Annotated in this window: 97 protein-coding genes (1 of these 97 running past the window's edge); 41 read left to right on the top strand and 56 right to left on the bottom strand. The window is 34.4% G+C overall.

What is annotated here, in order from left to right; all coding sequences use genetic code 11:
- On the bottom strand, nt 1-553 hold the 5' end (the start) of the coding sequence (locus ACODST_RS05840; protein WP_488931178.1) for a SusC/RagA family TonB-linked outer membrane protein. 2,483 nt of this gene lie to the left of the window's left edge; the window shows 553 of its 3,036 coding nt (coding positions 1-553); it begins with the start codon at nt 551-553; its stop codon lies off the left edge, out of view.
- Nucleotides 554-794: 241 nt separating this feature from the next.
- A complete protein-coding gene (locus tag ACODST_RS05835) occupies nt 795-3,596 on the bottom strand; it encodes a triple tyrosine motif-containing protein (protein ID WP_488931177.1) in 2,802 nt (933 codons plus the stop codon).
- Nucleotides 3,597-3,789: 193 nt separating this feature from the next.
- Between ACODST_RS05835 and uvrA the strand changes: the two genes are divergently transcribed.
- The gene (gene uvrA / locus ACODST_RS05830; protein ID WP_488931176.1) at nt 3,790-6,585 is read left to right on the top strand and encodes an excinuclease ABC subunit UvrA; all 2,796 of its coding nucleotides are present in this window, start codon (nt 3,790-3,792) and stop codon (nt 6,583-6,585) included.
- 91 nt (nt 6,586-6,676) lie between these two features.
- Here the strand turns inward: uvrA and ACODST_RS05825 are convergent, their stop codons facing one another.
- The 6 genes from ACODST_RS05825 to ACODST_RS05800 all read right to left on the bottom strand — a co-directional run bounded on the left by ACODST_RS05825 (nt 6,677) and on the right by ACODST_RS05800 (nt 14,563).
- The gene (locus ACODST_RS05825; protein WP_488931175.1) at nt 6,677-6,976 is read right to left on the bottom strand and encodes a hypothetical protein; all 300 of its coding nucleotides are present in this window, start codon (nt 6,974-6,976) and stop codon (nt 6,677-6,679) included.
- A 246-nt stretch (nt 6,977-7,222) separates the two neighbouring features.
- On the bottom strand, nt 7,223-8,875 hold the full coding sequence (locus ACODST_RS05820; protein WP_488931174.1) for a mechanosensitive ion channel family protein: 1,653 nt from the start codon (nt 8,873-8,875) through the stop codon (nt 7,223-7,225).
- A 93-nt stretch (nt 8,876-8,968) separates the two neighbouring features.
- Entirely contained in the window at nt 8,969-10,441 is a 1,473-nt protein-coding gene (locus ACODST_RS05815; RefSeq protein WP_488931173.1) for a lipopolysaccharide biosynthesis protein, read from the bottom strand.
- Between the two features lie 59 nt (nt 10,442-10,500).
- Nucleotides 10,501-11,787 (bottom strand): glycosyltransferase family 4 protein, encoded by a 1,287-nt coding sequence (locus ACODST_RS05810; protein ID WP_488931172.1) that lies wholly within the window; start codon nt 11,785-11,787, stop codon nt 10,501-10,503.
- A gap of 39 nt (nt 11,788-11,826) precedes the next feature.
- Nucleotides 11,827-14,262, bottom strand: a complete 2,436-nt coding sequence (locus ACODST_RS05805) for a YfhO family protein (RefSeq protein WP_488931171.1) — start codon at nt 14,260-14,262, stop codon at nt 11,827-11,829.
- Nucleotides 14,263-14,314: 52 nt separating this feature from the next.
- Nucleotides 14,315-14,563, bottom strand: a complete 249-nt coding sequence (locus ACODST_RS05800) for a DUF4834 family protein (RefSeq protein WP_488931349.1) — start codon at nt 14,561-14,563, stop codon at nt 14,315-14,317.
- Nucleotides 14,564-14,726: 163 nt separating this feature from the next.
- Here ACODST_RS05800 and ACODST_RS05795 point away from each other — a divergent pair, with 163 nt between their 5' ends.
- Entirely contained in the window at nt 14,727-15,695 is a 969-nt protein-coding gene (locus ACODST_RS05795; protein WP_488931170.1) for a transporter, read from the top strand.
- A 42-nt stretch (nt 15,696-15,737) separates the two neighbouring features.
- On the top strand, nt 15,738-16,856 hold the full coding sequence (locus ACODST_RS05790) for a GTP cyclohydrolase (RefSeq protein WP_488931169.1): 1,119 nt from the start codon (nt 15,738-15,740) through the stop codon (nt 16,854-16,856).
- A gap of 74 nt (nt 16,857-16,930) precedes the next feature.
- On the opposite strand, the gene ACODST_RS05785 is transcribed toward ACODST_RS05790, so the two are convergent.
- From ACODST_RS05785 to ACODST_RS05755, 7 genes are all read right to left on the bottom strand, one after another.
- A complete protein-coding gene (locus tag ACODST_RS05785; protein ID WP_488931168.1) occupies nt 16,931-17,413 on the bottom strand; it encodes a hypothetical protein in 483 nt (160 codons plus the stop codon).
- Nucleotides 17,414-17,537: 124 nt separating this feature from the next.
- Nucleotides 17,538-18,797 carry a cysteate-C-fatty acyltransferase gene (gene capB / locus ACODST_RS05780; RefSeq protein WP_488931167.1) on the bottom strand — a complete coding sequence of 420 codons (1,260 nt, stop codon included), beginning with the start codon at nt 18,795-18,797 and terminating at the stop codon, nt 17,538-17,540.
- A gap of 299 nt (nt 18,798-19,096) precedes the next feature.
- Nucleotides 19,097-20,335: a hypothetical protein gene (locus ACODST_RS05775; RefSeq protein ID WP_488931166.1), complete on the bottom strand. Its 1,239-nt coding sequence runs from the start codon at nt 20,333-20,335 to the stop codon at nt 19,097-19,099.
- A gap of 111 nt (nt 20,336-20,446) precedes the next feature.
- Nucleotides 20,447-21,178 carry an iron-sulfur cluster repair di-iron protein gene (gene ric / locus ACODST_RS05770; RefSeq protein ID WP_488931165.1) on the bottom strand — a complete coding sequence of 244 codons (732 nt, stop codon included), beginning with the start codon at nt 21,176-21,178 and terminating at the stop codon, nt 20,447-20,449.
- A gap of 23 nt (nt 21,179-21,201) precedes the next feature.
- The gene (locus tag ACODST_RS05765; RefSeq protein WP_488931164.1) at nt 21,202-23,436 is read right to left on the bottom strand and encodes a nitric-oxide reductase large subunit; all 2,235 of its coding nucleotides are present in this window, start codon (nt 23,434-23,436) and stop codon (nt 21,202-21,204) included.
- Nucleotides 23,437-23,527: 91 nt separating this feature from the next.
- On the bottom strand, nt 23,528-24,046 hold the full coding sequence (gene azu, locus ACODST_RS05760) for an azurin (protein WP_488931163.1): 519 nt from the start codon (nt 24,044-24,046) through the stop codon (nt 23,528-23,530).
- Between the two features lie 20 nt (nt 24,047-24,066).
- Nucleotides 24,067-24,516 (bottom strand): RrF2 family transcriptional regulator, encoded by a 450-nt coding sequence (locus ACODST_RS05755; RefSeq protein WP_488931162.1) that lies wholly within the window; start codon nt 24,514-24,516, stop codon nt 24,067-24,069.
- Nucleotides 24,517-24,717: 201 nt separating this feature from the next.
- Between ACODST_RS05755 and ACODST_RS05750 the strand changes: the two genes are divergently transcribed.
- Entirely contained in the window at nt 24,718-25,494 is a 777-nt protein-coding gene (locus tag ACODST_RS05750; RefSeq protein ID WP_488931161.1) for an NYN domain-containing protein, read from the top strand.
- Between the two features lie 34 nt (nt 25,495-25,528).
- Nucleotides 25,529-27,043 carry an FMN-binding glutamate synthase family protein gene (locus ACODST_RS05745; RefSeq protein WP_488931160.1) on the top strand — a complete coding sequence of 505 codons (1,515 nt, stop codon included), beginning with the start codon at nt 25,529-25,531 and terminating at the stop codon, nt 27,041-27,043.
- Between the two features lie 52 nt (nt 27,044-27,095).
- Here the strand turns inward: ACODST_RS05745 and ACODST_RS05740 are convergent, their stop codons facing one another.
- The 3 genes from ACODST_RS05740 to ACODST_RS05730 all read right to left on the bottom strand — a co-directional run bounded on the left by ACODST_RS05740 (nt 27,096) and on the right by ACODST_RS05730 (nt 29,301).
- Nucleotides 27,096-27,530 carry a hypothetical protein gene (locus ACODST_RS05740; RefSeq protein ID WP_488931159.1) on the bottom strand — a complete coding sequence of 145 codons (435 nt, stop codon included), beginning with the start codon at nt 27,528-27,530 and terminating at the stop codon, nt 27,096-27,098.
- A gap of 186 nt (nt 27,531-27,716) precedes the next feature.
- Entirely contained in the window at nt 27,717-28,115 is a 399-nt protein-coding gene (locus ACODST_RS05735) for a hypothetical protein (RefSeq protein WP_488931158.1), read from the bottom strand.
- Nucleotides 28,116-28,122: 7 nt separating this feature from the next.
- Nucleotides 28,123-29,301 (bottom strand): glycoside hydrolase family 88 protein, encoded by a 1,179-nt coding sequence (locus tag ACODST_RS05730; protein ID WP_488931157.1) that lies wholly within the window; start codon nt 29,299-29,301, stop codon nt 28,123-28,125.
- A gap of 216 nt (nt 29,302-29,517) precedes the next feature.
- Between ACODST_RS05730 and ACODST_RS05725 the strand changes: the two genes are divergently transcribed.
- The 4 genes from ACODST_RS05725 to fjbamP4 all read left to right on the top strand — a co-directional run bounded on the left by ACODST_RS05725 (nt 29,518) and on the right by fjbamP4 (nt 33,481).
- The gene (locus ACODST_RS05725) at nt 29,518-29,799 is read left to right on the top strand and encodes a ribosomal maturation YjgA family protein (RefSeq protein ID WP_488931156.1); all 282 of its coding nucleotides are present in this window, start codon (nt 29,518-29,520) and stop codon (nt 29,797-29,799) included.
- The gene (locus tag ACODST_RS05720) at nt 29,796-30,374 is read left to right on the top strand and encodes a non-canonical purine NTP diphosphatase (RefSeq protein WP_488931155.1); all 579 of its coding nucleotides are present in this window, start codon (nt 29,796-29,798) and stop codon (nt 30,372-30,374) included. The genes ACODST_RS05725 and ACODST_RS05720 overlap by 4 nt, the downstream gene beginning before the upstream one ends.
- Before the next feature lie 193 nt (nt 30,375-30,567).
- A complete protein-coding gene (locus ACODST_RS05715) occupies nt 30,568-32,457 on the top strand; it encodes a DEAD/DEAH box helicase (RefSeq protein WP_488931154.1) in 1,890 nt (629 codons plus the stop codon).
- Between the two features lie 250 nt (nt 32,458-32,707).
- Nucleotides 32,708-33,481, top strand: a complete 774-nt coding sequence (gene fjbamP4, locus ACODST_RS05710; RefSeq protein WP_488931153.1) for a protein BamP4 — start codon at nt 32,708-32,710, stop codon at nt 33,479-33,481.
- 136 nt (nt 33,482-33,617) lie between these two features.
- Here the strand turns inward: fjbamP4 and ACODST_RS05705 are convergent, their stop codons facing one another.
- The gene (locus ACODST_RS05705; protein WP_488931152.1) at nt 33,618-35,081 is read right to left on the bottom strand and encodes an aminoacyl-histidine dipeptidase; all 1,464 of its coding nucleotides are present in this window, start codon (nt 35,079-35,081) and stop codon (nt 33,618-33,620) included.
- Nucleotides 35,082-35,287: 206 nt separating this feature from the next.
- Here ACODST_RS05705 and ACODST_RS05700 point away from each other — a divergent pair, with 206 nt between their 5' ends.
- Entirely contained in the window at nt 35,288-36,349 is a 1,062-nt protein-coding gene (locus tag ACODST_RS05700; protein ID WP_488931151.1) for a DUF3810 domain-containing protein, read from the top strand.
- A gap of 56 nt (nt 36,350-36,405) precedes the next feature.
- On the opposite strand, the gene ACODST_RS05695 is transcribed toward ACODST_RS05700, so the two are convergent.
- Together ACODST_RS05695 and ACODST_RS05690 are read right to left on the bottom strand one after the other, a co-directional pair.
- On the bottom strand, nt 36,406-40,941 hold the full coding sequence (locus tag ACODST_RS05695) for a TonB-dependent receptor plug domain-containing protein (protein ID WP_488931150.1): 4,536 nt from the start codon (nt 40,939-40,941) through the stop codon (nt 36,406-36,408).
- Nucleotide 40,942: 1 nt separating this feature from the next.
- Nucleotides 40,943-43,717 carry a carboxypeptidase-like regulatory domain-containing protein gene (locus ACODST_RS05690; RefSeq protein WP_488931149.1) on the bottom strand — a complete coding sequence of 925 codons (2,775 nt, stop codon included), beginning with the start codon at nt 43,715-43,717 and terminating at the stop codon, nt 40,943-40,945.
- Nucleotides 43,718-43,872: 155 nt separating this feature from the next.
- Here ACODST_RS05690 and ACODST_RS05685 point away from each other — a divergent pair, with 155 nt between their 5' ends.
- Together ACODST_RS05685 and ACODST_RS05680 are read left to right on the top strand one after the other, a co-directional pair.
- Complete coding sequence (locus tag ACODST_RS05685) at nt 43,873-44,367, top strand: RNA polymerase sigma factor (RefSeq protein ID WP_073409791.1); 495 nt, start codon at nt 43,873-43,875, stop codon at nt 44,365-44,367.
- Between the two features lie 8 nt (nt 44,368-44,375).
- Nucleotides 44,376-45,008, top strand: a complete 633-nt coding sequence (locus ACODST_RS05680) for a DUF8845 family protein (protein WP_488931148.1) — start codon at nt 44,376-44,378, stop codon at nt 45,006-45,008.
- A gap of 90 nt (nt 45,009-45,098) precedes the next feature.
- Here the strand turns inward: ACODST_RS05680 and ACODST_RS05675 are convergent, their stop codons facing one another.
- Together ACODST_RS05675 and ACODST_RS05670 are read right to left on the bottom strand one after the other, a co-directional pair.
- Nucleotides 45,099-45,908: a lysophospholipid acyltransferase family protein gene (locus ACODST_RS05675; RefSeq protein ID WP_488931147.1), complete on the bottom strand. Its 810-nt coding sequence runs from the start codon at nt 45,906-45,908 to the stop codon at nt 45,099-45,101.
- Between the two features lie 128 nt (nt 45,909-46,036).
- Nucleotides 46,037-46,687, bottom strand: a complete 651-nt coding sequence (locus ACODST_RS05670) for an NUDIX hydrolase (RefSeq protein ID WP_488931146.1) — start codon at nt 46,685-46,687, stop codon at nt 46,037-46,039.
- A 91-nt stretch (nt 46,688-46,778) separates the two neighbouring features.
- Between ACODST_RS05670 and ACODST_RS05665 the strand changes: the two genes are divergently transcribed.
- The gene (locus tag ACODST_RS05665) at nt 46,779-47,219 is read left to right on the top strand and encodes a DUF4268 domain-containing protein (protein WP_488931145.1); all 441 of its coding nucleotides are present in this window, start codon (nt 46,779-46,781) and stop codon (nt 47,217-47,219) included.
- Nucleotides 47,220-47,312: 93 nt separating this feature from the next.
- On the opposite strand, the gene ACODST_RS05660 is transcribed toward ACODST_RS05665, so the two are convergent.
- Genes ACODST_RS05660 through mnmA form a run of 4 tightly spaced genes read right to left on the bottom strand, consistent with a single transcriptional unit; the run spans nt 47,313 to nt 51,528 of the window.
- The gene (locus ACODST_RS05660; RefSeq protein WP_488931144.1) at nt 47,313-47,723 is read right to left on the bottom strand and encodes a hypothetical protein; all 411 of its coding nucleotides are present in this window, start codon (nt 47,721-47,723) and stop codon (nt 47,313-47,315) included.
- 20 nt (nt 47,724-47,743) lie between these two features.
- Complete coding sequence (locus tag ACODST_RS05655) at nt 47,744-48,688, bottom strand: NAD(P)H-dependent flavin oxidoreductase (protein ID WP_488931143.1); 945 nt, start codon at nt 48,686-48,688, stop codon at nt 47,744-47,746.
- A 5-nt stretch (nt 48,689-48,693) separates the two neighbouring features.
- A complete protein-coding gene (locus ACODST_RS05650; RefSeq protein WP_488931142.1) occupies nt 48,694-50,298 on the bottom strand; it encodes a S8 family serine peptidase in 1,605 nt (534 codons plus the stop codon).
- 42 nt (nt 50,299-50,340) lie between these two features.
- Nucleotides 50,341-51,528 (bottom strand): tRNA 2-thiouridine(34) synthase MnmA, encoded by a 1,188-nt coding sequence (gene mnmA / locus ACODST_RS05645; protein ID WP_488931141.1) that lies wholly within the window; start codon nt 51,526-51,528, stop codon nt 50,341-50,343.
- Nucleotides 51,529-51,673: 145 nt separating this feature from the next.
- Between mnmA and ACODST_RS05640 the strand changes: the two genes are divergently transcribed.
- The gene (locus ACODST_RS05640; protein WP_488931140.1) at nt 51,674-53,551 is read left to right on the top strand and encodes a PEP/pyruvate-binding domain-containing protein; all 1,878 of its coding nucleotides are present in this window, start codon (nt 51,674-51,676) and stop codon (nt 53,549-53,551) included.
- Here the strand turns inward: ACODST_RS05640 and ACODST_RS05635 are convergent.
- The 11 genes from ACODST_RS05635 to guaA all read right to left on the bottom strand — a co-directional run bounded on the left by ACODST_RS05635 (nt 53,548) and on the right by guaA (nt 68,577).
- Nucleotides 53,548-54,105, bottom strand: a complete 558-nt coding sequence (locus ACODST_RS05635) for a DUF4956 domain-containing protein (protein ID WP_488931139.1) — start codon at nt 54,103-54,105, stop codon at nt 53,548-53,550. The two genes, ACODST_RS05640 and ACODST_RS05635, sit on opposite strands and share 4 nt — an antisense overlap.
- 116 nt (nt 54,106-54,221) lie before the next feature.
- The gene (locus tag ACODST_RS05630; protein WP_488931138.1) at nt 54,222-54,941 is read right to left on the bottom strand and encodes a toxin-antitoxin system YwqK family antitoxin; all 720 of its coding nucleotides are present in this window, start codon (nt 54,939-54,941) and stop codon (nt 54,222-54,224) included.
- 146 nt (nt 54,942-55,087) lie between these two features.
- Complete coding sequence (gene yidC / locus ACODST_RS05625) at nt 55,088-57,004, bottom strand: membrane protein insertase YidC (RefSeq protein WP_488931137.1); 1,917 nt, start codon at nt 57,002-57,004, stop codon at nt 55,088-55,090.
- A gap of 77 nt (nt 57,005-57,081) precedes the next feature.
- Nucleotides 57,082-58,695 carry a CTP synthase gene (pyrG, locus tag ACODST_RS05620; protein WP_488931136.1) on the bottom strand — a complete coding sequence of 538 codons (1,614 nt, stop codon included), beginning with the start codon at nt 58,693-58,695 and terminating at the stop codon, nt 57,082-57,084.
- A 572-nt stretch (nt 58,696-59,267) separates the two neighbouring features.
- A complete protein-coding gene (locus ACODST_RS05615; RefSeq protein WP_488931135.1) occupies nt 59,268-59,564 on the bottom strand; it encodes a hypothetical protein in 297 nt (98 codons plus the stop codon).
- A gap of 78 nt (nt 59,565-59,642) precedes the next feature.
- Entirely contained in the window at nt 59,643-59,879 is a 237-nt protein-coding gene (locus ACODST_RS05610) for a DUF3820 family protein (RefSeq protein WP_488931134.1), read from the bottom strand.
- Nucleotides 59,880-60,138: 259 nt separating this feature from the next.
- A complete protein-coding gene (gene nagB / locus ACODST_RS05605; protein WP_488931133.1) occupies nt 60,139-62,067 on the bottom strand; it encodes a glucosamine-6-phosphate deaminase in 1,929 nt (642 codons plus the stop codon).
- 420 nt (nt 62,068-62,487) lie between these two features.
- Entirely contained in the window at nt 62,488-62,889 is a 402-nt protein-coding gene (locus tag ACODST_RS05600) for an OsmC family protein (protein WP_488931132.1), read from the bottom strand.
- Entirely contained in the window at nt 62,889-64,988 is a 2,100-nt protein-coding gene (locus tag ACODST_RS05595; protein ID WP_488931131.1) for an amino acid ABC transporter substrate-binding protein, read from the bottom strand. The genes ACODST_RS05600 and ACODST_RS05595 overlap by 1 nt, the downstream gene beginning before the upstream one ends.
- Before the next feature lie 94 nt (nt 64,989-65,082).
- Complete coding sequence (locus ACODST_RS05590; RefSeq protein WP_488931130.1) at nt 65,083-66,984, bottom strand: muramidase family protein; 1,902 nt, start codon at nt 66,982-66,984, stop codon at nt 65,083-65,085.
- Nucleotides 66,985-67,047: 63 nt separating this feature from the next.
- Entirely contained in the window at nt 67,048-68,577 is a 1,530-nt protein-coding gene (gene guaA / locus ACODST_RS05585) for a glutamine-hydrolyzing GMP synthase (protein WP_488931129.1), read from the bottom strand.
- A gap of 316 nt (nt 68,578-68,893) precedes the next feature.
- Between guaA and ACODST_RS05580 the strand changes: the two genes are divergently transcribed.
- Genes ACODST_RS05580 through ACODST_RS05570 form a run of 3 tightly spaced genes read left to right on the top strand, consistent with a single transcriptional unit; the run spans nt 68,894 to nt 69,514 of the window.
- Nucleotides 68,894-69,178 (top strand): hypothetical protein, encoded by a 285-nt coding sequence (locus ACODST_RS05580; RefSeq protein ID WP_488931128.1) that lies wholly within the window; start codon nt 68,894-68,896, stop codon nt 69,176-69,178.
- Nucleotides 69,156-69,365 carry a hypothetical protein gene (locus tag ACODST_RS05575; protein WP_488931127.1) on the top strand — a complete coding sequence of 70 codons (210 nt, stop codon included), beginning with the start codon at nt 69,156-69,158 and terminating at the stop codon, nt 69,363-69,365. The genes ACODST_RS05580 and ACODST_RS05575 overlap by 23 nt, the downstream gene beginning before the upstream one ends.
- Nucleotides 69,362-69,514, top strand: a complete 153-nt coding sequence (locus tag ACODST_RS05570) for a hypothetical protein (protein ID WP_162847889.1) — start codon at nt 69,362-69,364, stop codon at nt 69,512-69,514. Before ACODST_RS05575 ends, ACODST_RS05570 begins: the two co-directional genes overlap by 4 nt.
- 83 nt (nt 69,515-69,597) lie before the next feature.
- Here ACODST_RS05570 and ACODST_RS05565 read toward each other — a convergent pair whose 3' ends face one another.
- Nucleotides 69,598-70,017 carry a hypothetical protein gene (locus ACODST_RS05565; RefSeq protein WP_488931126.1) on the bottom strand — a complete coding sequence of 140 codons (420 nt, stop codon included), beginning with the start codon at nt 70,015-70,017 and terminating at the stop codon, nt 69,598-69,600.
- A gap of 45 nt (nt 70,018-70,062) precedes the next feature.
- On the bottom strand, nt 70,063-70,821 hold the full coding sequence (locus ACODST_RS05560) for a hypothetical protein (RefSeq protein ID WP_488931125.1): 759 nt from the start codon (nt 70,819-70,821) through the stop codon (nt 70,063-70,065).
- A gap of 195 nt (nt 70,822-71,016) precedes the next feature.
- Between ACODST_RS05560 and ACODST_RS05555 the strand changes: the two genes are divergently transcribed.
- Nucleotides 71,017-71,250 (top strand): helix-turn-helix domain-containing protein, encoded by a 234-nt coding sequence (locus ACODST_RS05555; protein ID WP_488931124.1) that lies wholly within the window; start codon nt 71,017-71,019, stop codon nt 71,248-71,250.
- Between the two features lie 134 nt (nt 71,251-71,384).
- Here the strand turns inward: ACODST_RS05555 and ACODST_RS05550 are convergent, their stop codons facing one another.
- Nucleotides 71,385-72,386, bottom strand: coding sequence for a hypothetical protein (locus ACODST_RS05550; RefSeq protein ID WP_488931123.1), 1,002 nt, complete (start codon nt 72,384-72,386; stop codon nt 71,385-71,387).
- Nucleotides 72,383-74,407 (bottom strand): AAA family ATPase, encoded by a 2,025-nt coding sequence (locus ACODST_RS05545; protein WP_488931122.1) that lies wholly within the window; start codon nt 74,405-74,407, stop codon nt 72,383-72,385. Before ACODST_RS05545 ends, ACODST_RS05550 begins: the two co-directional genes overlap by 4 nt.
- A gap of 211 nt (nt 74,408-74,618) precedes the next feature.
- Here ACODST_RS05545 and ACODST_RS05540 point away from each other — a divergent pair, with 211 nt between their 5' ends.
- The gene (locus ACODST_RS05540; RefSeq protein WP_488931121.1) at nt 74,619-75,590 is read left to right on the top strand and encodes a hypothetical protein; all 972 of its coding nucleotides are present in this window, start codon (nt 74,619-74,621) and stop codon (nt 75,588-75,590) included.
- 45 nt (nt 75,591-75,635) lie between these two features.
- Here the strand turns inward: ACODST_RS05540 and ACODST_RS05535 are convergent, their stop codons facing one another.
- On the bottom strand, nt 75,636-79,049 hold the full coding sequence (locus tag ACODST_RS05535) for a hypothetical protein (protein WP_488931120.1): 3,414 nt from the start codon (nt 79,047-79,049) through the stop codon (nt 75,636-75,638).
- A gap of 45 nt (nt 79,050-79,094) precedes the next feature.
- The gene (locus ACODST_RS05530) at nt 79,095-79,382 is read right to left on the bottom strand and encodes a hypothetical protein (RefSeq protein ID WP_488931119.1); all 288 of its coding nucleotides are present in this window, start codon (nt 79,380-79,382) and stop codon (nt 79,095-79,097) included.
- Nucleotides 79,383-79,588: 206 nt separating this feature from the next.
- On the opposite strand from ACODST_RS05530, the gene ACODST_RS05525 reads away from it, so the two are divergent.
- Nucleotides 79,589-80,392 carry a hypothetical protein gene (locus tag ACODST_RS05525; RefSeq protein WP_488931118.1) on the top strand — a complete coding sequence of 268 codons (804 nt, stop codon included), beginning with the start codon at nt 79,589-79,591 and terminating at the stop codon, nt 80,390-80,392.
- Nucleotides 80,393-80,462: 70 nt separating this feature from the next.
- On the top strand, nt 80,463-81,749 hold the full coding sequence (locus ACODST_RS05520; RefSeq protein WP_488931117.1) for a restriction endonuclease: 1,287 nt from the start codon (nt 80,463-80,465) through the stop codon (nt 81,747-81,749).
- Nucleotides 81,750-81,818: 69 nt separating this feature from the next.
- On the opposite strand, the gene ACODST_RS05515 is transcribed toward ACODST_RS05520, so the two are convergent.
- Complete coding sequence (locus ACODST_RS05515) at nt 81,819-82,448, bottom strand: recombinase family protein (RefSeq protein ID WP_488931116.1); 630 nt, start codon at nt 82,446-82,448, stop codon at nt 81,819-81,821.
- A 136-nt stretch (nt 82,449-82,584) separates the two neighbouring features.
- Between ACODST_RS05515 and ACODST_RS05510 the strand changes: the two genes are divergently transcribed.
- Nucleotides 82,585-83,100, top strand: a complete 516-nt coding sequence (locus ACODST_RS05510; RefSeq protein WP_488931115.1) for a hypothetical protein — start codon at nt 82,585-82,587, stop codon at nt 83,098-83,100.
- A 60-nt stretch (nt 83,101-83,160) separates the two neighbouring features.
- Here ACODST_RS05510 and ACODST_RS05505 read toward each other — a convergent pair whose 3' ends face one another.
- Complete coding sequence (locus ACODST_RS05505; protein WP_488931114.1) at nt 83,161-84,633, bottom strand: phage integrase SAM-like domain-containing protein; 1,473 nt, start codon at nt 84,631-84,633, stop codon at nt 83,161-83,163.
- A gap of 394 nt (nt 84,634-85,027) precedes the next feature.
- Here ACODST_RS05505 and ACODST_RS05500 point away from each other — a divergent pair, with 394 nt between their 5' ends.
- Nucleotides 85,028-85,555 carry a hypothetical protein gene (locus ACODST_RS05500; RefSeq protein WP_488931113.1) on the top strand — a complete coding sequence of 176 codons (528 nt, stop codon included), beginning with the start codon at nt 85,028-85,030 and terminating at the stop codon, nt 85,553-85,555.
- 132 nt (nt 85,556-85,687) lie between these two features.
- Here ACODST_RS05500 and ACODST_RS05495 read toward each other — a convergent pair whose 3' ends face one another.
- On the bottom strand, nt 85,688-86,398 hold the full coding sequence (locus ACODST_RS05495; protein ID WP_488931112.1) for a hypothetical protein: 711 nt from the start codon (nt 86,396-86,398) through the stop codon (nt 85,688-85,690).
- Nucleotides 86,399-86,715: 317 nt separating this feature from the next.
- Between ACODST_RS05495 and ACODST_RS05490 the strand changes: the two genes are divergently transcribed.
- The 14 genes from ACODST_RS05490 to ACODST_RS05425 all read left to right on the top strand — a co-directional run bounded on the left by ACODST_RS05490 (nt 86,716) and on the right by ACODST_RS05425 (nt 99,649).
- Nucleotides 86,716-87,630, top strand: a complete 915-nt coding sequence (locus ACODST_RS05490; RefSeq protein ID WP_488931111.1) for a DnaJ C-terminal domain-containing protein — start codon at nt 86,716-86,718, stop codon at nt 87,628-87,630.
- Nucleotides 87,623-87,928: a chaperone modulator CbpM gene (locus ACODST_RS05485; RefSeq protein WP_488931110.1), complete on the top strand. Its 306-nt coding sequence runs from the start codon at nt 87,623-87,625 to the stop codon at nt 87,926-87,928. Before ACODST_RS05490 ends, ACODST_RS05485 begins: the two co-directional genes overlap by 8 nt.
- 165 nt (nt 87,929-88,093) lie before the next feature.
- A complete protein-coding gene (locus ACODST_RS05480; protein WP_035648901.1) occupies nt 88,094-88,477 on the top strand; it encodes a RidA family protein in 384 nt (127 codons plus the stop codon).
- A 99-nt stretch (nt 88,478-88,576) separates the two neighbouring features.
- A complete protein-coding gene (locus ACODST_RS05475) occupies nt 88,577-89,833 on the top strand; it encodes a voltage-gated chloride channel family protein (RefSeq protein WP_488931109.1) in 1,257 nt (418 codons plus the stop codon).
- A gap of 287 nt (nt 89,834-90,120) precedes the next feature.
- The gene (locus ACODST_RS05470; protein ID WP_488931108.1) at nt 90,121-91,125 is read left to right on the top strand and encodes a DHH family phosphoesterase; all 1,005 of its coding nucleotides are present in this window, start codon (nt 90,121-90,123) and stop codon (nt 91,123-91,125) included.
- Nucleotides 91,126-91,132: 7 nt separating this feature from the next.
- Nucleotides 91,133-91,795 carry a gliding motility-associated peptidyl-prolyl isomerase GldI gene (gene gldI, locus ACODST_RS05465; protein ID WP_488931107.1) on the top strand — a complete coding sequence of 221 codons (663 nt, stop codon included), beginning with the start codon at nt 91,133-91,135 and terminating at the stop codon, nt 91,793-91,795.
- 14 nt (nt 91,796-91,809) lie between these two features.
- A complete protein-coding gene (locus ACODST_RS05460) occupies nt 91,810-92,871 on the top strand; it encodes a peptidylprolyl isomerase (protein ID WP_488931106.1) in 1,062 nt (353 codons plus the stop codon).
- Nucleotides 92,872-92,917: 46 nt separating this feature from the next.
- Nucleotides 92,918-94,048 (top strand): peptidylprolyl isomerase, encoded by a 1,131-nt coding sequence (locus ACODST_RS05455; RefSeq protein ID WP_488931105.1) that lies wholly within the window; start codon nt 92,918-92,920, stop codon nt 94,046-94,048.
- 211 nt (nt 94,049-94,259) lie between these two features.
- Nucleotides 94,260-95,156, top strand: coding sequence for an EamA family transporter (locus ACODST_RS05450; RefSeq protein ID WP_488931104.1), 897 nt, complete (start codon nt 94,260-94,262; stop codon nt 95,154-95,156).
- Nucleotides 95,157-95,243: 87 nt separating this feature from the next.
- Complete coding sequence (locus ACODST_RS05445; RefSeq protein ID WP_488931103.1) at nt 95,244-95,600, top strand: DoxX family protein; 357 nt, start codon at nt 95,244-95,246, stop codon at nt 95,598-95,600.
- Nucleotides 95,601-95,633: 33 nt separating this feature from the next.
- Nucleotides 95,634-96,341 (top strand): aquaporin Z, encoded by a 708-nt coding sequence (gene aqpZ, locus ACODST_RS05440; RefSeq protein ID WP_488931102.1) that lies wholly within the window; start codon nt 95,634-95,636, stop codon nt 96,339-96,341.
- Between the two features lie 116 nt (nt 96,342-96,457).
- Nucleotides 96,458-97,294: a sterol desaturase family protein gene (locus tag ACODST_RS05435; protein ID WP_488931101.1), complete on the top strand. Its 837-nt coding sequence runs from the start codon at nt 96,458-96,460 to the stop codon at nt 97,292-97,294.
- 115 nt (nt 97,295-97,409) lie between these two features.
- Nucleotides 97,410-97,688, top strand: a complete 279-nt coding sequence (locus ACODST_RS05430; RefSeq protein WP_488931100.1) for a DUF2805 domain-containing protein — start codon at nt 97,410-97,412, stop codon at nt 97,686-97,688.
- 101 nt (nt 97,689-97,789) lie between these two features.
- Nucleotides 97,790-99,649, top strand: coding sequence for a M61 family metallopeptidase (locus tag ACODST_RS05425; RefSeq protein WP_488931099.1), 1,860 nt, complete (start codon nt 97,790-97,792; stop codon nt 99,647-99,649).
- A 75-nt stretch (nt 99,650-99,724) separates the two neighbouring features.
- Here ACODST_RS05425 and ACODST_RS05420 read toward each other — a convergent pair whose 3' ends face one another.
- The 3 genes from ACODST_RS05420 to ACODST_RS05410 form a co-directional block, all read right to left on the bottom strand.
- Nucleotides 99,725-100,168 carry a hypothetical protein gene (locus ACODST_RS05420; RefSeq protein WP_488931098.1) on the bottom strand — a complete coding sequence of 148 codons (444 nt, stop codon included), beginning with the start codon at nt 100,166-100,168 and terminating at the stop codon, nt 99,725-99,727.
- A 125-nt stretch (nt 100,169-100,293) separates the two neighbouring features.
- Nucleotides 100,294-100,659: a hypothetical protein gene (locus tag ACODST_RS05415; protein WP_488931097.1), complete on the bottom strand. Its 366-nt coding sequence runs from the start codon at nt 100,657-100,659 to the stop codon at nt 100,294-100,296.
- Between the two features lie 13 nt (nt 100,660-100,672).
- Nucleotides 100,673-103,006 (bottom strand): GH92 family glycosyl hydrolase, encoded by a 2,334-nt coding sequence (locus ACODST_RS05410; protein WP_488931096.1) that lies wholly within the window; start codon nt 103,004-103,006, stop codon nt 100,673-100,675.
- Nucleotides 103,007-103,124: 118 nt separating this feature from the next.
- Here ACODST_RS05410 and ACODST_RS05405 point away from each other — a divergent pair, with 118 nt between their 5' ends.
- Complete coding sequence (locus tag ACODST_RS05405; RefSeq protein ID WP_488931095.1) at nt 103,125-103,748, top strand: M949_RS01915 family surface polysaccharide biosynthesis protein; 624 nt, start codon at nt 103,125-103,127, stop codon at nt 103,746-103,748.
- 402 nt (nt 103,749-104,150) lie between these two features.
- On the opposite strand, the gene ACODST_RS05400 is transcribed toward ACODST_RS05405, so the two are convergent.
- The 4 genes from ACODST_RS05400 to ACODST_RS05385 form a co-directional block, all read right to left on the bottom strand.
- On the bottom strand, nt 104,151-104,759 hold the full coding sequence (locus ACODST_RS05400; protein ID WP_488931094.1) for a GNAT family N-acetyltransferase: 609 nt from the start codon (nt 104,757-104,759) through the stop codon (nt 104,151-104,153).
- A gap of 121 nt (nt 104,760-104,880) precedes the next feature.
- Nucleotides 104,881-105,237 (bottom strand): hypothetical protein, encoded by a 357-nt coding sequence (locus tag ACODST_RS05395; RefSeq protein ID WP_488931093.1) that lies wholly within the window; start codon nt 105,235-105,237, stop codon nt 104,881-104,883.
- Between the two features lie 119 nt (nt 105,238-105,356).
- Nucleotides 105,357-106,535, bottom strand: coding sequence for an AIR synthase related protein (locus ACODST_RS05390; protein ID WP_488931092.1), 1,179 nt, complete (start codon nt 106,533-106,535; stop codon nt 105,357-105,359).
- 204 nt (nt 106,536-106,739) lie between these two features.
- Nucleotides 106,740-108,929, bottom strand: a complete 2,190-nt coding sequence (locus ACODST_RS05385) for a glutamine synthetase III family protein (RefSeq protein ID WP_488931091.1) — start codon at nt 108,927-108,929, stop codon at nt 106,740-106,742.
- A gap of 428 nt (nt 108,930-109,357) precedes the next feature.
- On the opposite strand from ACODST_RS05385, the gene ACODST_RS05380 reads away from it, so the two are divergent.
- The 3 genes from ACODST_RS05380 (at nt 109,358) to ACODST_RS05370 (ending at nt 113,624) form a co-directional block, all read left to right on the top strand.
- Complete coding sequence (locus tag ACODST_RS05380) at nt 109,358-110,374, top strand: glutamine synthetase beta-grasp domain-containing protein (RefSeq protein ID WP_184164074.1); 1,017 nt, start codon at nt 109,358-109,360, stop codon at nt 110,372-110,374.
- Between the two features lie 320 nt (nt 110,375-110,694).
- Nucleotides 110,695-111,663: a TerC family protein gene (locus ACODST_RS05375; RefSeq protein ID WP_488931090.1), complete on the top strand. Its 969-nt coding sequence runs from the start codon at nt 110,695-110,697 to the stop codon at nt 111,661-111,663.
- A gap of 167 nt (nt 111,664-111,830) precedes the next feature.
- Nucleotides 111,831-113,624, top strand: coding sequence for a T9SS type A sorting domain-containing protein (locus ACODST_RS05370; protein WP_488931089.1), 1,794 nt, complete (start codon nt 111,831-111,833; stop codon nt 113,622-113,624).
- Between the two features lie 49 nt (nt 113,625-113,673).
- Here the strand turns inward: ACODST_RS05370 and ACODST_RS05365 are convergent, their stop codons facing one another.
- Together ACODST_RS05365 and ACODST_RS05360 are read right to left on the bottom strand one after the other, a co-directional pair.
- A complete protein-coding gene (locus ACODST_RS05365; RefSeq protein ID WP_488931088.1) occupies nt 113,674-114,180 on the bottom strand; it encodes a hypothetical protein in 507 nt (168 codons plus the stop codon).
- A gap of 92 nt (nt 114,181-114,272) precedes the next feature.
- A complete protein-coding gene (locus ACODST_RS05360) occupies nt 114,273-115,142 on the bottom strand; it encodes an alpha/beta hydrolase (RefSeq protein WP_488931087.1) in 870 nt (289 codons plus the stop codon).
- Nucleotides 115,143-115,343: the final 201 nt, after the last annotated feature.

Here is a 115,343-nt window from a genome sequence, read left to right as displayed (position 1 = left end):
AATCTCCAACATAACCATCAATAATGGCAGTTGGGCGGTTTTCACCATTTGTAGCAATACCACGAATACGAATATCCAGCGGCGCACCAGGTGCTCCTGACTGTGTCGTTACATTAACCCCTGAAATGGTTCCCTGTAATGCCTGCTCAACACGAACCGGTTTTAAAACATCAAGTGTTTTACTGTCTACTACAGAAACGGCCCCTGTAACCTCTCTTTTTTTCTGGGTACCATAACCAATAACCACGACTTCGTCAAGTGACTTCGCATCGTCGGCCATTTTTACAGTCATCTTAGTTCCGGAAACTACAACTTCCTGTGTTCTGTATCCTATATAACTGAATACAATTGAGGTTCCTTTAGGAACATCGGTTAGTTTAAAAGATCCGTCGAAGTCTGTGGTTGTACTTTTAGACGAATTTTTAACTTTTACATTCACGCCTGGCAATGATAATCCAGAAGCATCAAGCACTGTTCCTGAAACGTCCAAGTTCTGCGAGAAAGCAAAAGATGTACATAACAGCAGTACTGTTAGTAATAATTTAGATTTCATAATTAGTTAGTTTTTATTGATAGCTAAAATTATCTGTTCCCATTATCAAAACGACAAAATTAACCTCAACAAAAAACATACATCATAAAAAAAATCAACCTAAATTTTACATTTCATAAAATAAACCCCTAAATAACTATAATTTACGAATGTTAATTTATTTAACATTTACACTGGGATTTCCCAACAAAAGCTTAATGTTGTGGTAATGTATAGTTTTTTTTTGTCGTTTTTTGGAATACTATACAGCCAGAATATACTCTACTAAACCGTTTTCGTGCTGCAAATCCATTTTTTTACGCAGTCGGTACCTCTTTATTTCTACACTACGGACTGATATATTAAACAAAGGAGCAATCTCTTTTGACGATAAATTCAAACGCAGATACGCACATAAACGCAGATCGTTTGGTGTTAAGGCGGGATGCATCTGTTTGATTCGTTTCAAAAAGTCTTTGTCGGCATTATCAAAAGCTTCTTTAAAAACATTCCAGGAATCTTCTTCAGTAATATTTTTGTTAATAGTACTAATTACCGATTTGATATTGGAACTGTCGTTTTGAGCTGTTTTCTTTAAGTCTTCCTTAATAAAAGCCAATAATTCATTTTTACTGTTGAGACTCATTGTCGAAACAGCCAGCTCCCGATTTTTATTATCCACATCTTTAGAAAGCTGTTCGTTTCTCAGTTTCATTAACTGCTGTTCATTTTCCAGCTCTTTTATCTCTAAAAGAAGGTTGTTTTCTTCAATCAATTTTTCTCTTTGTTTCTGATAATAATTCCGATAAGCCTTATTCACAAAATAAGCCAGGGCCAGCATTAAAAGAAGATAAATAAAACAGGCCAGATTTGTCAGGTACCAGGGTTTTAAAACCACAAAGGTATACACCGCCGTATTGGGCAGGATGGTATTCGCATATTTGGCACGTACCCTGAAAGTATATTTTCCGGGAGAAAGATTCTTAAAATTTATGGTCGCTTTTGTACTCCACTCACTCCATTCATTCTGAAATCCTTCTAACAGATACTGATATTCTGAATTGATATATTTATTGTATTCCGGTACAGTATAATTGAGTGTTATATTATTTTCATCAGAGCGAAAACTTCCTTCATTTTGAATACCAACATTCTTAAATGTTTCATTTTGTTTATTAATGGTAATATCGGTTATATAAACATTGTAGTTTTTAAAACTCAAATCATCAATATTCAGCGTATAATATCCGTCTGTCGTTCCTATTAAATATGTTGATTTGGAAATCTGGGTAATATTTTCGTATCCCAGCATTGAATTGGTCAGCGACGAAGGAATTGGAATTATATTTTCTTTTAACTGGCTGCTTAATTTACTGGAAGAAAAATAATGAATGTAATTTTTAGAAAAAAGCCAGATTTTATTAGACTTATCTACTATTAATTTTCCGGATGTGTATTCGTCTTTTTCGAAGATGGTACTTAAAACCGAATCTTTCTGAAATTCTCTGGTTACGGGATTTAATTTAAAAATCCCGCCTTTATAGGCATAATAAACGGCATTATTAAACGTAGTCAAACTGGCGCTGTTTCCTTTTTCAGGGTATTTATAGGCATAAAAGTTATGTGCTTTTGCCAGGGATTTATCCAGTCTCAGCCTGAAGATTCCTTTGTATTCATGACTTATATAAACTTCAAGGTTCTTTGTAATTTCAAAATAACGGGAAGAATAATCAAATCCCTGAATTTTATTTCTGAAAACCCATTGATTGTTTACTTTTTCTAAAACCGAAATGCCATAATAATTTCCCTGAATCAACTGATTCTTGTTACCGGGAACAGGTTCAAATTTCCAGGTTCCGGAAGCCGAAAAGATACTTCTGGCTGCTTCATCAGTAACGATATAAGTTCCGGTATCGTGACCACAGAAAAGCGTATCATTATAAACAAAAAGTGACCAGACCTGGCCTTTGGTACCGCTTATAAATTTAAAATCTGATTTTTTATGCACAGGTTTACAAAACAACCCCTGATTGGTTCCTATATACAGTATTTCGTTATGAACAGCTGATGCATAAACGGTTCCTAAAACACCGGTATCATCAGTAAAACTATGAACTGGTGACTGAACATTAATACAGTTAATTCCATTGTCCAGCCCAACCCATAAATTCTGGTCTTTATCTTCAAAAAGTGATAAAGCAGTATTATTACTTAATCCTTTACTCTGTGTCAAATGGTACTTAAGTTTTCCTGTATCCGATAAAATAAAAATTCCGTTAGATACCGTTCCCAACGCAAAACTTCCGTTCTGAAGAGGCTGACTGCTGTATACAAAACTGGATTTTAATTCTGTATCAACATCTGTCACCATCCTTGTCAGGGAATTTCCGATGAGTTTATAAATCCCGTCCAGCTGCGTCTGAATTAACAACCCGTCTTCTGCCGATAATACATTGGCAATAGTAAATTTCTTTACAACAGGATTATCCGAAACCAGTTTGGTTTTTCCGCCTTCAATTTCAAAAAGACCTTCTTTTAGAGTCTGGAAGTAAATTGCATTTTTTGTCACAAATGACTTTACCACTCCATTTTTAGGTGCTATAATATTAAACTTTCCTGTTCGGGTATCATAAATATAAATTCGGTTCAAAGACTGAAACAGGATCCATTGATCGTATTTCAAAATGTTCCAAAACTGTTCATCGTCCAGAATTTTGCTTTTTATACCGTCGCTGAGTGATCTGTACTTTAGTTTTCCATCTGCATTTCTGGTCCAGTAACCAAAATTCATATAAGTGCCGGTATACACTTTACTCCCAATTACTTTTACGGAACGAATAATCGTTTCATTAGGGGCCGGATATAACTGCCAGTTGGTTCCGTTATATTCTAAAAGGCCGTCATTGTTAGCAAAATAGAGATAATTCTGGTCGTCCTGTGAAATCATCCAGCTCTGATTTCCGGCTCCGTAAACAGATGTGGAATATTTTACAATAGGAGGAAGTTCCTGTGAAAACAGCAGGAAATTCAACAAAAACAATAGGGCAGACAGTTTTGTTTTCAAATTGGTATCGGGAATTAAAATAATACTAAAACAGTTCTAAAGTAGACTATTTTACAGTGAAACAATAATTTTTCGTCAAAAAAAACAGGCTAATAATCAAAGCCTGACAACTGCATTCTGTTAAAATTTGGAACAATGCACTTAACAAAATTCAAATCAAAATTGATTACTTTTGTCAAAATTGACTATTTATATGCAAATTGATCTTTCTACACTAGACCCAAAGCAGAATATAATAATAAAAGGAGCACAGGTACATAACTTAAAAAATGTAGATGTGGCTATTCCCCGAAATAAACTGGTAGTGATTACCGGGCTTTCAGGGTCAGGAAAATCAAGCTTAGCTTTTGACACTTTATATGCTGAAGGACAGCGGCGTTATGTGGAAAGTTTATCATCGTATGCCCGACAATTCCTGGGGCGTTTAGACAAACCAAAGGTTGAATATATAAAAGGTATCGCACCTGCCATTGCCATTGAGCAAAAGGTAAACACAACCAATGCCCGTTCTACTGTTGGAACTTCTACTGAAATTTATGACTACATCAAACTTTTATTTGCCCGAATTGGAAGAACTTACTCTCCCGTTTCCGGACAGGAAGTAAAAAAGAATACGGTTACCGATGTAGTCAATGATGTAAAAACACTTGAAATTGACAGTAAATGGCTGCTGCTCGCCCCTATCCATCTGGAAGAAGGACGTCAGCTCGAAGATAAACTCAAAATACTCCTACAGCAGGGTTTTGCCCGAATTCTGGTTGAGAATGAAACGGTTCGTCTGGATGAATTTTCTCCCGAAAATATTCATCAGCTGGATAATAAAGACATACTTCTTATTATTGACCGTATTGTAGTTAAGGAAGAAGAAGAATTTTACAACCGCCTTTCAGATGCTGTACAGACGGCTTTCTTTGAAGGAAAAGGGATTTGTTACCTGCAGGAATTAGGCACTAACAAAAGATTCTCTTATTCTAATAATTTTGAGTTAGACGGCATTACATTTCTGGAACCTAATGTGCATCTGTTTAGTTTTAATAATCCGTATGGCGCCTGTCCGGTTTGTGAAGGCTACGGAAATATTATAGGAATCGATGCAGATCTGGTCGTTCCCAATACCTCACTTTCTGTTTTTGAAAGCGCTATTTACCCGTGGAGAGGTGACAGCATGAGCTGGTATAAGGATGAATTGGTAAAACATGCTTATAAGTTTGATTTCCCTATTCATAAACCTTATTTTGAACTTACCGAAGAGCAAAAAGACCTAATCTGGACCGGAAACCAATATTTTCAGGGACTTGATGATTTTTTCAGGGAACTTGAAGAGAAAAATTATAAAATACAAAACCGTGTTATGCTTTCCCGCTACCGTGGCAAAACCAAATGTCATGCCTGCCGCGGCAAACGTTTACGTGAAGAAGCCTCGTATGTTAAAATTGGTGGCAAAACAGTTTCTGATTTAGTTGATCTGCCAATTAAACATCTGGTAACCTTTTTCAAAAACCTGGATTTAAATCCATACGAACAGCAGATTGCCAAACGTTTGATGGTTGAGATTAATAACCGTTTATCATTTTTAACAGAAGTTGGACTGGATTACTTAACCCTGAACCGAAATTCGGCTACACTTTCCGGAGGGGAATCACAACGTATTAATCTGGCCACTTCATTAGGAAGCAGTCTGGTAGGTTCGATGTATATCTTAGACGAACCTAGTATTGGTTTACACCCTAAAGATTCTGAACGATTAATTAAAGTTTTACTATCCCTTCGTGATTTAGGAAATACTGTTATCGTGGTAGAACACGATGAAGATATCATGAAAGCGGCTGATATGATTATTGATATTGGTCCTGAAGCAGGAACTTTTGGAGGTAAACTCGTAGCCCAGGGCACTTATGAGGAAATTTTAAAATCAGATTCTCTGACTTCTCAATACCTTAGTGGCGAACTGGAAATTTCTGTTCCCAAGAAAAGACGAAAGTATAAAAACCATATTGACGTTATCGGTGCAAGGGAAAATAACTTAAAAAATATCAACGTAACCTTTCCTCTCGATGTTCTCACAGTCATTACAGGAGTATCAGGAAGTGGAAAAAGTACCCTGATCAAAAAGATCTTATTCCCTGCTATGCAGAAAAAGCTCGAAAATGCAGGTGAAAAAGCGGGACAGTTTACTGAATTATCCGGATCTTTTTCGCAGATCAAACATATTGAATATGTGGATCAGAATCCAATAGGAAGAAGTTCCCGATCAAACCCGGTAACATACATCAAAGCATACGATGATATTCGGGATCTCTATGCTAAAGAAAAGCTGTCTAAAATAAGAGGTTATCAGGCCAAGCATTTTTCTTTTAATGTTGACGGAGGCCGATGTGAAACCTGTAAGGGAGAAGGCTCCATAAACGTTGAAATGGTCTTTATGGCCGATGTTTCGCTGCCTTGTGAAACCTGCGGCGGAAAAAGATTCAAAAAAGAAATCCTGGAAGTTACTTTTGATAACCAAAACATCAATGATGTTTTAACCATGACCATTGATGATGCAATTGCTTTTTTTGAAAAAAACAAACAGTCAAAAATTACGCAGAAATTACAGCCTTTACAGGATGTTGGTCTTGGATATGTACAATTAGGACAGTCCTCTTCTACCCTTTCGGGCGGTGAAGCACAACGTATTAAACTGGCATCATTTCTTGTAAAAGGAGCTACCAAAGACAAAGCATTGTTTGTGTTTGATGAACCTACAACAGGACTTCATTTTCATGACATCAAAAAATTACTGGCTTCATTTGACGCTCTGATCGAAAAAGGACATTCTATCATCGTAATTGAACATAACCTCGATTTAATAAAGTGTGCCGACTGGATTATTGATTTAGGTCCTGAAGGAGGAGAAAACGGAGGGCGTTTACTTGCAGCGGGAACACCGGAAGAGATTGTTAAAGTAAAAGAGTCTGTAACCGGAATTTACCTGAAAGACAAATTATAAAAACAACTCTGAAAACAGAATAAAAAAACAGCCCTAAATTACTTTTTTCTGATGTAATTTAGGGCTGAATTATTTCTTTTAATTAAAATGTTTAAGCAACTAAACATTTTTCTTCAAAAGGGAAACCATCTTCGTCAATGGCTACTAGTACCTTTTTTTGTTTGGAAGCCTCTAATGTTAAATACAGCCATGCGAATGACCATAATCCGAGGGTTAAACAAAAAATCATGAAATTCAGACTGTGGTTAACTACTTTTCCTCCTTTAGAAAGAACCGCAAAAAGTAACTCATCATTTCTCTCTTCTAATACGAATCCATTATGAACTTTGTTAGATATCATATTGGAAAACACTTGTACACTTTGTTCCTGACTTAGCTTATTGCTTTTCATAATCATTTGTTTGGTTTTGTCTGCATATTACTACTTAAAAATTTAACAAATTGAATGGGGGTGCTTCAATGTCAATATATACTTTAACCTCCCTGTTTACCGGCATTTGTAAAACATTCTTACGTTTTTCAGTAAAAGTGGTGTTAAAAAACTTAATCTAAAGTTAAATTTAATATATGGATTTACAAAATAATTGCAGCAAAACTTTAAGATTACCTTCACATTTTCAATATGTTATAAAAAATACTAACTTTTATTCTTAATATTAAAAAAAGGAGGCTCATAATCGCTTTTTAAATAATCAGGCGGAATAGTGGTAGTATTTCCGTCTCTCAGAGCACCGTAATGAGGTGACATAATCTCAATTCCGGCCGCATTAAATGAATCCTGAATGTTTTGATGCAGGGAAGAATAAATCCGCGGCTGTTTCGTAGGCTCTTTTGTGTAAACATTAATCTGATAGGAAACATAAAAATCATCCAGACTCGTCTGCAGTACAAAAGGTGCCGGCTCTTTCTGGGTCATATCCGTTTTTAAAGCGGCTTCAATCAAAGCTTTGTGAATCTCTTTCCACGGAACATCATATCCAATAGTAACAGTGGTATGAATAAGAAGCCCCTCTTTAGATGCTTTCGTATTGGCCGAAAAGTTTGTAGAAGTACTGGACAGTATCGTAGCATTCGGAATCGTGATATCTTCGAATTTAGGTGTCCGGATCCGCGTAACCAAGGCTGTTTTTTCGATTACTTCACCGCTCACTTCTCCTATTTTAATAAAATCTCCAATTTTAAACGGACGCATATAGGTGATTACCAATCCTGCCACCATATTGGCAATCGCATTAGAGGAACCCAGTGAAAAGAGTATCCCGACAAACACAGAAACCCCCTTAAAAATATCGGAATCTGAACCCGGCAGGTACGGAAAAATGATAACCAGCATAAAGGCAAACATCAAAAAACGTATAATATTAAAAGTCGGCATTGCCCAATCACTGTAAAAACCGTCGATTTTGATGTTTTCCTGCTTTATTTCATCGAAAAAGAATTTTATAACCCTTATGCTGTATTTGAAAATAATAATGATTACCAGAATGGTTATAAGACTGGGCAGAAATCCCACAAACCCCATGACAGCAGATTTAGCAGGTGTAAGGATCCATTGCAGTAAAGTAGTTGTATACGCTTCTGTAGCGGGAAAAATACTGAACAAAACAGGTAGAGAAAGATATACAATAAAAACTAAAGTAATTATCTTGACCATATTAAACAGCCTCATGACCAGGACCTGCTGTCTGTGGGCAGTAAGAAACCTGATATTGTTATATTCGACTCCTTTAAAGTACCGGTCACTGTTTTTTAAAATAAAAAAACGGATACGGTTAAATATTTTTCCCGTGACAAACAATATCAAACCAATGATAAGAATCAAGAATACCGTATACCCCGCTCGCTTTGGAAGCTGGGAATAGTTCTGATTCTGGTATACAACCGCTTTTTGAATCAGATCTAAATTTCGTTTTGCAATAAAAGCTGCGGTTTTATTTTCTGCTTTGGCATCAGCCTCAAATACAGACATTATAATCAAATCGCCCTTATAAGTAATGTCCTGCGAAACTTCAGACGGAATAATTTTTAACGAATCTCTTTCAAAAAAAGAATCTTCATAAAGTTTCCTGATTTTTTCAGTAATAGCTTTCGCTCTTTGCGGAGCAGAAAACGAACCCACTTTATGGTATACGTAAAAAAGAGTGTCTTTAAAAGGAACAACCGGATAGCTTTTTGATTCTTCCCGAACCCCTTCTTTGGATAAACCATTGCCTATCCTCCCCTGAGCAAAGGAATCTGAATAGAGCGACACAATAAAAAGTACTAGTAAACAAAGTAATCTATTTTTCATATCCAGTTAAAAATAAGTTAGTTACACTTTATTTCTAACAAATATAAAAACAAAACAGCTTCGAAATTAAATAAGCCGCATCTGAATTAGATCTTACTGAATTTTAATTCCTATTTTTTTAAAGATGTTGTTGATTACACTGTTAATATCCGGAGAAACAGCAAACCTGTAATTCAGATAAACGTACAAAATAGTTACTAAAACCGATTTTAAAGCGATTCCAATTAACGGGTAAAGCGGAAATTCCCAAAAATAAAACACCAAAAACAAGGCAGCCGTAAGTATCAGTGAATATAAATTTTGTTTTGTAAATGGGTATAAATCCAGTTTCTTTACAACAAAAAGCAATTTGGCAAGGCTGTAAAAAGTAATAGACAGTAAAGTTGCAAATGCCGATCCCATAATACCAAAATACGGTATAAAAATTACATTTAAAACAAAGGTCAAAACCACCAGTGCCAAACCTAAAAATAATACGGTACGATAATATTTGGTATTAAAAATAATAGCATTGTTGTTCCCAAGAATCAAATCGAAATATTTTGATAATCCTATCATAAATACAACAGGAATACCTCCTCGGTAATCCTCCGGTACTATTTCGTACAGCTGATCAATGTTTACAAATATGCAGAGCATTACAAATCCGCCCACAATCTGAAGGTTAATGGAAGTTTTTTTGTATAACGCATTCAGTTCATCATGCTTGTTTTCATGCATTAATTTTGCGGTAATTGGATATACAATCTGATGCATGGCACGGCTTGGAACCGAAATTACCAGTGCAATATAAGTTGCTACTGAATAATAAGCAATATTCTCAATCTGCATATACTGGTTCAGTATCAGTTTATCACCGTCCAGAAGTAAATTAGCAACACTTCCGGAAAGAATGATATAAAAAGTATACTCCATGACGCTTTTTACATTTTCGGGAATTGTAATCTGAAAATTAGGTCGCTTGATATAAAAAGCATAAAACATGGTTACTATAAAGGCCAGAAAATAAATAGCCGCCGTTACATAAACAAACTGAACCAGCGAAATCCAGTTAAAATACAATCCGACCAAAGCAACAGTAGAAAGCAGTCTAAGCCCGACTTCTTTTATAAAGTTTCCAAATACAGAATGCATATGAACCCTCGCCCAGGCATAGAATATTTCAAAATACGCCATACAAATTCCAATAAAAGGAATCAAAAGCATGAACTCCCTTACTACCGGGTTTTCTTTAGAAACAAAATCAGTTATATCATCGTAGAAAAAAATACCAATAATCCCCAGAGGAATACACATCAAAATAGGAAACAGAGCTGTAAAGGATAAAAACTGCTCTCTTTGCTCCTCAGTTTCGTACTGCGAATAAAACTTAACCAGCGTATTCTGCATCCCAATAGCAAACAACGGCATAATAACATTGGCCGCCGATGTAATGTAGTTTGTTAACGCATAATAAGTAGCACCTAAAAAAACAGGATATAAATAAAGGGTATTGATAGCGCCAATGGCAAAGCCTACATAGGTAATTACGGTGTTTTTAAAAGACTGATTTAAGACAATGCCCATTTTTATATTTTAGGTTGCAGACCTCCGGTTTTTTATTAATGAATGATTAGATTTGGGTATCAGCCCTGAATTAACTGTACTAATTGTTTAGTTAGATTTTTTCTTGAATACTGCTGTAAACCAACACCGTTAGCCTGTAATTTTCCTTCCAGAAACTGATTATAAAAGTCCAAAATTACACTTTTTAACTTCGCTTTTTCTGAATAATCGAAAAATACTCCTGTATTGGTCTCTGTAATAATATCTGCAAAATCAGAACCTTCTGGTCCAATAGCGATAATAGGCCTGTTAGACACCATATATTCAAACAATTTACCCGGAAGAATACTTTTAGTATCTTCTGAATTAATTTCTATTAAAAGCAAAACCTGAGATTTCTTTTGATGCGCTACAGCCTCACTATGGGAAACATATCCCAGGAAATTCAAATAGTCATTAAGCTGAAATTCTGTAATGGAATCCAGAACTTCCTGACTAACGGCACCTATCAGCTTAATCTCTAAGTGCGCTTTAAAATCTGGAATTTCCCTAAGCAATTCCAGAAGACATTCCCATAAAAATTCAGGATTTCTTTCCGATAAAAACGATCCAATATGCGCCAGGGTAAATTTAGTATCCAAAGACTGTTTTGCAACATTTTCTATATCATAGCCATTGGTAATAACCGAAATAGGTTTATGGGTAATAACCTCAAATTCAGCTTTTGTAGTTTTACTTGTTACGATAATAGTGTCAGCGGTATTCAGCACTTTATGTTCCAGGTTTTTATGCTTTTTAGCAGCATAACCGGACAAACGAAGCGCTTTGTGATAACCAATGGTCGTCCATGGATCCCGAAAATCGGCAAACCATTTCACATTCAGTTTTTCCTTTAATTCGAGACCAATTAAGTGCAGACTGTGCGGCGGACCGGAAGTTACAATGGTATCGATCTTATTTTCTTTAATGTATTTTTCGAGATAGGAAACGGAAGGTTTTACCCAAAAAACCCTGGCATCCGGAATAAACAAATTTCCCCGGACCCAAAGAAAGGTTTTATCTAAAAAAGTCTGCTTTTTCTGGTGCGGAAAAATGCCCGAACTAATTTTCTTAGTTTTATTTTTTGAAAAAACAGAAGCCAGCTGATACGGTTCCCAGATTTTATTCTTAAGAACAATCACCTTATCTGATATTTCACTTACCAAACCTTCATCAACTATTGGATAAGTTGGGTTTTCAGGAACATAAACAATGGGCTGGACACCAAAATCCGGCAGGTATTTTACAAATTTCAACCAGCGCTGTACTCCTGGTCCGCCTGCTGGAGGAAAATAATACGTAATAATTAAGAGCTTTTTTTGTTCCAATGAAAATCAATTAATATTTAAAGTGTAAGCCGGAGCTGATTACTGAGACTGCTCACTAAACTTCTTTCTTTCGAAATAAATACCTCCAGCAAGAAGCAGAATCATTCCAACCGAGCTAATAAGATTTATAGTTCCTCCGGTTTTTATAACCTGAGGTTCAAATTTAAACTCTATCGTATGTTTACCTCCCGGAATTTCCATTGCTCTTAAAACATAATCGACCGGAAAATGATCCGTTAACTGCCCGTCTATGTATGCATTCCATCCGTTTTTATAATACATTTCAGAAAAAACAGCCACACCGTCTTTTTCATTATCAGACTTATATTTGATATAGTTGGGTTTGTATTCCACTACTTTTATGGTTCCTGTGGTATCCCATTGTTTTTTCATTCTGGCATTTCTAAATTTACTTTCATGTTCATGAACATTAAAAACGGCCACTTTTTTGGTATCAATATGATTCAGTGCTTTCATCACATCATCTGGTTTATTAACCAGTTTTATAGTGCTTACAAACCACGCATTCCCGTTTGCATCTGGATTTATAGCCGGAATTGGATTTCCTTCTTTATCTGCCTGAATAACATACTTCACATTTAACATATTAAGTATTTCCAGATTATTTTTTGCAATCTGATAGTCATACAGCTGCTGCATTCTTCTTGGTCTTACAGCGCTGTAACCACCGATTGTTTTATGAAAATAAGACGACCTTCCCTGAAGCTGTCCCTGTGGGTCAAAAACACGATAAACCGAAGTATCTTTTAAAATCTCAGAATCAGCTGGTGTTTCCTGAAATGGAGCGGCTATCTGAACCGGACTCACAAAGTCTTTAGCCGAAACATATTTTTTATCTACAAAAAACAAATCAAAAATCATTAAAACAGCTACTATGATTAAGGCTGTATTCTGCGAAAATTTATTTTTAATAAACAGCCATAAAACACCAAATGTAACTACTATAAAAAATCCTGAACGAAGTAAATCTGCTGAATACAAAGACATTCTGTCATCTCTTAATGCATCCACAAAAGCAGGCCCGTAACTCTCCAGGAAATATTTATCACTCATTCCCGTAAAGTGAAAAGAACTTTTGGCAAATACTAAAATCAGTAATATTCCAATTCCAAAAACTCCCGTCTGTAATAACGCTTTCTGCTGCAGTTTAGGATTGTCTTTTGCTTTAAAAAAAGACTGCAGTCCCATAACAGCCAGCACCGGAAAACATAATTCTAAAATTACCTGAATAGAAGATACAGCCCTGAATTTATCATACATAGGCACATACTCTATAAAAAAGTCTGTTAAGGAAGAGAAATTTTTACCCCATGAAAGCATCAGGGTAAACAAAGCCCCTGAAAGGAAGACGTATTTAATTTTTCTTTCGTCGATACAAAGAGCTAAAACTGCCAGAAAGAAAACCACAACCCCAATATAAGCAGGTGCCGAAACGATAGGCTGATCTCCCCAGTAAGTTGGCATTGCCGACACAAAATCAGCAGCCTGGCTTGGCGGAACGCCCTGCTCCAGCATAAAAGAATACATTCGGCTGTCGGTTCCCACGTTTTCGTGGCTTGAACCTCCAAAAATTCTTGGTGCAATTAAATTTAAACTCTCTGCTATTCCATAACTATATTCCGTAATATAGTCGGTAGTCATAGAAGCTGTTGTTTCATTTTTAGATCCGTCCGGATTAAAAGTCAGCTCACTTTTATCACGAATACTGTATTTAGCATATTCACTGGTTGCCAGTAAATTGGCTGCATTCGCCCCAATAGCAAAAATTCCTGCCACCACAAGGGTACCAACGGAAATTAAAAGAGGTTTAAATTCTTTGTCTTTTATAAAATTAAAAACAAAATAACCTGAAAGAATCAATAAGAAAATCAACAGGTAATAGGTCATTTGAAAATGGTTGGCATTTACCTCTAATGCAACCGCAAACATGGTGAGTAAACCTCCCCGAATATATTTTTTCTGAAAAACGAGTATAAAACCGGCTATAACCAGCGGCATATAGGCAATAGCATGCGCCTTAGCATTATGCCCTACCCCCAGAATGATAATCAAATAAGTTGAAAAACCAAAAGCAACTGCTCCTATAAAAGCTTTTAAAGGATCTGTTTTTAAAACCAGCAGTAATCCGTAAAAACCAAAGAAATACAGAAATAAATAATCAGCCGGACGTGGTAAAAAACGCAAAACATCATCTATTTTTCCAACAAAATCATTCGGATAATTGGCTCCTAACTGATAAGTAGGCATTCCTCCAAAAGCCGAATTGGTCCAGTAAGGTTCTGCCTGTTCTGCAGCCCTGAAGTCATTTTGCTCTTTGGCCATTCCGGTATACTGGGCAATATCTGACTGGAAAATTTGTTTTCCCTGAAGTACCGGATAAAAATAAAGTAATGAAACGAGAATAAAGCCCAGAATTGCCAGGGCGTGCGGATAGAATTTATTTACTATTTTCAATTTTGGCTGGTTTGGTTAAATGATGAATCCTGTTTATTATAAGGATACAAACTTAATCTATTTCTTCGTAATCAACATAATCGCCGACCTTTTTGGTTTCGCGCGGCTTTTTTGCATTGGCCGTATTAATAATGATTTCGTCATTATTGCTGTTACGGGTAGTCTGCCATGAATTATCCTGTCTATATTGCTGTTGTCTTTGAAAATCTTCTCCTGCTTTTTCAACTGCTTTCTTCACCAATACTGGTAAAAAGATTTTTGCCAAAAATTTAAAAATGTAATAAAACGCAATAATCCACATTATCGTTTTTAACAAATTTGTAAAAGATGCTTCTTGCATAATCATATAATTTTTTTTCAAAATTAGTAAATCCGTTGTTTAAAATTAAAATATCAATCTTAAATAAATAATAAAATATAGTACATTTGAATTGCGTTATTGTTTTTTTAATCCCCAAATAACTATGTTGAAAATTAAAAATTTACTATTTACCGCTCTTTTTTTTAGTCCGCAGATTTTCTTTGCACAATATACCGATGTAATTAATTCTAACCGCCCAGGCGAAACCATGTCGGCCTATGCTGTTGGAAAGTCTGTAATTCAAGGTGAAATCGGCATTTACGGTATTAAAGAAAAACACGATTTATTAGGTTATGACGCTTCCGGTCTTGGCACCGATTTAAGCATTCGTTATGGTGCTTTTCTGGAGCAGCTTGAATTTATTCTCGATGTTCAGTATCAGATGGAAAACTTTGATACACCTTACACCAGCTACAAAAAAAACAATTTCAGACAAACCGTTTTAGGAGCTAAGTATTTAATTTACGATCCTTATAAAAACTACAAGAGAGAAGCTAATATTTACAGCTACAAAGCTAATCATAGTTTTAAATGGCGCGAATTAATCCCTGCTGTTTCTGTATTTGCCGGAGCTAATTTTACAGGAGCCGATAATCCTTATTATTTTTCTCCCGATGGTGCTGTTTCTCCAAAAGTGGCTTTAATAACCCAAAACCAGTTTGGTGGAGGAAGATGGGTATTTGTAACCAACATTATTGCCGATTATATTGGCACCGATTATCCTAGTTACGGTTATATCTTAACCTTAACACACGGATTTAACGAAAGATGGTCCGGGTTCGTTGAAAATCAGGGATACAAAAGCGATTTTTACAGCGATGCTATCGTTCGCGGAGGTGCCGCTTACCTTTTATCACCCAACATGCAGGTCGATGCTTCTATAAGTACCAATTTTAAAAACACTCCTTCTATACTTTACGGAGGCTTAGGTTTTTCATGGCGTTATGACGGCTGGTATAAAAACAAACAAGCTGAAAATAAAGCCAGAGACAAAGCCAAGAAAAATCCTGACAATCAAAAAAACATCGATTATCAGGAGAAAGAAAGAAAACGTAAAGCCAGATACGAATAAAAACCGGCAGCCAATCTTAAACTCAAAACTAATACCTCCTTAATGATCACAATTAAAGAAGCCAAAACCAAAAAAGAACTAACGGAATACATTAAATTTCCGTTTTCCTTATATAAAGATAATCCATATTGGGTACCGCCAATTATTTCTGATGAATTAGAATCGTTTGATAAAACCAAAAATCCGGCTTTTGACAATGCCGAAGCATATTTTTATTTAGCTTATAAAGACAATCAGATCGTAGGCCGTATTACCGCTATTATTAACTGGTCTGAAGTAAATAATCAGCATAAAAGAAAAGTTCGTTTTGGCTGGTTTGATGTAATTGATGATATCGAAGTAACCAAAGCGCTTCTTGAAAAGGTATATGAATTAGGCCGAAAACATAATCTGGAACATGCCGAAGGACCAATGGGTTTTTCCAATCTGGATAAAGTAGGTCTTTTAACAGAGGGGTATGATCAGGTAGGAACCATGATTACCTGGTACAATCATCCGTATTATGTAACCCATTTAGAACAGCTGGGTTTTCAGGTAGAAAAACAATACATTGAAAGTATCTTTCCTTTTTCAAATGTAAAACCGGAGTTTTTCCAGAAAGCACAGGCACTAATAAAACAACGTTACGGCTTAAAAGCACTCAATTTCAATAAAACAAAAGACATTATGCCGCATGTTGACAAAATGTTTGATTTGTTTAATGAATCATACGCTAAATTGGCCTCTTTTGTAGCGATCTCTGATATTCAGAAAGAATATTTCAAAAAGAAATACATTAGCTTTATCAATCCGGAGTACATTAAGTTTGTAGTTGACAAAGAAGACAATTTAGTAGCGTTTAGTATTGTAATGCCAAGTTTTACTGAAGCTCTGCAAAAAATTAGGGGCAGACTGTTCCCTTTTGGATTTTTGCAATTGTTAAAAGCCAGAAAACACAGTAAAGATGTTGTTTTCTATCTTATTGGCGTTCACCCTGAATATCAAAACAAAGGGGTAACGGCCATTATTTTTGATGAGTATTATAAAACTTTTTCTGCTAAAGGCATCCAAAACTGCATCAGAACTCCTGAATTACTGGAAAATAATGCTATTCATTTGCTTTGGAAGAATTTTGACCCGACTATTCACTGTCAGAGAAAAACATATTTAAAAAATCTGTAACAGCGTTTTTATAAAAATAAAAAAATCCATTCGCCCCCAAAACGAATGGATTTTTTATTAAAGAGCAGTTTAATTTACTCTACTTTGCAGTCTACTTTTGTCAGTGTATTTTTTGCATCAAATTTTAATCTGGTTTTATCTTTAAAAGATACTTTATCATTTGTGGTCACTACGTCTCCGTAACCTTCAATAAATGCTCCGTCTTTCTGAAGAAAAACAACTTCTCTGACAGAGGAAACACCTTCAGACATAAAAGTGTAATCAGCCACTAAAGTATCCCCTTTCATATTCCCGATAAGGGTTCCTTCGTTTTTATCTTTCCCCACGATATCTACTTTTAATTTACCGTTTACTTCCTGATGCGAGTTCACGTTAAAACTCATTTCAATTACGCTTCCTTTTGAATTCCATTGATAACACTGGTTTCCTGCGGGTTCAACAATCTCCGCTTCTTTTGGCGGACTTGGTGTAATTTGCACCGGTTCTGTTGTTGTTGCCTTTTTACAGGAAATCAAAACTACCAGAACAAGGGTTGTTATAGCTGCTGCTTTTTTCATAATTCTGTTTTTTATTTTTGTGATTATGAATTAAAGTTACCTCAAATAAAAAAAATCCATTCGTATAACAAATGGATTTTTTTACATAATTTCCACTAAAGGGAAATCTATTTTTTACAACTATTTACGAAACATCAACAGTAGTGCGTTCTGCAATTTCTTTGTAAGTACCATTCGTTAATTTCTCGCGAATAGCTTCAAAAGCTGTCAGGGTTTCGTTAATATCATCTATAGTATGAGAAGCCGTTGGAATCATTCTCAATAAAATAATTCCTTTTGGAATAACCGGATACACCACAATAGAAAGGAAAATACCGTAATTTTCTCTTAAGTCATTTACCATTACCATCGCTTCAGGAATACTTCCTTCCAGATAAACAGGAGTAATACAGGTATTAGTATCTCCAATATTGAATCCTTTTTCTTTAAGACCGCTTTGAAGAGCATTTACATTTTCCCAAAGTTTATCTTTAATTGCCGAAGATTTACGCAGTAATTCTAAACGTTTCAAAGAACCAATTGTCTGGATCATTGGAAGCGCTTTAGCGAACATCTGCGAACGTAAATTGTATTTTAAGTAATCAATAACTGTTTTATCAGCTGCCACGAAAGCGCCAATGTTAGCCATTGATTTTGCAAAAGTAGAGAAATAAACATCAATATCGTCCTGAACTCCCTGCTCCTCACCTGCTCCGGCACCTGTTTTACCCAGTGTACCAAAACCGTGTGCATCATCTACTAATAAACGGAAATTGTATTTTTTCTTTAAAGCTGCAATTTCTTTTAGTTTTCCCTGCTGTCCGCGCATTCCAAAAACACCTTCGGTAATAAACAAAATACCTCCACCTGTTTCTTCTGCCATTTTCGTAGCACGCTGCAGGTTTTTTTCCATACTTTCCAAATCATTGTGTTTGTATGTAAAACGTTTCCCCATATGCAGACGAACACCGTCAATAATACAGGCATGCGAATCTACATCGTATACAATGATATCATTTTTAGTAACCAGGGCATCAATGATAGATACCATTCCCTGATAACCGAAATTCAATAAATAAGCTGATTCTTTCATTACAAAAGAAGCCAGTTCATTTTCTAACTGCTCGTGATAAGTAGTGTGTCCGGACATCATACGGGCTCCCATTGGATAAGCCGCACCAAACTGAATTGCCGCATCTGTATCTGCCTTACGAACTTCCGGATGATTAGCTAAACCTAAATAATCATTTAAACTCCAGTTTAGGATATTTTTTCCATGAAATTGCATTCTAGGACCCAACTCTCCTTCTAACTTTGGGAAAACATAATAACCTTCTGCCTGAGAAGCCCATTTTCCTAAAGGTCCCTTATTGTCCTGAATTCTTTCGAATAAATCTTTTACCATAATTATAGTGTAGTAATTTTTTAACTTAATCAGCGAGCAAAAATAATCATTATTATTCTAAAATTCAGAGAGTCATTTATTTTTATTTAAAAATAATCAACAGCTGGTTTTTAACAGGATTAAACTCTGAATTATACTTTGGATTGCTCCAAATTTAAATATGCAATAGTATCACAACTATGACTTTTATCACAATTATATAAAATATTGTGATTTATCTTTGTCGAGGATTTAAGTCATAACAAAGACTTTAGACAATTGAATATTTTGAATTAGTAGAAAAAACAAGAGAAGATTTTTTAGGAATGGATCGGCTCTTGTTTTTTGTTTTTAACCGAAGCCATCATTAAAACCAACCCTGTTACAAGCAGTACAGTAAACACAAAAATACTTTGGTAATATCCTGACATCATTCCCTTTCCCCAATACAAAAGTCCGCCTTGAAAAAACAACAAAACCTCTGAAAGAATATAACCTGTGATAAAACAACCTGCTCCTGCTTTTAAAATAACAGAATCAGCAGAAAGGATTTTATTCTGAAGCAGAATTCCAAATAAAAATCCGGTAATAATACCTAAAGTAGTGAGATGTATAAAGCCTATTATGAAATTTCTCACCTGATGTGAAACTTCTGCAATCCTGGGAAAAACAGTCAATAACTGAACCCCGGTCTTAAAAAACAAAGAAAGTAATGCTAAACCATAAACGAATCTCGTTACCTGATCCAGATCGGCCTTAAAACTTTTTAACTGAGGCCGGAGCATTTTATAAAAAGAAACAAAAGCCAGCAGCTGTACTACCACTCCAAGAGTATTTATCGTGTTTAAAATTGTATTTTCTACAAACCACCGAACGGGAAAAGCTATAGTTAAAACGACAGAGACAATTAAAAGGATAAAAAATCTTTTATACATTCCATCATCAAACGTACTATGAAACTGTTTTAAAAACAGCGCTAAAACCGCCAGTATAAACCAGCCGTTAAACTGAAAATGAAGAAAAAACTGAATCGCAATCTGATAAAAAGCACTTTGCTTACCAAGTGTACTTACGGCCGGCCCTAAACACCAGACTCCCAAAGTAGACAAAACCATAAACAAAACCGAAACTCTTAAAAGCTTATGCGAAAGCGTATTTTGTCCTGCCATATCTTTCCAGACCAGCCGGCAGAAAACATAACTTAATAAAATATGCATTGTCGAAAAAATAATCGAAAACAAGGCATATCCCTGAAGCGGAAAAGAAATCATCATTCCAATAACCGAAAACTCCGTAAACCAGAACAAACGATTATAAACTGGTTTTTCACCTTTGCCTTTCGGAATAAAAAGACGGACGACCAAAACATAAATCATCAAATACACCCAGCCCAGCATGGCCACATGAGAATGTGCATGAAGCAGAAAACTGTAATTTATAAAATCTAAAGGAAAAAGATACATTAACCGCATTACCAATCCAAAGAGACAGGCTGTCAAAAAATTAAAAAAACAGCATAATATCCAGCCTTTTTGAGAATTCATTTTATATAATTCCATTTTTTAGAATATTAAAAATAGTAAATAAGCTCCTTTCTACTAATAAAAACACCGATAATGTTCTTTTAACTGACATTTATCGGTGCTCTCTTCATTATCAAAATTTATTTTTTATTCTACTTCTGCAAATTCTTTTTCTAACAGAACTGCTTTAGGAAACAAGATATTGTTTTCTAAATGAATATGTTTATGCAGGTCTTCTTCAAACTCTTTCAGCATAGCGAAAGTTACTTTGTAAGTGGTACAGGCATCTGCCGGAGGTGTATAATTATCTGTCAGAACAGCAATTTCCCTGAAACGCTCCCCTTCATTATCGTGCTCGTGCATCATCATTGCAATGGGATTTGAAACGGAACCAAAAGAAGGCTGCATCAAAATCCCGTCTGACTCTTTGGTTTTGGTCATTCTTTTCACAAAAGGGAATAAAATCAATTCTTCTTTTTTCATATGCTGTGACAATTCGCCTGCACAGCCTGTAAACAGTTCGTTTATTTGGAATAATTCAGGATGATTGGCTCCGTGAACCTTACAGAGTTTATCTAAAAAGGCAAGTAGTGTCTGTGTTTTTTCTTCTACATATCTATGATGTGTTTTTTCAATATAATCAACCAATAAGTCCAGAGGCCATGAGTTAAAATCTACTGATCCGCCATTTCCTGATTCTAAAACTTCATAAATGTTCTGAAGCAGTAAATCGGAATCAATTTTCTGTTTTTCGCAGACTTCCTCTACAGTCCGGTTTCCTTTACAGCAAAAATCAATTCTGTATTTAGAAAAAACAGCCGCAGTTCTGTAATCCTGCGCTACGAATGATCCTATTGTTTTGTTTTTTAAATTTTCCATGATATTCAATTTTAAATTTGTTTTTATTTTTTGTTTTTTAAGGTCAGGTCAAATACAAACCATGCCATGGTAATAAATCCGATTCCGAAAATAGAATCTCCTATTGCACGAAGCCATTTTAAGGTAATCATAGCCGGCTGCTGCATTAATTCTGATGAACGGGCGTACCACATGCCATGGTCGATACTTTCGACTGCCTGCCAGATTCCAATTGGAAGCAGACTTAATACTGCCATTAAAAACAAACCGGCATTTAGTGACCAGAAAGTAATTTTCAGCAGCCTGGTGTTCCAGTTTACCTTTCTGTACAGACTTCTCAGTACAAAGAGTACCAATCCAATTCCCAGCATTCCGTATACCCCAAACAAAGCTGTATGTCCATGAAGCGGTGTTGTATTTAAACCTTGTATATAATAAAGGGCAATAGGCGGATTAATGATAAACCCGAAGATTCCCGCACCAAGAAAATTCCAAAAGGCAACCGAAATCATAAAATAAATCGGCCATTTGTAATCGGCAATCCATTGAGTTGATTTTGAAATTTTATAATTCTGATACGCTTCAAATCCTATTAAAGTCAAAGGCACAACTTCAAGTGCGCTAAAAGTAGCTCCAAGCGCCATAATTGCCGTTGGTGTTCCTGAAAAATATAAGTGATGAAAGGTCCCTAAAATTCCTCCGGACATGAAAATAATAGTGGCAAATAATACATTTAAAGCAGCTGTCTGGGTTTTCAGTAATCCTAAACGCACAAACAGAAAAGCCATCACAACCGTTGCAAACACTTCAAAGAAACCTTCTACCCAAAGGTGCACCACCCACCATCTCCAATATTCTGCAATAGCCAGGTTAGTCTGTCTTCCCCACATTAATCCTGCTCCATAAAACATGGCAATGGCAGTACACGAAATCAGGAACAGTATGATGAGATTTTTCTCCTGTGTCTTTTTCTTTAAAACCGGAAGTAAAGGGCGAATCATTAAAGCCAGCCATAAAAACAATCCAATTAAAAGGAAAATCTGCCAGAAACGTCCCAGATCAACATATTCATAACCCTGATGGCCAAACCAGAAATTTTGTACCAAATCTAATTTCTGCATTACACCAAACCACTGCCCGATCATTGAACCTAAAACAATAATCAGCAGTGCGGCAAACAAAAAGTTAACTCCAAAACACTGAAATTTAGGATCTTTACCAGAAACAGCGGGAGCAATATATAATCCGGTTGCCAGCCATGCCGTTGCAATCCAGAAAATGGCCAGTTGTGTATGCCACGTACGTGTAACAGCGTAGGGTAAAATCTGATCTATCTCTATTCCATACAATCCGTTTCCTTCTACTCCGTAATGTGCTGTTATGATCCCGAAAGCCATTTGCAGAATCATTAGCAAACTAACAATCCAGAAGTATTTTACCACCAGTTTCATTGATGGCGTTTTGCCCTGTTTAAGTAACGGATCTTCTTTGGGAAGCGGAAATTCTTCTTCCTCACCGGATTTTGCATGATAGAAAACTAAAATACCAATACTCAAAATCAGCAGAATAATACTCACTCCGGACCAGACTAAAAGTTCTTTGGTTGCTTTGTTTCCTACCAATTCATCTGAAGGCCAGTTATGTGTATACGAAATATCAGAATCAGGACGATTGGTAACCGATGCCCAGGTTGCCCAAAAGAAAAATGCATTCATTTTATGCATTTTAGATTCGTCTTTTATTGCATTTTTCGGAATCGCATATTCTTCACGCAGTTTATCAAAATCAGGATCATTTGTAAAAAGTCCTTTATAATATTCGCTTAAATTTTCAATAGCAGCTAAACGGTTTTCAGATATAGTAAGAACTCCGGTGCCGGCATCATAACGATTAGTTCGCAGATCTTTTTGTAAACGAACTTTTAAAGCCGATTGTTTTTCGAGGTCTAAAGCCTCAAACTTTTTATTAAAATCCTCTTTCGCAAATTTATCCAGAATAAAAAGAGCTTCTCTGTGCAGCCAGTCAGCAGTCCAGTCCGGAGCAACGTAAGCACCATGTCCCCAGACAGATCCTACTTCCTGACCTCCTATACTCTGCCAGATATTCTGCCCGTCTTTTATTTCGGTTTCCGTAAAAACCACTTTTCCTGAATCAGTTTTAATTTCTTTTGGAACTGGCGGTGCCTGCTGATAAATTTCAAAACCATAATAACCAAGCACTGCAAATGATATGCTCATTACCAATGCAAAAACCAGCCATAATTTTTTTTCTCTTTTCATTTTTTCTTGAATTCAATAAAAGACAATTTTATCTTTTATTAGTTTTTAAAAAAACTCCAAACCTGTTTTAAAGATTCGGAGTTTTAGTTAGTTACTCAACAATTAACACGCCTTTCATCATAGCCACATGGCCAGGGAAAGAACAAATAAAAGGATAAGATCCTTTTTTATCAATTGTAAACTCGATTGTATCTTCTTCACCTCCGCCAAGCAGCTTGGTGTGTGCTATTACAGAAGCTTTTTCAGATTCCGGAATATAATCAGTTGCTTTGGCATCGTTTGCTTTTAAAGCAAAATCAGCCTGATCTGTTCCTTCCTGAAGAATTACCAGGTTGTGTCCCATCGCTTCTTTAGGAATTCTGCCCACGTGCTTTAAAGTGAGTTTAATTGGCTTTCCGGCAGTTGCTTTTAATTCGCTTGTATTAAACTGCATCTGATCGTTTCCTTCTATAATCAGTACATTTTCAGCCGTCGAAGTTACCGGTGCTGCTTCTCCTTCTGAAGAAGTCTCCGTTTGTTCTTCAGCCGGTGCTGTTTCTTTTTTACCGCAGGAAGTTATCGTTAAAAATCCCATAAGGATCAATAGTGAAATTTTGGTTTTTGCATTCATTTTAAAAAAATTTATTAATATTATTCGTTTGTATGTATTCCTTTCAAAAAAAAGTCTCCTGATTTAACGCCAAGGGCAAGCTGTTCTAAAGTCGTTTTAGAAAGCATTTCCAAAAGAAGACCTCTGATTTTTTTAAATTCAAAATGCACCGGACAAGGACGCTCTTCCGAACACTCTTTTAATCCAATACCGCATCCTCTGTAAATTTGATCACCGTCAATAGCATCCACAATCTGAATTAATTTTATCGACTTTAAGGCTTCATTCGAAACTTCAAAACCACCTCCTACTCCTTTAGCCGAATGAATAATACCATTTTTGGTTAAAATCTGCATAATCTTGGCCGTAAAAGGTTCGGGCGAATCAATTTCTTTGGCCACATCTTTTATTCCTACCCTAATCCCTTTTGACGATTTGGTGGCAATAAAGATAGAAGCCCTGATTCCGTACTCGCACGCTTTAGAAAACATATACCGATTAATTAAGTCTGTACAAATGTAGTAAAGACGAATATAAAAGACAAATTTATCCTTAATTAATTTTACTAAAGAAAACTCTTATTTATAATGAAACTAATTAATGCAGATTATAGCACTAATTCGGCTTGCGGTTCCTTTAAAAACCAATTTTAATTTTAACTTTGAGAGTATATAATTTTTAATATCTAAACAATGCCGTTAAGCAACTCAAAAGATTTAAAATTAGCCGTTTTAATTGATGCTGATAACGTACCTTATTCTAATGTAAAAGGTATGATGGAAGAAATCGCAAAGCTGGGAACCCCCACAACAAAGCGTATTTATGCCGACTGGACGAAACCTAATGCAAACGGCTGGAAATCGGTTTTATTAGAACATGCTATTACTCCTATACAGCAATACAGCTATACTGTTGGAAAAAACTCTTCTGATTCTGCCCTGATTATCGACGCCATGGATTTACTTTATTCGGGAAAACTGGATGGCTTCTGCATTGTTTCGAGCGACAGTGATTTTACCCGCCTGGCTGTTCGTTTAAGGGAATCCGGCATGAAAGTAATTGGAATTGGTGAAAAGAAGACCCCAAGTTCCTTCATTGTAGCGTGCGACCGGTTCATTTATATTGAAGTACTGGACAATGCAGCTATACAAAAGAAAAAACCAAAAGCCGCAGATGCCAAAAAACCAGTTGAAAAACCCGCAGAAAAAGCACTGCATAAAATTGACAAACAAACTATCGACCTCATCGAAGCTACAATTGAAGATATTGAAGACGACGACGGCTGGGCATTTCTGGGCGATGTAGGAAACCTGATAGTCAAGAAGAAACCGGAGTTTGACCCAAGAAATTACGGTTATTCTAAGCTTACACCAATGTTGAAATCCTTAACCGATATTCTGGAAATCGACGAAAGAGAATCTGATAAAAAAGGCATAAAACACGTTTATGTCCGATTACGGTTCAACTAATTAATTTATTACCCTTTTATTTATTACCTAAAACATGAGAAAGAAATTCTTTATTTACGGATTCTTATTGTTTCTAATTGTTGCCGCAATTTATTATTACACCGGACGAGGCTATTTACTTGTTTTCATAATTCCACTTTTATTAATTATTGGAGTTTACAATGCTTCTCAAAAAAAACATGCTATTTTAAGAAACTTTCCCGTCCTTGGGTATTTCAGATATTTGTTTGAAATGATTGCACCCGAAATTCAGCAGTATTTTATTGAAAGGTCTACAGACGGAAAACCTTTTTCAAGAAACCAGCGTTCTTTGGTCTACCAAAGAGCCAAAAACATTGATTCGAGCACGCCTTTCGGAACACAGCAAAACCTGAACACTGAAAGTTATGAAGGAATCAAACATTCTATTTTTCCTGCAAAAGTCAACGAGGAACTTCCAAGAGTTATAGTAGGCGGAAAAGATTGTAAACAGCCTTATTCTGCTTCTTTATTTAATGTTTCGGCTATGAGTTTTGGTTCCTTGAGCGAACACGCCGTCCGGGCCATCAATATTGGAGCTAAAAAAGGAAATTTTTATCAGAATACAGGTGAAGGAGGTTTAACCGATTTTCATCTGGAAGGCGGCGGCGATATTACCTGGCAGATTGGAACAGGATATTTTGGCTGCCGTGACGCTGAAGGAAATTTCAGTCCGGAAAAATTTTCAGAAAAAGCGAACCTTCCCAATGTAAAAATGATCGAAATTAAGCTTTCACAAGGAGCTAAACCCGGTCACGGAGGTGTACTTCCGGCTGCTAAAAATACAGAACAGATTGCTAAAATACGAGGAGTTGTACCTCATACCATGATTCTTTCGCCTCCGGGGCATACTGCTTTTTCAGATTCGAAAGGCTTAATTCATTTTATCAGGCAATTACGGGAATTATCAAATGGAAAACCAATTGGTTTTAAATTATGTATCGGAAACACTGCCGAATTTGAGGCTATCTGCCATGAAATGATTGCCGAAGACACGTATCCTGATTTTATTACCATTGACGGTGCCGAAGGAGGAACAGGAGCCGCTCCGCTGGAATTTGCCGATGGTGTCGGAATGCCTTTTGAACCGGCATTAATCTTTGTCAATAAAACATTAACTGCATTAAATATTCGTGATAAAATACGAATTATTGGAAGTGGAAAAATTATTTCCGGGTATTCGATACTGCATGCCGTTGCTTTAGGTGCTGATATGTGCAACAGTGCAAGAGGTTTTATGTTTTCACTGGGCTGTATTCAGGCCTTACGCTGTCATAATAATGAATGCCCGACAGGAGTGGCCACGCAGAATAAAATGCTTATGAAAGGTTTGGTCGTAACCGATAAATCAGAGCGTGTGTATCATTTTCATAAAAATACACTTCATGCAGCAAATGAACTTCTGGCGGCAGCCGGAAAAACATCTTTTGCAGATGTTGATATTAATATTTTTATGCGTGGTGACGAATTTACAAATCTGTCTGAATTGTATTTCCCTGATAACTTAACAAACGTTACAAAACGAAACTAAAAACAAAAGCCTCTTTGAAATCAAAGAGGCTTTTGTTTTTTACAAATGTACCCTAGAGTTTGGCTGTTTCTTTATTATCAGTAGAAGCTCCGTTCTCTAAAACCGCTAATTCTTCTTTATCAACTAACTGCTGCGCTAATATAGCATTATTATAAGCCAGGAAATACACGTCAAATTTAACTCCTTCGTCTATTAATTCTGTAGAAATCTGATTGTTCTGAATCATTTCTCTTAACAATTCCGGAAACGAATCTTTGTAGGCTGCTTTGTTAGCATCATTTTCTTCCAGATTGGTTTCAATTCTAATTTCAATCTTGTTGTCATTCAGGAACGCTTTCGCTGCCGTACTGGTAATTCCGTGTCCTTTAATAGAAGAGGAATTATTGTAAGTACTTACGTGTTCCTGAATTTTTTGTTTGGTGTTTTTACAGCTCACCAGCAAAAGTGCAAATGCTAAAACAAATGCGATTTGGGTAATTTTTTTCATAATTTATTGGTTTTATAGTTATTTTTTAACTCAAACATAATAAAATTTTAACTCAAAAACAACCTGATTTACAAAATTAAAACTATACAATTCATTGAATCCAAACACATTGTAAGAAAATTAAAACCAAAAAAAACTCTTTAAAAAAGCTTAAAGAGTTTTCTCAGGTTTTAAAACAAAACGATCTTATAATTCTGCTATCGTTTCTTTATTGATTATTTGTTTCATCAGAACCGTGTTGTCGTCTGCAAGGAAATAAGTATCAAACTGCACTCCTTCCTCTACTAATTCTTTAGGAATCTGGTTTTTAGAAATCATTTCTTTAAGCAGTTTTGGAAACGAGAGGGCAGCCGCTGTTTTATTAGCTTCATTCTGTTCCAGACTGGTTTCAAATCGTAATTCAATTTTATTATCATTAATATATCCTCTTGCCGTAGTCAGAGTAACACTCTCTGCCTTAAAACCGGCTGCGGTACTGTTGTAAGTAGTTACATATTCCTGAAGTTTCTGTTTAGTGTTTTTACAGCTTACAAGCAGTAATACAATAAGAACGGCAGAAAGAATTTGGCTTATTTTCCTGATCATATTTACATTATTTAAGTTTCTGAAGTCGTAACAGTGCTTCAAGATAGTAATAATCTGCGTAATTAATAGAACAATCTATCTCGCTTCCGGCTGGCTTATGACCTGTTGCATGAAGCAAAAATGCCGAATTTACATCACGGCTCTGGTAATGATCTGAAAGCGAAACAATCATTTTCTTTGCTTTGCTTAAATATTCGTTTTTCAGATTTTTATCTTTTGTATAAGAACTTAATTCCAACAGTGCCGATGAAACAATGGCAGCCGCAGAAGCATCCCGGGGAGCATCCGGAATATCCGGTGCATTAAAATCCCAGTAAGGAACTAAATCTCCTGTCGCTAATTTGTCCAGATAAACACGCGCCAGTTTATGGGCAAAATCTAAAAATTTAGAGTCTTTGGTTTCTCTGTATGTCATAGTAAATCCGTAAATCGCCCAGGCCTGTCCCCTTGCCCACATACTGTCATCGCTGTATCCTTGTGCAGTTTGTCCTTTTATTTTTTTACCGGTTTCAAAGTCATAAATAATAACGTGGTAAGAAGTATTATCAGGTCTGAAATGATTTGCCATTGTTGTTTCAGCATGTTTTACCGCAATATCATATAACTTTTTGTTTCCTCCATTTTTAGATGCCCAGAACAATAATTCCAGATTCATCATATTGTCAATGATCGTATTATGTCCGCCCATTTTATTGTGAGGCCAGGACTGGATTGTTCCCACTTTCGGATTAAAAAGTGTTGCCAGCGTATCGGCTGTTCTAAGGATAATTTCTTTGTATTCTTTATTTTTAGTCAGACGGTATCCGTTTCCAAAACTATTAAAAACCTGAAAACCCAAATCATGGTCGGCCGCTTTAGTAACTGATAAAGGGGTTAAAAAGCGAGTGAATTTATCAGCTTCTTTTTCCCATTTTTTATCCTTTGTCGCTTCGTACAAATACCATAATTCTCCCGGCCAGAATCCACTCGTCCAGTCTTTGTAATTTACAAATTTCCATTCTTTACTCCCGTTAGGAACTGTTCTGGGAGAAGTTCCGTCATCCGGAATTACTTTCAGGGTTTTAGAGGCCTGCCCTGCACAATAATCCAGCTGTTTTTTAACATCAAACGAGTCCTTTTTTTGAGAATATCCCTGATTTCCCAGCAGCAATACAGCTGTAATCAGGGTAAGCAATTTTACATTCATGTGGTTATTTTTAGATAGATAGTGTATTGAACCGATAAATTTATAAAATAAAGTAAACCTATTCGAATCTTTGTATTTTTGTTTTACCAAAAAAGTACAATTGTTTCCAATCAGAACCAAACTTTGAATAAACTCAGGATTTCATATTTTATCGCTTTTCTTTCTACCGTTCTTCTGGGAATTCTTTCACGGAAAACAACCTATATTCCGTTATGGATGGGCGACTCACTATATGCCGTCATGATTTATTTTTTAGTCCGGATATTCTTTGTGGATAAAAAAGCACCTTTTGCAATACTACTTCCTCTTTTAATCTGTTATAACATTGAGTTTTTACAGCTTTATCAGGGCGAATGGATGATACAGCTCCGAAAAACACTTTTTGGACGATATGTATTGGGCCAGGGTTTTCTATGGTCAGACTTACTGGCTTATACCCTTGGTATCTTTTTTATCTATTTTACTGAAAAATTAATTTTTAAATACAAAAACATATGAAACTTGTTTTCGCTTCCAATAACCTGAATAAGATCAAAGAAATTCAAAGCATCCTGAACGGATCTATACAGTTATTAAGTCTTGAAGATATTGGCTGTCATGAAGATATCCCTGAAACAGCTGATACTATAGAAGGCAATGCCATTCTGAAAGCCAATTATGTTACCGAAAAATACGGTTATGACTGTTTTGCCGACGATACAGGATTAGAAGTCAGTGCCTTAAACGGTGAACCTGGCGTGTATTCTGCCCGCTATGCCGGAGAGCAGAAAAACGCAGACGACAATATGAACAAGCTTTTAGAAGCTTTAAAAAGTGAGGAAAACCGCAGCGCGCAGTTCAAGACCGTTATTGCCCTGAATTTAAACGGCAGACAGCAGCTTTTTACGGGTTTAGCAAAAGGAAACATTACTTTGACCAAAACCGGAAACAATGGTTTTGGGTATGATCCGGTTTTCCAGCCCGAAAACTATGAGGAAACTTTTGCCGAATTGTCAGCAGAAGTCAAAAACAGAATCAGCCATCGTGCCAAAGCCACTGAGCAACTTATTGATTTTCTGAACTCCATAAAATAATTGTTTAAAATACAACATTTTAATACTCAAAATTGATATTTCAAGACGTGTTTTTTTCAACTTTCGTTAAAAATCATTTTACACTAAACATAACTTTTTGATAATCAATTCATAACAAATACATAAATCTTAAAATAGCATTAGTATATCTGAATAATTAAAAGTAATTTTGCACCCTATTTTAAAAACATATATGAACAAATTTGAACAATTAGGATTGAATGAATCGTTACTGAAGGCGATTTTAGATCTAGGATTTGAAAATCCGTCAGAGGTACAGGAAAAGGCGATTCCCCTATTATTGGAAAAAGACACGGATATGGTTGCGTTGGCTCAAACAGGGACAGGGAAAACGGCAGCTTTCGGTTTTCCGCTAATTCAAAAAATTGATGCCGACAACAGAAATACACAAGCATTAGTTTTATCGCCAACACGCGAGCTTTGTTTACAGATTACTAACGAACTTAAAAACTACTCAAAATACGAAAAAGGTATTAATGTGGTAGCAGTTTACGGAGGAGCTAGTATTACAGAGCAGGCAAGAGAAATAAAAAGAGGAGCGCAGATTATTGTAGCGACTCCGGGAAGAATGCAGGACATGATTAACAGAGGTCTGGTTAACATTAAAAACATCGATTACTGTGTTCTTGATGAGGCCGACGAAATGTTAAACATGGGATTTTATGATGATATAGTATCTATCTTATCTGATACTCCTGACGAAAAAAGCACCTGGTTATTCTCGGCTACTATGCCGCAGGAAGTAGCCAGAATTGCAAAACAATTCATGAGCGAGCCTCTTGAAATTACGGTAGGAACTAAAAACTCAGGTTCTTCTACAGTTTCTCACGAATTTTACTTAGTAAATGCCCGTGACCGTTACGAAGCTCTAAAACGTTTAGCCGATGCTAATCCGGACATTTTCTCTGTGGTTTTCTGTCGTACTAAAAGAGACACTCAGGCTATTGCCGAGAAACTAATCGAAGATGGATATAGCGCCGCTGCGTTACACGGAGATTTATCTCAGGCACAGCGTGATGGTGTAATGAAATCATTCCGTGGAAGACAAATCCAGATGCTGGTTGCAACCGACGTTGCTGCCCGTGGTATTGATGTTGACAATGTAACACACGTTGTGAACTATCAGTTACCGGACGAAATTGAAACTTACAACCACCGTTCAGGACGTACAGGAAGAGCCGGAAAATTAGGTACTTCTATCGTAATCGTTACTAAAAGTGAGCTGCGTAAAATTTACTCTATCGAGAGAATCATCAAACAAAAGTTTGAAGAAAAAACAATTCCATCCGGAATCGAGATCTGTGAGATTCAGCTGCTTCACTTAGCAAACAAAATTAAGGATACAGAAGTAGATCATGAAATTGACAACTATTTACCAGCCATCAACAATGTTCTTGAAGATTTATCTAAAGAAGAACTGATCAAGAAAATGGTTTCTGTTGAATTTAACCGTTTCATTACTTACTACAAGAAAAACAGAGATATTTCTGTTCAGTCTGCTGGTGAAAAACGTGAAAGAGGAGGTGATTCTGAATCAAGAGAATTCAATAATAACGGAGCAGTCCGTTATTTCGTAAACATTGGTTCAAGAGACAACTTCGACTGGATGTCGCTTAAAGATTACCTTAAAGAGACCTTAGATTTAGGCCGTGATGACGTTTTCAAAGTGGATGTAAAAGAAGGCTTCTCTTTCTTTAATACGGATCCTGAACATACTGACAAAGTAATGGATATTTTAAACAACGTTCAGTTAGAAGGACGTCGTATTAATGTTGAAATTTCTAAAAATGACGGAGGCGGAAGACGTGATCATAACAACCGCGGCGGAAGACGTAATTCAGGAGATTCAAGAAGAGACGGAAACTTTGCTCCAAGACGCGAAGGCGGTTTCAGAAGCGACAGAAACTCTTCAAGAGGAGACGGATTCAGAAGCGACAGAAATTCTTCTTCTTCAAGAAAAGAAGGTGGTTTCAGACGAAATGAAGGAAGTTCTGACAGAGCTCCAAGACGTTCTGAAAGTTTTGGTGATTCAGCAAGACCAAGAAGACCAAGAAGAGATTAATCATTTAATATCTTAATACAAAATCCCAAATTCCGGACATCACTGGAATTTGGGATTTTTTTTTATGTTAAGAATCTTACTCTTTCCATACGTTTTGTAATCCAAAACAATTTAAATTAATCGTCTTTATCCCTTTTTATCAGAATAGTAAAAACTGCCTTACTGCCTTTGTTAATTTTCTTATAATTATATTCACAGACTGCGAAATATTTAATCCTGATTTACTACTTTTAGTGCTTTAAATCAGGATATGAAATATTTCGCAGTTTTCTTTTTTTTATTATTTTCAACTATTGGCTTCGCACAGGATACTGAAAACCTGGCTCCGCAAAGAGTTTCGGGCTACATTATAAATGATGATAGTAAACAGCCTCTTTCCAATGTAAATATCATTAACACCAACAAAGTACGTGGTGCCAAATCAGATTCGAAAGGATATTTTGAAATTGATGTACAGCCTAATGATACCATTCATTTCTCTCTTTTAGGATTTCAATCCTTAAGAATCAGAGTAACCAATGACTGGATCAAAAACAAAGTAACGCGAATTCAGCTTACTGAAAAAGCCATCGCACTTGAAGAGGTAATTATCGCCCCTTTCAGCCTGACCGGTTATCTTGAAATTGATTCGAAATTAATCCCGACAAAAGAAAATTACCGATACAGTATTTCCGGTCTTACACAAGGTTATGAGGCAGGTGAATATTCTCCTAATGCTTTTGGAAAAGTACTGGGATCTATATTTAATCCGGCGGATATGCTTTATAATTTCTTTGGAAAGAACTCCAGGGAACTTAAAAAGTTAAAGGATATGAAGAAAGACGACACTATCCGAAATCTGCTGGAAACCAAATACGACCGTGAAACTATCGCTGTACTTTTAGGAATAAGTAAAGATGAAATTCCCGAAATTATGCATCGATGCAACTATTCGGATGCTTTTATCCAAACCGCAAACGACTTGCAGATTCTGGACGCTATAAGCGGCTGTTATGAACAATATAAGGTATTAAAACGAAATTAAAATAAGTATTCAGTGGTCAGTTTTTTAGTATTCAGGTCTGGAAATTTTACCCTTTATTATAAAAAAGAAAAGCTATCAATATTGATAGCTTTTCTTTTTTATAATACTGATCACTAAAAAACTGACCATTGACCACTTAATTCCTAACTGGAATATTCTCTAAAATCTCAAGAACAAATTTCCAATATTTCTGAGCGGAAGAAATACTAGCTCTTTCATCTGGTGAATGTGCGCCATGAATGGTTGGTCCAAAAGAAATCATATCCATATCAGGATAATTTGTTCCTAAAATACCGCATTCAAGACCAGCATGACAGGCCACAACTTTTGGCTGTTCTCCGTTTTGTTTTTCGTAAATTTCTTTTAAAACTTCTAAAATCTCAGAATTTACGTTTGGAGTCCAACCCGGATAAGAACCCGAAAGTTCCACTTCACATCCTACTAATTCGAAAGCAGAACGTAAAGAATTAGCCAAATCAAACTTTGAAGATTCAACAGAAGAACGTGTTAAACATCCAACCAAAATTTCTCCGTCTTTAATAACAACACGAGCAATATTATTGGAAGTTTCAACCAGATCAGCCATATCAGCACTCATTTTATACACTCCGTTTTGTGCTGCATAAATTGCTCTGATAATTCCTTCCTGAACACCAAGATCCATTACTTTTTCAGGCAGCTCTCCTTTTACGATTTCAATCGTTAAATTCGGCTCAGTTGTTTTATATTCCGCTTTGATATCAGCAATGATTTCCTGCATATCATATACATAAGCTTCATCAAACATTTGAGAAATGATTACCTTGGCAACACTTTCTCTCGGAATTGCATTTCGAAGACTTCCTCCGTTGATTTCAACAATCTGTAAACCGAAGTTTTCAAACCCATCAAACAACAAACGATTCATAATTTTATTAGCATTTCCTAAACCTTTATGAATATCCATTCCTGAATGTCCTCCGTTTAGCCCTTTTACGGTAATTGTATATCCAACAGAACCTTCCGGAACTTCTTCTTCTTCGTATCCTCTTGTAGCCGTTACATCAATTCCTCCGGCACATCCAATATCAATCTCGTCATCTTCTTCCGTATCCAGGTTTAATAAAATCTGTCCTTGCAAAATGCCTCCTTTAAGATTTAAAGCTCCTGTCATTCCTGTTTCTTCATCAACAGTAAACAAGGCCTCAATTGCCGGATGCAGAATATCTTTGCTTTCTAAAATTGCCATAATAGTCGCTACTCCTAACCCATTGTCGGCTCCAAGCGTTGTCCCTCTGGCACGAACCCAGTCTCCGTCTACATACATATCGATTCCCTGCGTGTCGAAATCAAAAACGGTATCGGCGTTTTTCTGGTGTACCATATCCAAATGTCCCTGCATTACGATTGGCTTGCGGTTTTCCATTCCCGGAGTGGCCGGTTTTCTGATGATTACGTTTCTGATTTCATCTTCGAAAGTTTCTAAACCTAAGCTGTTTCCAAAGTTTTTCATAAACTCAATTACACGTTCTTCCTTTTTAGATGGACGCGGAACTTCATTTAAATCTGCGAATTTATTCCAAAGCGCTTTTGGTTCGAGATTTCGTATTTCCTGACTCATTATATTTTGTTTGATGTTTAACAATTAAGAGCTTCAAAGTTACAAAGTTTAATTACTTTTTTAGCCACGAATTTCACCAATTAGCACAAATTATAATGGGTCTAAGCTACATCAAACTGGTAATTAGTGAAAATTCGTGCAATTCGTGGCTAACATTTTTTATCAGTCAAAATTGTAATTATATTTACGAATCCAAAATTTATACTGTGAAATCAAAATACCTTCTTCCCCTATTTCTTTTAGTTCAGATTATCTTTTTAAGAATCCTGAGATATTTTCCAGATTATGTCGAAGGTTTTTACAGTAATAACCTCTTTTTTAGAATTTCGCACTTTTCGAGAATAGCTTTGGGAAAAATTCCTTTTTCTCTTGGCGATTGTATTTATGCTATTTTAATTTTATCTATAATTAGATGGTTTTGGAAAACCAGAAAAACATGGAAAACAGAATGGAAAGATCATATTCTAAAAATCCTGAGTAAAATTTCAGTCTTTTATTTTTTCTTTCATCTGCTTTGGGCTTTCAATTATTATCGCAAACCTCTCTTTGAAAAGATGGAAATTAAAAGAGAATATTCGGATGCTGATCTTTATGCTTTTACCAAAAGGTTAATTGTAAAAACAAATGAAATCCAGCTGGCCATTACACAAAATAAGAATGAAAAAATTGTGTTTCCATATTCTCAAAAAGAATCTTTTGAAATGATTTTGGACGGTTACGATAATTTAGCAAAAGAACATCCTTATTTTAAATACGAAACATTAAGCGTAAAAAAATCATTATTCAGTGTTCCTTTAACTTATATGGGGTTTGGCGGTTATTTAAATCCGTTTACAAACGAAGCTCAAATTAACGATTTGCTTCCAATGTATAATTTCCCTGTTACGACTTCACATGAAATGGCACATCAAATTGGCTACGCCAGCGAAAATGAATGTAACTTTATCGGTGTTTTGGCTTCAGTTAAAAATGATAATTTATATTACCAATATTCCGGATACAGTTTTGTTTTGCGTTATTGTTTAGGAATCTGGAAATACAAAAACGAGCAGGTTTTTAATCAGTTAAAGAAAACCGTTCATCCCGGAATTTTGAAAAACTACAAAGAAAGCGAGGATTTCTGGAAAAAATACGACACTTTTATTGACAAAGGTTTTCATTTCGTTTATGATAGTTTCTTAAAATCAAACAACCAGAAAGACGGTATGGAAAGCTATAGCAGGTTTATTGATTTGATGATTAATTATTACAAGGACAGAAAACTTTAACGTTTAAATACCTAACAGGTTTTGAAGACCTGTTAGGATAATCTATTTATGCATTATCAAGGCAAAACCTCAATTTCCACACCTTTATTCCAATTTTTATGTTCCTTTTCATAGTATAAATAAGCGGACGAAGCGATTCCTTTATAACTTCCGGGAACAATAGCTTTAAAATCGACATTAATTTTACGGGTTTCTTTGGCATTCAATTTTCTGAAATAAAACACTAATTCATTTCCAAAAATTTCATAATAATCTACAATATTTTTTTCTACCAATTCTTTAAGCTGCCAGGGTTCCGGAGTTAGTCCGCCTGGAATTCCTATTCTTGCAATTGGATTCGAAACTTCTTTTGCACTTTTATTTTCAACTTCAATTTGAACTCGAAGCGTTTCGCTTATTTTCACTTTGTTTTGTAAAACGTTAGTTTTTAAAGACAATTTGCATTCTTTAGAATTAATTGGTGTGTACGTGTTGTACTGAACCTGCAAAGTATAAGGCACCATATTGTCTTCCTGAATTTGAATATCAAACTTATTTTGTCCTTCTTTTATTTTTAAATCATTTAAAGCTGCATTTCCACTTTTATCTTTTACAGACAAATCAATCAATTCATCATTAACACTCATTACCGCTTCTTTAACGGCTACTGTATTAATATAAAGCTTATTAAATTCTGTAGTTGCTTTTAATGCCAAAGCAGTCGCTTGCGTCGAACCAAATCCGTAAGATGTTCTGGAAGATTGAATAAAATTTAAAGTTTTTGTGACTTCTTCTGTAATTTCTTTTTCTTTCAATAAAGCAATAGCATACAAGGAAGCGATTTCTATATTCATCGATTTCCCATAACTATTAATAACCGTTTGCTCTGCTTCTAAATGAGTAAAAACTTTTTTATCCATTTCAGTTTTTATCAGACTCATAAGCGATTTGTATTCCGGAATTTTATTCAAATTAAATGCGGTTAAAGCAGCTAGTTCCATTCGGTATAAATCTTTGCTTTTTAAAGCTTCTGCCAAAGCCGTTTGATACTGTTTTTCAATATCAATTTTTCCAATTTCAGATAAAACATACACGATATAGGCGTTATTAACAGTATTTTTTATTCCAGAGAATCCATATTTTCCCGGATTTTGACTGAATCCGCCTTTATCATCTTTTCTGGAATTTAACCATTCTATAGTTCTCTCAATCATTTTCTGATCTACATTAACAAACTCTTTCATTTCATGAAATTGCAATAAACCATAGGCTGTCAATGCTTCATTACCCTGATTGCCGCCATACCATTCAAAACCACCGCCTTTAGACTCGTAATTCTTAAGTTTTTTATACCCAGCTTCCAAATACTTCAAGGCACGTTCCTTAAATTCTGGCGACATGTTTTTAAACTTAAGCAACTGCATCGCCATAATATTTGGATAATTTGAGGAAGAAACCTGTTCAAAACATCCGTGAGGTTCACGCATCATACCTTCAAGAGAACTGAAAATAGCAGAAAATGGATTATAAAACAATTTAAAGTCACTGGTAATAGATCCTGGAAATGAATCTTGAATTTCAAACGCTGCAGTTTGAGATTTTACACCCGAAATATCAATATTGACCGGAAATCCTTTTGAATAGACATCAATTGTTTTTCTAATAGTCATTTTATAATTGTCTCCGGTTAGGGTAATTCCCAGTGGTATATTTGTTCCAATTTGAGACGCAATTAATTTAATCGTAATACTTTTTGTTTCATTTGCTTTCAGTCCCACAGACGCGGTTTGTTCGACTAAATCCTTTTGTTGATAAAAATTAACTTTATACGTTAAGTTTAAGTCCTTGTCTGAATTATTTTTCAGCCAAAGCGGTACTAAAATTACATCTTCCTGCGAAGCATAAAGCGGTACTTTTACATCGGTTTGAATTAACTCTTTTACAGCAAAAACAGCATCCGATTTACCTAAATCACCTTTATACGAAGTTCCTTCTGCAAGAATTTTAAAAGAAGTATTATCATCTGAAGTATAAAACTCAAAATCAGCCTTACCATTTTTATCTGTCTGAATAATTGAATTCCAGTAAATACAAGTTCTAAAATCTGTTTTTTCTTCAACAATTGTTGATTGGTATTTTGGCACATAAAATCTTTCTGCTGCACTTATCACTTTAGCCGAAGTTTTATTTATCTGCTGAAAATAGTACTTGTATTTTTTTCCTAAAAGGATATTTCCTTGAGATAATCTACCCTTCGTCGTAATCAATATTACTCCAGAACTTCCGGCAGATCCATAAATCGCTGCCGCCGAAGCATCTTTCAGAATTGTAACTGATTCTATTGAATTTACCGATAAATTCCCAAAAACGGACGAATTTTCATTATTTACATAAGGAATTCCATCTACAACAATTAAAGGCTGCCCTCCCGCTCTGCTTCCATAAACTGAGCTTAGCCCCCTAATTCTAATTTTGTCTGCAGATCCCGGCTGTCCGGAAGATTCTGTTATTTGAACTCCTGCTGCTCTTCCGCTTAAAGAATTAGTAAGATCTACAGCGCTTATTTTTACAACAGCTCCAGAAAGCATTTTTTTGTTACTAGTTCCGTACCCCACAACTACCACTTCTGATAAATTAGCCGAATCTGATGATAAAGAAATTGGATTTCCTCTAATTTGACCACTTTCTGTTATTGTTTCTTTTGTTTCAGCCGGTCTAAAACTTACTTCTAAAGGAATGCTATTTCTAAGCGTATCCTTCATTTTCAAAAATTCATTACTATTGGTATAGGAATTCGTTATCATATATTGTTTATGGCTTCCTCCTTCAACTACCAAATAAGCAAAGCTTGAAAAAGGAACTTTATTAAACACAAAATAACCGCCTGAATTACTTTTTGTTTCGAAGACTTTACCAGTATCTGAAAAAAGAAGTACTTTTTTCGAAACTCCTCTTCTTCTATGATTAGTAACAAAACCTGCTATCCCTTTATTTTGCTCTGGTTGAATACTATTTTTTATTTCTGAAATTAAATTTTGAAGATTCGCTTGATTGTATTTTCTCCAGCCATGTGTATTCAACAGCAAATCAATGGCTTCTTCTCTTACTTCCTGAGTTTTATTGTCATCAAAATAAAATCTTGGTTCATGTATTTTACCTTTTAATTCAAATCCAAGAAACAGCCAGGACAAAATATTATCCTGTTTATCATCAATATATGTGAGTAATTTTGAATCGACTACAGAAACAGATAAACTTGACGGAATAGGCATATTATTTTTATCTTTTGTTACAATTGAAACATTTACTTTTTCTCTGGGCAAATACGTTTCTTTATCGGTTTTATTTTCGATTTTTAGTCCGTTTTGATAGTTTAGAAAAACCAATCTTTCTGCGACAACATTATCTTTTATCAATAAAGAAAAAGAATGAATTCCAACAGGAAAATCTTTTGTACTGACTTCAATAGTATTCCATCCTTTTTTTAGATTCAGATTAATTGTTTTACAAATTTGGGCAAGATTTCTAAGCAAAACTTTTCCTTCGATTTCCAATGGAGCGTAAATATTCAAAGAAACTTTTTCTGCTTTCTTTTTAGCATTTATTGCAAATACATTTTCTTCTGCTGCTGGTAGCGTTATTTTTTCATTCGATTTAAAAGGAGAAGTTACAACAGCAAAATATTTTTTAGTTCCCTCTGTTTTTAGGATTACATTTCCCATTCCATCATGAATACTTTTAAAATCTGTGATTTTATTTCCGCTTTCATCTTCAATATATCCCGCAACATCCATTGGAAGGCCAAATTCATTTTTAGCAATAAAATATAATGATGATGATTCATTTAGAATCAAATTCCCACTTTCGGCTAAAAACTGTAAATCAACGAAGTTTAAATTAATTGGTATTGAACGTGTTACCGATTCTTTAAAATTATCATAATCAAGCATTACATTTAGAATTCCATCATTAGAATCTAAATTTTCCGGTAATTTAAACTGAACGACAGCTTTTCCTAAATCATCTGTTTTTCCTTTCAGCGAATCGATTTTTTTGCCTGCAATAAAAACATCGTATCGAAATTCATAATTTCGAATTGGCTCATTTTCCAGATTTTTAAGTACAAAATCAGCTTCGCAGGTTTCACCTTTTCCGTACGCTTTTTTCTTAAAATCCAGAGTCACCAAAATTCTTGGAGAAACTACTTTTTGAACAAAAAAGGTTTTCTCGAAAATATTTTCAGCTAACTGGTTTTGAATTTTAGTATACGCTGTTATCTTGTACAAACCAGCAGCGGCATCGTGTGGAATTTTATAAGAACATACAGCGGTGCCATTTTCTATTTCATAATTCTGGCTGATTATTTTTTTATTGCCTTGAAAAATATCAACATATAAATAAGCACTTAATGTACTAGGCTTATTATCACTTTCGGTAACAAATGCTTTAAAAAATACAGTTTCACCAAGATTGTACAATACATTATTTAACTGCACATATACTTTTTCGGTATTAGATTTTTTGTAAACAGAGTTCCAGTCGGCTTCTATATTTTGAGCTGTAATAGTAGTAAATAACAGCAAAAACAATATTGAGAGTATATTTTTCATCATCTTAAAATTTTATAGTTAAAGAAGAACCGAAACTTTTCATCATGGGCGAATTATAATATTCTAAACCGCTGGTATCTATAGAACCAAACATCGCATTGTTACTAAATGCCGTTTTACTTTTGGCTGCAACAAAAACATTATTCATAAAAACAGAAATGGTAAACATTAGTTTATTTCTAAAAATGCCATAATCACTTGTATACGCTAAACTGATGGAATTGAGCCTGAAATAACTGGCATCCTCAACAGCATCTTCGGCTACGCCGGAAACGCCATAACGCACCCAGCGGTTTTGTTCCACCGGAAGATTGCTGTCGTAAAATGAAACTGCTTTGGTATTTATATCGCCCGATTGTGTAACTCCGTTAAAAACATAATTTGTAACACCTCTTTGACTACCTGTTAATTGTGATTTACCATAATAATTTAAAGTCTGTTCCGTTCCATTCCAGACTTCTCCGCCTTTACTCCAGTCAAATGAAAGATTCAGACTAAAATCTTTGTAACGAAATGAATTAAAGAAACCAACTACAAAGTCTGGGTTTGGGTCTCCTAAAATCTTTTGCTGCGGATCTACCATTGGAAAACCTTCATTATCAACAATTACATTTTGATTTTGATCTCTTAAATAGCCACTTCCCAAAAGAACTCCAAGCGGCTGCCCTACAATATAGTTTTTACTGACATCTGCAAAACCTGCAAATGGAATTCGGGTTTGATTATTATTTAAGCTTGTTACTTTGTTTTTGTAATACGTAAAATTCAAATTGAAACCATAACTAAAATCGCTGTTTCGTTCTGTCTGCTTTTCAATTTCAAATTCAAGTCCGTTTTGCTTGTAATTGACATCTGGAGACCAAGTAAAAGAACCCAAATTAGAAACTGGCGCATACATATCATGAACCTTTTTATAATAATACTCTATGTAAAAATTCCAGAAATAAGTGGGTTTATATGATAATGTTAAGTTTGTAATATTCTCTTTTGTCGGAATTGCATTCTTTGGCGTTATGAGCTCCAGATTATTTCTCAGTTCTTTAAATTGATTTACTTGATATTGTAAAGAATTAAAATTCAGATTATTGTTTTGCAATGATGGTTCTGTTTGTGTAAAAGTGTGGCTTGCTGTAAACCCCAAAGAGGTGTTGAACAATCTTTTCATTTCGGCAGCACCGGAATAGCTGAACAAAAAATTATTATTTACAGTAGAGGAATAATTTAAATTGGAACCTGCTTTTAGTATAAATTCTTCATTCGATCCTAAAGCATTACTAAAATAATATGAACCATTTACATTGTAGAAAATTTCAAATCTTTTTTGCAAAACATCCATTTTATCCTGAATTGATCCATTATCAGGTATGTCTGATGGTACCGAAAAACCAGAATAAAAAGTGCGGTCTAAATCTCTTTGCTGCAATCTAAAATCAATTTTTGATTCTATAAATTTCATATATCCAAAATTGCGTTTTAGAACATCTGAAACAGAAAAACTTGTAAATCTCTCAAATCTCTTGTCAAAATTTGGCGCATTAATTATCGCAAAATAAAATCCCTGACCGTTTCTATTTTGAATTTCTGACGATTGAAAGCTGGTGTTTAATGTATTCGAATAATGATCATAGGAATAAATATGATTAAAATTGAAGGAAATCGTTTTACTTTTATTTGGGTCTAAATTATTCTCAATCAAATAATACGGATTGTTTTCATTTACCGAATAACTTCTTTGTAATCCATTTGATAAGGTTGAAGCAAAGTGATTATCAAAATGAATTGGAGTAACTGCATTAGCAAAAATGGCTTTATTTATTCCAAAATTTGAATTGGAGAAATTGTTTTCAAAATCATTATAAGACAAAATCGCATCTATTGTACTATTGTACGAAATCGTTCTGGAATACTTTACAGAAGTAGTAATTTCATTATTTCGACTCGTTGGAATTACAGTATTTCCAGTCTTATATCCAAAATCTATCTTAAGAATATTTCTTTTTGGACTTTCAATTTGTGCGCTAAAAGACAGTTTATTATTTTGTGTATTCTGAAAAAAGTTATTGGAATTAAAAAGCTGCAATGGATTTCCACTGGTAGCATTTCTAGTGATAATATCGCCCTGCGGATAATATTCTGAAGGATTGGCAGAATATTGTAAAGTGCTGACATTTGGCCCCCAGCTGAAAATTTCATTAGTTGGAGGTGATTGATAAGTCAAATTTCCATTTAGGCTTCTGCCTTGTGCAAATTGATTTTGGTACTTAGGAAGACGTATTGGCACTGAATAAACAAACTCCTGATTTACCTGAAATGCAGCTTTCCAATATTGATGATACGTTTTAGCATTATAAACACCTGAATTATCACGACTGATTTTCATTAAGGTCTGCTTGTAGAGATTATAGAAATAATCAGTAATATCAAAATAATAATCGCCCGAAGATTGAGTCGCTTTTATAGAATCTTTTGGCTTTTTTAAATTTTCTAAATAATCATCACTTATTATTGGAGCAACACTACCATCACTTTCCAACTTCATATTAGCTCCAATTGTTATGATTTGAGTTTTCATTCCAACATAGCTAATACGGAGTTTATCACCATATTTAACTTCAATCGAATAATTTCCATTAAAATCTGTAAAGGTACATCTCGAAGTATTTACGACACATACAGATACACCTGGAACAGGTGCTCCTTGTTCACTTACATTACCTTTATAGATTTTTTGCGAAAAACTGGCTGTGGTTATAAGAAGTAAGAGTAATAGCTTTTTCATACAGGCTGGTTGTTTTTTATTATAGAGAACCATTTTTTGCAAAAGGTTGGGAACAATTAAAAAAAAACAAGATATAGTACTAATATTTGTATTTCGTATATTTTTTTTATTTTTAAAGCTGTAACAAAAACAGCTTCATTACTACTAATCCAGATATGAGCGAAAATTTAGAACAGTCATTTGTAGCACAATTGCAGGCCAATCAGAATATAATCCACAAGATCTGTCGGTTATATACTGATGGTGAAGATGCTCATAAAGATTTGTTTCAGGAAATTACCATTCAGCTCTGGAAAGCATATCCAAAATTCAGGGGCGACAGCAAATTCTCTACCTGGACGTATCGTGTGGCTTTGAACACGGCCATTACCCTATACCGAAAAACCAAAAGAACTATATCTACCGTAGATTATGAAAGTCATCAGCATTTCGTAAGGGATGTCGATTACAATTATGAAGAGGAAGAACAGATAAAATTGATGTACAAAGCCGTGTACCAGCTTAACGACATCGAAAAAGCATTAGTATTTATGTATTTAGAAGACAAAGATTATCAGGAAATAGCCGAAACCTTAGGAATCAGCGAAGTGAATGCACGCGTGAAAATGAACAGAATTAAAGGGAAACTTAAAAAAATACTAAATCCTTAAAGATTATTATGAAAGAACTGGATTTATTAAAAAAAGACTGGAAAAAGAACTCGGATTCTTTTGCACAAATTTCTGAAACAGAAATCTACCGAATGATTCATAAAAAATCATCTTCTATCGTAAAATGGATTTTGATTATCAGCATTCTGGAAATTTCGTTTTGGACTTTCTCTAACCTGTTTATTAATACTGACGATGTTTTACGAAAAATAAATCATCCGGAAATTGTAGCGATACTGGAATATCTTACCTATCTGAATTATTTGGTTGGACTGATTTTCGTATTCATCTTCTATAGAAATTACACTACTATTTCGACTACAGTCGCTACAAAATCTTTAATGAGTGCCATTTTAAGAACCCGGAAAACGGTTCAGTATTATGTTTGGTATAATTTAGGAATGATTGTTATTACCTCTATTTTAAGTTTCTTTATTGCCTTTGTTTACAATCCTGATATGGCTTTCCTGAGAGAAAAACTGGCGCTGAACGGAAAAGCAATGCTTACCACTGTTGGAATCCTGATTCTGGTTATACTAGGTTTCTTTGGATTGTTCTGGTGTTTCTACCGCTTATTATACGGAACACTTTTAAGAAGATTGTACGCAAATTATAAGGAACTAAAGAAAATTGATTTTTAGTTTTTAAGACACTAAGGTTCTAAGATACTAAGATGCTAAGGTTTCTTTTGAAAAATAATAGCAAAATCTAAAATCAGAAATCTAAAATAATCAATAATCCCAGCGTCTCATTTTATTGAGTTCTTCCTGTGCTTTAATTTCCTCAGCCGGAATAACTTTTAAAAATGACGGGTGCTGTTCTATAGCGTATTCTACTTTTTCTACAATTTGTTCAATAGAATCATTTTCGTAATCGATTTCAAGAGGTTCTTTGATTATAAAAGACTGCAGAATGTTTTTCTTTTTCATACGAAGTCCTTTTTTATCAAAAGAACGACGGAAACCATCAATTACGATGGGAATTACAATAGGTTTATGCTGTTTGATAATATGGGCAGTACCTTTACGAACGGGTTTAAAAGACTTTGTAGTTCCCTGTGGGAAAGTAATCACCCAGCCGTCTTCAAGTGCTATACGGATATTTTCGGTATCATTTGGGTTTACATCTCTTTTTTCGGTTACGTCAACTCCTTTTGAGCGCCAGGTTCTTTCTACGGTAATCGCTCCCACATAGGCTAAAATTCTGGGAAGTAATCCGGCCTGCATGGTTTCTTTGGCCGCCACATAATAAATATTCATCTTGGGCTGCCATAAATAACCAATGTTCTTAATAGTATCCTGACGTCCGCTTAAACTTGCGTTAAACACATGAAACATCGCCACAACATCGGCAAAATACGTTTGATGGTTCGATATAAACAAAACATTGGTATCCGGAAGCGTTTTAATAATTTCAGATCCTTCGATCTGTAATTCATTAAACCCCCTATATCTTCTGTGTGTCATGGCGCCCAGAATACGGATCAACCATTTCTTGATGAATAATATATGTCCGAAAGGATTTCGTTTAAACAATCCCATAACGCTGAATTTTGTGTTTTTTTGGTTAAGTCGCAAACATACAAAAATTATTCTTTTAGCAACAGCTTTATACCTTTTCCTGAATAAATCACTATTACAATGAATATCAAATTGTTAATTTTATCCTATTACGATTTTTCTGCAAAAGCCGTTTTTAAAACTTCTCTCAATTCACTCAAAATCATCGCTGTTGCTCCCCAGACGATATGATTTTGAATACTAAACGCCGGAACCAGTATATCATTCCCATAAGAAGTTGATAATGTGGCTTCGATCCTAATTTCATCTTCTAAAAAAACAGCTAACGGCAATTCTATAATATCAGCCACTTCGCGCACATCCGGATAAAAGGAAAGCTCCTCCCTGGCAATTCCTAAATACGGATGAACTAAAAAGTTACTGGGCGGAATATACATTGGGCTGAAATGTTTTAGTATTTCTATTTTTTCAGGAAGTATCCCTATTTCTTCATGTGTTTCTCTTAAAGCAGTATTTTCAAAATCAACATCCTCTGTTTCATATTTCCCTCCCGGAAATGCAATCTGAGAAGAATGCACGCCGTTGTATGCATTTCGAACAATCAGAATCAGATGTGTTTTTTCATTTTTAGGATACAACAGCATCATGACGGCGGCAATTCGCGGATTTCTGGAGGCAATATCCAAATCTTTTAAAGCCTGAACACGTTCTTTGGGCGCCATTTTGAGATGTGCCGATTCAGCCGGAAGTTCAATCGGGATTATATTGGGAACAAATTTCAAAAAATCTTGAAAATCCATATTCAAAGCTTATTTTTGTACTTTTAATTTGAACTATAAATATACTTTAGAAAATGCGGTTCTACAAGTTTTCTAAAACAAAGCCTTAAAAATGTACAGCAGAGAAGAATCACAAAGAATAAAAAGGGAATTTTGGATTGCTTTTGCCGAAAAGTATCCCCGAAAATGGGTGCTTTATGATACCAAAATCAAAGATTTCTCTTTTAAATTTTATGTTGACAATAAAAAAGCTCAGGTTTTAATTGATATTGAACACCGAAGCGATGAAAAACGCAATGCTTATTTTGAAAAACTGGAAGCTTTAAAAAATATACTTGAAGAAGAATTTATTAAAGACCTGGTATTTGAAAAAAACTATACTTTAGAAAGTGGAAAAACCATCAGCCGGATCTGGGTTGAAAAATTAGGAGTTGGTTTCAGCAATCGCAATAACTGGGATACGATTTTTGATTTTTTTAATGAAAACATGCACGCCCTTGAAATGTTCTATCTGGAGTATGATGAATTTATCAAGGATATTGATTTCGCTTAATAAATAAGATTCTGAACTTCTTAGAAGCTTTGCTCCTAAGTTTTTTTACAGCAAACCCGACAGTTTTAGAAAAAATGCCGGGTTTGTTATTTTTTATACCATAAAAATATTGTAGACAATAATATAGTTATCGTAATTAATATATAGCTGTTTGCGATTGTCCTGCTTTTTACGGGTGATGATCGAAAGTTTACATTCTTTTCCGTCATTGTCTTTACACATAAACGAATACACAATATCGGTATCGTTCTCTTCCCGTTCAATATAGTCGAGAATATTGTACAGTTGAATCTCCTGCGAATACACCACTATTCTGTGTTTATCGGTATCCAGAACAACAGAAAGATTAACGAGATCCAGATTAGACCATTCGCCCCACTTTCCTCTTTCGGTCTTTTTTAAGACACTGAAACCGGATGTTTTAAAATGGTAAGACTGACTTTTAGCCTGTTGTAATCCAAAAAACAAAAACAATATAATTATATAGGTACGAATAGAATTCATAAAATATTTCTTGCAGGTAATTAAAACTCAAATGTAGCCTTTTCTTTGCTTGCTGTGACAAATTCGGCCATCATTTCCTGAACAATTTGTCCGGCTGGTAAAATTTCATGAATCAGTCCGGCAATTTGTCCAATTTCGAGTTCTCCTTCTTCAAGATCACCTTCAAACATACCTCTTTTCGCTCTTGCCCTTCCCAAAAGCTCAATAAGCTCTTCTTTTGAAGGACATTTGGTATACAAATCCTGAACATCATTGTAAAATTTGTTTTTCACCAAACGCACCGGAGCCAGTTCTTTTAAGGTCAATTGGGTATCTCCTTCTTTTAAGTCCACTATTGTCTGTTTAAAATCAGAATGTGCCGAAGACTCTACCGAGGCTGCAAAACGGCTCCCAACCTGAACACCATCGGCACCTAAAATCATCACTGCCAGCATACCGCGTCCGGTTGCAATTCCTCCTGCTGCAATAAGCGGAATGGTCACTTTTTCCTTCACCATCGGGATCAGGGTTAAAGTAGTGGTTTCGTCACGTCCATTATGTCCGCCGGCTTCAAAACCTTCAGCCACAATAGCATCAACACCCGCTTCCTGCGCTTTTAAGGCAAAAACACTGCTGCTCACTACATGTACCACCGTAATCCCTTTCTCTTTTAAAAAGGAAGTCCAGGTTTTAGGATTTCCGGCCGAAGTAAAAACGATTTTCACGCCTTCTTCGACCACTATATTCATTATTTCCTCAATGTTGGGATATAACATCGGAATATTAACTCCAAACGGTTTAGCGGTTGCTTTTTTACATTTCTGAATATGTTCCCTCAAAACATCAGGATACATCGATCCGGCACCTATTAAACCTAATCCTCCGGCATTGCTTACGGCTGCTGCCAGTTTATAACCGCTGTTCCAAATCATCCCTCCCTGGATTATTGGATATTTTATATTGAAAAGCTGTGTAATTCTGTTCATTACAACTAGTATTGTTTTATTATTTTTCCGGTTTTACGCTGACCGTTAGAATCAAAAGTATAAAAATAAAGTCCGTTCGTTAAACTTTCCACCGAAAGAACCGGGTTTTTCTCATTGGTAATCTGCTTTTCGATCAATTTTTGTCCTAAAATGGAATAAATGGTGATCAAAGCGGTTTCATAATTAGATGAAAAAGTAATACTGACTTTTGCCGGATTGGGATAAACTGAAAAATCAGAAGAAGAATCAAAACTTTCTACACTTAAAGTGGAACCAAAATTTGGAATTCCATATCCGTAATTAGTATCAGGAGCCGTATAACGGTCTGCCGATTGTATAATCATATCCCGGATTTCCTGATTGGTTTTAGAAGGAAAAGCCTGCCATAAGCACGCGCTCATTCCGGCCATAATCGGACATGAAAAAGAAGTTCCGTTTGCCGTACCAATAGTACCTAAAGTGGTGGCCACTACTGCCGAAACACCCTGCGCCATCACATCGGGTTTAATACGATTATCAAAACTTGGTCCTATAGAACTTGAACTTGCCCTTATTTTAGAAGAGCTTACCGAACCCACAGCCAATACAGAAACAGCATCTGCAGGAGCCCCAATATGGTTTTCAGCCTGATTTCCTTCGTTTCCGGCAGAAGCCAAAACCAATATTCCTTTACTAAAAGCCAGTTCAGCACCTCTTGAAATAAAATTCGTTGTACCGTTCATATCACTGTACGTGTGACTGTAATTGGGATTATCAAATTCAAAATAACCTAAAGAAGAGGTAATAATATCTACGCCATAAGCATCTGCCTGTTCTGCTGCTTCCACCCAATAGGATTCTTCAACAGGATTTTCGGTCAGTTTGACTTCGGTGATAAACAAATAATAAGCCGCATCCGGAGCTGTTCCTACCAGAGCATTGTCCTGGTAACCTCCCATAGTAGACAATACTAAAGTACCATGATCATCTCCTGTGTAAAAATCAGTGCTTCTGTTCGTATAATCATATCCGCCTAAAATCAGATTGTTATCCCGCAGACGTTTAAAAGGTTCTGCCGTATTAACGCCTGGAAAACCACCGTCCAAAACGGCTATAATTTTTCCGGAGCCTGTAAAATTCTGCTGATGTAAAACCTGACCGTTCAGCATTTGAATCTGACTCGCTGAAGTCCCGTAATTGTAATCGACTGTTGTTTCTAATTTATCTTTAAGCTGTGTAGTGCTATTTTGCTGTGCTTTTTTTGAAGTCGTATTCAAAGTACGGTCAGCAAAAACAACTTTATCCACAAATGTAAGTGATTTTAAAGCCGTTATAGCAGCCTGCGTCCCTCTAATGTGAAGTGCGTTCAGCCATCTGGACTGCGCCATTACAGTAATTCCGGTGCTGGCTTTTATCTGATCGACATAAGTAGTTTCTAATGGAGCATCCGTACTGCTTAAAGCAATATTCTGTGCTGTACGACGGTCTAAAGATCGCTGTGAAAGTGTCTGCAGCGGATTATCAAAAAAATCCTGTGCATTAGGTTTTCCAGTAAAATAAACCCAGGCATCTTCCTGTGAAAATGCGGCAGCAGAACATAGTAATAAAAGAAAAGTAAAGTAGTGCTTCATATATACTCTTTTAAAAGGAAAACCTTCATAAAAAGTATAAAGCTAAGAAATTACTCCCGAACCAACTAATTCATTTTCTAAATACCAGGCCACAAACTGACCTTCTGTAATAGCTGACTGTGCTTCTTCAAAACGAACGTACATTCCGTCTTCAAATTGATACAAAACTGCTTTCTGTAAAGGCTGACGGTAACGTATTCTTGCCATTACTTCCATTTTTTCTCCCGGTTTCAAAGCCATATCGGTACGAATCCAGTGTACTTCTGAATTCCCTACAAAAAGTGCTTTTTTAAACAATCCCGGATGATTACTCGTTAAACCGGTATAAATAGTATTAGTATCCACATCTGTAGCAATCACAAATAACGGATCAGTTGTTCCGCCTACATTCAGTCCTTTTCTTTGACCATTTGTAAAATAATGGGCTCCCTGATGTTTTCCCATTATTTTTCCCATAGTAGGAAGATATTCGCGTTTTTGAGCTTCTGTTTTCAGTTCTTCTTCCAGGGATAATCCCACTGGTTTTTCAACCTGATAAATAGGATCATTTTTATCAATCTGAACAATTTTACCTTCTTTTGGCTGTAGTTTTTGCTGTAAAAATTCCGGCAGACGTACTTTCCCAATAAAACAAAGTCCCTGAGAATCTTTCTTTTCAGCTGTTACCAGTTCCATTTCAGCCGCAATCTGGCGAACTTCCGGTTTGGTTAAAGCACCAATTGGGAACAACGCTTTTGATAACTGCTCCTGTGATAACTGGCATAAAAAATAAGACTGGTCTTTATTAACATCGTTTCCGGCAATTAATTGGTAAACCGTTTTTCCGTCAACTTCCGTTTCGCTCTTTTGGCAATAGTGTCCGGTCGCTACATAGTCAGCTCCTAAACCTAAAGCGATTTTCATAAAAACATCAAATTTGATTTCGCGGTTACAAAGCACATCCGGATTTGGTGTTCTCCCTTTTTCGTATTCGTTGAACATATAATCAACGATTTTTTCTTTGTATTCTTCGCTTAAATCCACTGTCTGAAACGGTATTCCCAGTTTTTCGGCTACTAATAAAGCATCATTACTATCTTCTAACCACGGACATTCGTTTGAAATAGTAACCGAATCATCGTGCCAATTTTTCATAAAAAGCCCGATAACTTCGTATCCCTGCTGCTGCAGTAAATATGCGGCAACACTAGAATCTACTCCTCCCGAAAGACCAACAACTACACGTTTCATTTTTAAAACATTTATATTTTTACAAGGGTGCAAAGGTACATCATATTTTAGAAAATCGCAGGGGTTTTAATTGGTTTATATAATTCATTAGTAGATAAAACTTATGGTTTAAATACTTACTTTTAATATCCAATTAGTAAGGGTCATGAAAAAATGCATTTTTAATTTATTTTTCTTTCTTATTCTGGCATCTTTACATGCACAGAAACATGCTCCTACACTCGCTGATTATGAAGCATACAAAGCATTCCGGGGAAAGCCGTTGTCTGATAAATTCTCCAATATTGAATCCGTAAAAGTGATTTACGATTTAAGAAAACAGAAAATGTATTATTTTAACAGCACCTTAATTCCGCTGCATTATGATTTTGTAACGCAATACTTGTACTATAACCACGATCTGGAAATCTTTAACAACGAAAACTACAGCAATACTCAGAAAAACCGTGATTTTTTACTGGGCAATCTGAACCATATAAAAGGAACGGATAAATGGATTTTTGAACTGGCCGCATCAGACCGGATGCCCATAGAACTTATTGAGCGTTTTTTTTATCTGGTTAAAAACTCCACTTTTATTGGAGAAAAACTAAAATTCTATCTGAACAATCCTGATCAGATGGAATGGTCAAGTCTGGGAAAATTTAAAATTCCGTGCGTCAAATCAGATTATATTTTTAATGAAATACAATATCAGGAAGTCGTTTCCGGGAATATTGTCGGCATCTTAAGAGCCTATACAATAAAGGAACTTGATAAAGTGAAACCCAATTCCGATGAAATTGTAGTTCTGGACGGTACACCTGACATACTTCCAAATGTCAGGGGAATTATAGTCAATGAGCTGCAGACTCCCCTGAGTCATCTGGTACTGCTGGGCAAAAACAGAAAGATTCCCATCATGGCTTATACAGAGGTTTTAAAAGACTTGAATATCCAAAAACTGCTTTCTAAAAAAGTAGAACTAAAAATCGAAGTGGACACTTTTCTCATTAAGGAAACAGATAAAAAAATTGTTCTTAAAACCAATTCTAAAAAGAAAAAGTTAACAATCGACAGCAGCGTAACAGATTTAGTCGATTTATCCAAAATTCCGAAAAAAGGCGTAAACTACATTGGTTCTAAAGCGCAGAATATGGCATACCTGATTGCCATTTCAAAAGAAATTCCGTTTAAAGTTCCAGAAAATGCGCATGCTATTCCGTTTTATTTTTATACACAGCACATTCAGAAAACTTCAATTGCTCCATTAATTACGGCACTTTTAGCTTTTCCTAAAAAGGACTCGACAGTTTGGATTACTAATCAACTGAAAAAAATTAGAGATGCCATCAAAAAAGAGCCAATTAATCCTGAATTGATTTCAAAATTGAACCTGGCTTTTAAAGAGGCTGAATTCAGGAATTTCAGGTTTCGTTCTTCAACCAATGCCGAAGATTTAGATGATTTTAACGGAGCTGGATTATATGATTCCAAAACAGGAATTTTAGGAGATTCGATTAAAACTTTCGAAAAAGCAATCAAACAAGTTTGGGCAAGTGTCTGGAACGAAGCGTCGTTCAACGAAAGAGAATTATTCGGCATCGATCAGCAGCATATCGCAATGGGTGTTTTAGTGCATCGCTCTTTTCCTGATGAATTGGCAAATGGTGTGATCATTACTAAAAATCTTTTTAGAGAAAATTTCCCCGGAATTACCGTAAATGTTCAAAAGGGAGAAAATTCTGTCGTAAAACCGGAAAAAGGCGAAATCTGCGAACAGTTTGTGGCCTATCACTTTAATTCCGGAACCAATGACGACGATTTTGATGTTGATTATACTTCTAATTCAAATTTAAATAATAACGAGCCTTTATTAAGCAGGAAAGAAATGAGTAATCTATTTAATGTCAGCAGAAAAATTGAAGAAAAAATGTACCGTTACTGGAGAAAAAACCAGTTTCATCCGGTAGATATTGAATTTAAAATCGTGGGCGGAAACCGGGATTTGTATATCAAACAGGTTCGGCCTTTTAACGATTAATAAAAAACGGTAAGATCTATTTCATTTGTAACCGTATTAATCAGAACAATTTTAAAATCAAAATCCTGAACGTTTATTTTTTCCTGAACTGCTTTCCGTATGTTTCCATTTTCCAGAGAAAAACTGCTTATTAAAGGAATCTTTACGTTTACGGTATTCAGATATTTTGAAATTTTTCTGTTCACAATGATGGAGGCTGCAATATAAAATCCGATGATAATAACCTGAAAAAACAAGAGAATTTCTATTTTTTCAAAAGGATACATAATATCCAGAATAGAAAGAGTTATCGTTGCAAAAAGAAAGATAATCGCATTAACGGTAAAAGACTGTGTCCTGAATCTTAAAATGGAGAAAATGGCAAACAAACCAAAGCCTATTCCAACACCAATTTCAATTTTAGTAAACAAATAACAAAGCGAAAAGGTACACAGCCCAACAATAACCATCAGCGGATTTATGGTTTCGTTATCTCTTCTGTTAGAAAAAAAATATAAAACTAAAATCGATAAAAACAGCAGTAAAAACCGCCCGATGAGTTCGTTTAAATCCATTGAATCAAAGTTTTAGACTCGTCAAATTTAAACAATTAGAAAAAAAATCAGCCACGAATTCACAAATATTTGTCTCAAAAATAATTCGTGAATCCACAGCTGAATATAAATTAAAGTTATTTATTTTTAGGCTTCGAATCGGCCTGATAACTGGCTTTCGGATCACTCATATTAACCTCTTTGGTCAATTTGCCTTTGGTATAAAACTGCCACATTCCTGCTTTTTTTCCATTTACAAATTTTCCCTTAGAAGCCGGCACTCCATCTGAATCATAAAAAACGGCATCTCCGTTATACTCATTATTTTTATAGGTCGTTTCTTCTAACGGGACTCCATTCTGCCCGGTTTTTTTATAAATCCCTTCCTTTGATCCGTTTACATAAGTCATTTCTTCGGCAACTTTGGCATTAGGATAATAAACGGTTCTTGCTCCGTTTAATTTTCCGTTTTTATAGATCTCCGAAATCATCAAAACTTTGGATGCTTTATGGTAATATTTCCATTCTCCTTCTCTTACTTTACCAATTTCTTTTCCTTCACTTACCACATTCTTGCTCTGATCATAAAAGATCGTATAGGAACTTCCGTCATTTGCAGTGAAATCACGGGTTGCGATTACATCTCCTTTTTTAGTATCATCAAAAAATTTAAAGATCCCGGTTTCTTTACCATGACTGAAAGCCCCTTCGTAACGAGGACGTTTGGATTCTTCATAAATTCCTTTCCATACACCATCCTTTTTTCCATTGGCATCTAATTTATTAAACTCGGTCTGGGCACTTAAAAGACACACATTTAACAATGTCAGTCCCATTATAATTCTTTTGAAAATCATATTGTTTTTAATTTTTAACTTAAACGAAAATTAGTTTCATAAAGTATGTCAGGTCTTTTTTCAAAGTTAAAATTTTCATTGGTTATTTTGAAAAGAAACCTGCTTCTTAAAATAAAAAATCCCGACTGAATCGGGATTTTTATAATTTATTTCTTTTTATTCTGAGCTTTTTTCGCTGCTTCCTGCTGTTCCATTACTTCCTGAAGGCGCTGCTGGAATTTGCTTGGTTTTTTAGGCTCTCTTTGTTTGTTCTCCTGAATCTGAGCGTGAATTTTTTCACTATCCACAATGTAATTTTTGATTACAAACATAATTCCGATCGTAATTAGGTTTGAAATAAAGTTATACAAACTCAATCCGGCACCATAACTATTGAAGAAAATCAACATCATTAATGGCGAAACATAAATCATGATTTTCATCATTTTGGCCATATCCGGCATACCTTCCTGCTGAGGCGCTGCCATCTGCTGGTCACCTGAAGTCATTTTCATATAGAAGAAAATAGCGATCGCTGCCAAAATTGGGAACAAACTGATATGATCTCCATATAAAGGTATATGGAATGGTAATTTTACAACAGAGTCAAAAGAAGACAAGTCATCTGCCCAAAGGAAGCTTTTTTGTCTTAACTCAAAAGCAGCCGGGAAAAACTGGAACGAAGCATACATAAAAGGAAGCTGAATCAATGCCGGAATACATCCTGCCATTGGGTTTACCCCCGCTTTATTATACAGTTTCATTGTTTCCTGTTGTTTTTTCATTGGGTCTTTTTTATACTTTTCTCCCAATTCATTGATATCAGGTCTTAAAACTTTCATTTTAGCCTGAGACAGGAATGATTTATAGGTAATTGGCGACATAGCCAATTTGATAATGATCGTGAAAATGATAATTGCAATTCCTAATGACAAACCAATAGTTGAACTTAAGAATCCGAATAAAGGAATAAAGATAAATTTGTTAATCCATCCAAAAATTCCCCACCCTAACGGGATGATTTTTTCGAAATTTTTATCATAAGCTTTTAAGGTCTTATAATCGGCAGGACCAAAATACAAGCTCATTTTGTAATCAACCTCTCCATTTGAAAATGCTAAAGGAAGATTAGCTCTGAATTGTTTTGTAAAAACAGTATCTGTTTTTTCGTCTTTCACTAAATCATCAGACTGTAATTTAGAAGTTTCAAAAGGCTTTTCGGTCGCTAATATAGTAGTAAAAAAGTGCTGTTTAAAAGCTACAAAGCTAACTTTTGCCGGAGTTTCCTCTTTTCCTTCTCCGTGAGAACTTACGTTGCTGTATTTTGAATCTTCGTATTTGTAATCGATCTGTGCAAAACGATTTTCATAAGAAATACTTTTCTCGTTTCTGTAGGTTTTTAAATCCCATTGTAAATCCAGTGGTTTAGCCGAATTCAAAACTCTGTTTAATCCCTGAGAGCGTACATCAAAACCTACTAAATAGTCGTTTGGTTTTAATACGTATTTGTATTCCAGGAACTCATTAGCTCCCGCTTTCAGACGCATGGTCAGGATCTGGTCTGCTCCGTTTTTGGTCAGGGTTGGTTCAAAAAACAAATCTTTCGAATTTAAAATCCTGTTATCTGTTGTCTGCAGCTGGATATTTAAATTAGAGTTGTTGTTTTTGATCAGTTCCACCAATTGTCCGGAATTCTTCTCAAATTTTTGAAATTCTTTAAGTACCGCTTCTACGATAAAACCGCCTTTGTTAGCAATTACAAGTTTTATTTTTTCGTTTTCAATAGTCGTAAAAGCTTCTTTAGCTGAAGGAAGTGTTGCAGAATAAGCAAAACCGCCTAACGTTTTCTGAAGTTTGGCTAATTGTAAAGTATCTCCCGGTACTGCTGTTAAAGCAGGTGTCTGGGCCGTTTTAGCTTTATCAGCTTTTGCCTGGGCTTCTTGTTTAGCTACTAATTCTTTCTTGGCTTTTTCAGCAGCAATTTCTTTTTCCGAAGGCTGATTCTGGTACATAATCCAAATCAAAATTCCGAATATCAATACAAAACCAATGATTGAATTAAGGTCTAATTTTTTTTCTTCCATTATTTTAAAAAAAGTTATTCGTTTGAGGGTATTAGTTATTCGTTTAACTGAAAAGTTACACCTCTTAGAATGAATTATTATTTTTTGTGCGCGTTTACTGCAGCTGCCACAAAGTTTACAAAAATAGGGTGCGGATTGGCAACCGTACTCTTATATTCCGGGTGGTATTGTACCCCGATAAAGAATGGGTGGTTTTCAAGCTCTACAATTTCAACTAAACCGGTATCCGGATTAACCCCTGATGCTTTAAGACCTGCTTTCTGCAATTCATCAGCATATTGGTTGTTATATTCGTAACGGTGGCGGTGACGCTCTGAAATAGTCGTTTCTCCGTAAATTTTGTGTGCCAAAGTGTTTGGTTTAATATCACATTTCCAGGCTCCCAGACGCATTGTACCTCCTTTATCGGTAATATTTTTCTGTTCTTCCATTAAATTTACTACCGGATGAGGCGTTTTGTCGTTCATCTCAGTAGAATTCGCATCGGCATATCCTAAAATATTTCTTGAATATTCAATTACAGACATCTGCATTCCTAAACAAATTCCGAAGAAAGGAATATGGTTTTCACGTACAAAACGAACAGCTTCAATTTTTCCTTCAATACCTCTTTCTCCAAATCCCGGAGCTACTAAAACCCCGTCCAGAGTTCCCAGTTTCTCTTCTACATTATCGGCATTGATATGTTCTGAGTGGATAGAAATAACATTTACTTTGGTTTCGTTTGCCGCACCGGCATGAATAAACGCCTCCAAAATAGATTTGTAACAATCCTGCATTTCTACATATTTTCCAACCAGACCAATATTTACAGTCTGTTTTGGACTTTTTAATCTTTTTAGGAAAGTATTCCAGTTTTTAAGATCCGGAGATGCTTTTTTAGGTAAATCCAGTTTCTTTAAAGCCACCACATCTAATCCTTCTTCAAGCATTAAATTAGGAACTTCATATATAGTAGAAGCGTCAATTGACTGAATAACCGCTTCTTTTTTCACATTACAGAACAAAGCCAGCTTCTGACGTAATTCCTGAGATAATTCGTGCTCAGTTCTACAAACCAGAATATCTGCTTTAATACCGCTTTCCATTAAAGTTTTAACAGAGTGCTGTGTTGGTTTTGTTTTTAACTCACCTGCTGCTGCTAAATAAGGAACTAAAGTTAAATGAATAACAATTCCGTTATTTTCTCCTAACTCCCATACCAACTGACGAACTGATTCTATATAAGGTAAAGACTCGATATCACCTACCGTACCACCAATTTCGGTAATAACAATATCATAATCGCCGGATTTACCCAGCAATTGCATTCTGTCTTTAATTTCATTGGTAATATGAGGAACAACCTGAACCGTTTTTCCTAAAAACTCCCCTCTTCTTTCTTTTTCAATAACCGAAAGATATACTCTTCCTGTAGTAACGTTATTGGCCTGAGAAGTAGGAACATTAAGGAAACGCTCGTAGTGACCTAAATCCAGATCCGTTTCGGCACCGTCATCTGTTACATAACATTCTCCGTGCTCATACGGGTTAAGTGTTCCCGGATCCACGTTAATGTACGGATCGAATTTCTGGATAGTAGTACGATATCCTCTTCCTTGTAATAATTTCGCTAAAGATGCCGCAATGATCCCTTTTCCAAGTGAAGAAGTCACACCGCCTGTAACAAAAATATATTTTGTTTGATTCATTCTGTTGTTGTTTGTAAGTAGTTGTGTAAAAAACTTGGCAAAAGTACAAATTTAATTAGACAATTTATCTATTCCAGAATGAGATAATTTGCAAATTTTTAAACCAATTCATTACTTGGGTTAGTAATCAATAATATTACTCTTTTTTAAGTCTTTTTATTGAAAATTCTGTGACTTCGGTTTATTTTTTTATGGTATTACTAAATTGTAAAATGAAAAAATAAAGAATAAAATACTGAAAAACAAATCAATACCCACAACTCGTTTAAAATTAGAAAGATGAATGAATTTATTAATCCAAAAACGTGCTGTTAACTGAAAGAAAAAAAACAGAAATATCCTTATACTATAGGAATTGAGACGAATAGCCTCCTCCAGATTAAACCGCAGGATTTGAGAAAAAGCTCTTGTTAAGCCACGGCTCTTACAATAATAAAGCGGCATTCCCTCACAAGAAGAACGAAAACCAAAACTTAAAAAGGGCGAGATATAACAATACAAAAAGATCATTATAATAATGACCACAAAAATAGTGTTGATCTTTTTATAAGAAGTAAGCAGGTATAAATCTTCTAATCCCAAAATGCTAAAAAACCATAAATACCAAACACGATCAACAAATTAATCATAATCAGGACTGCTGCAATAATACTTAATATTAAACCTGTTTTTACAACACCAGTCGGCGCATTATCCGCTTTTGCTTTTGACAAACCAATTGCTCCAAAAATTATTGCAGGCAAATCAAAAAAAAAGGCAAAAACACCAACACAGGGAATAAACGCAAGAATAATGGAAACAATTCCAAATACCAGGGAAGCAACTCCCCAGTTCATACCTGCATTTGAAGAATCTGATTTTGTAGTCATTTAGATTTTATTGGCGAATGTAACTAAAAAAGTTTCGATTAAAAAACAGAAAAATTTAAAAATACTAAATCAGGATTTTTATTTTACCGGTTTCGGATACTGGTCTTTAATATTTCGTATCAGCACCTCCAGTCCGTTCAGTTTTAACTCATAAATTAACTGAAGCTGCTGTCCCAGTTCTCCTTTTGGAAAACCTTTATTATGATACCATACAACATAATATTCCGGTAAATCAATTAAATACCGTCCTTCGTACTTACCAAACGGCATTTTGGTATGCGCTAACTTAATGAGTTGTTTTTTATCCTGATCCATAGTTTAGATGAAAAAAGAAGCAAGAAAAAAGAATATATACATTCTCTCTTCTTGCTTTTAATTGCTTACAAAGCTAGATTATTTTTTTTCTATTCTGCCGCAGATTTAAAAATAGTTTTCAGTATTCCGTTTTCAGTTTACAGTCGCAGTTTACACACGTTATATGACAATCAGCTGTCCTTTGACTGAAAACTGCGACTGAACACTAAACACTAAACACTAAGACTGAATACTGACCACTGCGACTGTAAACTAAACACTAATAATGCCATCTTACAAAAGCTTCCATAGCCGCATAAGTTGCTAAACCTAACTGCTGATACAAAGCCGCTGTTTCGCTGTTTCGGTCTTCAGCTCGCTGCCAGAACTCTCTTGCATCGGTTCCCTGAAATACCACGCCGTCTTTCTGTGACTGGTGTTTGAAGATTCCGTGACGTTTAGCCAGAACCTGATCCGGACTCATCGGAACAGCCATTTCTACTTCATCGATACCCCATTCCTGCCATGCGCCTCTATAAAGCCATAACCAGCAGTCGTTCATAAATTCTTTTGGTTTTAAAACTTTTACCGCTTCAAAAATAGCATCCAGGCAGACTTTGTGCGTTCCGTGAGGATCTGCTAAATCTCCCGCTGCATAAATCTGGTGCGGTTTGATTTTTTCGATTAAATCTACTGTCAATTGAATATCTTCAGCACCGATTGGTTTTTTCTCGATCGTTCCCGTTTCATAAAAAGGAAGTTCCATAAAGTGGATCTGCTCATCAGGAAGCCCCACAAAATAACTCGTAGCCCTTGCCTCTCCTTTTCTGATCAGTCCTTTTATGTAACGTACTTCCGGAATGTCGATCTCGCTGTTCTTTTTGTTTTCTAAAAAGGTTTCGGCTTTTTTATAGATGTCATCGGCCTCAGGGCTTTTGATGCCGAATTTTTCATTGTAATCGATCACGAATCTGGCAAAACGCAGGGCTTCATCATCGGCAACAGCTATGTTTCCTGAGGTTTGATACGCCACATGTACTTCGTGTCCCTGTTCCTGAAGGCGCATAAAGGTTCCTCCCATACTGATGATATCATCATCGGGGTGCGGACTGAAGATCAGTACACGTTTTTTAGCCGGTTCTGCTCTTTCAGGACGGTTGGTGTCTTCTGCATTGGGTTTTCCTCCCGGCCAGCCCGTAATGGTATTCTGTAGTTTGTTGAATATTTTGATATTGATATCGTAAGCCGGACCTGAATCGGCCAGTAAATCGCTCATTCCGTTTTCGATATAATCGGCATCGGTAAGCATTAAAATTGGTTTTTTAAGATCTAAAGCCAGTCCTAAAACGGCTTTACGGGTGAGTTTATCTGTCCAGGCGATTTTTTCTACCAGCCACGGTTTGTTGATTCTGGTGAGTTTTGAAGAAGCTTCTTTGTCCAAAACAAAAACAGCATTATCATGCTCCTGAAGGAATGAAGCCGGAACTCTGTTAGTTACTTCGTCTTCAACTGATTTTTTTACAATATTGGCTTTTCCTTCTCCCCACGCCAGCAGAATGACTCTTTTGGCTTCCATGATTTTTTTTACGCCAAGGGTAATAGCCGTTCTTGGAGTATTGTTAAGTCCGAAGAAATCTTTACTTGCCGCTACTCTTGTAATATGATCCAAAGCCACTAAACGGGTTTTGGAGTTTTGAAGGGAACCTGATTCGTTAAAACCAATATGACCGTTTCCTCCAATACCCAGAATCTGAAGGTCGATTCCGCCCAAAGCTTCAATTTTAGCTTCGTATTCGTGACAGTAATCGGCGATTTGTTCTTTGGTTAAAAGTCCGTCGGGAACATGGGCATTTTCAGGTAAAATATCCACATGATCAAACAGCAGTTCCTTCATAAAACGAACATAACTGTTGATGGAATTGGGTTCCATTGGATAGTATTCGTCCAGATTAAAACTGATTACGTTTTTAAAACTCAGTCCTTCTTCTTTATGGAGGCGCACCAGTTCGGCATACAAGCCTTTTGGAGATGAACCGGTGGCCAGACCTAAAATACAAGGCTTATTCTCTTTTTGTTTTGACCGGATCAAAGCGGCTATTTCCTGAGCTACTTCTTTGGAAGCGGCTCCCGAATTTTCAAAAACAACCGTATTGATGTTTTCAAAACGCTTCTCAAAACCGGTCGCTTTGTCGATTTTACTTTTTAACATGATATAGTTTTTTTTTATTCTTCTGATTTTTGAATCATTTCTAAATTTGCTCCTCTGACAAAAGTCCATGCCAAAAACCTGCTAAAACAATAGCACTCAACACCCTATAAAGATAAAACCTTTATAAATGCGATACAACAAAATTTAAATTATTGATTTGAAGCGATCCGGAATGTATGTCATCTCACTGAAAAATTCCAAAATCATAAAAGGTAAGTCTCGTTTTTACCTTGTTTTACATTGCGTTATTTTTGCAACACAACTGCGTATTTTTTGCAAGAACAAAGATACTGCATTCTGTCCCAATCAGCCAAAATTAGATATGAATATTTTGTTAATTTTTATAAATCTCACAAAATTCTTTAAAAAAACAAAAGCCATCAATACTGATGGCTTTAAAAGAAATATTCTTCTGATTAATTAATTCCAGTTGAAACTAATCTTCTTTTCGATTTCTGAACTTAGACTTAAAAATACGGGACAGGTCATAGCCGCACGTTCCAGAATAGTTCTGTTTTTTTCATCGGCATTGCTTTTCATATCAAAAACAATTTCAATAGCACCAATTCTTCTTGGTTCAGCATTCATTATTTTGGTTACTTCTGCCGTTGAACCGGTAAAATCGACATTTAAATCACGGGCTTTAATCCCCATTATAGTCATCATGCAGCTTGCAAGTGCATTAGCCACTGTATCTGTTGGAGAAAAAGCTTCTCCTTTTCCGTTATTGTCCAGCGGTGCATCTGAAATAATTTCACTGCCGGATTGTATATGAATTGATTTTGTTCTTAAATCTCCTAAATAGGTTACTTTTGATGTCATTAATTTGCTTCTTTTAAAGTTAAGTCTGAATCGTAATATAAAATGTAAACACCTTTGTTTGCATGTCCTCCATCTTCTTTTTTATAGAACTGGAATTTATTGTCGACCTGCTGCGTGGTCATTAAATCAGCAGTTTCCGGATAGGTTTTCCCCTGAACCAGACGCATCATGGTATCAAATGTTGCGTCAAATCCTCGGGTAGCATAACTATTAGGATAGGTCTTATTTTTTAATTTGTATTCTTTCTTAAATACAGCAGCAGACTGCTCATCGCTGTCACGGGTAACAGACGGATACATTAGTTTTAGTTTTACCAGATTATCAAAACTAATTTCGTCTGTATCAAGTGTACTATTAGGTTCTAAAATAACCAGCTGTACCTGACAGGTTTTCTGTGCATCAATCAGCGCTTTTATAACAGCCTTTATCATTGCTGTATTAGCTGTTTCCATTACTACATAATTCAAACGTGTTGGCAGTAATAAACTTTTCAAATTGGCTGCATCAAGTCCTCCCGTTTCTGTCAGGGCGGCAAAAACCACTCCTTTTTGATTTTGTTTGATATAACTGATAACGGATTCTTTTTTCTTATCTACCACTGCTACAATATTTCCATTTTTACTGCGCATATAGTCAAAAACAGCATTTCTGACCACCTCATTAGAAGGAATGGTCTGGTACAAATTATCAATTGGATTGGCCGCATCTTTTGACAATGGTGAAATAACCGGAACATTATACAAACGAAGTGAATTGGCTGTCGACTCGGCATTATTCTGATAGAACGGTCCAACTACGGCATCTGCGTCCTGAAGTTTATTCTGTGCAATTAAAGCGGAAATATTAGAAGTCGTTTTTGTTTCCTGAGAATCATAAATAGAAACATCGATTGGCAGTTTTAAAGTTCGGGCCGAATCAATTGCCATCATAGCACCTGAATAAAAATCAAGTGTCATGTTTAAAAATTTATCTGTTTTTAAACGGGCAGCCATTCCGGTGGTATCACTTTGTAATTTTGCCAGGTTAAACGGCATCAGCAGAACTACTTTTTTGCGGTCGTTCTGTCCTCTTTTTTTAGTCAGTTCTACAATCTCCGGATCAGCAGAAACAGTTTCTGATTTTACTTTGTCTACAATTTTTATTCCGCCGCCGCCATTCGTTTCGGCTGGACGCTCCACTGTCTTTTCTGTTTGTACAGGTGCTGCCGTTGTTTTTTCAGCCGGCTGCGACTGTGCAATTATGGGTGCCGGAGCTACATATCCTGCAGGTACTTTTAATACCATGCCTTCTTTAACACCTTCAGACAATGCCGGATTTAATGCCACTAATTCTTCTTGCGACAAATGAAAAACTCTGCCTAAACTGTAAAAAGTTTCTTTTGGTTTTACCTGATATTCCATATAAGAAACGGCTTTTTTAGACTCAGCTGTTTTTTTAGGCTCCTCAGATTTAGAAACGGCTGCTGTTTCTGTTTTTGGGGCCGTTCCTTTAATAGTCAGTCTCTGTCCTACCGGTAAACTCGAAACGATATCCGGATTTTTCTTTTCCAGTTCTTCGATGGTAATACCATATTGTTTAGCAATAGAATATTTGGTTTCCTTAGCCTGAACATCATGGTATACATACTTTTCCGCCCCTTTTTCTTTAGCTGTTTTGACTGTCGCTTTTGGAGCAGCACCTTTTGCCGGAATTACCAGTTTTTGTCCGCTCTTAACACCTTCTTTTTCTAAAAACGGGTTAGCCGCTTTTAAAGCTTCGTCCGAAATTCCGTATTTATGTTCAATACTCCAAAAAGTTTCTTTAGGCTGTACTTCATGAATTATTTCTTTTGAATTTCCGGTCGGTTTTGCCACTGCTGCTTCATTTTTATCCACACTTTTACCTGCTGCAGAAGGAATCAGTAAAACGGTATTCGGTTTTACGCCGTTACGTGCATCAGGATTTAATTCGTAAATATCAAAAGGCGTAACTTTAAATTTTTGGGCAATCTGGTTAATTGTTTCTCCGCTTGAAACCGTATATTTTACTACTTTTCCTTGCGAAAAAGCAGAACAGGTTACAAAAAAAACAAGTAAAAATAATGTTGAATAATATTTCATAAATAAGGCTTAATACAATTTAATTTTAATTCAAAAAACAAGATACTAATTTCCTGCTTACAAGATTCACGCCACTCGTCAATTCTTCTTAAAATTATCGAAGATCAACTTCTAATTTAGCAATCACAATGTTCTTATATAACTCATCTTCTTCTTTTTTCTTGCATTGGTAAAGTACTTCTTCCATATTTTGGAATTTATCTGTATAAACATAATACGAAAGACTGTTTACATTAAAGAAGAAACTGGCGTTAAAATCACCTGAATCAATAAGTTTCATAATCAGCTTGTCTCTTGGTACTGCGTCTGTAAATATACCTAAAACTAAGTAATAGCCATTTGAAACTTCTTTAAGATTATCATAAACTTCAATCCTGACATTTTTTTCATTCTTAAACGGGTTCTCTTTCAGTTCCTTTCTCATTTGTTCTATTGAGACCGTTTTAGGCGTTTCGGCAGGAGCTGACTTCTTCAAAGCTTCATCCTGATATTTTTTCAGTTTGATCAAAGCCAGTTTATCGTCAAACTTTCGGGCTTCCATACTATAATAGGAAGCTTTACTGATATGTCGCTTTATCTCAATTTGTTTTTGGGTGTCCAGCGAATCTATTTTAGCAATCAGGGACTGATTTTTAACATCGCCTTCTTCCTGATTTGTTTTATAACGTTTAATATCCTCCAGAGAAAGCCTTTGCTGTATAGAGGTCACATTGTTACTTTTTTCGTTTTCACGGATTTTCTTTTTATATTCCTGATTTTCTTCAACAGCAATTTTCTCTACTTTGTTCATCAGGCCGGCGTAGGCTTTTCTGTTTTCAGACAGTTCTTTTTTTAATTGCGACGAGAGTTCACTGGTTTTTCCAATACTTTCGTACGATTGTTTTTCCAGCCGTTTTGATTCTTCTACATTTAAAATATCCATTCGTTTTAACTCTGCCAGATCACTTTTCATTGTATTTACGAGTGAATCTAATTTAGCCATCAGAACATCCTGTACATTTTTATTGGCCTCCAGCACCAGACGGAGTTTTTCGACCGAATTTTCTCCGGAACCGTTCATATCATTCAGATTCACTTTAAGATCATTAATTTTTATGATCTTCTGGTTCATTTCTTTCTGAACTACCAGTCTGTCTTTTAAATCTTCAATTTCAACCGTTTTGGCTTTTGTCTTTTCGACTACTACCTGTTTTTCAGCCAGTGCCAGCATAAGTTCTTCGCTTTCATTGGCTGGTTTAATTTCTTTGGTATTAATGGCAAGTTTGTTCCCTACAATCAATCCGTTTACAATTTCAGGATTCTGAGATTCTAACTGATCGATGGTGATACCGTATTCTTTAGCAATAGAAAATTTAGTTTCCTTTGGTTCTACTATATGAAAAACAGTTTCCTGATTAATGACACGAACTCTTCCGTCTAATGTTTTTCTTTTGTTTGGAATCACAATGGTTTGTCCAATCTGCAGTCCGTTTTGCAACACTTCTTTATTGAGGTTTTCTAAATCCTGAACCGAAACATTGTATTGTCTGGCAATACTAAATAAGGATTCTTTGGCTGCCACCAGATGGGTTGTTTTTGAAGAACCTGTTGTTTCTGTTTTAGGAAGTTCGGCATCCGGAATAACCAATTGCTGCCCAATCTGAAGACCGTTTACCAAAACAGCCTGATTGGCATTCTGAATAGCTTCAACCGAAACATTGTATTGTTTTGAAAGCCCAAAAAGAGTTTCTTTGGCTCCCACAACATGAATCGTCTGTGGTTTTTGATTTACTTTTTCTGAGGAATGAACCGGAATCTTTATGATCTGATTGTCTTTGATTCCGTTTTGCGAGTCAGGATTGAGTTTATAAATTTCCTCTACGGCGACCTTATACTTTTGGGCGATAAAATAAGCCGTTTCTCCTTTTTGAATCTTGTGCTCGATAATTGAATCTTGCGCAGTTATTTTGTTAAAAGACAAAATAAACACAAGAGAAATTGTTAAAAGTTCTCTCATAAATAGTAGGTTATAAAAAATTAAGGCCTTACAAATGTAAGACCTTAATTTTAAATTATGTTACTATTCCCACTCAATTGTTGCAGGTGGTTTTGAACTAATATCGTAAACTACACGGTTCACGCCTTTTACCTTATTGATAATATCGTTTGATACTTTCATCAAGAAATCGTAAGGCAAGTGAACCCAGTCAGCCGTCATACCGTCTGTTGATTCTACCGCTCTAAGCGCTACTACTTTTTCGTAAGTACGCTCATCGCCCATAACCCCAACAGAGTTTACAGGAAGCAAAATTGCTCCGGCCTGCCAGACTTTATCGTATAATCCCCAGGATTTTAATCCTTCGATAAATACAGAATCTACATCTTGTAAGATTCTAACTTTCTCCGGCGTAATATCTCCTAAAATTCTAATTGATAATCCCGGTCCCGGGAAAGGGTGTCTTCCTAATAATTCAGGATCTATTCCTAATGTAGCTCCAACTCGTCGCACTTCGTCTTTGAAAAGCATCCTAAGCGGTTCTACAATTTTTAATTTCATATAATCCGGCAATCCGCCAACATTGTGATGCGATTTAATAGTAGCAGATGGTCCTTTTACCGAAACCGATTCGATAACGTCCGGGTAAATAGTTCCCTGTGCTAACCATTTTACGTCCTCTAACAAGTGCGATTCATCATCAAAAACTTCGATAAAGACACGACCAATTGTTTTACGTTTCGTCTCAGGATCGCTGATTCCGGCTAATTCGCCAAGGAAACGATCACCTGCATCAACACCTTTTACATTTAATCCCATTCCTTTGTATTGATCTAATACATTTTGGAATTCGTTTTTACGTAAAAGACCATTATTTACGAAGATGCAATATAAATTTTGTCCGATTGCTTTGTTTAATAAAACGGCTGCTACAGTAGAATCTACTCCTCCGGATAAACCAAGAACTACTTTATCGTCTCCCAGTTTCTCTTTTAATTCTGCTACCATTTCGTCAACGAAAGCATTTGGAGTAAAGTTTTGAGGAACTTCAGCAATTTTTACCAGAAAGTTTTCTAACATCTTTTTTCCATCTGTAGAATGGTAAACTTCCGGATGGTATTGAATGGCATACGTCGTTTCGCCTTCAATTTTGTAAGCTGCATATTCTACATCATGTGTGCTTGCCAATTTTACAGCATTTGCCGGAAGTGCTTTGATACTATCACTATGGCTCATCCAAACCTGGCTGTTTTCTGAAACTCCGTCAAAGAAAGTTTCTCCTTCCTTAATATAGGATAAGTTGGCTCTACCGTATTCTCTCGTATTAGAAGCAGCAACTTCTCCACCGCTGAAATGCGCTAAATATTGCGCTCCGTAACAAACGGCAAGTAAAGGCATTTTACCTCTAATTTGTGATAAATCAGGATGCGGCGCATCTTCTCCTCTAACAGAGAAAGGGCTTCCTCCTAAAATTACGGCTTTATAACTTGATAAATCACCTGGAATGTGATTGTAAGGAAAAATTTCGCAGAATATATTTAATTCGCGAACTCTACGCGCAATAAGCTGAGTATATTGCGATCCGAAATCTAAAATAAGTACGTTGTGTTGCATGCGCAAAAGTATAGTTGTTTCTAATGTGTTCATTTTCAATAAAACAAAACAAGACCCTTCGAAAGTGGGACAAAAAGTGGGAAACTTTATTATCTTCTTTTATTTTAAATGTCGCAAAGGTAGTAAAAAAGAACTGAAGACTCATTAAACTCGTTTGTTTTAAAACAATTGAGAAAATCCCCATATTAATGTATATACATGCTAATACAAGTGTCACTTTAAAAAATCCATCCTTTTAAAAAACACCTTTACATTTCTTATATATAATATATGAATTGAATCGATTTGTTTTAATTCAAAAAAAGAAAAATATTATATGAAAAAGAAAACAAGTTTATATATCGACTTCGCAAAGTTCGTTGTTGAGAAATACAATAAGGAAGATCAAGAAATACCTCAAGAAGAGGCAGAAAAAACAAAAAAAAATAATACTAGATTAGTTGATAATATTGATGATATTTTAAACCCTGATGATGACAAAAGTACTTCCAATGAAAATGAACAAAACAATGATGAAAACATTGATGATCTATTAAAAGAATATAAAAAACTAGAAAAAAATTATTGGAGATTAAAGAATGATAAAATTTATAAAAGATGATAAAACACTTTATGATATTGAAACTATCAAACAGATTTTAAACGTTTCTAAATCCAAAGTACAAAGAGAAATAAAAAAGCAACAACCTGAAATTATTAGATATAAAAATTTGCATCTATATAATGAAACGACTGTATTCCAATTAATGGAAATCATTCTTTCTGAAAAATTAAATAAACTAGAATGATTGATAATGATAAAATTAAAAAGTGCCAGACAAATATTGAAATTGGGAACTTCAAACTAAAATTTGAAAAAGATCCTAAAAAAAGGGAAAAACTGAGAATTAAAATTCAAATTGAAGAATTAAAAATAAAGATGGAAAGACTAAATTAATATCAATACCTCTATAAAAAATAAAAAAAGAAATCTTGTCGTTAGTGACAAGATTTCTTTTTTTATTAGAATTAAAGATTAGTTTACCTACGCTTTTCTTTTTTAGAGACTATTTTTTGAAAAATTTCATTTCCTATTCGACAACCATTCCCACAACCCCACAACATATCAATATTACCTAAAACTTTAACATTTAACACATTATTAGATTTAAAGTTAAACTTTAATATATAGTTGTACCCTCCTTGAATATCTTCTTCAGTTAGAAAAAATTCTCCACTTTTCGGTTCATCATTGTCTTCTCTAGCGATTCCTTGACCACCACAACTACATAAATCATCTTGATTCACCCCCTCCCAAATAAATTTAAATGATTGTTTTTGTGTTGAATAGTTCGAAATTGTAAGTTTATATAAACCATCTTTACTTTTATAAACTCCATTTAACTGTGAAAAACTGAAATTAACCGTTAATATTAATACTAGTGTAAATATTTTATTCATACTTTTTTAGTTATAATTCTTTTAATGTTTCCTTTAACTTTTATATTAATTCCAATAATTAAAATGTGGAACTTCTTTTTTTAATCCTTCTAAAGTCTGCGAATATTGATTTTTAGAAATATTCTTCACTATCCAAGGCCCACCATAATTTGGTCGATCTGATTCAGCATTACTCATAGAATTAGGTTTCCAATTTTTATCATCCACTCCATTTTTACGAAAAGGTTCAAACTTTATTGAATAAATACCATAGATGACATCATTTACATTATAATCGAAATCGAAATTTTTTAAATCAATTACCCAACTATTGATTATTTTTCCTTTTTTCATTTCCTCATATTTACTAACATAATAGCAACTAACACTTTCATCTTTTTCGTTCAATTGACCAACATCTATATTCCAACCAGTATTTTTTGCTGCATTTTCAAATGTAAAATCACTTAATGTAATGTAAGATTTACTTTTTTCTATTTTCTTTCTAAGAATCTCCCTGTTTACCCAACCATTCTTAACCTCAACTTTTCTAACAATTGAATCATACTGATCTTTTTCTATACAATTCCCACTAAATAATTCATTTGTACTTTTTTTTCTAATATCTTTTAATTTTCGAGGGATTCCATTAAGTAAGTTATTTTCCAAATTTAAATCTGAGCATTGACAATCATTTTTCACCAATACCTCAGTAGATATTTTATCTTCTTCTTTGCTTTTTGATTCACTTTTTTCATTCTTACCTCCACAGGAGATTATTAAACCTCCACTAATCATAATTAACATTAAATTGATTTTTTTCATTTTATTCTTGATTAAGTTTTTCCTACTCTTAGGCTTTTCAGATACGCCCTGTTTATATGGTTTCCAGACTCCATCAAGTCAATATTTTTTAGACTTTACTGCAGTAAAAATATAAAAAAACACTCAACTAATCATACATGATTAGTTAAATCATAAATGATTAGAGGAATTTTACATCTAAATAATCCTTTATAATTGATTTACACTATAGACAGAGAGTTTTTAATTACGTTCGGTAAGCATTTAAAACAGATTCGAGAAGGGAAAAATATGTCCCAAGAACAACTAGCAAATCTTTCAGAAGTTTCACTTCCACAAATCACTAGAATAGAAAGAGGTGCAATAAACCCAACAATTTGTACCATAAAATCCTTATCAATAGGATTAGGTGTAGAAATGTCTTTTATGTTTGACTTTGGTAAGAAATAGTTAACGCCTGGAGTTGAGCTTTAAACATCCGTGAATTTGAATTTTTATTTAAAACTGAAGAATAAGTTTTATAAAAAGTAAAAACCTCGATATTTAAAATATCGAGGTTTTTACTTTTTATAAAGGTTTTACTTCTAAATCAATTTTAATTGTTTTGCTATATCTTGTGAGTATTTTGCCATTGGTCTTTTATGTATATCTGATTCATCGGCATAATTTCCGACAATAAGTCTATCTAATATTGATTTGTCAGGAAATAAAGTTTTAAAACTGTTTACTAAACTTTTTTTATAAACATCATGGTATACTTTAGCTTTGTGCACAAGTTCTTCTGCTATATCTATTTGGGTATCATAAATACCTTGAATTCCAAACATTTTATTATATTCATTAATAAGATCAAAATTGCCATCCATACTTTCAAAGTGAACTTTTAAATCTTCATTGTTTAAAGATAACCAATAAGCTAAAATAGATTTTTCATCAATCCAAAATTTAAATTTATCCAACTCTTTTAAGTTATATGTATACAATTCAAAGTCTATTTCATTATTGTGTTTTGCGCGATTGCAATTTCCACAAACGGGGTAAAGATTATAAAAGGACGTACATAAAAAAGGATGTTTTGATTTCGAGTAAAAGTGATCCAATTCTAATTTAGCTAACGTTTTTGGTTTTCGCTTTTTTTCCTTTTTGTCATAAAAAGAAAAATTAACAACAACCGTTAGTTGAGCATTACAATATATACACGTTTTAATACCAGATGCTTTAAGGTATGAATGAAACTCAGAATCTCGTAATTCTTCGTATTTCATTGCTTTTATAATTGCTTCATAGAATTTTACTTTTTTATAAGGAACATATTGATTAAGTATAACCCCACCATCAATAGAATAAAATTCTTTAATTAAAGTTTCTATTTTTAAAGGGTTCGCGCTTATTATAGTAGAGTATTCACTTATAATTTTACTTATATATTCTCGATGTTTTTTATGTTTTATTTTTCCAAGTTTATCATGTAATTTTTGCAATGATTCCTTAGGTTTAATGAAAGATTTACTTTTTTTTGAAAATAAATTGCTACTAAAATCTTGAGCTTTTTTTTCTAATTGTTTATCGATTAAAATCTTTCTCATTCATCAAATTTTTTAAGTTCGTTTTGTAATTCTTCCATTCTGGCGATTATTGATTCTTTAGATTTGAATGTGAATTTTTTATCAAATAAATTTAAAAGACGATCTTTTATAACTTGTTCACCAATAATATTTATAACTTCTAATGCTTTTTTTTCTGACCAATTTTCTTTTGGCTTAATATTATTTTTATTTTCAGAAATCTCATCGTTAAAAATTAAATAATTTATCAAGTCCAGTATTTTATTTTTAGCAAACTCTCCCATGAATCCTTCATTTAAGAAAAAACTATCAGCAAGGATTTCATGAATATTTGCTCCGAATGTTTCTTCTCTCTCAATATTTGAAATCCTAGTATTTTTATTTTCATCTTTATCTAAAAATAAAACATTATTTTTTGGGATGTCAGATAAAACGAAGGGACTGTGAGTGGTTAATATTAATTGAATTTTTTTATCATTAAATAAATCACTTAGGTAGTTTATCATATTATTAAAAAAAGTTCTTTGCCACTCTGGATGAAGAGCAACTTCTCCTTCATCAATAAAAACTACAATTGACTCTCCTTCAATCCCGTATGGTTTGGCTTCAGATTTGTCAATTTCTTTTTTTGCCCAAAAAAATCTGGAATAAAGAGTTAATAAATGCTTTTGTCCTGAACTAAATTCATTTAAAGATTCACAACTAAAAATTCGTTTATTGTCTAATAATTTATCCATTAGTCTAGTCATTTCTTTAATAAATACTTTATTATCTGGAAACGAAATAATTAAACTTCCTAAATATTGGTAAATATTTCTTTTTTTAGAACCAGTCTCAGGTATTGGTACTTCAAAATCTATCCAGTTAGAATTATTAATTACATCTTTAACTTTGTCTTTTAATTCTAAAATATCGCTTTGAATATCAAACTCTTCAAATTCTTCATTTTGCAATTCTTCATATAAAAAAGCATAAAAATATCTTCTAGGAAACAAAGTTTTTTTATTTAAAAGTATTTGAAATATATTAATAAATAATAACCTAAAAAAAATAGCTTTTTGTTCAGGAATTGGAATTTTATAGTAATTAATAACTGAATTTTCTTTAGCTCTTACAAAATATTGTTCATAATCATAATTATTTAATTGATAATCTAGTTGATAATTTAATTCATTTTGAAGTTTATCTATTTCTGCATTAATATCTTCTTCCAATTCTTCTCTGTTAAAATATGTTTTGTTCAGAGAATAATTATTTTCAATTGTGTCTATTTTAAATTCAATTTTTTCAGGTAAAAACTCAATGTACTTATTAACGGCTTCATAGTGTAAAATGAAATCATATATTCTTTCTTCTTCCATACTGCTATATGCATTCAGTTGATTAATCTTAGAGTCTTTATCAACTACGTAAGAAAACAGTTTGTCTGAATTTTCATAATCACCATAAACCAACATTGTAGTTGATATATTTATCAAATTATCTGTAACTTGAATACCCCGAAGATCAAATGTAGGATTATAATATATGTATTTATTTTTAGCCATTTCAAACCATCTTAATGCTCCTTGATTATTATCTAAAGGTGCATTATCATATTTCAGTATTTTATAACCTATACTTTCAAGATACTGGCTATTTTTTATTTCAATGTCATTTTGTACAAAAATCCAATTGTCTAATATTAATAAGCCATTGCTTTTTATGTAAGTTGATAAACCTCCATTAGTTGCGTGTGCTAGATTGTAGTTAATAAATTCTGTTAAATTTGTTTTGCCAGAACCATTTTTTCCAACGATTGCTGTAACATTAGAAACATTTGCTTTAAAAAAATCACTAAGTAATTTAGGTAAAGTGGAAATTATTAACTCATTGTTTTCAAAATGAAATTCTTGTTCAATACTGTGATTAAAATTAAAACCTGTATTTATTATATTTTTATATTCCTTTATCCAAACAAATTTTAATTCCATTAATTTAGTCTTTTTATTAGTGTCGATAAATTTAAAAATATTTATTTTATCAACTTTACGAGAAAACATAAAACGAATTATTTTAATAGATGTGTCACTAAAAATAAATTAGCAAATGCATAGATTAGCTTTTTAATTTATTTATGATGTTTCATGTTATGAAATATAAAACAACATATATATCATAATCAATATATTGTTCCTCACTTTTAATGAAAATTAATTAGCAACTAAACAAAATATCCATTTCACATATAATAATAGAATTAAAAATTATTATATGAAGATTATCATACCTCAAGAAGTCATTGATTGCATTTCCAAAACAGGAAATAGAACAGTACAAAAAAACGGATATAAAATTTATGCAGCTCTTGTTATAATGTCAAAAAGGCAGAATAAACATGGGTATTTTCCTGTACCATCAACTTATCTAGAAAAAGTAAATAAACGCTACAAAAGAACCCTAATTGCTTTACAAGAAGCATCCCTACTAAAACCATTTACACGCTTAGAGCAACATCCTGAATCTCTCTTTGAATCAGTAGAAAAAAAATTTTACAATGTTTCGAAAGGTATATGTATAAAATATAAATTCCTTATTGATATTACACAAGGAATTATTCAAGATATAGATTTTTATAATGAACGAAAATGTAGATGGTATTCAATAATAGAGCATTCAATGAAACAATTGGGATATTTTGGTAAAATATCTAGAGACACTTTTGGAAGAAGAGTACATCATCCAATAATATCAATCTATAAAGAGGATTTAAAGAATAAAGGACTAGCGATAATTGATGCAAAATGTTCTCAACCCAAACTTCTTCTAAATATTATGAAAGAAAAAGGAATTGTAGACAAAAATTATGAAGAAGCTTTTGAAACAGATTTTTACACATATTTAGTTCAAAAATTAAATTTAGTCGATAGGAAACAGGCAAAAGATTTATTTATGTACTTCTTAAATTCAAGTGGCTATGTTCCAAATTACAAAATTCATATTATATTTCCTACTACTTCAAAGTTCATAAAAAGTCTTAAAAACAAAAACTACAAAGATGCTTCTTCCTATCTACAAAGAGTAGAGTCTAAAATTTGGATTGATGATTTACTTGAAAATATCCCAACTGACTTTGCTATTCCTGTTCACGATTCTTTGATTGTTAGAGATGCTGAAGTATATACGATTCTTGAATATTGCAAAAATAAATATCCTAACATAGATTTTAAGGAATCCTTTTTATAATTACCTAATCTGTCTAATTACAAGGAATTTATCATTTGAATTATTTCAAAACTCTTCTTCTTCACGCACATAATCTATATAAGGCATCATCCATTTTTGTTCACTTTCGTTTGGAATATATTGCAAATGCATACTAATCAAAGCATAAATTGATAAGATTTTAAATTCGCTTTTAGTGTTTATGCTTTGATTTAAGTTTTTTTGCCACTTATCTAGATGACTGAAATCATTTGGATTAGTAAATACTCTCTGTGTCCAAAATTTGTATACAAATTGATATAAAACAAATATATGAGCTCCTTTAGAAAGCCCTTTAATAACCTTTTCTAAATACGGCATTACTGCCAGATGCATTTTTAGAGCATCGTTTGTAGATAAATTTAAAGAACAAATTATGTAGCAAATAATTTGGATAGCCCTTTCATTTTCAGACTCTATGTCATTTACCCAACGAATTAATTTCTGACAAGCATTATAATTTTGAGGAAAGTGTTCGAAGATATATAAAATGTGTTGTATTGCTTGTTTATCTAGATATAAAAAATCAGTATAGCTTAAATGCTTTTTTAAATTGGCAACTATATTCTTTTCATTAGTTTTATTTCCTAACAAGTTTGTTAATTCTTGCAGAAGAATTGGAATTAAATTATGTGTGAAATAATACTCATCTTTACCATCTAATGGAGGCAATTTATCAAATAAAGCAACAAACATTTTTCTTTGTTGATTATTAATAATCTCATCTGCCATTTCAAAATTAATGGTTTTCTCATACTCATCAAGTTCTTGTTCAACTTCAATAGTTTCTTGATACTTATTTTGCAAAATTTTGTAAACAACAATACTTCTTAATGTACTTTTGAAAGTTAAAAGGTTTATTTTTTTATTTAACTCAAAAGAAAAATTAGCCCATTTTATTGCATTTTCTTTATCATTAAGATATTCAAACGATTGAACAAGTAAATAACAATTCATATACTTCCTTTCATCATAATACCATTCATGAAGAAGTTTAGAATCATAATTACTATTAAAAATACCTCTTGCGGGAACTAAATATTCTCCCCCCTCTTCTGTTTTTGTGGGTGGTTTTCCAAAACACAATGATTGATAAATGTAGTTTAGTGCACTCCCTATTTGAAGAACAATTACATTGTAATCATCTACGTTGCTAAAATTATCAATCTCTTCATATGAATCTAATAATATTTCATAAGCTTCAGCGAATTTGTAAATTGCAGTTTTAGAATCTTTTAAAAGCCAAAACGAAATAGCGTATTCGCATATTATTTTTGATCTTGAAAGTTTTGTTGTTTTAAGCTTATCCTGAAGAAAATCGACTGCTTTTTTTGTATAAAAATGAGCTATATTCTTGTCTTTTTCGCCAAATATTCTTGCGATAGTAAGCAGACTATCAACTCTTGCTATTGTATATATTTCTACATCTAAAACATCTAATAAATTTATTAATGCTTCTTCTTTTTTTTCTTTATAAAATTGTTGTCTTCCAAATTCATCTTTTATTATAAACTGTGCTGAGGGTTTTGTAAAAGAATCTTTTATCGAATTAAAATACAATTGTGCATCAGGCAAATTATTTAATTTTTCAGAAAGAATAAAAATTTTGGATTTTACCGAATAAGCTCCTAAAAGCTCTAGATTATTATAAATAGATTTATCTACAATAAAATCTAAAGTTTCTATAATCTCGTGCCAATCCTTTTTGCTTTCAAGGATATTATCAAAAAGCCTTCTCGAAAAAATATGTATTATGTCTTCTTCAAAAAAATCTTCAGATTTTTCAATTTTTGCATAACTTTCAAACCACTTCTCAATTTCTAATTTTTCGTATATTTTATCTAATGTTAACCATAAATTATTAAATACTGTTTTATCTTGCTCTTTAAAATTAATTTGATTTTTTTCATTCAATAAAATAAAATAATCCAATGAGCGAATAACATTATCTTCTGTATAACTTTTAAACAAAATGAGATTCGCTAAATTTTTAATCTCAATAAGCTGAACATCTTCTAGCTGAATTATTTTTTCTAAATCCTCTCTAATAAAAAACTTATTCTTTTTATCAAACTTTTCATGTTTTTTAAATTCTAAATCAACCAAAATATGCAACTGTAAAATCCTTATGGCTAATTTCAGGGTAACGCTCATCTTTCTAGGCAAATCTGTACTCATCCATAATTTTGAAAATAATGTTTCAATAAAAGTCTCTGGATGATTAAAATAAAACTGCAAACCCATTGCCATTACCATTCCAGCATCATCAAAAGATTCTCCTTCTATAAAATGACTTATTGCAGATTGAGCATCATACTGTGAAATATTTTTTTTAGATAATATATTATGAGCTAAACCATTATTTATCTCTTTTTTTGTTTCTAACAATAAATTATTGCTTCCTAGCCTTTTTATCAAGGGGGAAACAGAATATGTTTGATCACTATTTTTCTGCAACCATGTTCCTGATAAGGTACTAATCTTTTCAAAAGGGTAACTTATTGCTGGGTTAACATTGCAAACAATTTCAATTTTTTCATTTGATATTGTCCCACTAATGATGTTTAATCGATATAAAATTTCTCTAGATTTCTCATCTTGTGTCGTATCAAGTAATTTTTGATATATTTCATCATCAAATTCATTAAATGCCTTTCCAGAAATAAACAAGGCAAATTCATCTTCAGAGAGACTCCATTTTACACTTTCTAAATATTTACAAATAATCTGAACATATATGGGGTTTCCCTGAGAAATTACTTCTATTATAGTAGAATATGTAGCTTTTGATTTATCATTAGTATAAGTAGATATAATCTCTTCTATTTCTTCTTTATTTAGTAAAGGAACCTGTAACTGTTCGAAATCATCACTTACCTGTTCAGTAATTTTGAGATGAATTTTATAATTAGAAGTTGAAAGTATTTTAATACCGTTAGAATTACAATACTTAAAAAGTTGTATAAAAAGTTGATTTGTACTGTTATCAAATCCTAATTGAGGGATATCATCAAATATAACTAGAGCATTCTCTACTTGACTAAAATCATATGAAATGATCTGCTTAGTTATTAATAAGAATATTTTTTTAAATTCTTCTTCAGATAAATCTTTAAAGCTAAAGCTTAAATAATGGTACTTTAAGTGATTACTTAATAATAACGATATATGTGACTTTCCCGTATCATAACCCCCATAGATATTTAGCCATGTTTTATTCTCCCATTTTTTTAAAATATCATTGATTGTATTCTTTCTATAACTAATATTCTTAGATAAAATAGTTAAAGATCCGTTATAAGAATTTGGATCTTCAATAACTATATCACCATATCGATTATTATTAAAAAGGGAAGAAATATCTTTGAAATCTATCTTTGAATCCGTTTGTAAAACTAGGACATTAGAATTGTTCAAATGACTGATGTCTATAGCTTCCATTTTCTTTTTGCCACCAAATATTTTATCAAAGATACCCACTAATTATTATCTTTTTTTGATCTTTACTTTTGAATTGTTTTTTATATCAGAGATATCAAAATCTGAAGTATCTTTTTTTGATGTGTCGATATCTACAGTAGAACTAAATACTTTTTTAATTGAAAATTTACTTTGTAAAGTGTCACCAAATATTAAAACTATTAAAGATAGTAATTGACCTAAAAAAACAGTTAATGGTTCAATATCAAAATTAGAGTTATTGATCCAAAAAATTGATAGAATAAAAATCAATAGATTTATTACTATTGCTATGTTTTTAATATTTTTACTCATACTAATAATTTACATTAAGATTTAAAACAAATATAAACAAAAGCAATAAAGAACACTTATTTTGTTCGTAATAGATTTGAGATATTGCTATATATTTTTTCTTAATAAATCAGTGAATAACTTTAACATTTTAACAACGAAAAACCTAACATTTTCTGTAGCTTAGATAAAAATTAACAAATTAAAATCATTTATTAACTAAACGAATGACTATTTCAGACTTATTAAAAGAAATTATTGATTCTTCCAAAGATCGTGTAAAAACACCAATTAGTGGGGCATATTTATTATCGTTCATCTTATGGAATTGGAGACCAATTTCATTGTTTCTTTTTGAAAAGACTACTATAACTCAAAAAATTATTGTAATCAATTCTGAATATTGTAATGCAATGGCTGTAATTGGCCCTTTTCTTCTTGGCATTTTCTTTACAGTCGGTATTCCTCATATTATGACAGTTATTGATTTTTTATTAGCACCTGCAAAAAAGAAAAGATTGAGAACAATTTATCAAGCTAAAAATAATGAGCTAAGTGAACAAATAGAACTCGTTGTAAAAGAATTGGAACTGCAAGACAAAAGAACTAGAAGCAAAACAACTGATGATTTTGAAAAAGAAATTAGTGCATTACAAAATAGATTAGACACTATTAATAACTCTAATAAATCCATAGTGGACGACTATGAAAACAAAATTCAAGATTTAACAAAAATCTTACAAAAAACTATTTCTGAAAGGGAAAAAGAAAAAGAAATTAATGATTTCAGAATTTTAATGATTAATAGTGAATTTCATCCAACAGATTTCCAGTTTGTAAAAAATACTGAATTAACTAAAAACGATGTTTATGGCAATTCCTTAATTACTCCTAAAGTTCAAACCTTTCTTACGCAAAAAGAATTCATCGAACCTTTTAATAATGGTTTTAGGATTACACAGAAAGGCATCAGTTTTATGGAATTTGTAAAACAGACATTAAACAATAATGAAAACAAAACCTCAAATTAAAGTTTTCTAGTGCCAATACTTTGCGTGCAATTGCGAAATCAACCAATAGACAAAAAAATAATCATAAAATATGGGATGGTATACAGAGTTAAAAATAGGTCGATACAATTGGAACTGGAGAAAGAATTTGCCAATTGAGGTGCCATTACTCTTTTTTGGACATCATAAAATTATCGGCGAGAATATAATCAATTTGTCATCAGATTCGAATGATTTTGTTGGCTTTGAAGCAACAGTAGGTCAGGTTATATCAAATTTAGACAAACTTGGATTAACCTTGGATTTCTTCATTTCAACGTACAGTTCTTACAGAGAAGGACTAATTCACTGGGGAGTTTCAACTCTAAATGCTCGTAAATTTTTTTATGAATTGGAAATAGATAAAACTCCGGAAACAAAAAAAGGAATAAAGGAATTAAACAATCAAATAAAAAGGATTAACGAAAGTAATGGCAAGAATGATATTTTATGTTCAATAGAAGTACTTAAGAGCAAGATAAAACTGGAATCGCATTTATATGATGATAGATCTTTAATTCCAAGTCTAGACACTGTTGATATGAAATACCTTAATGATGTTAACATAATAGAAGCAACATCCTTTGGAATTTTCTTGAATTATGCTCATGAAAATTTACCTGAAATTGCCTGGCTTTATGAAGTACGTTTAATACTTGAAACCTTAAACAAAAGGACAAAAGTAAAATTAGACATGAAAGAATGGGTAATGGAAGGATTAAATATGGATGTAATCAAAGATTCAATTGATTCACTTGCATTAAAAGCAAAAACATATACAAAGACATTCGATGCAATACTTGGAGGAAATGAAACTTATAATAAAGAATACGAAAGAATTCAATTAACAGAAAAATGGAAAAAACTAAATTCTCTTAAAAAGGAAGATATTTCTAAAGGAACTAAATTGGAAGATTTCATAGCATCTTTATTTCATAAAAAATTTGGTTTTGATGTTTTAGCTAAAAAATTATTAACCGAAACTCAAGAACTGGACATCATACTTAAAAATGTTTCGAAAAACGATTTTGTTAAAAGTTTAAATAGTCCATTTGTCTTAATTGAGTGTAAAAACTGGTCTTCACCGGTAGGAGTGGCTGAAGCAAGAGTTTTTGAAAGCAAATATCGTGAATCAGGAAGCAAAGTCAATTTAGGAATTTTTGTAGCTATAAATGGAGTAACCAAACCTTTTAAAACTCATATCAATAACTTAATTAGGGATGGCATTAATTTAATTGTAGTAAGTAATAAGGACATTGAACAATATCTCTACAGTGAAGATTTAGATGTTGGTATTTGGTTAGAAGATCTGATTTCAAAACAATTTGTATTAAAATAATTTTAAATAATATTTATCTTTACCTTTTAAAAATTAAAATTGAAACTTATACTAATAAAGTATATCATTTTAATTTTTGTAATCTATTAGTTTTTTTATTTTTTGAACAGTTCCACTGCTTCTATCAGTTAATTTCATTATTTTTCTAATTGAATATCCCTGTCTTAACAACTTTACAACTTCTTTATTTTCAGCTAAAATAGTCTCAGAATCTTTTTTAAATCCATCTTTTCTACCAACTTTACCACCATTTTTTCTGTAACTATCATATCCAGATTTTATTCTCTGTCTAATCTGCGTTTTTTCCATTTCACTTACAGAAGTCAAAATTTGAATTAGGAATTGTGACATTGGGTTTATTTCACATTTTTCGTTGAGAGTTTCAATATTATGATTCTTAATGTAAAGAGAAATACAATTATCATTTAACAATTGAATTGTTTTCAAAACCTCAATCGTATTTCTCCCTAATCTACTTAATTCCCAACAAAGAACTTTATCAACCTTATTGGTTTTGACAAAGTTTACCATCTTCATCAGTTCTGGTCGTTCTTCATTTGTTTTTCCTCCAGAAACTTTTTCTTCAAAAATATTAGAAACATGATATTTCATATTTTTGGAAAACTCTATTAACTCTTCTGTTTGTCTTTTGTAATCTTGACTATTTGTTGAAACTCTTGAATATATAACAACTTTCATTTTGTATCATTTTAATATTTTAAATTATAAAGATACAAAATATATCATACAACCTTATTTAAAATAGATTAAAATGATACGTTTTAAACTTGGTACATTTTTCATCAAATAAATATCTTTTAATACATTTGTTTTTATGATAGAAAAATTCAAAGAGTGGGTGGAAATTGGATTTATAGGTTTTGATCTGTCCGACCTAGATGATACATACTCCTTGCATGTTAATAAAACAGCCTATGAGGCTGTTATGCAGTCTTCGGTAATCAATTTGTATAAAAAATTATCCGATGATTATTATAGCTTACTAAAAAGAAAGACTCGTTCAAATATTTATAGAGAAATCTTTCCAAAAAAATATTCGGGCTATACATATACAAATTTTACATATAAGGAACATAAAAACAATGAGTTCTACGAAGGATATTTAATAACCGTAACTATATTTCGTCTAAAAAGAGACGAGCAAAAATTTATTGATTTTAATGAATTTGTCGATGATTCAATTTTAAAAGTAAAGACTCTAATTGAGCAAGATGAAAATTTCGATAATTTTACTTTTAAAATTGCATTTTTAAATGATAGTCGTTGGGAAGCAACCATACATATCTATCTATTCAATCTTAATAAAATTAAGAAATTAGAAACTTATTAAAGCCCGAAATTCTCATAATACATGTAATCTTTTAAAATTAAAATATCCTAAAAAAAATCTTTATCTCCTAAACTTGTAATTAATTGCAGTATTTACCAAATCAGATTTTTTAAAATCAAATCCTGTCTGTATATACTTTTGCGTTGTTGCTAAATTTGTATGCCCTAATGCAATTCTAATATCATTAAGATTAATATCTTTCATTTCTAATAAAAGATTTGTAAATGTAAAACGAGAAACATGCGTTGTTATATCTCTAATAGATAATTCATATCGTTTTGCCATTCTTTTTAACTTTGCATTATAAGAAGTGAATCTACTTTTATAAGTATCAAACTGCAATTTATTCATTGGTTGATTATTATTATAATCTTTAAAACAGTCTGACTTTACAAAATCCTTAAACAGTAACTCTTTTGGATCTAATTTTTCAATATGTCGATTAATAACTCGTTTACATTTCAAGTTAATTTGCTTTTCAACTTTAATTAACTCATCAATTATAGTTTTGGATTCTATATCACTAGACTTTATTTTAAAACCGGAATAAATCTCATATTTTTCATCTACCCTATTATAGTCCCTTTTTATTTTTGTTTCTAAAACAAACCTTGCTTTTCTATAAGAAATTATTTCTGGCTTAAGAATTTTTGAATTTGATTCTATATCTTTAAGATGATTTAATAAACCAAATATCTCCATTAATATATATATAATCTTATCACCATAATTTACCTTAATTGGAATATTAGTTTTAGTTTGAAAATATTCTATGTATTCTTTCTGAATGTTTTCGTTTTTCATCAACATCATATCTGCACATCTTAATCCATTACTGAATAAAGAAAACAAAAACATTCTACTTTCAATAAAATACAAATCTCCTTTTTTTATTCGCAATAATTTTTGTACGTCCTCATATGACAAAATCTTTTTTGGCTTAGGATTAACTTTAACTCGATATTCATTAAAAGGATTCTTACCAATATAAATATTATTACTAATCGCATTATTAAAAACTGTAGAATAGTTATTAAAATAAAATCTTATGGTGGAAGACTGTAAAGATTCACTTGTGAAATAATTATTCATTTCTGTAATAAAATCGTTGTCTATTTCATCAAAATCAATATCGGCAAGTTCATACTTATAGAATAAAAATTTCTTAAACATATTTGAACTACTTTCATAGGTATTTTGAGTCGAATAATTATTTTTTAGATTTTTTCTTGTTTGCATATAACTCAAAAACTGGTAATAATGGCTGCTTTTTTCTTCTTTTTTTAAAAAAGGATTTTCTAGTAGTTTTTTCCTAATCTTACTATTAATTTCATCAAAATTGATTTTTTTATTTGGCTCAAACTGGTTGAAACTTTTATTAAAGTAATCTTCAAATTGTCTTCTAGGCAAACTATAATTTAAACTAATTTTCTTCTTTTTTACAAATTCCCCTTTTCTTTCTATATAAGTTACGAAAAGATAACCTTTCTCATCTCCCTTGTTTTTTTCTGAAAATACAATGCTTGCCTTCATATAATATTCTTTTTAGATAATTAACAAATATATGAAGTGGGAAATAAGTGGGAAAATAAACGACTAAAATATTTCAAAAAAGAAGTGGCTTAAAAATATAACTACGTCATTTTAAGCACAATAAAAACAAACAAAATATACGTTGTGTTGCATGCGCAAAAATACTTTTTATATTCGAATCTTAAAAATCGGAACGTTGAAAAAATAAATATTTTTTTTCAGCGTTCCGATTCTAAGCAATGGCAGTTCAAAAAGACAAAGAATCAGATGTTTATATGGTTAATAAAGTTTTTCCTCTTTGTTTTTCTAAACCTTTGCCTCTTTGGGGCTTAAAAAAACAAATCCAGAAACCCGATTATTTCGTACGTAACGAAAAACCCAATTACATTTAACTATGAAATCAAAAATTATTGCCCTGACGGCTTTCGTGCTAGTTTTCCTGACTTCCTGTGATGCTGTAGATGATTTATTAACTTTTACTATTTCCAATGAAGCCTCTATCAAAATCAAAAGTACATCGCCTCTTAGTTTACCAACAGAAATAATCACTCCGGAAGTAACCACTAACTCTTCGGCCGAATTTGAAAACAATAAAACCAAAGCCAGTCTGGTAAAGGATGTAAAACTCAGATCACTTAGCTTATCTATTTCAGATCCTTCTGATAAAACGTTTACCTTTTTAAAATCGATACACATATATATATCAACAACGGATTCTAATGAAATTGAGCTGGCTTATCAGGACGACATCAACACTTCATCTAATTCACTGGATTTGATCTGTACGGATAAAAAATTAGACGAATACATCAAATCAGACAGCTACAAAATTCGCACACAGGTTACTTTAAAAGAAACCCTTACCAAAGATGTCACGGTTAAAACCAATATGAAGTTTAAAGTTACGGCAGATCCATTCTAAGACGCTAAGATTCTGAGCTGCTAAGTTTTTTTAGAAACTTAAACACAAATAAAAAAATGAGGTTCTAAAGACAGAACCTCATTTTTTATACCATCTGATTAAAAATCTCAGTATATTAAAAATTCAAAAAAATTATTCTTTTGTTACCACAATCGAAGCTTTAAAACCTGCCGCCAGATTATCCCAGTAATCATTGGTAACTAATTGGCCTTTATCGTCGTAAATTTGAATTTCAGCTGTATTTCCGCCTAACGAACCAATATTTAGAGCTTCAAAGTCTATTTTGTTAAAACCATTTGCAAGATTTATTCTAACCTGTTTAAAGCCTGAATCAAGTAATATTTGACTTGCAATTACCAGGTCGTTTGAGCTCACTTTTACCAAATCGCCGTCAATGGCTCCAAAATCACGGAGTTTTACAATAAAATATTGTGATTGTGTTTTAAAATCCCCCAGCGAAATATTTTTCTTAACCAATGTACCCCGTCCTTCTCTTAAACCGGCATCCTTTAAAGCCTTATTCAGGTCTTTTTCCATTTTGTCTACATACTGATCACCCGGATTAGCAAAATCATTCTGCTGGTACATCGAAAAAGTACTTTTCTCCTGTCCTATCTGAAATTTTGATTTTGGGGTAATGCTGGTATTATCAAAAACATTTGGGGTTTTGATTTCCGGAATATCTGCCGTTTCGGCCTGCGGATCTTTAACCTGCGGAATTGGTGTTTTTTTCTTTGTGCTAAACTTTGGAGCCGGAATTGGCTTGTATTTAGTTCCAAATTCAGTCTGCGCTGAAATGGTTACAGCGGTAAAAAATAGTATGAAAAATAAAATCTGCTTCATTGAAAAGGGGTTATCGAATCGGCTTTGTAATTTTTTATAAAATCAAAGTACAGCATCGCAAAAATAGCATAAATAAGTTTGGTGCGACAACTTTAAGACTATTATAACAATATATTAGGCTAATTTTTGGAATCAAAAAACCTGCCAGTATTTTTATTTTTCCAAAAATAAATTCCATAGTCAAAAATTCAAATTCCATACCCTGATTTATTAAAACCCAGCTCATTTTCACTTTTAAAACAGGCACATAATTTTGATAATTAGCCGTTTATTCTTAACTTCAGGACTTTATTTACCATTTATAAAATCTCATCAAAATGGAGTATATCGATTATTATAAAGTATTGGATGTTACCAAATCAGCCACTGAAGCCGATATAAAAAAAGCATATCGAAAACTGGCCCGGAAATACCACCCTGATCTGAATCCGAACGATAAAGAAGCGGAGAAAAAATTCAAGGAAATTAATGAAGCCAATGAAGTTTTAAGCAATGCCGAAAATCGTAAAAAATACGATAAATATGGAAAAGACTGGAAACATGCCGAAGAATTTGAAAAAGCAGGTTATGATCCCAATCAGAAGCAATATTCCCGACAGCAGAGCGGTAATTCTGATTTTTCCGGGTTTGGAGGGGATTTTTCAGAAAGTGATTTTTCCGATTTCTTCAATTCGATGTACGGATCAGCCAGAAGCAGCCGCAGCCAGTCTAAATACAGAGGTCAGGATTTTAATGCTGAACTGGAACTGGATCTGGCAGCTGTTTATACTACTCACAAACAAAGCCTGACGGTTAATGGTAAAAATATTCGTATTACCATTCCTGCCGGGGTAGAAAACGGACAGGTTATTAAAATTCCGGGGCATGGCGGACCGGGTGCTAATGGCGGCCCAAACGGTGATTTGTATATTACGTTTACTATTTCCAACAATTCCGATTTTAAAAGAGAAGGCCATAATTTGTATTCGACTGTCGATCTGGATCTCTATACCGCAGTTCTGGGAGGAGAAATCAATGTTAAAACTTTTGACGGAAAAGTAAAAATCAAAGTTCCTGCCGAAACGCAGCCGGGAACCAAAGTCAAATTAAAAGGAAAAGGTTTTCCGGTTTATAAAAAGGAAAATCAGTTTGGGGATTTATATGTAACCTATAACCTGAAAATTCCAACCCGGTTATCCCAAAAAGAAAAAGAACTTTTTGCAGAATTATCTAAACTTAGACATCATGAGTAACAAGAATTTAATCCAGATAAAACAGTTTTGCGTCTATCACGAAATTGAAAGTACTTTTATAAAAGAACTCAGTACTTATGGTTTAGTTGAAATTATTATCGAAGAAAATGACGAATATTTACAGCCGGAACAGCTGCCGGTTCTGGAAAAAATGATGCGGATGCACTATGATCTCAATATCAATATGGAAGGAATTGATGCTATTTATCATTTATTAAACAAAATTGAACTTTTACAACAGCATCTCAAAAACACACAAAATAAACTCCGAATTTATGAAGAAAACCAAACCGAATAATCCTGTAAACGGCATTTCTGAAATATCACAAAAAAGAGATATTTTGGGTGTGATTTCAAAATAATACACCACTTTTTACCGGACATATTTCCTAAATTGCAGCACATTAATTAACCCGAATTTGTTTTTAAAACTAAGAAAAAACAATTCAAAAAAACACTTAAAATGAAAAGAGAAAACATTTTAACAGGATCGCCATGGGAAGACAAAATGGGATACTGTCGTGCTGTAAGAATTGGTAATATCATTGAAGTATCCGGTACTGTAGCCATTGTAGACGGCGATAAAGTAAAAGCCGACGATGCTTATGCCCAGACTTATAATATAATTGAACGTGTTGAAAAAGTTTTAGAAGACTTAAATGTAGGGATTAAAGACGTGATCAGAACCCGCATTTTTACAACTGATGTATCTACTTTTGAAGAAGTCGCCAGAGCACACTCGGCATTCTTTAAAGATGTAAAACCTACCACAGGCTTTTACGAAATCAGTAAATTAGTTGCTCCTGAATATTTAGTTGAAATCGAATTTACAGCTGTTGTACAATAGTTTTTTTTCAGCCGCGAATTCACAAATTATTTTATTATTTAAAAATAACAATTGTTTAAATTTGTGAATTCACGGCTAAAAACAGGCCTGTAAATTAAAATGACTCCTCAAACTCCAAAACAATTTTTACTTTCCATTCCTAAATGGATTGTGATCTGCGCCTTAATCGGTATTTTCTCCGGAACTGCCTCTGCCTTTTTTTTAGTTTCTTTAGAATGGGTTACCCAATTCAGAATTCATCATGACTGGATTATCTGGCTTTTGCCTTTCGGCGGATTTTTAGTAGGCCTCAGTTATTACTATTGGGGAGAATCTGTAACCAAAGGCAACAATTTACTGCTGGAAGAATATGAAAAGCCCCAAAAAGTCATTCCGTTTAAAATGGCACCTTTGGTACTTTTAGGCACTTTACTGACGCATTTATTTGGAGGATCAGCAGGGCGTGAAGGAACAGCAGTACAGATGGGCGGAGCCATAGCCGATCAGTTCACCAAGATTTTCAGGCTGGACAATTACGAACGCCGCATTTTAATTATTCTGGGCATCAGTGCCGGTTTTGCATCTGTTTTTGGAACCCCTCTGGCCGGAGCCATTTTTGCCTTGGAAGTTTTATACTTCAGTAAAATTAATTTAAAAAGTATCCTTCTTTCCTTTTTAGTAGCTTACGCTGCTTATTTTACCGTTGAATTCTGGGAAATAAAACATACTCATTATAACATCCCGGTTGTTCCTGAACTTAGTTTTACGGCTATTCTTTACATACTGATTTTAGGTCTGTTTTCCGGATTTGCCGCTTTACTATTTTCCCGAAGCACTCATTTTTGGGGCTCGCTTTTTTCAAAAAACATTCAATATCCGCCGCTTCGACCTGTTATTGGCGGAGTTGTCCTGGCTATTGCTATTGCCGGTTTGGGATTTACTAGATTCTCAGGACTTGGCGTTCCGGTTATTGTTGAATCATTTTCAGTTCCTGCCGATTGGTACGATTTCCTTCTTAAAATTTTATTTACCGGATTTACTTTAGGTGCCGGATTTAAAGGTGGTGAAGTAACTCCTTTATTTTTTGTGGGTGCAGCTTTGGGAAGCGCCTTATCTGTATTTATTCCGTTACCCATAGCATTATTGGCCGGAGTTGGATTCGTTTCTGTTTTTTCCGGTGCTACTCATACTCCCATTGCCTGTACGATTATGGGAATAGAATTATTTGGCATACAGCCCGGAATCTTTATTGCCATTGGCTGTGTAACTGCCTATTTTTCATCTGGCTCTGTAGGTATCTATAAATCTCAGATCGTAAGAGGCGCTAAGTATAAATTGTATCAAAGGTTTCATAAAAAAGAACTAGAGAATCTCTGAAAAATTTAAATTCCAAATTCCAAAATCTAAATTCCAAAATCTAAATTCCTAGTTAAAACATTCCTAAAACAATCCGTTTAAATCTTTGTTTTTGGAATAACGAATCTGTACTATCTGTGTACCTTGTTCCTGCATAAAAAACAGTAAATGCTCAGAAAAATGTCCTCAATCCAACTAAAAATGTCATATAACTTACTGTTAAAACTTTCTGCTGATCTCTAACCTCTTAAACACAGCCCCTAAAAATATTTTCAGCATTACATTAAAAAAATGTAAATTCGCACACTATGAAAATACAAGATATTCAGGCAATACAATTATTGCTTGCTGCGCCAAAGAAGATCGCAATAATTCCGCACAGGGGACCAGACGGGGACGCCATGGGTTCTACCTTAGCTTTATACCATTTTTTACTTAAAAATAAACATCAGCCAACGGTCATTGCCCCAAATGATTTTCCGGACTTTTTAGCCTGGCTGCCAGGTTCTGAAACCGTTAAAATCTTTGAAAAAGACACTGAAAACTGTACCAGGATATTAGAAGAAGCCGAGTTAATTTTTACACTTGATTTCAATGCTTTTCACCGTACGGGTGAAATGGAATATACACTTGAAAAACTAAGCGTTCCGTTTATCATGATCGATCATCATGAAAAGCCTCACGATTATGCCGCTTATATGTATTCTGATACTTCTTACGGCTCAACTTGTGAGATGGTCTATAACTTTATTACTTTCCTGAACAAAAAGGAAGATATCGACAAAACCATTGCAACCTGTATTTATACTGGAATTTTAACCGATTCTGGTTCTTTCCGCTTTCCGGGAACTACAGGAAACACACACCGAATTATTGCCGAATTAATTGATTTGGGAGTTGAGAATACTCAAATTCCGGTTCTCTTATACGATAACAGTTCCTTCAGCCGTTTGCAGTTATTAGGCCGGGCTTTACAAAACATGAAAATTTTTGAAGAGCATAAAACTTCTTATATGACCCTGACCCAGGAAGAACTGGATTCTTTTAATTATGTAAAAGGCGATACAGAAGGAATTGTTAATTACGGATTAAGTATACGAGGAATAGTTTTTACCGCTATCTTTATTGAAAATAAGGATGAAAAAATCATTAAAATTTCTTTCCGTTCTCAGGGAGGTTTTGATGTTAATCAGTTTGCAAGAGACCACTTTAACGGTGGCGGACATGTCAATGCAGCCGGAGGAAGATCTGAAGTCTCGATGGAAGAAACAGTTAAAAAGTTTGAAGATTTAGTAACTAAACTAAAATTATAACCCCAACATGAGCTACTTAAAACTTAGCATTTATACACTGCTCCTTGCCGTTTTGCTGGCTGGCTGTAAACAGCACGAAGAAGCACGAAGACCAATTTCGAGAGCTTCGGGTTCGTTTATGAAAAAATCAGCAGACCGGAATAAAAAACTGGTTGCAAGTGAAGAAGATGTCATAAAAAAAATCATTAAAAACAATCCAAAAGTAAAATATTATGCCACTAAAAAGGGATATTGGTTTTGCTACGATGAAAAAAGCAGTACAGAAACAGCCGCTCCCAGAAAAGGAGACATTGCTTACTTTAATTTAGAGGTAAAAGACATTTCGGGAAAAATCATTTATTCAGAAGCTGATCTGGGACCGCAGACGTATTATGTTGACAAACAAGACATCATGATGGGATTGCGTGACGGAATCAAATACATGAAAAAGAATGAAACGGTTACTTTTCTTTTCCCTTCTCATATGGGATACGGATACCACGGAGACAATAAAAAAATTGGCCCTAATCAGTCCCTGATCTGTACCGTTACCCTGCGAAACTTTGTTCCGGATCCGGCACAAACCACGACAGCTCCTGCCCCTGCAGCACAGGGAGCAAAACCGGCCGCTGTAAAGCCTGCTGTATCCAAACCTGCTGCCCAGACTAAAAAAGACACATTAAACCCATAAAAAACATCTTAGAAATGAAAAAGAGTATTGTATTATTACTATTAGCCGTAAGCTCATTTTATTCCTGCAAAGACAGCCACAGTAATTTACCGGACGGTTTGTATGCTGACATCGAAACCAACAAAGGGCATATTATCGTTGAACTAGACTATAAAAAAGCACCTGTAACAGTAGCAAATTTTGTAACACTGGCAGAAGGTAAAAACGAATATGTAACCAAAGATTACTTAAAAAAGAAACATTTTTATGACGGATTAAAATTTCACAGGGTAATTGAAAACTTTATGATCCAGTCAGGAGATCCGGAAGGAACCGGTTCGGGAGATGCAGGATATAAATTCAAAGACGAATTCTCTGATTTGAAATTTGACAAAGCAGGCGTTCTGGCGATGGCCAATAATGGTCCGGGAACCAACAGCAGCCAGTTTTTTATTACTCATGTTGAAACTCCATGGCTGGACAACAAACATACCATCTTCGGGCATGTTGTTGACAAAGGACAGGAAGTAGTAAACAAGGTAGTACAGGGAGATACGATTGTTTCGGTAACCATTATCAGAAATGGTGAAGCCGCAAAAAAGTTTGATGCTATGAAAGTACTTCGTGACTACTTTGCTGAAAACAGCAAATATGCAAAAGCTCCAAAAGATAAAGTGGAGTATCTGGCTTCTATAAAACCGAAAGCAATCAAAACTTCAACTGGTTTAGAATATGTTATTACGGAAAAAGCAAACGGAAAAAAACCAGCTGACGGAACACAGGTTTACATTCACTATGCCGGATTTTTAGAAGACGGAACCTTATTTGATTCCAGTATTGAAGAAGTAAATAAAACTTTTGGAAAATTTGATGCTGCCAGAGCTGCTCAAAACGGATACCAGCCGATTCCGTTTCAGGCCGGAGCCAAAAAAGGTTTAATTCCGGGATTTATTGAAGGGATCGAAAAACTTTCTTTTGGAGACAAAGCTGTTCTTTTTATTCCGTCACACTTAGCTTATGGAGCAACCGGAGCAGGCGGCGTTATTCCGCCAAATGCCAACATCATTTTTGAAGTTCAGTTACTCGAAAAACCATAATTACACAGAGATATAGTTATTTTTATAGACTTAAATTCTAAATACAATGAAATTTAAACTTCTGTTTTTATTCTGTCTTACTGCCTTAAATATTCAGGCACAAGCCAAAAAACCTTCTCCCGTAAAACCCAAACCTGCTGCTGCAAAAACTACTGCAGCTGCCGCAAATACAGCCGAAGGTATTTTTGCCACAATTTCTACAACAAAGGGAGATATTGTCCTTTCGCTGGAATATGTAAAAGCTCCTGTTACAGTAGCTAACTTTATTACTTTAGCAGAAGGTACCAATCCTAATGTAAAAGCATCCCTAAAAGGAAAGCCATTTTATAACGGCCTGAAATTCCACAGGGTGATCAATGATTTTATGATTCAGGGAGGTGATCCTGAAGGAAACGGTACAGGAGGCCCTGGTTTTTCATTTAAAGATGAATTCGCAGATGATTTAAAATTTGAAAAAGGCGGTGTTTTAGCGATGGCTAATTCAGGTCCTGCCACAAACGGCAGCCAGTTTTTCATTACTCATAAAGACACGCCTTGGCTAAACGGAAAACATACTATTTTCGGACATGTGATTTCAGGAATGGACAATGTAAATAAAATTGTTCAGAATGATGTTATGACTAAAATTACAATCACCCGTAAAGGAGCTGCAGCCAAAAAATTTGACGCTTTAAAAGTGTTAAGTGAAGATGCTAAAAAAGAAGAAGCCAAAAAAGAAGAAGCTAAAAAAGTAACAGGCGCAAAAGCGGCTTATTTTGCCGATGCAAAAGCTAAAGCGTCTGCAACTGCTTCAAACCTTAAATATTTTATTACACAAAAAGGAACAGGTGTTAAAGGTGCTGAAGGATCTACGATTTATTTTCACTATGCCGGTTATTTTGAAGACGGAACTCTTTTTGACAGCAGTATTCCTGAAGTGGCAAAAGCATACGGAAAATACGATGCTAACAGAGAGGCTCAGGGAGGTTATAAAGCATTTCCGTTTACGGTAGGTAAAAAAGACGGTATGATCCCTGGCTTTATTGAAGCTTTGGACATGATGACTGACGGGGAAAAAGCTGTTTTCTTCCTGCCTGCTAACCTGGCTTACGGAGAAAGAGGCGCAGGAGGTGTTATTCCGCCCAATACGAATTTGATTTTTGAAATCGAAACCTATCAAAACCAGCCTGTTAAATAAATATTGAAATTTTATTTTTCATTATAAAGAAGCCGTTGGAGTTTAATTCTAACGGCTTCTTCATTTTACCTATTCTGCTAAATCATCAAATTTCACTTCAATACTGCCGCACAAACAAACACAATGATAACGTTTGCGTATATTTTCTATTAATTCCCAAACAAAATAGCTTACCTTTGCCAGCTTGAATTTTTAAAAACAAACCATCAAAATGTCACAAAACAACGTATTAAAAGGCGTATTTTTAGTTGCCTTAGGTGCCACAACTTACGGAATGTTAGCCACTTTTGTAAAAATGGCTTATTCAGAAGGCTATACTACTGCCGAAGTAACCACCTCACAGTTTTTACTTGGAATAATTGGTGTTTTGATTATAAATGCCTTTCAAAAACTAAAAAATAAGGAGAAAGTTGCCAAAGCTACTCCTAAGAACATTTTCAGTCTAATGCTGGCCGGAACTTCCTTAGGAATGACCAGTTTGTTTTATTATCTGGCTGTCAAATTTATTCCGGTATCTATTGGTATCGTTTTGTTGATGCAGACAGTCTGGATGGGGGTCTTACTCGAAATGATTCTTGAAAAAAAATTACCTTCGAGACAAAAAGTAATAGCAGTTTTTATCGTTCTTTTTGGAACCGTCCTGGCTACTAATCTTCTTAAAAATACCATTACGCTCGACTGGAGAGGTATGGTATGGGGAGTTCTGGCTGCTGCCTCTTTTACCACTACTATGTTTACAGCTAATAGTGTAGCAACTGAAATTTCTCCGGCACAGAGAAGTTTGTATATGCTGCTTGGCGGTGCTGTAATTGTATTTACTTTTGGTTTCTTTACACAGGTTACCCCTTTCAATATGGCTATTTTCCTGAAATGGGGAATTGTTTTATCACTATTTGGTACTATCATTCCTCCAATTCTGATGAATTTAGGTTTTCCGTTAACCGGAATTGGATTAGGAAGTATTGTTTCTGCTCTCGAACTTCCTGTTTCTGTAACAATGGCTTTTGTACTGCTGGACGAAAAAGTAATTCTTTCGCAATGGATTGGTATCGTGCTGATTATTCTCGCCATCATCATTATGAACGTTAATTTTAAGCGCAGAGTTTAAGTCATTCTGTCATTCCCTAAAAAACATCTCTTGTAAATACAATAAATGTTATTTTTTTTATAATTTCGTGATAAATAATTAATTATCATGAACTTACCCTGGCATTTATATGTAATGGCAATACTGTATATTCTTGCCGGGTTCAATCATTTTCGTAATCCGAAAATGTATATCCGCATCATTCCTCCTTTTTTTAAAAAACCAAAAGCCATAAATATCATAAGCGGAGCTGCCGAAATACTTCTGGGAGTTTTGCTTTTATTTTCTTCTACAACCCATTTTGCTGCCTGGGGGATCATTTTTTTGTTAATTGCCATATTTCCTGCCAATGTTTATATGTATCAAAATAAAAAAGCAGGTTTTGGTTTATCTAAATGGATTTTATTTGTACGTTTGCCCTTACAATTAGTTTTACTGTACTGGGCATTCCAGTATACCCTTTAACAATCAAATCTATTAATCTAAAATTATTGTATTATGAAAAAATTGTTTGCAGAGTTCTTTGGAACTTACTGGCTGGTTTTTGGTGGTTGTGGAAGCGCCATTTTTGCTGCCGGTTATCCCGAATTAGGGATTGGTTTTGCAGGAGTTGCCTTAGCATTTGGTTTGACAGTCCTGACAATGGCATATGCTGTAGGACATATTTCAGGCGGACATTTTAATCCTGCAGTTTCTTTTGGTTTATGGGCCGGCGGAAGATTTTCGGCAAAAGAACTTATCCCTTATATCATTTCGCAATGTATTGGTGCCATTGCCGCTGCCGGAACTTTATATACTATTGCATCCGGAAAAGCCGGATTTGTCATCGACAATACAAAGGCCGGGGCTTTTGCTTCTAATGGTTTCGGAGCCTTCTCACCCGATGGTTATTCACTGCAGGCAGCCTTTACAGCCGAATTTGTGCTTACCTTCTTTTTCTTATTAATCATTTTAGGCGCCACAGATAAATTTGCTAACACCAGTTTTTGCGGGATTGTAATTGGATTAGGACTAACCCTGATACATTTAATCAGTATTCCTATCACCAATACCTCTGTAAACCCTGCAAAATCATTATCACAGGCCATTTTTGCCGGAGGAGAACCACTTTCTCAGGTTTGGCTGTTTTGGGCTGCTCCTGTTTTAGGGGCTGTTGCGGCAGGATTTGTTTATAAATCGTTATTGCAAAATCACGCAGAAGTGTAACAAAATCTATAAATTTAAAATACAAAGAGAAAATCAGATATATTTATATAAGGTTTTCTCTTTTTTTTGATTACAATAAAAACCGAAAAACCATTTCACTTCAAATACTCAGGATTATGAACGAAATTATTTTTTACTTCAGTACCATTCCGTCCTCGCACCGGAGTCTAATTTTAGTTGGCGGTATTACGCTCTTCTGGCTGATCGAAAATACTTTTCCTCTTTTTAAGATGCAGTACAGGAAATGGCACCATGCCGGAATTAATATTTTCTTTACAATTACCACGATCATTGTCAATTTTATTCTGGCCTTTATTCTCATAAAAACAGCCGCATGGACAACCGATAATCAATTTGGAATCCTGCAGTGGCTGCCGCAGATGCCCATATGGCTTTATACCATTATTGGACTTCTTTTACTGGATTTAATCGGAGCTTATTTAGTGCACTTAATTGAACATAAAGTAAAGTTCCTTTGGCGTTTTCATCTTATTCATCATACCGATACCTGGATTGATACCACGACGGCAAACCGGCATCATCCCGGCGAAAGTGTCATTCGTTTTGCTTTTACAACTCTGGGGGTGCTGGCTGTAGGAAGTCCGATGTGGATGGTTTTTCTGTACCAGTCTCTGTCAGTAGTTGCTTCTCAGTTCAATCATGCCAATATTTCCCTGCCTGATAAAACAGATGTTTTCTTAAGCTATTTTATAGTATCTCCTAATATGCATAAAGTCCATCATCATTATGTTCTGCCTTATACCGACAGTAATTACGGAAACATATTTTCGGTATGGGACCGTTTATTCGGAACCTTTACTACTCTGCCCAAAAAAGAACTGATTTATGGCGTTGATACCCATATGTTACCGGAAGAAAACAATCAGTTAAAAAATCTGCTGCAAATTCCGTTTCAAAAATCAAGATCCGCAAAAAACACCAAAAAACAGTAAAAAAAACATACTGCAGCGAACCAAGTAATTATTTTTTTTATTAATATTGATATACAAAATGAAAATCAATCTATTATTAATCATTAACCCTCTATTTTGAATTAATTTTCACGAGATGAAAAAGAGTAACCGCAAAGAGTTAAACTGGGAACAAACGGAAAGACTTGTTTCGTTAGCCTTAGAAGAAAGAAATCCATTTGAAATTATAAAAAAAGAATTTGGATTGGCAGAAAAAGAAGTGATTGAAATCATGAAGAAGAAAATGCCTCTTGAAAAATTTGAAATGTGGAAAAAGAAGGCTATTGCAAATAAACCAAAACCCAAACCAATTAAAATTGACGATTTTGACGAAGACCTGGATGGGAAATATTATATAAAGAATAAGCTAGACTAAGATCAAGACTCCTGTTTTTCAGGAGTTTTTTTTTATATTTTTAACTTTTTGTAACTTTTTTGTACTTTTTAAGTCAAATACACATAACTAAACACAGACAAATGAAAAAAATACTTTACACCTTAGCGCTTGCAGTTACCCTTTGGAGCTGTAAAACGGGGAGTTCTTCTGTTTCAGGAAAAAACAATGTCGTAGATGTAAACATCAATCTGATTGATGTTAAAGACGATAAAGTACTTGTAACCGTTACGCCTCCGCAGATTAAAACAGATGAAATGATCTACAGTATTCCAAAAACGGTTCCGGGAACCTATTCTACTGATAATTACGGAAAATATTCAGAAGATTTTAAAGCGTTTGACGCTAAAGGAAATGCTTTGACAGTAAAAAGACTTGACGATAATTCATGGTCGATTTCAAATGCCAAAACATTAAAAAAAATCACTTATTTAGTTAATGATACTTTTGATACTGAAAAAGGTACCGGCTTTGGTAATGATGATGTTTTCTCTCCGGCGGGAACTAACATCAAAGCGGGAGAAAATTTCATGGTAAATACCCATGGTTTTGTAGGATACTTTCAGGACAAACTGGAAACTCCGTACAAAGTTACCATTACACATCCGGAAACACTTTGGGGCGCCACTTCTATGACCGATCAGGATGCGAGCAAAACCAGCGATGTTTTCACCACTTCCCGTTACGCCATTTTGGTTGAAAACCCAATTATGTATTCTAAACCGGATTACACTACTTTTAATGTAAACGGAATGGATATTTTAATTGCTGTATATTCTCCAACGGGAAAATTTACAGCAGAAAGCATTACTCCGGAAATGAAAACGATGATGACCGCTCAGAAAAACTTTTTAGGAAAAGTAAATGCTACTAAAAAGTATACGGTATTGTTGTACTTATCGAGTATGGCGAAAGACGATGCACACGGATTTGGAGCTTTGGAACATCCAACAGCGACCACGGTTGTTCTTCCTGAATCTATGCCAAAAGAAAAACTGGTAGAATCAATGAAAGATGTTGTTTCGCACGAGTTTTTCCATATTGTAACCCCTTTAACCATTCATTCTAAAGAAATCCAGTATTTTGATTATAATGCACCAAAAATGTCTGAACATTTATGGATGTATGAAGGAGTGACCGAATATTTTGCCAATCTTTTCCAAATCAATCAGGGATTAATTGATGAAGCAGAATTTTATACACGTATTGCTGATAAAATTGAGCAGGCAAAAGGTCTGAATGATACCATGTCTTTTACCGTAATGAGTAAAAATGTATTAGAACAGCCATACAAAGACCAGTATTTAAACGTATACCAAAAAGGAGCTTTAATCGGAATGTGTATTGACATTATCATCAGAGAGAAAAGCAACGGAGAAAGAGGAATTCTGGATTTAATGCATAAATTATCAAACGAATACGGTGTTGAGAAACCGTTTAACGATGATGAATTATTCGCCAAAATAACCTCATTAACGTATCCTGAAGTGGGTGAATTCCTGAATAAATATGTAGCCGGAACAACACCAATTCCTTACGATTTCTATCTGGCAAAAGTGGGGGTTACAAAAGCATCAGAGAAAAAAGCAGGAAACCCTTTCCTTAAAGGACAGGTTCCGTACATCACTATCGATAAAGCTACCAAAGAAATTGCAGTACGTCCTGATGCCGAATCAAACGAATTTTTTAAAAACCTAAACTTAAAAGGCGGGGATAAAATTTTAGCCGTTAACAACAAATCTTACAATCTGGACAATATCTATGATTTGGTTACCGAAAGTGAAAACTGGAAAGATAACGATCCTATTACTTTAAAAGTAAAAAAAGGCGGTAAAGAAGAAACCATTAAAGGAACCGTAAAATTACCATACGAAGAATCTGAAACTTTTAAAGCGACCGACGCTTCTAAAGACCAGCTTAAAAATGCCTGGTTAAAAGGATAATCAACGTACATATAAAAAAAGAAAACCGACAAGTGATTGTCGGTTTTTTTATGTTTGCTGCTTACAGAATTGTAATTATTTCTTCACCGGAAACTTCCAGTCAAACTCATCTTTATTATTGATGATGGCTCCTATTTCGAATTTTACAACCTCATCAAATTCCGTTTGAAGAATAAACCAGTTGTCTTCGTTGAAGTAGTTTTCGAAAGTATCAAAAGTTTCCTGATTGTATTTTGTAATTCCTTTTGCCGCAAAATCTTTCTTCACATCAGCAATTTTTCTTCCGATTAACTGAAATCCGAAAACTTCCAGATTATTACCTGAAGCTACGATATAACCTAATCTAAAATCTTCTTCCTGATAAAAAGTCAATCGTGCTTTGAGTGCATTGTACACAAAAATTACGTTGTCATCTTCGTCTTTATAGTTTTTATCAGGTTTTCCTAAAGCTGCTGTTACATCATTCTGCTTCATTCCGAAAAGCAGTTTATCAATTCCTGATTTTAAGTTTATTTTCATATTGAATCATCTTTGTTTAAGATGCAAATTTCGTAAAGTTTTTTTGTTATTCTGCCACGAATTCACGAATTAATATTCTTAAAATCTAACAGCTTTAAACAGTTTCCTGAAATTATATATTGGTTTTACCTCATACGTCCCAGTTGTTTTGCAAGGATTATATACTCTTCGGATCCAACAAAATCTACTGCTTCTAATATTGTTTTTTTAATAGAATCTCTTTCTTTTACAGCAATCCCTGCCCCAAATTCAGCAGTTTTAATTGCCAAAAGAAGCTGCTTTTCTAATGGTGACCGAATTTCAACCTCTTTACCATTCAGTCTGAGACTGCCCGGAACCGGCCAGTTTTCTACCGGCCTTTTTCCTTGTTCTAAAATGACTTTTTGTACAAATTCAACATCAGACAAAACGGATTCAGACTCTTTTATTTTTAAAACTAAAGTTCCTCCATCCATACGGAACCCCACGCTTTCAATGGTTACTTCCTTCATTTTAAAATAATAACTAATATCCCTTTTTGTTTGGCTTATTGCTCATATAAAACGTAATCTTTCCGCCATTCATCACATCAGCGTGTTTTAAAAATGGCTTTTCTACTGGTTTTCCATTCAGCAGAACTTTGCTTACAAATACATTTTTATCAGACTGATTTACTGTTTCTACTTCGAAAGTCTTTCCGTTTTCTAAATTAAAAATTCCTTTTTTTACTAACGGACTTCCTAAAGCATATTCGTCAGACCCCGGCGCAACCGGATAAAAACCTAAACTGCTGAAAATATACCAGGCACTCATTTGTCCAAAATCATCGTTTCCGCCTAAACCATCTGCTCCGTTTCGGTACATCTTTTTCAGAATCATTCTGATTTTATCCTGCGCTTTCCATGGAGAATCGGTCCAATTGTACAAGTACACTACATGATGCGAAGGTTCGTTTCCGTGAACATAATTTCCAATAATTCCGTCTCTGGTAATATCTTCTGTATTTTCAAAATATTTATCCGGCAGGTGCATATTGAATAACGAATCCAGACGAACTTTAAACTGATCATTTCCTCCCATCATTTTAATCATTTCTGCCGGATTATGCGGTACATACAAACTGTAATTCCAGGAATTTCCTTCAATAAATCCCTGTCCGTGCGTGTCCAGCGGATCAAATTCTTTTTTGAAAGTTCCGTCGGCTAATTTCGGACGCATAAAACCTGTTTTTTCGTCGTAAACGTTTTTATAGTTTTCAGATCTTTTACTGAATTCATTATAAATATCTGTCTTTCCCAGTTTTTTTGCTGCCTGCGCAATGGCCCAGTCATCGTAAGCATATTCTAAAGTTTTAGAAACCGAAGATCCGTTTTTATCTTCCGGAACATACCCTTGTTTCATATAATATTCCAGTCCGTCATAGTAAGGAACCCGTGCTGTATTTACACAAGCCTGAAGTGCTTTTTCTGCATCAAAACTAATATTGCCTTTTACAATGGCATCTGCCACAACAGAAACAGAATGATATCCAATCATACACCAGTTTTCATTGGCATAATGCGACCATACCGGCAGCATTTTATGAACGCTCTGATCAGAATGCGCCAGCATCGAACTGACCATATCGCCATTTCGTTTAGGCTGAACAATATTAAAGAATGGATGTAAAGCACGATAGGTATCCCAAAGCGAATAACTGGTATAATTCGTAAAGTTTTCTGCTTTATGAACATTCATGTCCAGACCTTTATAATTTCGGTCTAAATCCATATACTCTGTTGGCCCGAGAAACGCATGATACATCGCAGTATAGAAATTAACCAGATCTTCTTTGTGAAGGGTTTCAATCTGAATTTTATTCAATTCTTTGTTCCATATTTCCTGACTTTGTTTTTTTACTTTTTCGAAATCCCAATCCGGGGTTTCTTTTTTCATATTCTCTAAAGCTCCGGCTGAACTTACAGGAGATAAAGCCATTTTGATCTTGATTTTTTCTCCTTCACTGGTATCAAAATCAAAAAACAATTTGAGATTCTGCCCCGCCATTTCCGGAAAATTTTTGGTCTGGTCAAACCTGCCCCAAAAACCTCTGTAAACACTTTTTTCCTGCGCTGCCTGTCCGTAGCTTTTAATTGGTTTACTAAAAGACATGGCAAAATAAACCGTACGAGTTCTCGCCCATCCATTAGTCTGGCGGTATCCTGTAATCAAAGTATCATTTTCTACACGTACAAAAGTCCAGACATTCTTTTTGTCGTAATTGTAAATTCCGGAAGTTAAATCCAGAATAATATGTGCTTCATCAGATTTAGGAAAGGTGTATTGATGCATTCCCACACGGGTTGTTGCCGTCAATTCTGCTTTGATTTTATGGTCTTCCAGAAAGACACTGTAATAGGCTGGCTCTGCTTTTTCTGCTGCATGTGAAAATGCCGATCTGTAACCTGATAAAGGTTTTGAAGCCACACCGGGATTTAATTGTAATTTTCCGGTTGTCGGCATGATTAGAAAATCTCCTAAATCAGAATGTCCTGTTCCGCTAAAATGCGTGTGGCTGAAACCTACAATCGTTTTATCTTCATATTGGTATCCGGCACAGTATTTATAAACTTCCCCATTGTATTTTCCGTTTAAGCTATAAGCAATTGTATCGGTTTCCGGACTTAACTGCACACTGCCAAAAGGAACAGTTGCCCCCGGATACGTATGTCCCATTCTGGCTGTTCCAATCATAGGATCTGCATAGGGAATTAAATTTTTAAGATTATCGCTTTTTTTCTGGGCACTTACAGGTATCGCAAAAGCAAACAGTAAAATACCGGTTATAAAACGAAAATGAGATTTTAGCAGGATTTTCATGTGGTTTTATTATGTTTTTAAAGTTTAGAAAATTACAATAAAATCCCCTTCTAAAAAATTTAAATTTTAAACTAATTTCCATTTGAATATCTTTGAGTCTCTAAAAATAACGGTCAAAATGAAAAAATATCTTCTGTTCCCGATTCTGTTCTCTTATCATATCGCTTTTTCTCAAAAAACAGAAAGTTATACCTTAACCCGGAAACAAATCGTACAGAGAGAATTGGACAAAGCAGCCCTTTTTCCTGTTTACAGGGCATTTGAATACCAGGATAAAGGTGGTGTTTACAATTTGGTTTTAGCCGAAAATCAAAAGATAATCTCAGAAAAAGACACGTTAAACACCAAAATTCAGGCAGTCTGTGTGCTGAACGATCACGGCGGTTTTCTCGAAAAATGGAAAATTAATGATTTACTGGAAGACTACACTCCTAAAGAAACCAATATTTGGTTCTGGACCAAATACTGCAGCACAAAAGACCTTGATGGAGACGGCTTTATCGACCCCGTAATTGTGTACGGAACCCGAACGGAATATGGTGAAATAAGAAGGGTTAAAATCATTACAGTCTATAAGCAGAAAAAATACGTAATCCGTGCTGTAGAATGTGATTTAGATTACTGCAGAAGTTTTAAAAAAGAGGCAAATTGGAACACGCTTCCCCAGAAAATTAAAACCTATATTGATCAACTGGTCGTGAGAATGAGAAAAGAACAAAATTTGATTTTGAAGGATGGATAATATTAGAAATACCAAATTCCAAATACCAAATTCCAAATACCAAATTCTAAATACCAAATTCTAAATTTCAGTATACATAATTAAAATGTTTTTTTGATTCCGGATGGTAAAATTCCATAAAGATATTCCGTTAAGAACAATCTATATCATAGAAACGTATTTCAATTCATTAAAATATTATTGGTCATATTATAAAGTTCCGTAGGAACATCTCTATTGCAGCAACGTCCCGAAGCTTCGGGATTAATCCGTTGAACAAATTACGTCATATATCAAGAGTTCCGTAGGAACGGATCATATAGTTCCGCAAAATGGATCGAACCTATGGTTCTTTTTGATTGGTATTTCGTTTAAACCGTTGAAATCTGGTGCTAAAATATTAAACGAACCTAACTGTCTTATTTAAAGCTTTTTCTTTAAATTTTCTTTTACCTCATCAAACCATTCCTTTTTCAAAATACTTAAAACAATAGAATCGCGACGAACATCGCTGTTTCGTGTGGGCATATTACTTCTTAAAACGCCTTCTACTTTACAGCCGATGCTTTTCATGGCGGCAATACTTCGTTCGTTGTTGTTATCGGCCCGAAATTCTACTCTTTCCATTCCAAGGGTTTCAAAAGCAAATTGAAGCAGTAAAAATTTACAATGTTTGTTTAAACCTGTTCCTCTGAAAGCAGAACCGTACCAGGTATATCCTAACTGCAGGGTTTTAAAATCAAGATTGATATCATAAAAACGGGTTGATCCTGCATATTTCCCGGATTTTTTATCAAATACAATAAAAGGATATTCTTTTTGATCTGCTTTTGCTTTTAAGGCCAGCCGGATATAATGAACCAGGTTTTCTTTTCCTTCAGCACCAACTAATGAAAATTTCCAGGTGTCGGGTTCATTCATTGAGATTTCCAGCAGATTCTCTACATCATATTCGTGAAGCGGCCGCAATACAACGAAATCATCTTCTAAAATAATACTGTCCGTAAAACTAAAATTTACTTTTTTATCCATATTTTGCTTTTGATTTTTCGATTATAAATAAGTACAGAAATTAAATAATGTATTGAAAGCTTTATTTTGACTATAAAAGTTATCCTCAAAAAAAAATAGCCCCTGCGGGACTATACTTTATTTATTCGCTCATTTCATCATAACGCTCCGGAACCTGCGGATCGTACAGCGGACATTTGAATTCTTCCATCACCTCTACTAACTGGTTCATGGTTTTTCCCTCCGTACCATAACAGTCGATTTTTACACTCTGAGACGTTGTAATTACCTGAAATGCTCCTCGTCCGTTATTATTCTTCCAACTGTTTTCATCTACACGTTCCCATTTTGAAAATACGGAGTTAATTCGGTTTATAATTACTTCCACCGGAAGAACAGCAAGTCCTTCTACCGTTTCTTTTTCAATAAGGGCTTCGTAAACTTCCTGATTGTTCAGGTAAATTTCATCCAGATATCTCCAAAAAAGTAATTCGTACATAAAAAATGGGGTTAAAAAACGTAGAGATGCACAATTGCGCATCTCTAAATATAGTAATTATTTCAAAAAATTCAAAACCTCTGTAACTTTGAACCTTTGCTCCTTTGCAGCTTTAAAAATTAATATTCAAATGTTCCGTATTCGCTGGTAATTGTCAGCTTTTTAGAATCGGATGCTGCTACCCTTCCTACGATTTGGGCATCAATATTAAATGATTTTGAAATTTCGATAATATCCTGTGCAATACTTTCCGGAACATATAATTCCATACGGTGGCCGCAGTTAAAAACCTGATACATCTCTTTCCAGTCAGTTTTAGACTGTTCCTGGATTAATTTAAACAAAGGCGGAACCGGAAATAAATTGTCTTTTATAACGTGCAAATCTTTTACGAAATGCAAAATTTTGGTCTGCGCGCCGCCGCTGCAGTGTACCATTCCGTGAATCTCTTTTGGAGTGTATTTGTCTAAAATTTTCTTGATAACCGGTGCGTAGGTTCTGGTTGGTGAAAGTACCAGCTGTCCTGCATTTATCGGGCTGTTTTCTACTTCATCTGTTAAGCTTACCTGACCGGAATAAATTAATTCTTCAGGAACGGCTGCATCATAACTTTCCGGGTATTTTTTAGCTAAATATTTACCGAAAACATCATGACGGGCAGAAGTTAATCCGTTACTTCCCATTCCCCCGTTATATCCTTTTTCGTAAGAGGCCTGTCCGAAAGAAGCCAGTCCTACAATAACATCGCCAGCCTGAATATTCGCATTATCAACCACATTAGCACGTTTCATACGCGCTGTTACTGTAGAATCTACAATAATAGTACGAACCACATCCCCAACATCGGCGGTTTCACCTCCTGTAGAATGAATAGTTACCCCAAAAGACTTTAATTCGTTGATTAATTCTTCTGTTCCGTTAATGATAGCTGAAATTACTTCGGCAGGAATTAAGTTTTTATTTCTTCCAATAGTCGAAGAAAGCAAAATATTATCGGTTGCACCCACACATAATAAATCGTCAATATTCATGATCAGGGCATCCTGAGCAATGCCTTTCCAAACCGAAAGATCTCCGGTTTCTTTCCAGTACATATAAGCCAAAGATGATTTTGTACCCGCTCCGTCAGCATGCATAATTAAACAATGCTCCTCGTCCTGAGTTAAATAATCAGGAACAATTTTACAGAATGCCTGCGGAAATAAACCTTTGTCAATATTTTTTATAGCGTTATGTACGTCTTCTTTTGATGCCGAAACACCTCTTTGTGCATATCTCTTACTGGAATCTGAACTCATGAAAATTAGTTTGTGTTGATGTGGTGCAAAGATAATCCCTTTTTTTAATTCTTTGAATGATTCGCATGCTTGATTCAAAAAAAGTTTGCCACGAATTACACGAATTTTTACGAATCTTTTTTTCTTAAAAAACAAAAATCATCCAATAAGGATGATTTTTGAAAAATAGAATTTGTGAAAATTCGTGTAATTCGTGACGAAAAACTATTTTGTAAACAATAGTTCTCTGTATTTTGTTAATGTCCAGCTTTCGTCATCAACTAAAAGTTCCAGTTTATCACAGTGATTACGAATATCTTCAAAATAAGGTTTCACTTTATTGCAATAGGCTTCAGCCATTTTTTGAGCATCTGTAAGCTGATTGGCTTTTTTTCTTTCATTGGTCATGGCCAGTACTTTTGAATTGATTCCTTCAATATGGCCAGAAATCTCTTTAATCAGCACGATCTGCTCTCTGGCAATGGTTTCAAATTCTTTACCAAAAATTTCTTTTAAACCTTTTACATTTTCAATTAAGGTATTTTGGTAACGAATAGCGGTTGGAATTACATGGTTTCTGGAAATATCCCCTAAAACTCTTCCTTCGATCTGGATTTTTTTAGTGTATTCTTCCAATTCAATTTCGTAACGTGCTTCGGCCTCAACATGATTAAAGATCCCCAATTCACTAAATAAATCTAAAGCCTGTTTAGAAACTTTGGCTTTAATAGCTTCCGGAGTTGTTTTAAAATTGCTTAAACCTCTTTTAGCGGCTTCTTTTTCCCAGGCCTCGCTGTAACCGTCGCCTTCGAAAAGGATTTTTTTAGACTGCTTGATGTATTCTCTTAACACATTAAAGATGGCATCATCTTTTTTCATGTCTTTGGTATCAATCAATTTCTCTACTTCGTTTTTAAAGTCGATTAACTGTTTGGCTACAATAGCATTTAAAGTAGTCATGGCATTTGAACAGTTTGAATTGGATCCTACTGCTCTAAACTCAAATTTATTTCCTGTAAAAGCAAAAGGCGAAGTTCTGTTACGATCTGTATTGTCTAATAATACATCCGGAATTTTACCTACTACATTTAGTTTTAAATCGGTTTTTTCTTCCGGTGAAAGTTTTCCGGTAGTTACGCTCTCTAACTCTGATAATACTTTTGTTAACTGTGCCCCAATAAATACGGACATGATAGCCGGAGGTGCTTCGTTTGCTCCTAACCTGTGATCGTTACTTGCCGTTGCGATAGAAGCTCTTAACAAAGTTTCGTTATCGTTAACTGCTTTAATAGTATTAATAAAGAAGGTTAAAAACTGTAAATTGCTCATTGGCGTTTTACTCGGACTTAATAAATTAACTCCGGTATCTGTTGCCAAAGACCAGTTATTGTGTTTTCCGGACCCGTTTACACCTTTAAATGGTTTTTCGTGGAATAATACTTTAAAATCATGACGCTCTGCCACTCTCTGCATCACATCCATTAATAAAGAGTTGTGATCAACAGCCAGGTTTGTTTCTTCAAAAATCGGAGCTAATTCGAACTGATTTGGAGCCACTTCGTTATGACGGGTTTTTACCGGAATTCCTAATAACATACATTCCTGCTCCAAATCTCTCATATAAGTAAGGGCACGTGTTGGGATCGATCCAAAATAGTGATCGTCTAACTGCTGCCCTTTGGCAGAGGTGTGTCCTAATAAAGTTCTTCCCGTCATCATTAAGTCCGGGCGGGAATTGGCCAATGCTTTATCAATTAAAAAATACTCCTGCTCCCATCCTAAAGTCGCGGTAACCTTTTTTACGTTTTTATCAAAATAACGGCATACTTCTGTTGCCGCTTCGTCAATGGCCGATAAAGCTCTTAATAAAGGTATTTTATTATCTAAGGCCTCTCCGGTATAAGCAATAAAAACAGTTGGTATACATAAAGTAGTACCATATATAAAGGCCGGTGATGTTGGATCCCAGGCAGTATATCCTCTTGCTTCAAATGTATTTCTGATACCGCCGTTCGGGAAACTGGATGCGTCCGGCTCCTGCTGTACTAATTGTGCCCCTCCGAATTTCTCTACAGATTCACTTCCGTCATAAGAAGTTTCAAAAAAAGCATCGTGTTTTTCTGCTGTAGTTCCTGTTAAAGGCTGAAACCAGTGCGTATAATGTGTAACTCCTTTGGCAAGAGCCCATTCTTTCATACCCATGGCAATGTAGTCTGCCAGCTTTCTATCAATTTTAGTTCCATGCTGAATCGCATCTCTCACTCCTTTAAAAGCATCTGAAGTTAAATACTGCTTCATTGCTTTTTCGTTAAACACATTTGATCCGAAAAGATTTGATTTTCGGCCAATTTCTTCAAAATGCACCGGTTTTCTGTTAGAAGCTTCTTGCAAAGCCTGGAAACGTAATGTTGACATGTTTATAATTTTAAAAATTCGTGTTATTTTTCATATAAAAAATGATCTGCAAATATAAACAAATAATGTGGCCTTTGAGAACTAAAAACAGTGAAATTAACAAAAGGATTTTTCAACGTAAGCGCCCTTTTTCAAAGAATAATGATCCCGTTGTAAAGAAATATAACAAAAAACCTCAGTATTCTTCATTAAATAAACATTTTTTCATAATTCCTTAACCTAAAAATTCAAAAACTTGACTTTATTTTTACGAATTTATTTTTTTCGGGCGTTAAAAATTATTCATTTTAGAATATACCCCTATCAAAATTGCGCTTCTCTAAAAAATAGTACTTCGTAAAACAAAATAGCCCCCTAATTTTTAGGACTAAAAAAATAAATCTATATTTGACCCAGCGAAAAAACAAAAAAAATAAATTTATATTATTATGGCTAAAATTAAGTTAGAGTACATTTGGTTAGATGGATACGAACCAACTCAAAATCTTAGAAGTAAAACTAAAGTTGAAGAGCACGAAAATTTCAAAGGAACATTAGAAGAACTTGGAAATTGGTCATTTGACGGTTCGTCAACAAAACAAGCTGAAGGCGGATCTTCTGACTGTCTTTTAGTTCCTGTTGCAATCTATCCGGATCCAACACGTATCAACGGATGGTTAGTAATGTCTGAAGTTATGTATGCTGACGGAACACCACACCCTTCTAACGGAAGAGCCACAATTGATGATGATAATGATGATTTCTGGTTTGGTTTCGAACAAGAGTATTTCATCATGGATACAAAAACACAGCTTCCACTTGGTTTCCCAGTTGGAGGTTACCCTGCTCCACAAGGGATGTACTACTGTTCAGTAGGTGGAAAAAACACACACGGTAGAAAATTAGTTGAAGAGCACGCTGATTTATGTATCGCTGCCGGAATTAACTTTGAAGGTATCAACCAGGAGGTTGCCTGCGGACAATGGGAATTCCAGTTATTCGCTAAAGGTGCTAAAAAAGCAGGAGACGAAATCTGGGTTGCACGTTACTTACTAGACCGTTTAACTGAGAAATATGGTTACTATATTGAATACCACCCAAAACCACTAGGAGATACTGACTGGAATGGTTCTGGTATGCACGCTAACTTCTCTAACACTGTATTAAGAACATGTGGAGATCAGGCAACTTACGAAAGAATCTGTGAAGCTTTCCGTCCTGTTACTGCTGAGCACATCGCGGTATACGGAGCTTACAACGACCAGCGTTTAACTGGTAAGCACGAAACTGCTTCTATCCACGATTTCTCTTACGGAGTTTCAGACAGAGGATGTTCTATCAGAATTCCTTTGATGACTGTTCAAAAAGGATGGAAAGGCTGGTTAGAAGACAGAAGACCTGCTTCAAACGGAGACCCTTACAAAATCGCCGCAAGAATTATCAAAACTGTTAACTCAGCGCTATAATTCAAAGCTTAGAATATATTCTAAAAGTGCCATTCTAACCAATGGCACTTTTTTTATGCCCTGTTTTTATTTTTTTTTTTCAAACCTCAGAGATTTATTCTAAACCCGACAGGTTTTTAAAACCTGTCGGGTTTACAACAGCAGCTTCCCAACAACCCATAACCAACAACCCATAACCAATAACCAATAACAAATAACCAATACCCCATAACCCATAACTCATAACTCATAACCCATAACTCACCTCCCTTCTTCACCAAAAATTACTTTTTAATTTAAAGTTCAAAACTTATCTTTGTACATCATTTAAAAAAATCATCATGATAGTCTGGACCCTCTTTTTGCTGGCCGTAATTTTTATTCTTGCTTTAGATTTAGGTGTATTCAACAAAACACCGCACATCATTAGTACCAAAGAGGCCAGTAAATGGACTTTGATTTGGGTAACTTTATCTTTTCTTTTTTCAGGAGTCATTTATTGGCTGTATACCACAGACTATATCGAAAACCCTGATGGTTTAAAACCGGCCGTAGCTTCCATGAAGTTTATTACGGGGTATTTGATCGAACTTTCGTTAAGTGTAGACAATATCTTTGTAATTGCTATTATTTTTGCTTCTTTTAAAATTCCGCAAAAATACCAGCACCGCGTTTTATTCTGGGGAATTCTGGGAGCCATTGTTTTCCGTGGATTAATGATTTTCTTCGGGGTTATGCTGATTAACAAATTCTCATGGACCACTTATCTGTTTGGCATCTTCCTGATTTTTACCGCTGTAAAAATGCTTTTCTCGGGCGAAGAAGAAGACTTTCACCCGAAAGATTCTTTTGTTTATAAAACATTAGGAAAGGTGATGCCGATTACCTCAGAAATGGATGGAGAGAAATTTTTTATCTCAACTAAAACAGCTAAGAGAGCAGCAACTCCGTTATTTGTAGCTTTAATTGTGATTGAGGTTATGGATGTTTTGTTTGCCGTTGACAGCGTTCCGGCAATTCTGGCCATTACCAAAGATCCGTTTTTAGTATTCAGTTCTAATATTTTTGCGATTCTCGGACTGCGTTCTATGTATTTCTTCCTGGCTAATATGCTGGCAAAATTTAGTTATTTAGAATACAGCTTAGTAGCTATTTTAGCTTTTGTGGGATTAAAAATGTTACTGCATGATTTTATTCACGTTCCGGAATGGGCTTCTTTAGGATTTATAGCCCTTTCGCTTTTAGTTGGAATTTTGGTTTCGCTTAAATTTGGAAAAGAAAAAGAACTTACGGATTTAAATGAAGAATAAGTAATCTTCTATATACTATCATAAAAAAGGGAATCGTCATGATTCCTTTTTTTATTCCTTCCAATATGCAAAAAACAATACTATTCCTACTTTTAACAATTAAAATTAGGAAATGTCTTATTTTAAATAGTATGTTTGTCTCATTATAAACCTATTATTATTTTATCATGAGAAAAAATTACCTTTACGCCGTTTTTATTTTTCTTTTAGCCTTTACTTCATTTGGGCAAAAAGTTACCCTTACTCCTACTCTCGTTAATGGTGCCGCATTTAACGGCAGCTCTGTTAATCTGGGCGGAACCCCAAACTCCAGTGTTTCTTTGAGTGTTAAAGTTGATATGCCAACGATTCCGGACAACAACGGTACGCTGACAATTTATGTAGTAAACAACCTGAATCCTACTGTTGCCAATGGCGGCAGTACCGCACCGCTTTCTTTTAACGGCGGCAAAACAGCTTCAAAAGGTTATGTAATTGAAATTGCCTGGAACAGCATTTCTACAGTAGGCGGACAGCTTTATGCCGAATACAAAACCAGTGGTGGTACCGCTTACAAAAGCGCCTCTATTGCGGTTACCAAAAGCCCGACTATGAATGCAGGCGTAAACCCGCCGGCAGATGCACCGGATCCTTCAAAAGTAACCAATACCTTATGCTGTAACCAAACCGTAAGATTAGGAGACAAACCGGCTCCTATAACCGGTTCTCAATATTTAAATCCTTATCAGGGACAATCCTACGGAATAAGTTCTTCCTGGGATGTAAACGGGAATCCGTCTGTTCAAATTTTAAATCTGGATAATGCCAACAAAGTTTTGACCCTTGATTATATAACTGAACAAAAAAACTTTACCGTTATCCGAAGTTTAGGCTACGCGGGAGTTGCCAACAAGCCTAATAAAAGTAATACTGTAAATATTACGGTTGTACCATCGCCAATAATAAATAATGAGATATCAATTAACGGAGCAACACCGAACTCAGAAGGTTTTGTTGAAATTATAAACACTAATCCAAAATCAATTACAGGGAGCAGAACTGAAACATCAGTAAACTTAAATATCCTTCAAGACCCTTTTCATACACCACAAAGAGGAGATACTTTTGCTGAAATCGAAAAATATGAATGGGAATATCTTAATACAAATGAAGGAACAAGCAATTGGAAAAACATTGAAGGAGCTAACAAACCTTCTTTAAATTACTTTAGCCCTGTTGACATGAAAACAAATAAAGACAACTACTTTTTATTAAGAAGAATTGCATATTACAAAAACATAAAAAAAACAAGTAATACACTAAAGATATTACTTCGTGCGATTAGAAATAATAATGAAATATGCTGTGACCAAACATTAAAAATTACTTCTCCCGGAATAATTGAATCTCCCATAACTATTATTGGATCAAATGCAACAATCGAGGACGAAACATTTAATGGAACAAATTTATCATATAACGTATCTTATCAATGGCAAAGCCAACCAATCATAAACAGAACAATAGGAGAATGGTCAAATATTTCTGGTGCTACATCTAGAGATTATCTACCTCCCGCCCTTCTATTTGTAAAAAACAGTCGTGGAAGCTTAATTATTGAAAAAACATACAACTATCGACGTATAGCAGTAATTAACTATCAATATTATAATTCAAAATGGATCTATGGAAAATTATCTAGCTATAGTAATGAAACCTTCTTACAGAGCAATTCAGATAAACTATCTCTAACAATATATCCAAATCCAGTTTCTTCAATTTTAAACATCGAAAGCACAATGGATATTTCAAATTCAAAAGTAAGCATAACCGATGTAACAGGAAATTCAAAATATTACAACTATTCCATAATTAATTCAAGTTCAATAAGCATTGATGTATCACAACTAAAAACTGGCACATACTTTGTTAATATTGAAAACAGAGCAGTATTTAGAAGTACATTTATCAAAATAAATTGATCCATAAAAAAAAGGAGATCTAATGATCTCCTTTTTTATTCATATTAACTTAATTAAGTTTTTTAACATTGCTATCATCAATATTATATTTCGCTATAACCGCATTATAATCTGAGTAATCCGCCTTTGCTTTTTTAGCATTTATACCATCATCACCTGGAAGTATAACAATTCTAAATACTTTCCCTAACCTAAAACTACTTGGCAACTGAGAAAAATCACTTAAACTACCATCAATAAAAACCGTCACTCTATTTTTTGAAAAAGTGTATTTATATTGAGCCGTTTCTAAACCATCGTTGAAGTAATAGATTTGAGGTAATAACGCCCAACTATCCCCTCCAGCAGTACCAACTAGTTCATATACTAAAATATTATCTCCAGATAACATACCTGAAGGCGTACTAGTCACAGCAAAACTCGGACCAACGAAATTAGCATCTATCTCATAAACATAAGGAATCGGAGCATCTAATCCTGGAGGCCCTTCTGGTCCTTCACAACTTGTAAACGCTACCAATCCAACAATTGCGAAAAGTGTAAGTATCTTTTTCATAATATTATTTTTTTTAAGGTTTGTACTATAAAGGTATTCCAAAAATCAAACCAAAAAAAATCTTAAATCTTAAAATTCGCTATTTTTTTTACTTACTTTTTTGCAACTACCTGATTTTTAAACAAAATTTTACTAAAAAACAATATATGATACGGCAGAGAATTTTCCCAATATTCCCAGGTATGCGCTCCCGGGCGTTCGGTATAATCGTGTTCTACTTTATTGTATACCAGTCGACGGTGCAGTTCACGGTTGGGTTCTATTAAAAAATCATCCACTCCACAGTCAATCACGAGCTGCAGTTTGTTGGCTTTTATTTTATCAAGCATTCCCATTACAGCGTGCTGGTTGTATAATTCTGAATTATCACTTCGGTCACCAAAAACCGGCTGCATCAGTTTGACCACCTGTGCCGAAGATTCTCTGTTGAGCATCGTTCCCATATCTACGGCTCCACTCATACTTCCGGCCGCACAAAACAAATCGGGATGTCTGGCCGAGAGATAAAGCGCTCCGTGTCCGCCCATGGAAAGTCCGGTAATCACCCTGCCCGATTTATTGGCAATGGTTTTATAGGTTTTATCTACTTTTTGAATTACTTCCTGCGTTATAAAAGTCTCAAACTGACTTTCTTTGTTTACCGGACTGTCCAGATAAAAGCTGAAAGTTTCCCCTTCAGGCATTACAATAATTAAATTATACTGATCGGATAAGTTTTGTACTAATTTTTTATTGGGTGTATTTTTTAACCAGTCGCTAAAATGTCCGTATGCGCCATGTAAAAGGTACATAACCGGAAAAGCAGTTTTGCTTTTTGCGTAAGAATTGGGCAGTACCACAGCCGCTTTGTAGGTTTTATTCATAGCGGTGCTGGCAATTTGTAAAGTATCCACTTTTGCTGCGTATGTCAGAGACGAAAGACACAGAAAAACGGCCATTACTAAAAATTTGATGTTTTTCATTTTTGATAGTTTTTTTTCGATTAAAGGAATGTAAATATACCTTTTTTCCGAATAAAAAAATCAGGCACTCTCAATAGCTATCAGGATTTCGGGATTCTTCAAATTAGATTATAACAAATTATAGTTTTCTGCCACTGAGTGCACAAATTAAAAGGATTTATATGCTGGAATGAAAAAGAAATAGCCGCGAATTACTCCAAT

This window comes from Flavobacterium sp. FG19 (assembly GCF_057809475.1).
Note: the sequence above shows the minus strand (reverse complement) of the source record. Positions and strands in the feature narration are given on the sequence as shown.

Coding starts and splice junctions, on each gene's coding strand:
- nagB (WP_488931133.1), bottom strand. CDS start 62,067: ATGTTAAAAAGTAAAATCGACAAAGCGACCGGTTTTGAGAAGCGTTTT.
- ACODST_RS05680 (WP_488931148.1), top strand. CDS start 44,376: ATGAAAGAACTGGATTTATTAAAAAAAGACTGGAAAAAGAACTCGGAT.
- ACODST_RS05660 (WP_488931144.1), bottom strand. CDS start 47,723: ATGAATTCTATTCGTACCTATATAATTATATTGTTTTTGTTTTTTGGA.
- ACODST_RS05475 (WP_488931109.1), top strand. CDS start 88,577: ATGACTCCTCAAACTCCAAAACAATTTTTACTTTCCATTCCTAAATGG.
- ACODST_RS05455 (WP_488931105.1), top strand. CDS start 92,918: ATGAAATTTAAACTTCTGTTTTTATTCTGTCTTACTGCCTTAAATATT.
- ACODST_RS05635 (WP_488931139.1), bottom strand. CDS start 54,105: ATGGATTTAAACGAACTCATCGGGCGGTTTTTACTGCTGTTTTTATCG.
- mnmA (WP_488931141.1), bottom strand. CDS start 51,528: ATGAAACGTGTAGTTGTTGGTCTTTCGGGAGGAGTAGATTCTAGTGTT.
- ACODST_RS05495 (WP_488931112.1), bottom strand. CDS start 86,398: ATGAAGCAGATTTTATTTTTCATACTATTTTTTACCGCTGTAACCATT.
- ACODST_RS05390 (WP_488931092.1), bottom strand. CDS start 106,535: ATGAGTTCAGATTCCAGTAAGAGATATGCACAAAGAGGTGTTTCGGCA.
- ACODST_RS05715 (WP_488931154.1), top strand. CDS start 30,568: ATGAACAAATTTGAACAATTAGGATTGAATGAATCGTTACTGAAGGCG.
- ACODST_RS05480 (WP_035648901.1), top strand. CDS start 88,094: ATGAAAAGAGAAAACATTTTAACAGGATCGCCATGGGAAGACAAAATG.
- ACODST_RS05550 (WP_488931123.1), bottom strand. CDS start 72,386: ATGAGAAAGATTTTAATCGATAAACAATTAGAAAAAAAAGCTCAAGAT.
- ACODST_RS05380 (WP_184164074.1), top strand. CDS start 109,358: ATGGCTAAAATTAAGTTAGAGTACATTTGGTTAGATGGATACGAACCA.
- ACODST_RS05545 (WP_488931122.1), bottom strand. CDS start 74,407: ATGTTTTCTCGTAAAGTTGATAAAATAAATATTTTTAAATTTATCGAC.
- ACODST_RS05565 (WP_488931126.1), bottom strand. CDS start 70,017: ATGAATAAAATATTTACACTAGTATTAATATTAACGGTTAATTTCAGT.
- ACODST_RS05425 (WP_488931099.1), top strand. CDS start 97,790: ATGAAAAAAATACTTTACACCTTAGCGCTTGCAGTTACCCTTTGGAGC.
- ACODST_RS05705 (WP_488931152.1), bottom strand. CDS start 35,081: ATGAGTCAGGAAATACGAAATCTCGAACCAAAAGCGCTTTGGAATAAA.
- ACODST_RS05430 (WP_488931100.1), top strand. CDS start 97,410: ATGAAAAAGAGTAACCGCAAAGAGTTAAACTGGGAACAAACGGAAAGA.
- ACODST_RS05400 (WP_488931094.1), bottom strand. CDS start 104,759: ATGGATAAAAAAGTAAATTTTAGTTTTACGGACAGTATTATTTTAGAA.
- uvrA (WP_488931176.1), top strand. CDS start 3,790: ATGCAAATTGATCTTTCTACACTAGACCCAAAGCAGAATATAATAATA.
- ACODST_RS05815 (WP_488931173.1), bottom strand. CDS start 10,441: ATGGGCATTGTCTTAAATCAGTCTTTTAAAAACACCGTAATTACCTAT.
- azu (WP_488931163.1), bottom strand. CDS start 24,046: ATGAATGCAAAAACCAAAATTTCACTATTGATCCTTATGGGATTTTTA.
- ACODST_RS05530 (WP_488931119.1), bottom strand. CDS start 79,382: ATGAGTAAAAATATTAAAAACATAGCAATAGTAATAAATCTATTGATT.
- ACODST_RS05405 (WP_488931095.1), top strand. CDS start 103,125: ATGAAAAAATATCTTCTGTTCCCGATTCTGTTCTCTTATCATATCGCT.
- ACODST_RS05795 (WP_488931170.1), top strand. CDS start 14,727: ATGTTGAAAATTAAAAATTTACTATTTACCGCTCTTTTTTTTAGTCCG.
- ACODST_RS05485 (WP_488931110.1), top strand. CDS start 87,623: ATGAGTAACAAGAATTTAATCCAGATAAAACAGTTTTGCGTCTATCAC.
- ACODST_RS05655 (WP_488931143.1), bottom strand. CDS start 48,688: ATGAACAGAATTACACAGCTTTTCAATATAAAATATCCAATAATCCAG.
- ACODST_RS05615 (WP_488931135.1), bottom strand. CDS start 59,564: ATGACTACAAAATCAGATTCTTCAAATGCAGGTATGAACTGGGGAGTT.
- ACODST_RS05765 (WP_488931164.1), bottom strand. CDS start 23,436: ATGAAAAGAGAAAAAAAATTATGGCTGGTTTTTGCATTGGTAATGAGC.
- fjbamP4 (WP_488931153.1), top strand. CDS start 32,708: ATGAAATATTTCGCAGTTTTCTTTTTTTTATTATTTTCAACTATTGGC.
- ACODST_RS05360 (WP_488931087.1), bottom strand. CDS start 115,142: ATGAAAAACATCAAATTTTTAGTAATGGCCGTTTTTCTGTGTCTTTCG.
- ACODST_RS05560 (WP_488931125.1), bottom strand. CDS start 70,821: ATGAAAAAAATCAATTTAATGTTAATTATGATTAGTGGAGGTTTAATA.
- ACODST_RS05730 (WP_488931157.1), bottom strand. CDS start 29,301: ATGAATGTAAAATTGCTTACCCTGATTACAGCTGTATTGCTGCTGGGA.
- ACODST_RS05755 (WP_488931162.1), bottom strand. CDS start 24,516: ATGTTTTCTAAAGCGTGCGAGTACGGAATCAGGGCTTCTATCTTTATT.
- pyrG (WP_488931136.1), bottom strand. CDS start 58,695: ATGAATCAAACAAAATATATTTTTGTTACAGGCGGTGTGACTTCTTCA.
- yidC (WP_488931137.1), bottom strand. CDS start 57,004: ATGGAAGAAAAAAAATTAGACCTTAATTCAATCATTGGTTTTGTATTG.
- ACODST_RS05490 (WP_488931111.1), top strand. CDS start 86,716: ATGGAGTATATCGATTATTATAAAGTATTGGATGTTACCAAATCAGCC.
- ACODST_RS05675 (WP_488931147.1), bottom strand. CDS start 45,908: ATGGGATTGTTTAAACGAAATCCTTTCGGACATATATTATTCATCAAG.
- ACODST_RS05720 (WP_488931155.1), top strand. CDS start 29,796: ATGAAACTTGTTTTCGCTTCCAATAACCTGAATAAGATCAAAGAAATT.
- ACODST_RS05740 (WP_488931159.1), bottom strand. CDS start 27,530: ATGAAAAAAATTACCCAAATCGCATTTGTTTTAGCATTTGCACTTTTG.
- ACODST_RS05445 (WP_488931103.1), top strand. CDS start 95,244: ATGAACTTACCCTGGCATTTATATGTAATGGCAATACTGTATATTCTT.
- ACODST_RS05785 (WP_488931168.1), bottom strand. CDS start 17,413: ATGAAAAAAGCAGCAGCTATAACAACCCTTGTTCTGGTAGTTTTGATT.
- ACODST_RS05540 (WP_488931121.1), top strand. CDS start 74,619: ATGAAGATTATCATACCTCAAGAAGTCATTGATTGCATTTCCAAAACA.
- ACODST_RS05580 (WP_488931128.1), top strand. CDS start 68,894: ATGAAAAAGAAAACAAGTTTATATATCGACTTCGCAAAGTTCGTTGTT.
- ACODST_RS05820 (WP_488931174.1), bottom strand. CDS start 8,875: ATGAAAAATAGATTACTTTGTTTACTAGTACTTTTTATTGTGTCGCTC.
- ACODST_RS05600 (WP_488931132.1), bottom strand. CDS start 62,889: ATGACATCAAAAGTAACCTATTTAGGAGATTTAAGAACAAAATCAATT.
- ACODST_RS05800 (WP_488931349.1), bottom strand. CDS start 14,563: ATGTGGATTATTGCGTTTTATTACATTTTTAAATTTTTGGCAAAAATC.
- aqpZ (WP_488931102.1), top strand. CDS start 95,634: ATGAAAAAATTGTTTGCAGAGTTCTTTGGAACTTACTGGCTGGTTTTT.
- ACODST_RS05415 (WP_488931097.1), bottom strand. CDS start 100,659: ATGAAGGAAGTAACCATTGAAAGCGTGGGGTTCCGTATGGATGGAGGA.
- ACODST_RS05505 (WP_488931114.1), bottom strand. CDS start 84,633: ATGAAGGCAAGCATTGTATTTTCAGAAAAAAACAAGGGAGATGAGAAA.
- ACODST_RS05520 (WP_488931117.1), top strand. CDS start 80,463: ATGGGATGGTATACAGAGTTAAAAATAGGTCGATACAATTGGAACTGG.
- ACODST_RS05735 (WP_488931158.1), bottom strand. CDS start 28,115: ATGATCAGGAAAATAAGCCAAATTCTTTCTGCCGTTCTTATTGTATTA.
- ACODST_RS05790 (WP_488931169.1), top strand. CDS start 15,738: ATGATCACAATTAAAGAAGCCAAAACCAAAAAAGAACTAACGGAATAC.
- ACODST_RS05410 (WP_488931096.1), bottom strand. CDS start 103,006: ATGAAAATCCTGCTAAAATCTCATTTTCGTTTTATAACCGGTATTTTA.
- capB (WP_488931167.1), bottom strand. CDS start 18,797: ATGGTAAAAGATTTATTCGAAAGAATTCAGGACAATAAGGGACCTTTA.
- ACODST_RS05590 (WP_488931130.1), bottom strand. CDS start 66,984: ATGAGAGAACTTTTAACAATTTCTCTTGTGTTTATTTTGTCTTTTAAC.
- ACODST_RS05595 (WP_488931131.1), bottom strand. CDS start 64,988: ATGAAATATTATTCAACATTATTTTTACTTGTTTTTTTTGTAACCTGT.
- ACODST_RS05365 (WP_488931088.1), bottom strand. CDS start 114,180: ATGAAAAAGATACTTACACTTTTCGCAATTGTTGGATTGGTAGCGTTT.
- ACODST_RS05695 (WP_488931150.1), bottom strand. CDS start 40,941: ATGATGAAAAATATACTCTCAATATTGTTTTTGCTGTTATTTACTACT.
- ACODST_RS05570 (WP_162847889.1), top strand. CDS start 69,362: ATGATTGATAATGATAAAATTAAAAAGTGCCAGACAAATATTGAAATT.
- ACODST_RS05395 (WP_488931093.1), bottom strand. CDS start 105,237: ATGTACGAATTACTTTTTTGGAGATATCTGGATGAAATTTACCTGAAC.
- ACODST_RS05685 (WP_073409791.1), top strand. CDS start 43,873: ATGAGCGAAAATTTAGAACAGTCATTTGTAGCACAATTGCAGGCCAAT.
- ACODST_RS05775 (WP_488931166.1), bottom strand. CDS start 20,335: ATGGAATTATATAAAATGAATTCTCAAAAAGGCTGGATATTATGCTGT.
- ACODST_RS05370 (WP_488931089.1), top strand. CDS start 111,831: ATGAGAAAAAATTACCTTTACGCCGTTTTTATTTTTCTTTTAGCCTTT.
- ACODST_RS05435 (WP_488931101.1), top strand. CDS start 96,458: ATGAACGAAATTATTTTTTACTTCAGTACCATTCCGTCCTCGCACCGG.
- ACODST_RS05750 (WP_488931161.1), top strand. CDS start 24,718: ATGCCGTTAAGCAACTCAAAAGATTTAAAATTAGCCGTTTTAATTGAT.
- ACODST_RS05725 (WP_488931156.1), top strand. CDS start 29,518: ATGGGCGACTCACTATATGCCGTCATGATTTATTTTTTAGTCCGGATA.
- ACODST_RS05825 (WP_488931175.1), bottom strand. CDS start 6,976: ATGAAAAGCAATAAGCTAAGTCAGGAACAAAGTGTACAAGTGTTTTCC.
- ACODST_RS05670 (WP_488931146.1), bottom strand. CDS start 46,687: ATGGATTTTCAAGATTTTTTGAAATTTGTTCCCAATATAATCCCGATT.
- ACODST_RS05650 (WP_488931142.1), bottom strand. CDS start 50,298: ATGAAGCACTACTTTACTTTTCTTTTATTACTATGTTCTGCTGCCGCA.
- ACODST_RS05610 (WP_488931134.1), bottom strand. CDS start 59,879: ATGGATCAGGATAAAAAACAACTCATTAAGTTAGCGCATACCAAAATG.
- ACODST_RS05515 (WP_488931116.1), bottom strand. CDS start 82,448: ATGAAAGTTGTTATATATTCAAGAGTTTCAACAAATAGTCAAGATTAC.
- ACODST_RS05745 (WP_488931160.1), top strand. CDS start 25,529: ATGAGAAAGAAATTCTTTATTTACGGATTCTTATTGTTTCTAATTGTT.
- ACODST_RS05460 (WP_488931106.1), top strand. CDS start 91,810: ATGAAAAAGAGTATTGTATTATTACTATTAGCCGTAAGCTCATTTTAT.
- ric (WP_488931165.1), bottom strand. CDS start 21,178: ATGGAAAATTTAAAAAACAAAACAATAGGATCATTCGTAGCGCAGGAT.
- ACODST_RS05500 (WP_488931113.1), top strand. CDS start 85,028: ATGAAATCAAAAATTATTGCCCTGACGGCTTTCGTGCTAGTTTTCCTG.
- ACODST_RS05525 (WP_488931118.1), top strand. CDS start 79,589: ATGACTATTTCAGACTTATTAAAAGAAATTATTGATTCTTCCAAAGAT.
- ACODST_RS05385 (WP_488931091.1), bottom strand. CDS start 108,929: ATGTCAACATTACGTTTCCAGGCTTTGCAAGAAGCTTCTAACAGAAAA.
- gldI (WP_488931107.1), top strand. CDS start 91,133: ATGAGCTACTTAAAACTTAGCATTTATACACTGCTCCTTGCCGTTTTG.
- ACODST_RS05630 (WP_488931138.1), bottom strand. CDS start 54,941: ATGATTTTCAAAAGAATTATAATGGGACTGACATTGTTAAATGTGTGT.
- ACODST_RS05535 (WP_488931120.1), bottom strand. CDS start 79,049: ATGGAAGCTATAGACATCAGTCATTTGAACAATTCTAATGTCCTAGTT.
- ACODST_RS05510 (WP_488931115.1), top strand. CDS start 82,585: ATGATAGAAAAATTCAAAGAGTGGGTGGAAATTGGATTTATAGGTTTT.
- ACODST_RS05640 (WP_488931140.1), top strand. CDS start 51,674: ATGAAAAAATGCATTTTTAATTTATTTTTCTTTCTTATTCTGGCATCT.
- ACODST_RS05420 (WP_488931098.1), bottom strand. CDS start 100,168: ATGAAAATAAACTTAAAATCAGGAATTGATAAACTGCTTTTCGGAATG.
- ACODST_RS05470 (WP_488931108.1), top strand. CDS start 90,121: ATGAAAATACAAGATATTCAGGCAATACAATTATTGCTTGCTGCGCCA.
- guaA (WP_488931129.1), bottom strand. CDS start 68,577: ATGCAACACAACGTACTTATTTTAGATTTCGGATCGCAATATACTCAG.
- ACODST_RS05450 (WP_488931104.1), top strand. CDS start 94,260: ATGTCACAAAACAACGTATTAAAAGGCGTATTTTTAGTTGCCTTAGGT.
- ACODST_RS05665 (WP_488931145.1), top strand. CDS start 46,779: ATGTACAGCAGAGAAGAATCACAAAGAATAAAAAGGGAATTTTGGATT.
- ACODST_RS05690 (WP_488931149.1), bottom strand. CDS start 43,717: ATGAAAAAGCTATTACTCTTACTTCTTATAACCACAGCCAGTTTTTCG.
- ACODST_RS05375 (WP_488931090.1), top strand. CDS start 110,695: ATGATAGTCTGGACCCTCTTTTTGCTGGCCGTAATTTTTATTCTTGCT.
- ACODST_RS05575 (WP_488931127.1), top strand. CDS start 69,156: ATGATAAAATTTATAAAAGATGATAAAACACTTTATGATATTGAAACT.